Origin of the sequence: Aminobacter sp. MDW-2 (genome assembly GCF_014250155.1) — a bacterium.
Lineage (GTDB): Bacteria > Pseudomonadota > Alphaproteobacteria > Rhizobiales > Rhizobiaceae > Aminobacter > Aminobacter ciceronei.
The window spans coordinates 1,884,399-1,994,092 of record NZ_CP060197.1 but is presented as its reverse complement, the minus strand read 5'-3'; the positions used below and the strand labels follow the sequence as shown (position 1 = coordinate 1,994,092).

118 protein-coding genes, 2 tRNA genes and 1 riboswitch (2 of these 121 cut by a window edge) are annotated in these 109,694 nt (G+C 63.9%); of the genes, 56 read left to right on the top strand and 64 right to left on the bottom strand.

All coding sequences use genetic code 11. The annotated features are described in order from the left end of the window. Both ptsP and H5P29_RS09825 read right to left on the bottom strand, forming a co-directional pair. Positions 1–825 carry the 5' end (the start) of a phosphoenolpyruvate--protein phosphotransferase gene (ptsP, locus tag H5P29_RS09830; protein WP_154386162.1) on the bottom strand. 1,452 nt of this gene lie to the left of the window's left edge, so 825 of the gene's 2,277 nt are visible here — the first part of the coding sequence; its start codon is at positions 823–825; the stop codon falls past the left edge of the window. A gap of 76 nt (positions 826–901) precedes the next feature. Continuing rightward, positions 902–2,176 carry an aspartate kinase gene (locus H5P29_RS09825; RefSeq protein WP_067957796.1) on the bottom strand — a complete coding sequence of 425 codons (1,275 nt, stop codon included), beginning with the start codon at positions 2,174–2,176 and terminating at the stop codon, positions 902–904. 293 nt (positions 2,177–2,469) lie between these two features. Between H5P29_RS09825 and ubiG the strand changes: the two genes are divergently transcribed. Further along, positions 2,470–3,216 (top strand): bifunctional 2-polyprenyl-6-hydroxyphenol methylase/3-demethylubiquinol 3-O-methyltransferase UbiG, encoded by a 747-nt coding sequence (gene ubiG, locus H5P29_RS09820; protein WP_067957794.1) that lies wholly within the window; start codon positions 2,470–2,472, stop codon positions 3,214–3,216. A 25-nt stretch (positions 3,217–3,241) separates the two neighbouring features. Here the strand turns inward: ubiG and H5P29_RS09815 are convergent, their stop codons facing one another. Both H5P29_RS09815 and H5P29_RS09810 read right to left on the bottom strand, forming a co-directional pair. After that, a complete protein-coding gene (locus H5P29_RS09815) occupies positions 3,242–3,757 on the bottom strand; it encodes a flavin reductase family protein (protein ID WP_154386161.1) in 516 nt (171 codons plus the stop codon). Positions 3,758–3,771: 14 nt separating this feature from the next. Next, on the bottom strand, positions 3,772–4,896 hold the full coding sequence (locus H5P29_RS09810; protein WP_154386160.1) for an LLM class flavin-dependent oxidoreductase: 1,125 nt from the start codon (positions 4,894–4,896) through the stop codon (positions 3,772–3,774). Between the two features lie 112 nt (positions 4,897–5,008). Between H5P29_RS09810 and H5P29_RS09805 the strand changes: the two genes are divergently transcribed. The 3 genes from H5P29_RS09805 (at position 5,009) to H5P29_RS09795 (ending at position 6,539) form a co-directional block, all read left to right on the top strand. Further along, a complete protein-coding gene (locus H5P29_RS09805; RefSeq protein WP_154386159.1) occupies positions 5,009–5,587 on the top strand; it encodes a winged helix DNA-binding protein in 579 nt (192 codons plus the stop codon). 103 nt (positions 5,588–5,690) lie between these two features. Beyond that, positions 5,691–6,032, top strand: a complete 342-nt coding sequence (locus tag H5P29_RS09800) for an MmcQ/YjbR family DNA-binding protein (RefSeq protein ID WP_154386158.1) — start codon at positions 5,691–5,693, stop codon at positions 6,030–6,032. A 129-nt stretch (positions 6,033–6,161) separates the two neighbouring features. Then, complete coding sequence (locus H5P29_RS09795) at positions 6,162–6,539, top strand: VOC family protein (protein WP_115730729.1); 378 nt, start codon at positions 6,162–6,164, stop codon at positions 6,537–6,539. 53 nt (positions 6,540–6,592) lie between these two features. On the opposite strand, the gene H5P29_RS09790 is transcribed toward H5P29_RS09795, so the two are convergent. The 4 genes from H5P29_RS09790 to H5P29_RS09775 are packed head-to-tail and all read right to left on the bottom strand — an operon-like array spanning position 6,593 to position 8,969. Continuing rightward, positions 6,593–7,018 (bottom strand): DUF1178 family protein, encoded by a 426-nt coding sequence (locus tag H5P29_RS09790; RefSeq protein ID WP_067957782.1) that lies wholly within the window; start codon positions 7,016–7,018, stop codon positions 6,593–6,595. After that, positions 7,015–7,878 (bottom strand): carbon-nitrogen hydrolase family protein, encoded by an 864-nt coding sequence (locus H5P29_RS09785; RefSeq protein ID WP_154386157.1) that lies wholly within the window; start codon positions 7,876–7,878, stop codon positions 7,015–7,017. The genes H5P29_RS09790 and H5P29_RS09785 overlap by 4 nt, the downstream gene beginning before the upstream one ends. Positions 7,879–7,893: 15 nt before the next feature. Next, on the bottom strand, positions 7,894–8,157 hold the full coding sequence (gene grxC / locus H5P29_RS09780) for a glutaredoxin 3 (protein WP_067957776.1): 264 nt from the start codon (positions 8,155–8,157) through the stop codon (positions 7,894–7,896). Between the two features lie 26 nt (positions 8,158–8,183). Beyond that, complete coding sequence (locus H5P29_RS09775) at positions 8,184–8,969, bottom strand: ComF family protein (RefSeq protein WP_182575196.1); 786 nt, start codon at positions 8,967–8,969, stop codon at positions 8,184–8,186. Between the two features lie 56 nt (positions 8,970–9,025). Here H5P29_RS09775 and H5P29_RS09770 point away from each other — a divergent pair, with 56 nt between their 5' ends. Next, complete coding sequence (locus H5P29_RS09770) at positions 9,026–9,898, top strand: methyltransferase domain-containing protein (protein ID WP_182575195.1); 873 nt, start codon at positions 9,026–9,028, stop codon at positions 9,896–9,898. Positions 9,899–10,000: 102 nt separating this feature from the next. On the opposite strand, the gene H5P29_RS09765 is transcribed toward H5P29_RS09770, so the two are convergent. The 6 genes from H5P29_RS09765 to H5P29_RS09740 all read right to left on the bottom strand — a co-directional run bounded on the left by H5P29_RS09765 (position 10,001) and on the right by H5P29_RS09740 (position 13,459). Further along, entirely contained in the window at positions 10,001–10,162 is a 162-nt protein-coding gene (locus H5P29_RS09765; RefSeq protein ID WP_083948485.1) for a Flp family type IVb pilin, read from the bottom strand. Positions 10,163–10,264: 102 nt separating this feature from the next. After that, a complete protein-coding gene (locus H5P29_RS09760) occupies positions 10,265–10,579 on the bottom strand; it encodes a hypothetical protein (protein WP_154386155.1) in 315 nt (104 codons plus the stop codon). 110 nt (positions 10,580–10,689) lie between these two features. Next, positions 10,690–11,103 carry a (deoxy)nucleoside triphosphate pyrophosphohydrolase gene (locus tag H5P29_RS09755; RefSeq protein WP_154386154.1) on the bottom strand — a complete coding sequence of 138 codons (414 nt, stop codon included), beginning with the start codon at positions 11,101–11,103 and terminating at the stop codon, positions 10,690–10,692. A gap of 1 nt (position 11,104) precedes the next feature. Continuing rightward, positions 11,105–11,911: an N-acetyltransferase gene (locus H5P29_RS09750; protein WP_067957768.1), complete on the bottom strand. Its 807-nt coding sequence runs from the start codon at positions 11,909–11,911 to the stop codon at positions 11,105–11,107. Next, the gene (gene argJ, locus H5P29_RS09745) at positions 11,880–13,121 is read right to left on the bottom strand and encodes a bifunctional glutamate N-acetyltransferase/amino-acid acetyltransferase ArgJ (RefSeq protein ID WP_154386153.1); all 1,242 of its coding nucleotides are present in this window, start codon (positions 13,119–13,121) and stop codon (positions 11,880–11,882) included. Before argJ ends, H5P29_RS09750 begins: the two co-directional genes overlap by 32 nt. Positions 13,122–13,225: 104 nt before the next feature. Beyond that, positions 13,226–13,459, bottom strand: coding sequence for a hypothetical protein (locus H5P29_RS09740; RefSeq protein ID WP_246670815.1), 234 nt, complete (start codon positions 13,457–13,459; stop codon positions 13,226–13,228). 97 nt (positions 13,460–13,556) lie between these two features. Here H5P29_RS09740 and H5P29_RS09735 point away from each other — a divergent pair, with 97 nt between their 5' ends. Then, complete coding sequence (locus H5P29_RS09735) at positions 13,557–14,156, top strand: TetR/AcrR family transcriptional regulator (protein WP_067957759.1); 600 nt, start codon at positions 13,557–13,559, stop codon at positions 14,154–14,156. Positions 14,157–14,162: 6 nt separating this feature from the next. Further along, positions 14,163–15,089 (top strand): hypothetical protein, encoded by a 927-nt coding sequence (locus H5P29_RS09730; RefSeq protein ID WP_182575193.1) that lies wholly within the window; start codon positions 14,163–14,165, stop codon positions 15,087–15,089. 86 nt (positions 15,090–15,175) lie between these two features. Here H5P29_RS09730 and H5P29_RS09725 read toward each other — a convergent pair whose 3' ends face one another. After that, positions 15,176–16,090, bottom strand: coding sequence for a peptidylprolyl isomerase (locus tag H5P29_RS09725; RefSeq protein ID WP_154386151.1), 915 nt, complete (start codon positions 16,088–16,090; stop codon positions 15,176–15,178). 240 nt (positions 16,091–16,330) lie between these two features. Here H5P29_RS09725 and secA point away from each other — a divergent pair, with 240 nt between their 5' ends. Beyond that, positions 16,331–19,054 carry a preprotein translocase subunit SecA gene (gene secA / locus H5P29_RS09720; protein ID WP_067957754.1) on the top strand — a complete coding sequence of 908 codons (2,724 nt, stop codon included), beginning with the start codon at positions 16,331–16,333 and terminating at the stop codon, positions 19,052–19,054. Positions 19,055–19,113: 59 nt separating this feature from the next. On the opposite strand, the gene mgtE is transcribed toward secA, so the two are convergent. Further along, positions 19,114–20,502: a magnesium transporter gene (gene mgtE / locus H5P29_RS09715; RefSeq protein WP_154386150.1), complete on the bottom strand. Its 1,389-nt coding sequence runs from the start codon at positions 20,500–20,502 to the stop codon at positions 19,114–19,116. A 228-nt stretch (positions 20,503–20,730) separates the two neighbouring features. Continuing rightward, complete coding sequence (locus tag H5P29_RS09710) at positions 20,731–20,958, bottom strand: hypothetical protein (protein WP_154386149.1); 228 nt, start codon at positions 20,956–20,958, stop codon at positions 20,731–20,733. Between the two features lie 250 nt (positions 20,959–21,208). Between H5P29_RS09710 and H5P29_RS09705 the strand changes: the two genes are divergently transcribed. Both H5P29_RS09705 and H5P29_RS09700 read left to right on the top strand, forming a co-directional pair. Then, entirely contained in the window at positions 21,209–22,468 is a 1,260-nt protein-coding gene (locus H5P29_RS09705) for a lipopolysaccharide biosynthesis protein (RefSeq protein ID WP_371818653.1), read from the top strand. Continuing rightward, positions 22,468–23,751, top strand: coding sequence for a GNAT family N-acetyltransferase (locus H5P29_RS09700; RefSeq protein ID WP_154386148.1), 1,284 nt, complete (start codon positions 22,468–22,470; stop codon positions 23,749–23,751). The genes H5P29_RS09705 and H5P29_RS09700 overlap by 1 nt, the downstream gene beginning before the upstream one ends. 17 nt (positions 23,752–23,768) lie before the next feature. Here the strand turns inward: H5P29_RS09700 and H5P29_RS09695 are convergent, their stop codons facing one another. Next, the gene (locus H5P29_RS09695; RefSeq protein ID WP_154386147.1) at positions 23,769–25,400 is read right to left on the bottom strand and encodes an AMP-binding protein; all 1,632 of its coding nucleotides are present in this window, start codon (positions 25,398–25,400) and stop codon (positions 23,769–23,771) included. 195 nt (positions 25,401–25,595) lie between these two features. On the opposite strand from H5P29_RS09695, the gene H5P29_RS09690 reads away from it, so the two are divergent. After that, complete coding sequence (locus H5P29_RS09690; protein ID WP_154386146.1) at positions 25,596–26,681, top strand: rhamnan synthesis F family protein; 1,086 nt, start codon at positions 25,596–25,598, stop codon at positions 26,679–26,681. Between the two features lie 28 nt (positions 26,682–26,709). On the opposite strand, the gene H5P29_RS09685 is transcribed toward H5P29_RS09690, so the two are convergent. The 3 genes from H5P29_RS09685 to H5P29_RS09675 all read right to left on the bottom strand — a co-directional run bounded on the left by H5P29_RS09685 (position 26,710) and on the right by H5P29_RS09675 (position 28,909). Continuing rightward, on the bottom strand, positions 26,710–27,564 hold the full coding sequence (locus H5P29_RS09685; protein ID WP_067957740.1) for a rhamnan synthesis F family protein: 855 nt from the start codon (positions 27,562–27,564) through the stop codon (positions 26,710–26,712). A gap of 218 nt (positions 27,565–27,782) precedes the next feature. Next, positions 27,783–27,867: transfer RNA gene (locus H5P29_RS09680), tRNA-Leu, on the bottom strand. A 130-nt stretch (positions 27,868–27,997) separates the two neighbouring features. Beyond that, positions 27,998–28,909 (bottom strand): LysR family transcriptional regulator, encoded by a 912-nt coding sequence (locus H5P29_RS09675; RefSeq protein ID WP_185910319.1) that lies wholly within the window; start codon positions 28,907–28,909, stop codon positions 27,998–28,000. Positions 28,910–29,008: 99 nt separating this feature from the next. On the opposite strand from H5P29_RS09675, the gene H5P29_RS09670 reads away from it, so the two are divergent. The 3 genes from H5P29_RS09670 (at position 29,009) to H5P29_RS09660 (ending at position 30,970) form a co-directional block, all read left to right on the top strand. Continuing rightward, positions 29,009–29,626 carry a DUF6506 family protein gene (locus H5P29_RS09670; protein WP_154386145.1) on the top strand — a complete coding sequence of 206 codons (618 nt, stop codon included), beginning with the start codon at positions 29,009–29,011 and terminating at the stop codon, positions 29,624–29,626. A gap of 203 nt (positions 29,627–29,829) precedes the next feature. Then, positions 29,830–30,417, top strand: coding sequence for a YqaA family protein (locus H5P29_RS09665; RefSeq protein ID WP_067957734.1), 588 nt, complete (start codon positions 29,830–29,832; stop codon positions 30,415–30,417). 37 nt (positions 30,418–30,454) lie between these two features. After that, positions 30,455–30,970, top strand: a complete 516-nt coding sequence (locus H5P29_RS09660; RefSeq protein WP_067957731.1) for a disulfide bond formation protein B — start codon at positions 30,455–30,457, stop codon at positions 30,968–30,970. Positions 30,971–31,045: 75 nt separating this feature from the next. On the opposite strand, the gene H5P29_RS09655 is transcribed toward H5P29_RS09660, so the two are convergent. Further along, positions 31,046–31,603: an HNH endonuclease gene (locus H5P29_RS09655; RefSeq protein ID WP_067966138.1), complete on the bottom strand. Its 558-nt coding sequence runs from the start codon at positions 31,601–31,603 to the stop codon at positions 31,046–31,048. Positions 31,604–31,721: 118 nt separating this feature from the next. Further along, entirely contained in the window at positions 31,722–32,375 is a 654-nt protein-coding gene (locus H5P29_RS09650) for a DNA-3-methyladenine glycosylase (protein ID WP_067957728.1), read from the bottom strand. Between the two features lie 75 nt (positions 32,376–32,450). Between H5P29_RS09650 and gluQRS the strand changes: the two genes are divergently transcribed. Beyond that, complete coding sequence (gluQRS, locus tag H5P29_RS09645) at positions 32,451–33,365, top strand: tRNA glutamyl-Q(34) synthetase GluQRS (RefSeq protein WP_154386144.1); 915 nt, start codon at positions 32,451–32,453, stop codon at positions 33,363–33,365. Positions 33,366–33,431: 66 nt separating this feature from the next. On the opposite strand, the gene H5P29_RS09640 is transcribed toward gluQRS, so the two are convergent. Continuing rightward, the gene (locus tag H5P29_RS09640; RefSeq protein ID WP_067957722.1) at positions 33,432–33,728 is read right to left on the bottom strand and encodes a hypothetical protein; all 297 of its coding nucleotides are present in this window, start codon (positions 33,726–33,728) and stop codon (positions 33,432–33,434) included. A gap of 198 nt (positions 33,729–33,926) precedes the next feature. On the opposite strand from H5P29_RS09640, the gene H5P29_RS09635 reads away from it, so the two are divergent. Further along, entirely contained in the window at positions 33,927–34,820 is an 894-nt protein-coding gene (locus H5P29_RS09635) for a DMT family transporter (RefSeq protein WP_067957718.1), read from the top strand. Here the strand turns inward: H5P29_RS09635 and H5P29_RS09630 are convergent. Further along, complete coding sequence (locus tag H5P29_RS09630) at positions 34,787–35,638, bottom strand: YihY/virulence factor BrkB family protein (RefSeq protein WP_182575183.1); 852 nt, start codon at positions 35,636–35,638, stop codon at positions 34,787–34,789. The genes H5P29_RS09635 and H5P29_RS09630 overlap by 34 nt on opposite strands. Positions 35,639–35,786: 148 nt before the next feature. Between H5P29_RS09630 and H5P29_RS09625 the strand changes: the two genes are divergently transcribed. From H5P29_RS09625 to H5P29_RS09595, 7 genes are all read left to right on the top strand, one after another. Beyond that, the gene (locus tag H5P29_RS09625; protein ID WP_067957716.1) at positions 35,787–36,629 is read left to right on the top strand and encodes an SDR family oxidoreductase; all 843 of its coding nucleotides are present in this window, start codon (positions 35,787–35,789) and stop codon (positions 36,627–36,629) included. A 27-nt stretch (positions 36,630–36,656) separates the two neighbouring features. Next, on the top strand, positions 36,657–36,851 hold the full coding sequence (locus H5P29_RS09620) for a twin transmembrane helix small protein (RefSeq protein WP_067957711.1): 195 nt from the start codon (positions 36,657–36,659) through the stop codon (positions 36,849–36,851). 12 nt (positions 36,852–36,863) lie between these two features. Next, entirely contained in the window at positions 36,864–37,445 is a 582-nt protein-coding gene (locus tag H5P29_RS09615; RefSeq protein WP_154386142.1) for a cob(I)yrinic acid a,c-diamide adenosyltransferase, read from the top strand. A gap of 39 nt (positions 37,446–37,484) precedes the next feature. Beyond that, positions 37,485–38,273, top strand: coding sequence for a rhomboid family intramembrane serine protease (locus H5P29_RS09610; protein ID WP_067957706.1), 789 nt, complete (start codon positions 37,485–37,487; stop codon positions 38,271–38,273). 221 nt (positions 38,274–38,494) lie between these two features. Further along, positions 38,495–39,244, top strand: a complete 750-nt coding sequence (locus H5P29_RS09605) for an electron transfer flavoprotein subunit beta/FixA family protein (RefSeq protein WP_067957703.1) — start codon at positions 38,495–38,497, stop codon at positions 39,242–39,244. Between the two features lie 24 nt (positions 39,245–39,268). Beyond that, entirely contained in the window at positions 39,269–40,198 is a 930-nt protein-coding gene (locus tag H5P29_RS09600; protein WP_067957700.1) for an electron transfer flavoprotein subunit alpha/FixB family protein, read from the top strand. A 111-nt stretch (positions 40,199–40,309) separates the two neighbouring features. Then, positions 40,310–41,191, top strand: coding sequence for a 3-hydroxybutyryl-CoA dehydrogenase (locus H5P29_RS09595; protein ID WP_067966133.1), 882 nt, complete (start codon positions 40,310–40,312; stop codon positions 41,189–41,191). A 43-nt stretch (positions 41,192–41,234) separates the two neighbouring features. Here H5P29_RS09595 and H5P29_RS09590 read toward each other — a convergent pair whose 3' ends face one another. From H5P29_RS09590 to H5P29_RS09565, 6 genes are all read right to left on the bottom strand, one after another. After that, positions 41,235–41,975 carry a GGDEF domain-containing protein gene (locus H5P29_RS09590; protein ID WP_154386141.1) on the bottom strand — a complete coding sequence of 247 codons (741 nt, stop codon included), beginning with the start codon at positions 41,973–41,975 and terminating at the stop codon, positions 41,235–41,237. A gap of 226 nt (positions 41,976–42,201) precedes the next feature. Continuing rightward, positions 42,202–43,248 carry a sn-glycerol-3-phosphate ABC transporter ATP-binding protein UgpC gene (gene ugpC, locus H5P29_RS09585; protein ID WP_154386140.1) on the bottom strand — a complete coding sequence of 349 codons (1,047 nt, stop codon included), beginning with the start codon at positions 43,246–43,248 and terminating at the stop codon, positions 42,202–42,204. Further along, a complete protein-coding gene (ugpE, locus tag H5P29_RS09580; RefSeq protein WP_154386175.1) occupies positions 43,248–44,096 on the bottom strand; it encodes a sn-glycerol-3-phosphate ABC transporter permease UgpE in 849 nt (282 codons plus the stop codon). The genes ugpC and ugpE overlap by 1 nt, the downstream gene beginning before the upstream one ends. A 40-nt stretch (positions 44,097–44,136) precedes the next feature. Beyond that, on the bottom strand, positions 44,137–45,021 hold the full coding sequence (gene ugpA, locus H5P29_RS09575; protein WP_067957693.1) for a sn-glycerol-3-phosphate ABC transporter permease UgpA: 885 nt from the start codon (positions 45,019–45,021) through the stop codon (positions 44,137–44,139). A gap of 210 nt (positions 45,022–45,231) precedes the next feature. After that, positions 45,232–46,542, bottom strand: coding sequence for a sn-glycerol-3-phosphate ABC transporter substrate-binding protein UgpB (gene ugpB / locus H5P29_RS09570; protein ID WP_067957691.1), 1,311 nt, complete (start codon positions 46,540–46,542; stop codon positions 45,232–45,234). A 357-nt stretch (positions 46,543–46,899) separates the two neighbouring features. Beyond that, complete coding sequence (locus H5P29_RS09565; RefSeq protein ID WP_067957688.1) at positions 46,900–47,592, bottom strand: TlpA disulfide reductase family protein; 693 nt, start codon at positions 47,590–47,592, stop codon at positions 46,900–46,902. Positions 47,593–47,625: 33 nt separating this feature from the next. Between H5P29_RS09565 and argH the strand changes: the two genes are divergently transcribed. The 4 genes from argH to H5P29_RS09545 all read left to right on the top strand — a co-directional run bounded on the left by argH (position 47,626) and on the right by H5P29_RS09545 (position 53,364). Further along, entirely contained in the window at positions 47,626–49,026 is a 1,401-nt protein-coding gene (gene argH, locus H5P29_RS09560) for an argininosuccinate lyase (RefSeq protein WP_067957685.1), read from the top strand. A 70-nt stretch (positions 49,027–49,096) separates the two neighbouring features. Further along, the gene (locus tag H5P29_RS09555; protein WP_154386139.1) at positions 49,097–49,303 is read left to right on the top strand and encodes a lipoprotein; all 207 of its coding nucleotides are present in this window, start codon (positions 49,097–49,099) and stop codon (positions 49,301–49,303) included. Between the two features lie 30 nt (positions 49,304–49,333). Beyond that, on the top strand, positions 49,334–50,602 hold the full coding sequence (gene lysA, locus H5P29_RS09550; RefSeq protein ID WP_185910318.1) for a diaminopimelate decarboxylase: 1,269 nt from the start codon (positions 49,334–49,336) through the stop codon (positions 50,600–50,602). Positions 50,603–50,778: 176 nt separating this feature from the next. After that, positions 50,779–53,364, top strand: a complete 2,586-nt coding sequence (locus H5P29_RS09545; RefSeq protein ID WP_154386138.1) for a TIGR02302 family protein — start codon at positions 50,779–50,781, stop codon at positions 53,362–53,364. A 291-nt stretch (positions 53,365–53,655) separates the two neighbouring features. On the opposite strand, the gene H5P29_RS09540 is transcribed toward H5P29_RS09545, so the two are convergent. Further along, the gene (locus tag H5P29_RS09540) at positions 53,656–54,282 is read right to left on the bottom strand and encodes a glutathione S-transferase family protein (RefSeq protein ID WP_154386137.1); all 627 of its coding nucleotides are present in this window, start codon (positions 54,280–54,282) and stop codon (positions 53,656–53,658) included. Positions 54,283–54,378: 96 nt separating this feature from the next. Beyond that, positions 54,379–55,239 (bottom strand): LysR substrate-binding domain-containing protein, encoded by an 861-nt coding sequence (locus H5P29_RS09535; RefSeq protein ID WP_067966130.1) that lies wholly within the window; start codon positions 55,237–55,239, stop codon positions 54,379–54,381. A 306-nt stretch (positions 55,240–55,545) separates the two neighbouring features. Between H5P29_RS09535 and H5P29_RS09530 the strand changes: the two genes are divergently transcribed. Then, positions 55,546–56,490, top strand: a complete 945-nt coding sequence (locus H5P29_RS09530; protein WP_154386136.1) for a DMT family transporter — start codon at positions 55,546–55,548, stop codon at positions 56,488–56,490. Here the strand turns inward: H5P29_RS09530 and H5P29_RS09525 are convergent. From H5P29_RS09525 to H5P29_RS09515, 3 genes are all read right to left on the bottom strand, one after another. After that, positions 56,457–56,852, bottom strand: a complete 396-nt coding sequence (locus H5P29_RS09525; RefSeq protein WP_154386135.1) for a response regulator — start codon at positions 56,850–56,852, stop codon at positions 56,457–56,459. The genes H5P29_RS09530 and H5P29_RS09525 overlap by 34 nt on opposite strands. 67 nt (positions 56,853–56,919) lie before the next feature. Next, positions 56,920–57,462 (bottom strand): hypoxanthine phosphoribosyltransferase, encoded by a 543-nt coding sequence (gene hpt, locus H5P29_RS09520; protein WP_067957665.1) that lies wholly within the window; start codon positions 57,460–57,462, stop codon positions 56,920–56,922. Positions 57,463–57,471: 9 nt separating this feature from the next. Beyond that, the gene (locus H5P29_RS09515; protein ID WP_154386134.1) at positions 57,472–58,221 is read right to left on the bottom strand and encodes a hypothetical protein; all 750 of its coding nucleotides are present in this window, start codon (positions 58,219–58,221) and stop codon (positions 57,472–57,474) included. Between the two features lie 120 nt (positions 58,222–58,341). On the opposite strand from H5P29_RS09515, the gene ftsE reads away from it, so the two are divergent. The 4 genes from ftsE to H5P29_RS09495 all read left to right on the top strand — a co-directional run bounded on the left by ftsE (position 58,342) and on the right by H5P29_RS09495 (position 61,692). Then, positions 58,342–59,001: a cell division ATP-binding protein FtsE gene (gene ftsE / locus H5P29_RS09510; protein ID WP_067957659.1), complete on the top strand. Its 660-nt coding sequence runs from the start codon at positions 58,342–58,344 to the stop codon at positions 58,999–59,001. Then, a complete protein-coding gene (locus H5P29_RS09505) occupies positions 58,994–60,007 on the top strand; it encodes an ABC transporter permease (protein ID WP_154386132.1) in 1,014 nt (337 codons plus the stop codon). The genes ftsE and H5P29_RS09505 overlap by 8 nt, the downstream gene beginning before the upstream one ends. A gap of 173 nt (positions 60,008–60,180) precedes the next feature. Further along, positions 60,181–60,798 (top strand): YdcF family protein, encoded by a 618-nt coding sequence (locus H5P29_RS09500; protein WP_246340916.1) that lies wholly within the window; start codon positions 60,181–60,183, stop codon positions 60,796–60,798. Positions 60,799–60,903: 105 nt separating this feature from the next. Continuing rightward, positions 60,904–61,692, top strand: coding sequence for a 1-acyl-sn-glycerol-3-phosphate acyltransferase (locus H5P29_RS09495; protein WP_154386130.1), 789 nt, complete (start codon positions 60,904–60,906; stop codon positions 61,690–61,692). Here H5P29_RS09495 and H5P29_RS09490 read toward each other — a convergent pair. The 3 genes from H5P29_RS09490 to H5P29_RS09480 all read right to left on the bottom strand — a co-directional run bounded on the left by H5P29_RS09490 (position 61,689) and on the right by H5P29_RS09480 (position 63,972). Continuing rightward, positions 61,689–62,264: a demethoxyubiquinone hydroxylase family protein gene (locus H5P29_RS09490; protein ID WP_154386129.1), complete on the bottom strand. Its 576-nt coding sequence runs from the start codon at positions 62,262–62,264 to the stop codon at positions 61,689–61,691. The genes H5P29_RS09495 and H5P29_RS09490 overlap by 4 nt on opposite strands. Before the next feature lie 60 nt (positions 62,265–62,324). Then, positions 62,325–63,380: a bifunctional transcriptional activator/DNA repair enzyme AdaA gene (locus H5P29_RS09485; RefSeq protein WP_154386128.1), complete on the bottom strand. Its 1,056-nt coding sequence runs from the start codon at positions 63,378–63,380 to the stop codon at positions 62,325–62,327. Positions 63,381–63,453: 73 nt separating this feature from the next. Continuing rightward, entirely contained in the window at positions 63,454–63,972 is a 519-nt protein-coding gene (locus H5P29_RS09480) for a gamma-glutamylcyclotransferase (protein WP_154386127.1), read from the bottom strand. A 56-nt stretch (positions 63,973–64,028) separates the two neighbouring features. Here H5P29_RS09480 and H5P29_RS09475 point away from each other — a divergent pair, with 56 nt between their 5' ends. Further along, the gene (locus tag H5P29_RS09475) at positions 64,029–65,027 is read left to right on the top strand and encodes a DUF2125 domain-containing protein (protein WP_154386126.1); all 999 of its coding nucleotides are present in this window, start codon (positions 64,029–64,031) and stop codon (positions 65,025–65,027) included. 60 nt (positions 65,028–65,087) lie between these two features. Here the strand turns inward: H5P29_RS09475 and H5P29_RS09470 are convergent, their stop codons facing one another. Both H5P29_RS09470 and hisC read right to left on the bottom strand, forming a co-directional pair. Beyond that, positions 65,088–66,023 carry a prephenate/arogenate dehydrogenase family protein gene (locus H5P29_RS09470; protein WP_154386125.1) on the bottom strand — a complete coding sequence of 312 codons (936 nt, stop codon included), beginning with the start codon at positions 66,021–66,023 and terminating at the stop codon, positions 65,088–65,090. 3 nt (positions 66,024–66,026) lie between these two features. Next, positions 66,027–67,139 carry a histidinol-phosphate transaminase gene (gene hisC, locus H5P29_RS09465; RefSeq protein ID WP_154386124.1) on the bottom strand — a complete coding sequence of 371 codons (1,113 nt, stop codon included), beginning with the start codon at positions 67,137–67,139 and terminating at the stop codon, positions 66,027–66,029. A gap of 153 nt (positions 67,140–67,292) precedes the next feature. Beyond that, positions 67,293–67,370: riboswitch (SAM riboswitch) on the top strand. Positions 67,371–67,419: 49 nt separating this feature from the next. On the opposite strand from hisC, the gene metA reads away from it, so the two are divergent. After that, complete coding sequence (gene metA / locus H5P29_RS09460) at positions 67,420–68,343, top strand: homoserine O-succinyltransferase (RefSeq protein WP_182575175.1); 924 nt, start codon at positions 67,420–67,422, stop codon at positions 68,341–68,343. Between the two features lie 46 nt (positions 68,344–68,389). Here the strand turns inward: metA and H5P29_RS09455 are convergent, their stop codons facing one another. Beyond that, positions 68,390–69,247, bottom strand: coding sequence for a LysR family transcriptional regulator (locus H5P29_RS09455; RefSeq protein ID WP_154386122.1), 858 nt, complete (start codon positions 69,245–69,247; stop codon positions 68,390–68,392). A 140-nt stretch (positions 69,248–69,387) separates the two neighbouring features. On the opposite strand from H5P29_RS09455, the gene H5P29_RS09450 reads away from it, so the two are divergent. After that, positions 69,388–70,941: an MFS transporter gene (locus tag H5P29_RS09450; protein WP_154386121.1), complete on the top strand. Its 1,554-nt coding sequence runs from the start codon at positions 69,388–69,390 to the stop codon at positions 70,939–70,941. Positions 70,942–71,059: 118 nt separating this feature from the next. Here the strand turns inward: H5P29_RS09450 and H5P29_RS09445 are convergent, their stop codons facing one another. The 4 genes from H5P29_RS09445 to H5P29_RS09430 form a co-directional block, all read right to left on the bottom strand. Further along, complete coding sequence (locus tag H5P29_RS09445) at positions 71,060–71,920, bottom strand: lipid kinase (RefSeq protein ID WP_067966126.1); 861 nt, start codon at positions 71,918–71,920, stop codon at positions 71,060–71,062. A 179-nt stretch (positions 71,921–72,099) separates the two neighbouring features. Next, positions 72,100–73,521: an aspartate aminotransferase family protein gene (locus H5P29_RS09440; protein WP_154386120.1), complete on the bottom strand. Its 1,422-nt coding sequence runs from the start codon at positions 73,519–73,521 to the stop codon at positions 72,100–72,102. 98 nt (positions 73,522–73,619) lie between these two features. Beyond that, on the bottom strand, positions 73,620–74,411 hold the full coding sequence (locus H5P29_RS09435; protein WP_154386172.1) for a DUF1194 domain-containing protein: 792 nt from the start codon (positions 74,409–74,411) through the stop codon (positions 73,620–73,622). Positions 74,412–74,501: 90 nt separating this feature from the next. Further along, positions 74,502–75,272: a class I SAM-dependent methyltransferase gene (locus H5P29_RS09430; RefSeq protein ID WP_154386119.1), complete on the bottom strand. Its 771-nt coding sequence runs from the start codon at positions 75,270–75,272 to the stop codon at positions 74,502–74,504. Positions 75,273–75,378: 106 nt separating this feature from the next. On the opposite strand from H5P29_RS09430, the gene gloB reads away from it, so the two are divergent. Beyond that, complete coding sequence (gene gloB / locus H5P29_RS09425; RefSeq protein WP_154386118.1) at positions 75,379–76,146, top strand: hydroxyacylglutathione hydrolase; 768 nt, start codon at positions 75,379–75,381, stop codon at positions 76,144–76,146. A 2-nt stretch (positions 76,147–76,148) separates the two neighbouring features. Continuing rightward, positions 76,149–76,586 carry a cupin domain-containing protein gene (locus H5P29_RS09420; protein ID WP_154386117.1) on the top strand — a complete coding sequence of 146 codons (438 nt, stop codon included), beginning with the start codon at positions 76,149–76,151 and terminating at the stop codon, positions 76,584–76,586. On the opposite strand, the gene H5P29_RS09415 is transcribed toward H5P29_RS09420, so the two are convergent. Next, positions 76,583–77,479 carry a DMT family transporter gene (locus H5P29_RS09415; RefSeq protein ID WP_182575168.1) on the bottom strand — a complete coding sequence of 299 codons (897 nt, stop codon included), beginning with the start codon at positions 77,477–77,479 and terminating at the stop codon, positions 76,583–76,585. The two genes, H5P29_RS09420 and H5P29_RS09415, sit on opposite strands and share 4 nt — an antisense overlap. 137 nt (positions 77,480–77,616) lie before the next feature. Further along, positions 77,617–78,399 (bottom strand): DUF3108 domain-containing protein, encoded by a 783-nt coding sequence (locus tag H5P29_RS09410; protein WP_154386116.1) that lies wholly within the window; start codon positions 78,397–78,399, stop codon positions 77,617–77,619. Positions 78,400–78,654: 255 nt separating this feature from the next. Between H5P29_RS09410 and rpmB the strand changes: the two genes are divergently transcribed. The 6 genes from rpmB to H5P29_RS09380 all read left to right on the top strand — a co-directional run bounded on the left by rpmB (position 78,655) and on the right by H5P29_RS09380 (position 82,411). After that, on the top strand, positions 78,655–78,951 hold the full coding sequence (gene rpmB, locus H5P29_RS09405; RefSeq protein WP_067957607.1) for a 50S ribosomal protein L28: 297 nt from the start codon (positions 78,655–78,657) through the stop codon (positions 78,949–78,951). A 122-nt stretch (positions 78,952–79,073) separates the two neighbouring features. Beyond that, the gene (locus tag H5P29_RS09400) at positions 79,074–79,751 is read left to right on the top strand and encodes a queuosine precursor transporter (protein WP_154386115.1); all 678 of its coding nucleotides are present in this window, start codon (positions 79,074–79,076) and stop codon (positions 79,749–79,751) included. Positions 79,752–79,810: 59 nt separating this feature from the next. Next, positions 79,811–80,758, top strand: coding sequence for a LysR family transcriptional regulator (locus H5P29_RS09395; protein ID WP_154386114.1), 948 nt, complete (start codon positions 79,811–79,813; stop codon positions 80,756–80,758). Between the two features lie 100 nt (positions 80,759–80,858). Then, the gene (locus tag H5P29_RS09390) at positions 80,859–81,221 is read left to right on the top strand and encodes an antibiotic biosynthesis monooxygenase (protein ID WP_154386113.1); all 363 of its coding nucleotides are present in this window, start codon (positions 80,859–80,861) and stop codon (positions 81,219–81,221) included. Between the two features lie 14 nt (positions 81,222–81,235). Beyond that, on the top strand, positions 81,236–81,865 hold the full coding sequence (locus tag H5P29_RS09385) for a DsbA family protein (RefSeq protein WP_154386112.1): 630 nt from the start codon (positions 81,236–81,238) through the stop codon (positions 81,863–81,865). A 96-nt stretch (positions 81,866–81,961) separates the two neighbouring features. Further along, entirely contained in the window at positions 81,962–82,411 is a 450-nt protein-coding gene (locus tag H5P29_RS09380) for an N-acetyltransferase (protein WP_154386111.1), read from the top strand. A gap of 6 nt (positions 82,412–82,417) precedes the next feature. Here H5P29_RS09380 and H5P29_RS09375 read toward each other — a convergent pair whose 3' ends face one another. Then, entirely contained in the window at positions 82,418–82,846 is a 429-nt protein-coding gene (locus H5P29_RS09375; RefSeq protein ID WP_154386110.1) for an Lrp/AsnC family transcriptional regulator, read from the bottom strand. A gap of 122 nt (positions 82,847–82,968) precedes the next feature. Here H5P29_RS09375 and H5P29_RS09370 point away from each other — a divergent pair, with 122 nt between their 5' ends. After that, entirely contained in the window at positions 82,969–84,069 is a 1,101-nt protein-coding gene (locus H5P29_RS09370; protein ID WP_154386109.1) for a saccharopine dehydrogenase family protein, read from the top strand. A gap of 140 nt (positions 84,070–84,209) precedes the next feature. Here H5P29_RS09370 and H5P29_RS09365 read toward each other — a convergent pair whose 3' ends face one another. The 5 genes from H5P29_RS09365 to H5P29_RS09345 form a co-directional block, all read right to left on the bottom strand. Continuing rightward, positions 84,210–84,581 (bottom strand): nuclear transport factor 2 family protein, encoded by a 372-nt coding sequence (locus H5P29_RS09365; RefSeq protein ID WP_154386108.1) that lies wholly within the window; start codon positions 84,579–84,581, stop codon positions 84,210–84,212. Positions 84,582–84,628: 47 nt separating this feature from the next. After that, complete coding sequence (locus H5P29_RS09360; RefSeq protein ID WP_154386107.1) at positions 84,629–85,636, bottom strand: esterase-like activity of phytase family protein; 1,008 nt, start codon at positions 85,634–85,636, stop codon at positions 84,629–84,631. An 8-nt stretch (positions 85,637–85,644) separates the two neighbouring features. Next, positions 85,645–87,543, bottom strand: coding sequence for a cobaltochelatase subunit CobT (cobT, locus tag H5P29_RS09355; RefSeq protein ID WP_154386106.1), 1,899 nt, complete (start codon positions 87,541–87,543; stop codon positions 85,645–85,647). Positions 87,544–87,555: 12 nt separating this feature from the next. Continuing rightward, positions 87,556–88,542: a cobaltochelatase subunit CobS gene (gene cobS / locus H5P29_RS09350; RefSeq protein ID WP_067957584.1), complete on the bottom strand. Its 987-nt coding sequence runs from the start codon at positions 88,540–88,542 to the stop codon at positions 87,556–87,558. Positions 88,543–88,658: 116 nt separating this feature from the next. After that, positions 88,659–89,267 (bottom strand): J domain-containing protein, encoded by a 609-nt coding sequence (locus H5P29_RS09345; protein ID WP_154386105.1) that lies wholly within the window; start codon positions 89,265–89,267, stop codon positions 88,659–88,661. Positions 89,268–89,408: 141 nt separating this feature from the next. Between H5P29_RS09345 and H5P29_RS09340 the strand changes: the two genes are divergently transcribed. The 4 genes from H5P29_RS09340 (at position 89,409) to H5P29_RS09325 (ending at position 91,379) form a co-directional block, all read left to right on the top strand. Continuing rightward, a complete protein-coding gene (locus H5P29_RS09340) occupies positions 89,409–89,711 on the top strand; it encodes a BolA family transcriptional regulator (protein ID WP_154386104.1) in 303 nt (100 codons plus the stop codon). Positions 89,712–89,792: 81 nt separating this feature from the next. Next, positions 89,793–90,137: a helix-turn-helix transcriptional regulator gene (locus H5P29_RS09335; RefSeq protein WP_154386103.1), complete on the top strand. Its 345-nt coding sequence runs from the start codon at positions 89,793–89,795 to the stop codon at positions 90,135–90,137. A gap of 4 nt (positions 90,138–90,141) precedes the next feature. Then, positions 90,142–90,672: an arsenate reductase ArsC gene (locus tag H5P29_RS09330; protein ID WP_154386102.1), complete on the top strand. Its 531-nt coding sequence runs from the start codon at positions 90,142–90,144 to the stop codon at positions 90,670–90,672. Further along, positions 90,669–91,379, top strand: coding sequence for an MIP/aquaporin family protein (locus H5P29_RS09325; RefSeq protein ID WP_154386101.1), 711 nt, complete (start codon positions 90,669–90,671; stop codon positions 91,377–91,379). The genes H5P29_RS09330 and H5P29_RS09325 overlap by 4 nt, the downstream gene beginning before the upstream one ends. Here H5P29_RS09325 and H5P29_RS09320 read toward each other — a convergent pair. From H5P29_RS09320 to H5P29_RS09310, 3 genes are read right to left on the bottom strand one after another with little or no spacing between them, the layout of a single operon-like run. Then, positions 91,327–92,250: an HlyC/CorC family transporter gene (locus H5P29_RS09320; protein WP_154386100.1), complete on the bottom strand. Its 924-nt coding sequence runs from the start codon at positions 92,248–92,250 to the stop codon at positions 91,327–91,329. The two genes, H5P29_RS09325 and H5P29_RS09320, sit on opposite strands and share 53 nt — an antisense overlap. After that, positions 92,247–93,359 carry a 3-dehydroquinate synthase gene (aroB, locus tag H5P29_RS09315; protein WP_154386099.1) on the bottom strand — a complete coding sequence of 371 codons (1,113 nt, stop codon included), beginning with the start codon at positions 93,357–93,359 and terminating at the stop codon, positions 92,247–92,249. Before aroB ends, H5P29_RS09320 begins: the two co-directional genes overlap by 4 nt. Beyond that, the gene (locus H5P29_RS09310) at positions 93,356–93,979 is read right to left on the bottom strand and encodes a shikimate kinase (RefSeq protein ID WP_067957558.1); all 624 of its coding nucleotides are present in this window, start codon (positions 93,977–93,979) and stop codon (positions 93,356–93,358) included. Before H5P29_RS09310 ends, aroB begins: the two co-directional genes overlap by 4 nt. Before the next feature lie 132 nt (positions 93,980–94,111). On the opposite strand from H5P29_RS09310, the gene H5P29_RS09305 reads away from it, so the two are divergent. The 5 genes from H5P29_RS09305 to H5P29_RS09285 all read left to right on the top strand — a co-directional run bounded on the left by H5P29_RS09305 (position 94,112) and on the right by H5P29_RS09285 (position 98,006). After that, a complete protein-coding gene (locus tag H5P29_RS09305; RefSeq protein WP_067957555.1) occupies positions 94,112–94,261 on the top strand; it encodes a histidine kinase in 150 nt (49 codons plus the stop codon). Then, positions 94,258–95,169 (top strand): site-specific tyrosine recombinase XerD, encoded by a 912-nt coding sequence (locus H5P29_RS09300; protein WP_154386098.1) that lies wholly within the window; start codon positions 94,258–94,260, stop codon positions 95,167–95,169. The genes H5P29_RS09305 and H5P29_RS09300 overlap by 4 nt, the downstream gene beginning before the upstream one ends. 98 nt (positions 95,170–95,267) lie before the next feature. Next, on the top strand, positions 95,268–96,218 hold the full coding sequence (locus tag H5P29_RS09295; protein WP_067957550.1) for an acetyl-CoA carboxylase carboxyltransferase subunit alpha: 951 nt from the start codon (positions 95,268–95,270) through the stop codon (positions 96,216–96,218). Positions 96,219–96,495: 277 nt separating this feature from the next. Beyond that, positions 96,496–97,767, top strand: coding sequence for a murein L,D-transpeptidase family protein (locus tag H5P29_RS09290; protein ID WP_154386097.1), 1,272 nt, complete (start codon positions 96,496–96,498; stop codon positions 97,765–97,767). Positions 97,768–97,772: 5 nt separating this feature from the next. Next, complete coding sequence (locus tag H5P29_RS09285; RefSeq protein ID WP_067957542.1) at positions 97,773–98,006, top strand: sulfurtransferase TusA family protein; 234 nt, start codon at positions 97,773–97,775, stop codon at positions 98,004–98,006. A gap of 39 nt (positions 98,007–98,045) precedes the next feature. On the opposite strand, the gene H5P29_RS09280 is transcribed toward H5P29_RS09285, so the two are convergent. Further along, entirely contained in the window at positions 98,046–99,179 is a 1,134-nt protein-coding gene (locus H5P29_RS09280) for a GTP-binding protein (protein WP_246787033.1), read from the bottom strand. Continuing rightward, positions 99,176–100,324 (bottom strand): D-alanyl-D-alanine carboxypeptidase family protein, encoded by a 1,149-nt coding sequence (locus H5P29_RS09275; RefSeq protein ID WP_154386094.1) that lies wholly within the window; start codon positions 100,322–100,324, stop codon positions 99,176–99,178. Before H5P29_RS09275 ends, H5P29_RS09280 begins: the two co-directional genes overlap by 4 nt. A 228-nt stretch (positions 100,325–100,552) precedes the next feature. Here H5P29_RS09275 and H5P29_RS09270 point away from each other — a divergent pair, with 228 nt between their 5' ends. Next, positions 100,553–101,716 carry a M20 aminoacylase family protein gene (locus tag H5P29_RS09270; RefSeq protein WP_154386093.1) on the top strand — a complete coding sequence of 388 codons (1,164 nt, stop codon included), beginning with the start codon at positions 100,553–100,555 and terminating at the stop codon, positions 101,714–101,716. A gap of 151 nt (positions 101,717–101,867) precedes the next feature. After that, positions 101,868–101,944 (top strand) — tRNA-Arg (locus H5P29_RS09265). 44 nt (positions 101,945–101,988) lie between these two features. Here the strand turns inward: H5P29_RS09265 and H5P29_RS09260 are convergent. Continuing rightward, entirely contained in the window at positions 101,989–103,176 is a 1,188-nt protein-coding gene (locus tag H5P29_RS09260) for an IS481 family transposase (RefSeq protein ID WP_067956582.1), read from the bottom strand. A gap of 297 nt (positions 103,177–103,473) precedes the next feature. Here H5P29_RS09260 and H5P29_RS09255 point away from each other — a divergent pair, with 297 nt between their 5' ends. Beyond that, complete coding sequence (locus tag H5P29_RS09255; protein WP_154385619.1) at positions 103,474–105,210, top strand: hypothetical protein; 1,737 nt, start codon at positions 103,474–103,476, stop codon at positions 105,208–105,210. Positions 105,211–105,284: 74 nt separating this feature from the next. Here H5P29_RS09255 and H5P29_RS09250 read toward each other — a convergent pair whose 3' ends face one another. The 4 genes from H5P29_RS09250 to H5P29_RS09235 form a co-directional block, all read right to left on the bottom strand. Next, positions 105,285–106,034 carry a F0F1 ATP synthase subunit A gene (locus H5P29_RS09250; RefSeq protein WP_154385620.1) on the bottom strand — a complete coding sequence of 250 codons (750 nt, stop codon included), beginning with the start codon at positions 106,032–106,034 and terminating at the stop codon, positions 105,285–105,287. A 290-nt stretch (positions 106,035–106,324) separates the two neighbouring features. Beyond that, positions 106,325–107,722, bottom strand: a complete 1,398-nt coding sequence (lpdA, locus tag H5P29_RS09245) for a dihydrolipoyl dehydrogenase (protein ID WP_185910317.1) — start codon at positions 107,720–107,722, stop codon at positions 106,325–106,327. Between the two features lie 4 nt (positions 107,723–107,726). After that, positions 107,727–109,031, bottom strand: coding sequence for a dihydrolipoamide acetyltransferase family protein (locus H5P29_RS09240; RefSeq protein WP_154385621.1), 1,305 nt, complete (start codon positions 109,029–109,031; stop codon positions 107,727–107,729). A 2-nt stretch (positions 109,032–109,033) separates the two neighbouring features. After that, positions 109,034–109,694 carry the 3' portion of an alpha-ketoacid dehydrogenase subunit beta gene (locus H5P29_RS09235; protein WP_067957526.1) on the bottom strand. Its footprint extends 353 nt past the window's final position, so only the last 661 of its 1,014 coding nucleotides appear in the window; its start codon lies beyond the right edge, outside the window — the gene reads right to left on this strand; its stop codon occupies positions 109,034–109,036.

The window sequence follows — 109,694 nt, the reverse complement described above, 5'->3', positions numbered from 1 at the left end:
GCCGTTGCGGATCGCCTCTTCGAGACGGCGCACCCAGCCACGGTCGTTGGCAAACATCCGGTAGGCTTCGAGAACCTCGCGGTGCTCGCCCTCGAAGGCGACGTCGCGGCGTTCGAGCATGTCGTCGATCGACAAGCGCAGGGAACCGAGCGAATCCTCGAGTCGGCGCAGCTCCTCGTCGCTGTCTTCGTTGAACAGGTTGGTGACGACGATGCGCGGCTCGTGCAGCACGACATGGCCGAGGCCGACACCTTCGTTGAAGGCAATGCCGGTGAAGCTCGCCGGGCGCGACAGATCGAGTTCGAGGCCGGGACGGCTGAGGCGACCAATGTCGCCCGAGGCGATCATCTCGGCAATCACCATGGCGGTGGTTTCGAGCGCCTCGATCTCATCGTCGCGGTAGTGCCGCATGGTCTTGTTCTGGACGACCAGAACGCCGAGCGTGCGCCCTGCCCTGAGCACCGGCACGCCGAGGAACGAATGGTAGATCTCCTCGCCTGTCTCCGGCAGGTAGGCGAAGGCGGGATGTTCCTGGGCGTTGGACAGGTTGAGCGCGCGGGCGCTGGCAGCAATCGTGCCGACCAGACCCTGGCCGAGACGCAACTGCGCCAGGTGGACGGCGTTGGGATTGAGACCGACGGTCGCATAGAGCTCGAGCACCGAGTCGGCGCGGAGCACATAGAGCGAGCAGACTTCGGCCACCATGTTGGCGGCGATATCGCGCACGATCCTGTCGAGCCGTTCCTGTGGCTCGAGGGGCTCCGCCATCAATTCGCGGAGCCGTTTCAGAAGTACGCGCGGCCCGGCGGCCATGTCACGTATCATTCACCGTCTCCATGGTTGGACCCGGCGCGGCACGTGCTTGCCACGCCGGCAACGCGGTGACGCTCGACTCCTAATACTACTGCTTATCCAGACCGTAGACGGAATGCAAAGTCCGAACCGCAAGTTCAGTATAAGGCCCGTCGATAAGGATCGAAATCTTGATCTCGGAGGTGGTGATGGCGCGGATGTTGATGCCCTTCGATGCCAGTGCCTGGAAGGCCGTGGCGGCGACGCCGGCATGGCTGCGCATGCCGATGCCGATGACCGACACCTTGGACATGCCCTCGTCGTGCTGGACGGCATCATAGCCGATGTCGGGGCGGATCTTCTCGAGCACGGCAAGCGCCTTGTTGACGTCGCCCGACGGCACGGTGAAGGTCATGTCGGTGAACTTGCCGTCCTCGGAAATGTTCTGGACGATCATGTCGACATTGATGTTGGCCTCGGCCAATGGGCCGAAGATGCCGCCGGCAACGCCCGGCCGGTCCGCGACACGGCGCAGCGAGACCTGGGCTTCGTCCTTGGCATAGGCAATTCCGGTGACGACCTGCTGTTCCACGATTTCATCCTCGTCACAAATGAGAGTACCAGGCGGGTTGAGGAAATCGCCCATGCCGGGCGCATCGGGATCCTCGAAGGAAGAACGCACAAAGGTACGGACCTTGTGCACCATGGCCAGTTCGACCGAGCGGACCTGCAGCACCTTCGCGCCGAGCGAAGCCATTTCGAGCATTTCTTCAAACGAAATGCGCGACAGGCGACGCGCCTTGGGCTCGATGCGCGGGTCGGTCGTATAGACTCCGTCGACATCGGTGTAGATATCGCAGCGATCGGCCTTGACCGCTGCCGCGATTGCGACAGCCGACGTATCGGACCCGCCACGGCCCAGCGTGGCGATGCGGTTGTCCGGGCCGATGCCCTGGAAACCGGCGACGACAGCAACCTGGCCTTCCTGGAAACGCTTGATCAGGAACGAGCCGTCGATGTCGAGGATGCGGGCGGCACCATGGGCGTTGTCGGTCTTGATCGGAATCTGCCAGCCCTGCCAGGAGCGTGCATTTATCCCCATCGCCTGCAGCGCAAGTGCCAGCAATCCCGACGTCACCTGCTCGCCCGAGGCGACCACAGCGTCATATTCGCGGGCGTCGTAAATGTTGAAATTGGCGCCTTCGGCCTTCGAAGCCTCCTGCACCCAGCCGACCAGCTCGTTGGTCTTGCCCGACATCGCCGAGACGACGACAGCGACTTCGTGGCCGGCGTCGACCTCGCGTTTGACATGACGCGCCACGTTGCGGATTCGGGCGATGTCGGCGACGGATGTCCCGCCGAATTTCATCACGATGCGCGCCATAGAAGCGAAATGCCCTTGCCATATACGCCGGCCCCGACGGGGCCGGAAAATGAATGAAAACACCGATGAATTGCACGGTGTCGAATGCGCGGCCTGCATAGCCAAAACCCACGCATTCCGCAAGGACGCCCGGCCAGACAAATCATCGCGACTTTTTGCCGGCACAGCGCCATGGGTACGGCTCGCGGGGCAGTGCATGGGTGCTCGCGGAAATGTCACCTTGACAATCGGGACGCCAGACACGACTTCCTTGCGCTCGCCCAACTTCCTTGCGCCCGACGGAGACCACAGCAATGCCAGATCCCCGCCCATCGACGATCGATGCCGGAGAAGTCGAGCGGTTCTCGGCGCTCGCAGCCGAATGGTGGAACCCCAACGGCAAGTTCCGTCCGCTGCACAAATTCAACCCCGTCCGCCTCGGCTACATCCGCGACCAGGTCGCCCAGCGTTTTGGCCGCGACACTCACGCCGCAAGGCCCTTCGAGGGCCTGCGCATCCTCGACATCGGCTGTGGCGGCGGCCTGCTGTGCGAGCCGATGGCACGCCTGGGCGCCGAAGTGGTCGGCGCCGACGCCTCCGCCACCAATATCGAGGTAGCCAAGATCCATGCCGCCGAAAGCGGCGTAAAGGTGGATTACCGCGCCACCACGGCCGAGGATCTCGCTGACGCCGGCGAGAAGTTCGACATCATCCTCAACATGGAAGTTGTCGAGCACGTCGCCGACGTGGAGCTGTTCGTCAGCAAGTGCGGCGAGATGGTCAAGCCCGGCGGCATCATGTTCGTCGCCACCATCAACCGCACCTTAAAGGCGCTCGGTCTCGCCATCGTCGGCGCCGAATACGTGCTGCGCTGGCTGCCGCGCGGCACTCACCAGTACGGCAAGCTGGTGCGCCCCGAAGAGCTGGACAAGGCGCTGACGGGCGCCGGCCTTGCCACCATCGATCGCACCGGCGTGATCTACAATCCGCTGGCCGACCGCTGGCAGAAATCCCGCGACATGGACGTCAACTACATGGTGCTGGCGGAAAAGGCGGCCTGAGGCCGCCTCTCCCGTCGGTCCGACATCAGGCGTCGAGCGGCCGGTAGCCGCCGCGCCAGTAGAGCAGCGCCTGACCGGCATCCTGCGTCCTGACCGCCTCGACCGAGCCGATGATGATCGAATGCGTGCCGCGATCAATCATCTCGTCGAGGCTGCAATCGAAAGCGGCGACCGCATCCGACAGCACCGACGCCCCGGTCTTCAGCGTGAGCCAGTCAGCACCTTCGTAGCGTTCATTGCCCTTGATGCCGCCGAAGCCGGAAAAACGCTCGGCGACCTGCTGATGCTGCGGCCCAAGCGAACTGACGGCGAAATGGCCATGCCGCTCGATGACCGACCAGGTCGACGACGACCGGTTGACGCAGGCGATGACCTTGGGTGGCTCGGCCGACAGTGAAACGACCGAAATCACCACCAGTCCTGAGCGGTCATCGCCGACGCCGGCGGTGATGACGCTGACATTGCCGACGATGAGCCGCATGGCGGCGCGGAAATCAGCGCCCCCCACGGGAACGAGAGGAACAGAAATGGGGATCGTCATGACCTCGTCGCCCTTCACGCCGCCGAGCGCTTCGCCAGAGGCGGGATGCGTATGCCTCGCGCCTCCAGGATCGGCAGGACGTTGTCACGGAAATAGGGGAATTCCTCGGCGTAATCGACGAACGACAAGGTGGTTCCGCGGAAGCCTGTTTCATGAAGCGCGGTGATGCCATCCGCCACCTGCTCAGGCGTGCCGACAAGCGGGAAGCCGCCATGACCCGCCGCCATGCGGTCGCGGATGAGTGCGAGCAGATCGTGCGGGAAGGACTGTGCATGGGCGAACTGTAGCCGGACGAGATTGTCGACGGCCTCCCAATCGGCGTTCTCCCGGGCCGAATAGTTGAGGAAGTCGAGCGCCTCCCTTTCAGTCGGACGGCAGACGACATGCGAGAAGGTCAGCACATCGACTGCGCGGCTGGCCTGCTTCGACTGCGCCTTCAGCGCGGCGATCTCGTCCTTCGAGCGGGCCAGGTCGATCGCCGGGGTGAACAGGAAGTCGGCGTTCTGGATCGCGAACTTGCGGCCATGATCGGAGCCGGCAGCGTTGAGGATCGGCAGGCGCGCCGAAGGCCTTGGATCGCCAAGAACCTGCTTGAGCTTGAAATAGGTGCCGTCCCAGTCGAAGGCCTCGGCGCGGCTCCACAATGCCCTGACCACGTCGAACCATTCCTGGGCATAGCCATAGCGGGTGACGTGATCGTCGGGCAGCGTCAGGCCAAGCGCTTCATATTCGGGCTTGTTCCAGCCCGCAACGATGTTGAGGCCGACGCGTCCACCGCTGATCTGGTCGATCGTTGCCAGTTGCTTGGCAACGACAACAGGATGGTTGGCGACAGTGTGGATGGTGGCGAAGACCGTGATGTTGCGGGTGTGGGCTAGAAGCGCCGTCGCCCAGGTCATCGTCTCCAGCACGTTGCCGTGGAAATTGGTCTCGCCGCCATAACCGATCCAGCGGGCGATCGGCAGCATGAAGTCGATGCCGGCGTCGTCGAGAAGCTTGCCGAGGCGCAGATTGTTGCCCCAGGAATTGTCCCAGCGATCCGGTATCTTGGTGACGGTCATGCCGCTGGAACAGTTGGACGCAAAGGTGCCGAGAAAGAAGGGTTGCACTGCGGATGCAGTGGCGCCGAGCATGCTCATGTTTGGGTCTCCTCCCCATAAAATGAACTTTATAATAGAAAGTCTATCATAAATTCATGTAGACGCAATGTGCCACGGCAAGGCATGGTCCGAAGGTTCAGGAGGGCGAAGAATGAGCAAGGAAAACAAACCTGTACCGGGCTCCGAACTGCTTGATCGCGGCTGGCATCTCGCCCGGACGCCGCTCGAAATCGACGTCACCGAAGTCGAATATGCGTTGATGCGCTCCTACGAAGCGTTCGGACGCTGGCAGGCGGAATGCCTCGCCACGGTGATCGAATTTTCGGCGACGGGTGCAGAGAACGCCTTGCTGCACGTCATCCGAATGAACGATCGGCCCAAGACCATCCATGACCTCGCCCACATGACCAATCGCGAGGATATTCCCAACATCCAGTACAGCCTGCGCAAGCTGATCAAGGGCGGTTTCGTCAAGCGCACCGGCAGCGGCAGGACCGGCGTGACCTATGAGGTGACGCCGCTCGGCCATCGCGTCACAGAGCGCTACGCTGATATCCGCTCGGTGCTGCTCATCGATGCGGTGACCCGCGTGCCCGACCTGGCCGCCAAGCTGGCCGACGCAGCACACACGCTGGAATTGGTGACAGGTATCTACGAACAGGCCGCCCGCGTCGCCGCCACCCACCGCCGCCGCCATCCGCAGCTCGATCCCGAGGCCGAAGGTGACTGAGGACGTCCTCGGCAGCGATTTGGTCGTGAAGCGCCCCTGCGCAACTTGCGCTGTCCGCGGCAACTCTCGATATTAAGGGCAGACAATTACGGGTTCGAATACCATGACACCTGAAGATGTCAGACGCATCGCCCTGGAACTGCCAGGGGCGACCGAGAAATCGCATTTCGGCAAGCCCGACTTCCGTGTCCGCGACCGTGTCTTCGCCACCCTGCCCGAGGACGGCAATGCCGTGATCAAGCTGACGCGCGACCAGCAGGAAGTGATGTGCGGAGCGGAGACCACGGTGTTCCGGCCGGTCGAAGGCGGCTGGGGCAAGCAGGGCTGGACGCGGGTGATGCTGGCGGCAGCGGACGAGCCGACGCTGCGCAGCGCGCTGGTCGCCGCCTGGCGCAACACCGCACCAGTCACCTTGCGCAAGGCCTTCGACCTGGCGGGTGGCTGAGGACGATCGCACCTGAGGTGCGATGGGTCTTCCCTCATGTCCGTTTCCATGCGAGCTTGCCCGCAGGACACCGCTCCTCACCTGGTATGCGCATCGCCGCCCCTGCCTTTTCGCCATCAGGAGCACATTATGAGTCCATCCCCCATTCATTCGATCACCTTCGGCCGGGCGGCCCCAGGCCTTGCCGTCCGTGACATCCAGGCGGCATTCCGCTTCTATTCCGAAATCCTCGGCATGCAGAAAGTGTTCGAGAACGGTAGTCCCGTGGGTTTCATGGTGCTGAAGAAGGACGCCGCCGAGATCCATCTGAGCCAGAGCCGCGACCACGCGCCTTCAACCGTCAACGCGTTCCACATGTTCGTCGACGACATCGACGCGCTCTACGCCATCTGCGAGGCCGCCGGCGTTCGGATCATCAAATCGCTGAAAGACAAGGACTACGGCCAGCGGGCCTTCGTGTTTGCCGACCCCGACGGCAACAGGATCGACGTGGGACAGCGTATCTAGCTTGGCGCCGAGGACGCGGCAGACCTTTTCGGGGAGAAGAGGAACGTCCCGGCTCAGTTCCGGTCTTCGGGGAACACCGGAAGCGGCATGAATTCGATGCCGTCTTCGGCAAGGCCCTTGGCCTCGTCGAGCGTGGCGGCGCCGTAGATGCCGCGGGCTTCGGTCTCGCCAAAATGGATCTTGCGCGCCTCCTCGGCGAACTTGTCGCCGACATTCTCGGCATTCTCGCGAACCTTCTCGGACAGGTCCTTGAGGGCGGCCATCATCTTGCGCTGCTGCTCTCCCATGGCGAGCGCCACCTTTTCCTGCTTGCGCGAGGTCGAGACGGCCGGCGCCATCAGCGCCTTTTCGACCTTTTGCGAGCCGCATTCCGGGCAGGAGACGAAACCGCGCTTGCGCTGGGTCTCGAAGTCGTCGTTGCTGCGGAACCAGCCCTCGAAGTCATGCGCGTGGTCGCAATGCAGCGAAAAGCGGATCAAGATGCGGCTCCCCGGAGCGCTCCCTGGCCCGCGCGAAGCGCGACGCCGAATTCGCGAGCGTTCTTGAGATTGGGGATCTTCTTGCGTGCGTCGGCCGAATGCTGGGTGTCGATCTCGGCGATGATGACGCCCGGCTCGTCATGGTCGGCTTCGGCCAGGATGCGGCCCCACGGATCGATGATCAGCGAATGGCCGAAGGTCTCCCGGCCGTCCTCATGCTTGCCGCCCTGGGCGGAGGCGATGACGAAGGCGCCGTTTTCGATGGCGCGCGCCCGCAGCAGCGGATGCCAATGGGCAAGGCCGGTCTGGCGCGTGAAGGCGGCGGGAACGGTGAGCAGCTCGGCACCAGCCAGCGCCTCGGCGCGGAAAAGTTGCGGGAACCGCAGGTCGTAGCAGATGGCAAAGCCGATCTTTGCCAGCGACGTGTCGGCAACGATGGCTTCGGTGCCCGGCTCATAGGCCGAAGATTCGCGCCAGCTTTCGCCATTGTCGAGGTCGACGTCAAACATGTGGATCTTGTCGTAGGTGGCAAGCGCGCCGCCGTCGGGGCCGAACAGGAAGGCGCGGTTGGCGAGCTTGCCATCGGCGCGCACGATCGCGGTCGAGCCGACATGCAGATGGATGCCAAGCTCGGCTGCAAGTTTGCGGCCCAAGGCGACGATCAGGTCGCGATCCTCGGAGGTGAAGGCCGCGGCGCGCGCATCCTTGTCGCCGACGATGGCGCCGGTCATTTCGGGCGTCTGCACATAAGTGGCGCCGAGACCGGCAGCCTCGCGCACCAGTGCCTCGAAATCGAGTGCATTGCGCTCCGGCTCCTTGCCCGAACGCATCTGCACCGCTGCCGCCTTGAAAATCGCCATTGTCCGTCCTCGGGTCTATGCGCCGGCGGCAAGAAGCTGGTCGAGCCTGCCTTGCGCGTCTAGGTCATGCAGGTCGTCGCAACCGCCGACATGGGTGTTGCCAATGAAAATCTGCGGGAAGGTCGCACGGCCATTGGCGCGGGTGATCATTTCCTGCCGAAGCTCGGGCGAGAAGCTAGCGTCATGCTCGGTGAATGCAACGCCCTTGCGCTCGAGAAGGCGCTTGGCCGCAGTACAGTAGCCACACATCATGCGCGTATAGATAGTCACATCGACCATGACGAAAATCCGTTGTCCTTGGTCGACTATATAGTGTCCGTATCGTCGGGCCGGAAGTCCCCCGGCAAAACCCTGGCGAAAGTCAGCACGTCGACGGCGCCGGCGCCGCCTTTCCTGAGCGCACGTGTCACCGCCGCGACAGTGGCGCCTGTCGTGTAGACGTCGTCGACCACCAGCACCCGTCTGCCTCTGACGTCGATCTCGGCTTCGGGCGGGACCAGGAAGGCCGCACGCACATTGTCCTCTCGCTCGCGCTGGCCAAGGCCGATCTGCTGGCGCGTGCGCTTGGTGCGGCGCACCGCCATCGGCGCAAACGGCAGGCCGGAGAGCGACGCTATGGCACGGGCGAGTTCCGCCGACTGGTTGTACTGGCGCCAGAAGAAACGCCGCCAGTGCAAGGGCACGGGCACGACGACCTCAGCATCGGCAATGAGCTCGGCGCCCGCTCGCAGCATCCAGCGCGCCATCCACGGCGCGAGGTCGGTGCGGTCGTGGAACTTGAGGCCCTGGACCATGCGCCGGGCGATGCCGGTATAGGCGACGGCGGCGCGGGCCCTGCTAAAGGGCGGCGGGTTGGCGATCGCCTCGGCGGACAGGAAGCCGGTGCCGAAATCATGGCTGAACGGCGTGCCCATCACCTCGCACCAGGGCTTTTCGAGGAAGCGCAATTGCGGCCAGCAGGCACCGCACAAGGCACCGGGTTGCGTGACCTGGCGGCGGCAACCGGCGCAGACAGGCGGGAACAGCATCCGCGCCGGCCAAGCGGCAACTGACAATGCGAGGCTCTTGATCTCAGCCATAGGATCGGCCACGACAGGTTCGGGTCGGGCGACCATAGCAGAAACCCGGCAAAAAAGGACATCTCGACGTGCAAGCCATTTTCGACGCCAGCCTCGTGATCGCGCACCGGCGCCGAGCCCTGGCGCAAGCTACACCAGGCGCCGACTTCCTGATGGCTCGCGCGGCTGAAGACCTCGGCGAACGTCTCTCGACGGTCGAGCGCAAGTTCACGCGCGGCGCAGCGATCTTCTCGGTCAGCCCGGCGGCAACCGCGGTTCTGGCTGCCAGCGGCAAGGTCGACGAATTGCTTCGCGTCGAAGCCGACAGGGCCTTTCTCGGCGGCGGACCGGGCGTCGTGTCGGATCCCGAGACGATCGCGCTGGATCCGGCGAGCATCGACATCGCCGTATCGCTTCTGGCGCTGCAGGAAGCCAACGACATCCCCGGCCAGCTGATCCAGATCCGCCGCGCACTGAAGCCGGACGGGCTGTTCCTCGGCGTGCTTGCTGGTGCCGGCACGCTCGTCGAACTGCGCGAAAGCCTGCTCGCCGCCGAGACGGAGCTTTCGGGCGGCGCCAGCCCGCGCGTTATCCCCTTCACCGACGTACGCGATGCCGGCGGGCTGCTGCAGCGGGCAGGCTTTGCCTTGCCGGTCGCCGATGTCGAGACGGTGACGGTGCGCTACGACACGATGTTCGGGCTGATGCAGGACCTGCGCGCGATGGGGGCGACCAGCGCGCTTGCCGACCGGTCACGGAGACCTGCGACACGCCGGCTGTTCCAGCGCGCGGCCGAGATCTACGCCGAGCGCTTCTCCGATCCTGATGGAAGGGTGCGGGCGAGCTTTTCGTTCGTCTGGTTGTCAGGCTGGGCGCCTGATGCCTCGCAGCAGAAGCCGCTCAAGCCGGGTTCGGCGCAGGTGTCGCTGACAAAGGTGCTTGGCGAGGACGGCAAGCAATAGCGGTTACAATTCCATGAAAAATGTACGGCGGCTTTCCGTCCGAAATTGAGTAAAAACAAAGAGATAGAGGGATCTCGCAAATCGAAGAAAAGCGGGAAACCTCTAGTGCACGGCGACCTTGGTGCCGATGTTTTCCCAGTAGAGCTGAAGGGCTGTGCCGAACTGGCCCAGGCCGCCGATGATCCCCAGGGCGATGAGCGTCGCGATCAGGCTGTATTCGATCGCCGTAGCGCCTCTTTCGTTCCTGAGAAATCGCCTGATCATCGGTCGCGTCCACCCGTCATTGTTGACCGACCATAACGCCGACGTCTTAAGAAAGGTTAACGGCGCACGCTTAACAGGCGGTGAAGCGATAAGCGGGTATCGTCAGCAGTCGCCGGTATGCTCGCCGTGCGGATGAATGACACACACCGACTGCGGCGTTTCCTGCAGCACCGAACGGCGTAGCGTGTAGGTGTTGGTGCGGCTGACCGATCCTGTGGCGGTGTAGTCGAGCCCGTCAAGGCGCAACTGGCCGAGGATTGGACGCGCCCTGTCTTCCAGGAACGGCGTGACGAACAGGGTCAGGGCTATCGCGATAAGGCCGAACAGCAGCGAGACGCGCAGGATGCCGGCCCGCGCCCTCGCAGTCGGGGACGATCGCTCTGGGCGGATGAGGTCCCACTCGTTGTCAGCTTGCATTGGCAACGTCCCTCGCGAAAAGCCGTGTCGATGCGCAGCCGAGGCGGGCGGCGGCCATTCAATTTTTCACGATTGGATAAACTTTGGCTTAACGCTGGCAGACATGCCCATCAAAGCAGGTCGATGAGGAACGGAATTAGCGGCTCGTCGGCAGGCGGCATGGGGTAGTCGCGCATCTGCTTGGGCCGCACCCATTTAAGGGTCTGGCCTTCCTTCGGCTCCGGAATGCCCCAGAAGCGGCGGCAGACATAGAGCGGCATCAGCAGATGAAAGTCGTCATAGGTGTGGCTGGCGAAGGTCAGCGGTGCCAAGCACGCCGTCTTGGTCTCGATGCCGATCTCCTCGCGCAGCTCGCGAATGAGGGTTTCTTCCGGCGTTTCGCCCTGCTCGACCTTGCCGCCGGGGAATTCCCACAGGCCGGCAAGCGACTTGCCTTCGGGACGCTGGGCCAGAAGCACGCGACCATCGGCGTCGACGAGCGCGCAGGCGGCCACCAGAAGCAGGCGTTTTCCCTGATGGGTCAAGTCAGGCCTCCGGCGGGCGGCGGTAGTGGTAGCGATAGACTTCCTTGAAGCCCATTTTCTCGTACAGGCGGATGGCGCCCGCATTGTCAGCCTCGACCTGCAGCCACGCCTGGCGCGCGCCACGCAGGCGTGCCCATTTCAGCGCCGACAGGATCAGCCTGCGGCCAAAACCCTTGCCGCGTTCGGCCTCGGTGGTGGCGATCTCGAACAGGCCGGCAAGGTCGGTGTCGTGGACGCAGATCGCCGCCGTCACCGGCTGCTCGTCCTGCTCGAGCACGAACATGCCGGCTTCCGGCTGAATGGCGCCGATGATCTCGGACAGGCCGGGCCTGAGCGATGCGTCTAGCCCGTGCACCACCATGGAAGCGCTGACGAAGCGGCCGATGTCCTTGAGCGGGATCTGGTCCATCGCATGCTCGACGACGCCGTCGTCGAGCGACAGCCGCATCACCATCGATTCCGAAAACGTGCTCCAGCCCTCGCGGTCGAGATGGGCGGCGATCGCCGGCCCCGACAAGGGCGACATGCGAAAGGTGAGCGGCCGGCCATAGGCCTCGAAGCGGCGGCTGGCGCGGGCGATGCGGTCAGGAATGTTGCGGATGTCGGCCGGATCAAGCGGATTGACCGAATTGAGCCGCTTGGCCGGATGGCCCGCCGTCAACCGGACAAGCCAAGTGCCGTCGTAATGAACGGCCGCCGCCGGCCATGCGCGAAAACCCGCCGCCTCGTAGCGGCGGACGATCGCAAGTTCGTGCGACGGGCGGTTCTGGTTCACGTCAGCTCCGGTAGTCGCCGTTGATGGCGACATATTCCTTGGTCAGGTCGCAGGTCCACACCGTTGCCTTGCCACGGCCAAGGCCGATGTCGGCGCGGATGACGATGTTGTCGCCCTTCATATATGCCGAGGTCGCCGCTTCCGAATAGCCCGGATCGCGCTCGCCATTGTGGGCGAGGCGATTGTCGCCAAACCAGATCGACAGGAGATCGCGGTCGGCGGGCTCGCCGGCCTTGCCGACGGCCATGACGACGCGGCCCCAGTTGGCGTCCTCACCGGCAACCGCGGTCTTGACCAGCGGCGAGTTGGCGATCGACAGCGCGATGCGCTTGGCCGAGCGCGCCGACTTGGCACCGGTGACAGTAACTTCGACCTGCTTGCGCGCGCCTTCACCGTCACGCACGACCTGCAGCGCCAGCGTCTTCAGCATCTTGTTGAGCGCGCGGCGGAAGGCGCCGAGGCGCGCATCCTTGGGGTCGGTGATCTTGGGCGCGCCGCGCTTGGCAGCGGCCCCGGTGGCAAACAGCATCAGCGTGTCGGAGGTCGAGGTGTCGCTGTCGACGGTGACGGCATTGAAGGTCTTGGCGGTGCCGCGCGAAAGCATGTCCTGCAGCACGTCGGCCGCAATGGGTGCATCGGTGGCAACGAAGGACAGCATTGTCGCCATGTCGGGTGCAATCATGCCGGCGCCCTTGGCGATACCATTGATGGTGACGTCGGTGTCGCCGAGCTTGACGGTCGCGGTAACCACCTTGGGATAGGTGTCGGTGGTCATGATCGCCTTGGCGGCTTCGGTCCACTGGTCGGGCCGGGCATCCTTGACCATACCTGACAGCAAGTGGCTAAATTTGCCGGCGTCGAGCGGCTCGCCGATGACGCCGGTGGATGCCAGGAACACTTCGCTCGACTTGCAGTCGGCGGCCTTGGACGCCGCCTCGCCGGTCAACGTCGTGGTCTCGCGGCCCTTCTTGCCGGTGAAGGCATTGGCGTTACCGGAGTTGACGATCAGGACGCGTGCCTTGCCACCGGTGAGGTTCTGGCGACAGAAATCGACCGGGGCCGAGGGGCACTTGGACCGTGTGAACACGCCGGCGGCCGCCGTGCCCTCATCGAACACCATGGCCAGCACGTCGGTGCGACCCTTGTACTTGATCCCGGCTTCGGCTGTGGCGATGCGCACGCCCTCGATGGCAGGCATCTTGGGGTACTTCTTGGGGGCGAGCGGGGAAACGGCAGTCGACATGAAGGAACCTCTGCGGGCTCGGGAAACGGTTGAAGCTGGCACCGTTTGCCCGATAGCGCGAGGCTTCGCAAGGCGTTTTCACCTCACGAAGATGTGGGCCAGCCTCAGCCGACGACCGGATTGAGGAAACCGCGGAAGACGCGCTGAACCATGGGGATCAAGCCCCAGATCATCACCGATACCATCAGCGGCGCAATCAGCAGCGTGCGCTGCCAGATCGTCCAGCCGTCGGTCAGAGGCATGATGATGTAGAGCAGTGCGGTGATCAGCGGATAGACCCCGAGCAGGACCATCAGGGCGAAACGCGGGCGGGAAAAGCGGGTTTGGGAGGCAGTCATCTTCAACTCCATCGGAACGAAACGTTTCGTTATATAAAACGGGCCGTTTCGTTTCGTCAAGAGGTGGTGTAGAGATAATCCAGCATTGGAGACCGGAATGAGCATTGAAGCCGAAGCCGCGCGCAAATCGATCGGCGCCAAACGCAGCCTGGAAAGTGCGGAAGCCATCCTCGAGGCGGCCGAGGCGGTGCTGATCGAGAACGGCTATTCCGGCTTCTCCATCGAGGCGGTGGCGCGTCGGGCCCGCGCCGGCAAGCCGACGATCTACCGCTGGTGGCCGAGCAAGACCGCGCTTTTGCTCGAGGTCTATCAGCGCCAGAAGCGCGACATCACTTACCCGGACACCGGCGGCATCGAGGAAGACCTGTTCATCTTCGCCAGAAGCCTGTTTGCGCAGTGGCGCGACACGCCGGCCGGCGACATCTTCCGCTCGCTGGTCGCCGAGGCGCAGCAGGACCCAGCCGCCGCCGAGGCGCTGGCCGAATACTCTGCCGGGCGCCGCGCCCATACCGGCAAGCTGATCGAGCGGGCCAAGGCCCGTGGCGAGGTGGCCGCCGATGTCGACCCCAGCCAGGTCGCCGACATGGTTTCGTCCTACGCCTGGGTGCATCTCCTGACCGGACGGCTCGACGAGGACGAGGCTATGCTAAGGCGGGCTATCAGGCATATCGTGCATGGCATCGCCGTCAGGAGGTAAGCGACCATGGACGACATGAAGCCGGCGGTATTGCCGATAAGCCTGATCGTGGTTTCCGACTATCTGTCGGCCGACGGCGATGGCGAGCTGCGCCAGTCGCTCCAGGCCTATCTGTACGACCGAGCGGGGGTGCCGGCTGAAATCATCGTCATGCTGCCTGCGGAAAGCACTTTTTCGTACAGCTCTGGTCCGGGCGAACCATCGGTCGTCCTCGTCACCCACGACAGTGACGAATCCTCCCAGCTCAAGGATGCGGCCCTGCCCTACTGCCACCAGCCGCTGATCGCGGTCGTCGAGGCCGATTGCCTGCCGCAGCCAGGATGGATGGCCACGCTGCACAAGACCCTCGACGACAACCCCACCGTCGCAGCGGTGTCGGGGCGAACCTCCTATGGCGACGGCAGCATGATGAAGCGGGTGATGTCACTGCTCGACCGCGGCTTCATCGAGTGCCGCGACCGCCGTGGCAAGGTGATCCACGTCTCCAGCAACGGTGCGATCTACCGGCACGCACTGCTCGAGCGTTATCGTTTTCGGCCTGGACAAGGACCGTTCGTCAGCGCCCACATCAGGCAAGACGCGATGAACGAGGACAACGTGGAATTTGCGGTGGACCCGCGCGCCGTCTCCATCCACGCCTATGACGGCCTCGGCTTCATCTGGGACGTCCGGCGTAACAAAGGATACCAGTTTGCGTTGATGAAACTGCGCAAACGCCGCGATCGCTCGCGGCTGGGGCTGGCGGTCAGCGCAGTGATGGCATCGTTTCGGGAAAATCACCGGACCATCGATGCGGTGGGCGACCAGTTCTGCCGGCCATCCGACCGGCCGCTGCTGTGGCTGATGATGCTGGCGGTCCGCGTGCCTGAGTTCGTCGGCGCGCTGGCGGCCGCCGACCCGGTCGCATTCAAGGCTTCGACCCGCTATCGCTGACCGCTTCACGGCGGCGAAATGGCGCACGCAAACAAAGAGGGCGGCACCGTAGGTACCGCCCCCCTTTGTTGTCTCTGGTGAGAAAATTACTTCGACGCGTCGATGGCGTCGATGGCCTTCTTAAGCGCCGGATCGGTGATCTCGACCTTGCCGGCGCCGCGAACCTGCTTGACCAACTCGATGTATTTCTCGCGGATCAGCAGCGAGCGGACCTGGTCCTTGACGGTCTCGAATGCCGGCGGCTGCTGGGTGCGCTTGTCCTCGACCTTGATGATGTGCCAGCCGAACTGCGTATGCACCGGCTCCTTGGAATAGGCGCCAACTTCAAGGGCGAGTGCCGCCTTCTCGAATTCCGGCACCATCTGGCCAGGGCCGAAGAAGCCGAGGTCGCCGCCCGAGGTCTTGCCGGACGGGTCGGTGGTGTTTTCGTTGGCGAGCTTCTGGAAGTCTTCGCCGCCTTCGAGCTTCTTGATGATCGCGTCGGCCTCTTCCTTGGTCTTGACCAGGATATGGCGGGCATGGACCTCGTTGACCGGCTTCTGGGCCGCGATTTCCTTGTCGTAGCGGGCGCGGATCTCGTCGTCGGTGATCTTGCCGGCGACTTCCTTCTCCACCAGTTCGCCATGCAGGGCGCGCTGGTCGAGGAAGGCGACGCGGCGCTGGAAGTCGGCGTCCTTGTCGAGACCCTTTTCGACGGCCTGGGCGGCCATCAGGCGGATTTCGATGATCGACGACAAGGCAGCAGCACGGCGCTGCTCCGGCGGCAGGTTGCCGAACTGCTGGCCAAGGTCCTGCTCGGCCAAGGTGATGTCGGCTTCAGTGACGTTCTCGCCATTGATCGTCGCCACGATCGCGTTCGGATCGACGGCAGCGGCTGCAGGGGCAGCGACCTGGGGTGCAGGCGCTGTTTCCTGTGCAACCAGCGGCAGCGACGACAGCGCCACAAGCCCGGCGGCAAGCCCGACGCGGGCAAGCGAGGCGCTACGGAACGAAAAAGACATCTAAACTCTCCGGTGGGGTGATGACCGCACTTCCAAATCAACCTGAATGTGGCGGAATTTGGCGTCTCCGGCAGGCTCTCTGCAACGTTGACATAAGTTGTGCCCCCTCTTATCTGTCCATCGTCTTCGCGTCCAGAAGGGTTTTTCCGGGCGCTTTTCGTGTTGAGTCTGCCAGCCTATGTTCCTCGGCAGGCTTGGCCGGCGGACAGTCGGCTTCATTCGAATTGAAAGGACCACTTGATGGTCAGTCTCGGCGGTCTCGCCCGTAAGATTTTCGGTTCCTCCAACGACCGCCGAGTCAAGTCGACCCGGCCCCGGGTGGAAGCGATCGCTGCAATGGAAAATGAACTGCAGGCGCTGACCGACGACCAGCTTCGGGCGCGGACCGAGCAGTTCCGCAAGGACATCGCCAACGGCGCCTCGCTTGACGACCTCCTCGTCCCGGCCTTCGCCACGGTGCGCGAAGGCGCCAAGCGCGCGCTCGGCATGCGTCCCTTCGACGTCCAGATGATCGGCGGCATGGTTCTGCACGGCCGCGGCATAGCCGAGATGCGCACCGGCGAAGGCAAGACGCTGGTCGCCACCCTGCCCGTCTACCTCAATGCCCTGACCGGCAAGGGCGTGCATGTCGTTACCGTCAACGACTACCTGGCCCGCCGCGACGCCGAATGGATGGGCCGTCTCTACAAGTTCCTCGGCCTGTCGGTCGGCATCATCGTGCACGGCCTGTCCGACGAAGAGCGCCGCGCGGCCTATGCCTGCGACATCACCTACGCCACCAACAACGAACTCGGCTTCGACTATCTGCGCGACAACATGAAGTATGAGCGCGCCCAGATGGTGCAGCGCGGTCACTTCTTCGCGATTGTCGACGAAGTCGACTCGATCCTGGTCGACGAGGCCCGCACGCCGCTGATCATTTCCGGTCCGCTCGAGGACCGTTCGGAAATGTACAACACCGTCGATGCCTTCATGCAGCAGATGGTTCCGTCCGACTATGAAGTCGACGAGAAGCAGAAGACCGCCATCTTCACTGAAGAAGGCACCGAGAAGATGGAGAACCTGCTGCGCGAGGCAGGCCTGCTCAAGGGTGAGTCGCTCTACGACGTCGAAAACGTGGCCATGGTCCACCACGTCAACAATGCGCTCAAGGCGCATCGCCTTTTCCAGAAGGACAAGGACTACATCGTCAAGGACAATGAAATCGTCATCATCGACGAGTTCACCGGCCGCATGATGCCCGGCCGCCGCTTCTCGGAAGGCCTGCACCAGGCGCTGGAAGCCAAGGAACACGTGGCGATCCAGCCGGAAAACCAGACGCTGGCCTCGGTTACCTTCCAGAACTACTTCCGCATGTACGAAAAGCTCGCCGGCATGACCGGTACGGCGCTGACGGAAGCCGAAGAGTTCGGCAACATCTACAATCTCGACGTCACCGAGGTTCCAACCAACCTGCCCGTCAGCCGTATCGATGAGGACGACGAGGTCTACCGGACGGTCGAGGAGAAGTACAAGGCGATTGTCCGCGAGATCAAGGAAGCCAACGCCAAGGGCCAGCCGACGCTGGTCGGCACGACCTCGATCGAGAAATCCGAGCAGCTGGCCGAGCGCCTGCGCAAGGACGGCTTCAAGGACTTCGAGGTCCTGAACGCCCGTCACCACGAGCGCGAGGCCTCGATCGTCGCCCAGGCCGGCAAGCCGGGTTCGATCACCATTGCCACCAACATGGCCGGCCGCGGCACCGACATCCAGCTCGGCGGCAACGCCGACATGCGCATTGCCGAGGAACTGGCCGACATGCCGGCCGGCCCTGAGCGCGACGCCAGGGAAAAGGCGATCCGCGAGGACGTCGCCCGTCTCAAGGAAAAGGCGCTGGCTGCCGGTGGCCTCTACGTGCTGGCTACCGAACGCCATGAAAGCCGCCGTATCGACAACCAGCTGCGTGGCCGCTCCGGCCGCCAGGGCGATCCGGGCCGCTCGAAGTTCTTCCTGTCGCTGCAGGACGACCTGATGCGCATCTTCGGTTCCGAGCGCATGGACGGCATGCTGACCAAGCTCGGCCTCAAGGAAGACGAGGCCATCGTCCACCCCTGGATCAACAAGGCGCTGGAAAAGGCGCAGAAGAAAGTCGAGGCGCGCAACTTCGACATCCGCAAGAACCTGCTCAAATATGACGACGTGTCGAACGACCAGCGCAAGGTGGTGTTCGAGCAGCGCATCGAGCTGATGGATGCGACCAGCCTGACCGATACTGTCGCCGAGATGCGCCATGACGTAATCGAGGATCTCGTCGCCAAGCACATTCCCGAAAACGCCTATGCCGAACAGTGGGATGTCGCAGGCCTCAAGGAAGGCGTGATCCAGTACCTCAACCTCGACCTGCCGATCGAAGAGTGGGCCAAGGAAGAAGGCATTGCCGAAGAGGAAGTGCGCGACCGCATCACCGCCGAAGCCGACAAGGCAGCGGCCGACCGCGCCGAACGCTTCGGTCCCGAAGTGATGACCTATGTCGAGCGCTCCGTGGTGCTGCAGACCATCGACCATCTCTGGCGCGAGCATCTGGTCAATCTCGACCACCTGCGTTCGGTCGTCGGCTTCCGCGGCTACGCCCAGCGCGACCCGCTGAACGAGTACAAGGGCGAGGCCTTCGAACTGTTCCAGGCGATGCTCGGTAATTTGCGCCAGGCCGTGACCGCGCAGCTGATGCGCGTCGAGTTGGTGCGCCAGGCAGCGGATGCGCCGCCACCGGAAGCGCCCGAAATGCACGGCCACCACATCGACGGCACCACCGGCGAGGACGATTTCGGCGAGGGCTCGGTTGCCGTGCTCGAGGACAGCCGCGTTGTCGCCGCCGAAGACCGCAACCCCAACGACCAGTCGACCTGGGGTCGCGTCGGCCGCAACGAAGCCTGCCCTTGCGGCTCGGGCAAGAAGTACAAGCACTGCCACGGCAGCTTCGCCTGAGTTGATCGGAAAACGAAAACGGCGGCCCAGCGGGCCGCCGTTTTCGTTTGTGCTTTGGCTTACAGCAGCGTGCCGTGGAGGATCACCAGCGCGATGCTGAAATAGATCACCAATCCGGTGACATCGACCAGCGTCGCGACGAACGGCGCCGAGGCAGTCGCCGGGTCGAAACCAAGTCGCTTCAGCACAAACGGCAGCATCGAGCCGGTCATCGAGCCGAAGGTCACGATGCCGACAAGCGTGGCGCCGATGGTCAGGGAGACCAACTGCCAGTGCGGACCGTAGTCGTAGAAGCCGAGCATCTGCCAGGTGACGATGCGCACCATGCCGATGACGCCAAGGATCGAGCCCAGCGTGAGGCCGGCCGGCAACTCGCGCAACGCCACCTTCCACCAATCGCCCAGGCGCACTTCGTGCAGCGCCAGTGCCCGGATCAGCAGCGAGCTTGCCTGGCTGCCGGAATTGCCGCCCGAGCTCATGATCAGCGGAATGAACAGCGTCAGCACGATGGCCTTTTCGAGCTCGCCCTCGAAACTCTGCATGGCAGAAGCCGTCAGCATTTCGGACAGGAACAGCACGCTCAGCCAGCCGGCCCGCTTTCGGATCATCCTGAGGAAGCCGATGTCCATATAGTGCTCGTCCAGCGCCTCCATGCCGCCCATGCGATGAACCTGCTCAGTGTCGCGCTTGACCATGGTGTCGATGACGTCGTCGACGGTGACGATGCCGATGAGGTGGTTCCTGCTGTCGACAACCGGTACCGCCAGCAGGTCGTATTTGGCAATCAGGCGCACGGCCTCCTCACGCGGCGCCAGCGCGGACGTCTTGATCAGCCGGCGCTTCGGAACGGCTGACAGGATAGAAGCTCTCGGATCAGCCGAAATGACGCGCCGCAGCGGCACCGCATGGACAAGGGTTTGCCGCAACGGATCGACAACGAACACGGCATAGACGGTTTCGCGCGTGTTCTCGACCGCCCGCACGTGGCGAAGTACCTCGGCCACCGTCCAATTGGACGGCACCGAGACGAACTCCGTGGTCATCATGGCGCCGACGCAGCCTTCCGGATAGGCCAGAAGCCGTTCCAGCGCCGCGCGCGTTTCGCCGTCGAGGCCGGTCAGCAATTCGGCCCGTACGCCGGGATCGATCTCGCGCAGCGCATCGGCGGCACGGTCGGCCGACATGCCCGCAAGCAGGCGCGCGGCCGTATGCCCCGGCAGAATCGAAAGCAGTTCGTCCGCGTGGTCGAATGCCGGCTGGTCGAGCACTTCGACAGCCCGCTCCACCGGCATCAACTCAAGCAGTTGGGCGGTTTGCCCAATATCGCAGGTGTTGAGCACCTCGACGACGTCGGGTGCGGTTTCCTCCGCAAGACGCGAAGCGATGGCCGCGTTGTCGCGGATGACTGCGTCGTCGCGCAGCTCTTCGATGATGGTGGTATAGCTCATTTCTCACCCCTTCAGTCGCGCCGAAAGCCATCGGCGGCGACCCGGGGGAGCGATCAACCGCGATCAGTCCCTTCGGTCGGCGTCGACGGCTTGGTCGATCGACTATGACTGTCGCTGTTCATGGTTGTTTCCTTGGGTTCATGCGGCGCAGTCCGTTGGGTAAACTGCCCACGCGCCTAGATGGCTCCGACAAGCGAGCCAGTCAACCCCACGCGCCCGGCTTCCCGATCAAGCCTTGGTGTTCGCCAGTTCGATGAGGTTGCGCAGCGCCGCCACGCCCAGGCTGTTCATGTGCTTGCGCCCGACCGATATGTCGATGCGCATCACGATCTCAAGCGGATCGGCACCCTTGAGATCATCGAGACGCGTGATGCCGATGTCCTGGAGATAGCTGATCATCTTCGGGCCGATCGAATGCGCCCGCAGCATCGATTTGCGTTCGTCGTCTGAGATCATGCCGCCCCTCTCCTCCCGGTTGTCTGGTCCACCCAACCGTTTCTTAATCGCTATCGGCTACATGCTGTGAGCGAAATCGCGGAAGATGGAGTGTATCAAGTTGCGTTTTTCCGCAGCGATGACGGCCGAACGGTGGCTGCCGGGGCAGATCGCCTCGCGCATCATGCCGCTGTTGCGCCGCGTCGACGCAGTCCTGTTCAGCAGCGACGAGCGCGGCGAGGCCGGCCGCATGTCGCTGTTTGCGTTCGCCGTGCGCATCGTCAGTGCTGCCATAGCCTTCGTCAGCCAGGTGCTGCTGGCGCGCTGGATGGGCAGCTTCGAATACGGCATCTTCGTCCTGGTGTGGGTGACGATGATCATCGTCGGCTCGCTGTCCTGCTTCGGCTTCCACACCTCGATCATCCGCTTCATGTCCGAATACCGTGAAAAGGGCCTTCTGGACGATCTGCGCGGCGTGTTGGTGGCGAGCCGCCTGTTGGTGATCATCGCCTCGACAATCATCGCAGCACTTGGCATGGCCGGCGTCTGGGCATTTTCCGGCCGGATCGAGAGCTACTATATCGTGCCGTTCTTCCTCGGGATGATCTGCCTGCCAATGCTGGCCTTGTCAGACGTGCTGCAAGGCGTCGCCCGGGCCAATTCCTGGGCCTTCGCCGCGCTTGTGCCGACCTACATCACACGGCCGGTGCTGATCCTGGTGTTCATGGCCGGAGCCGTCGCCACAGGCTTTGCGCCGACGGCCGAGACCGCGGTCATGGCCTCCATCCTCGCCACCTATGTGACGACGCTCAGCCAGCTCGTCCGCATCACCTCACGCGCCGACAGGCGCATCCCCGCTGGCCCGCGCAACTACCGGCTCGGCTACTGGCTGAAGATCTCGCTGCCGATCTTCCTGGTCGAGAGCTTCTTCTTCCTGCTCACCAACGCCGACGTGCTGATGGTCGGCGCCTACATGGAGCCGGACAAGGTGGCGGTCTATTTCGCCACCGTGAAGACGTTGGCGCTGGTGCATTTCGTCTATTTCGCGGTCAAGGCGGGCGTCGCCCAGCGCTATGCGCGGATCGCCCATGGCGACACCGAAAAGCTCGACGGCTTTGCCCGCGAGACGGTATCGTGGACGTTCTGGCCGTCACTGGCGATGGGCATCGTGGTGCTGCTGCTCGGCGAGCCGCTGCTCGCCATGTTCGGCCCGGGCTTCAGCGATGGTTACCCGCTGCTGTTCCTGCTGGTTTCAGCCGTCGTCGCGCGTTCGGCGGTAGGCCCATGCGAGAGCCTTTTGACGATGAGTGGTCACCAGAATGTCTGTGCCATGGTTTATGCCGCGACGCTCGCACTCAACATCGGCCTCAACGTGCTGCTGATCCCGACGCTCGGACTGTGGGGCGCGGCGATCGCCACCTCGGCGGCGATGATCTTCGAGGCCACCGCCCTGTCTTTCACCGTCTGGCGCAAACTCGGTATCGTCATGGTCCTGTTCATTCCCACGAAACGCACGGTAGAGAACGCCTGATGGCAGCCATACCGCTTCTCGAGGAAACAAGTGGCGGCCCGGCGGGCTCACTGATCGCCGGCATTGCCGGCGTGCCGACCGACGCCGCCGAAGCAGCCCATCTCGAACTGACATCGGCCGAAAGACCGCTGCGCAGGCTGGCGATCTATCCGGCCTCGGCCGGCTTCGACCTCGTCGAGGAACTCGACCATCTCTGCGCCCGCACAATCGAGCCCAACGTCTTTTTCAACCCGCGTTTCCTGGCGCCCGCCATGCCGCGGCTCGAGGACCGCGAGGTGCGCCTCGCTGTGATCCGCGACGGTACCGAGTATCGCAGCCGGCTGCGGCTGCTGGTGCCCTATTCGGTGGAGAAGCCGGCGGTGCCGCTGGGCATACCTGTCATGCGGACATGGTCGAGCCCGTTTGGCCCGCTTGGCACGCCGCTGCTCGACCGCGACGATCCTGAAGGGGTGATCGCCGACTTCTTCGCCATGCTGGCACGGCCACATCTCAAGCTGCCGAAAGTGTTCGTCATGCCCGACATGCGCCTCGACGGCGCCGTGGCGCGGATGCTGAGCGCAACGGCCGAATCGCGTAACCTGCCGCTGGTGGTGACCGGTCAGTTCGAACGGCCCTTCCTCGAAAGCGACGCCGAGGGCGAAGACTATCTCAAGGAGGCGCTCGGCAGCCGCCACTACAAGGAATTCCGCCGGCTGGGCCGCCGACTCGCTGATCAGGGCGTCGTCGAGCACAAGGTTGCCCGCACCCAGGACGACGTTCGCCACGCCATCGAACAGTTCCTGACGCTGGAAGCTTCCGGCTGGAAGGGACGCCAGCGCACCGCCATGGCGATCGACCGCTACCGCGCCGCCTTCGCCCGCGAGGCGGTGCACCGCATGTCGGAACAGGACATGTGCCGCATCCATTCACTGACGCTCGACGGCCGCACCATCGCCAGCCTTGTCGTCTTCGTCGAGGCCGGCGTCGCCTACACCTGGAAGACCGCCTATGACGAGACGCTGTCGGCTTGTTCACCGGGCGCGTTGCTGATGATGGCGGTGACCGGACATCACCTCGACGACCCCAACATCATGATGACCGACAGCTGCGCTGTGCCCGACCATCCGCTGGTCGGCAAGATGTGGAGCGAGCGCAAACCGATGGGCACCTTCGTCGTCGGGCTGACGCCGGACGCCGACCGCGTTACACGGCAGGCGGCCTCGCAGTTGCACCTGTACCGCGAGACACGCAAGCTCGCCGTCAGGCTGCGCGACCGCGTGCGCAGCCTGCTCAAGAAGCGCTAGAAGGCTCCGGATCAAGCTCAGCTTGTCTTCGTTTCGCGCTTTGCCCGGTCGCGGAAGATGCGGCGAATGACCTTGCCGGTGGTGGTCAGCGGCATGGAATCGACGAACTCGACCTCGCGCGGATATTCATGTGCCGACAGGCGCTCGCGCACCCAGAGCTTGATCTCGTCGGCGAGTGCCGCGTCGCCCACAAGCCCATCCTTGAGCACGACATAGGCTTTGACGATCTCGGTGCGCAGCGCGTCGGGCTTGCCGACGGCGGCTGCAAGCGCCACCGCCGGGTGGCCTGTCAGGCAGTCCTCTATCTCGCCGGGGCCGATGCGGAAGCCGGCCGAGGTGATGACGTCGTCGTCGCGACCGAAGAAGGAGACGTAGCCGTCCTCGTCCTCGATGCCCTGATCGCCCGTCGTCATCCACTCGCCGATGAACTTCTTCTGGGTCGCCTCGGGGCTCTGCCAATATTCGAGGAACATGACAGGGTTCGGCCGGGCAATGGCAATCTGGCCCGACACGCCCGGCGGCACGCGGCGGCCGTCGCCGTCGATGATGGCGACGCGATGGCCTGGTACCGCCTTGCCGATGGCCCCACCCTTGCTGATGCCGAGGCCGGCGCAGGAGGCGAGCACCGCATTGCATTCGGTCTGGCCGTAGAACTCGTTGACGACAAGCCCGAGCTCGGCTGTGGCCCAATCGTAGGTTTCGCGCCCAAGCGACTCGCCGGCGGAGCCGACACTGCGCAGGCTGAGCCGGAAGCGCTTGCCGATGTCGGGCACGACCTTGAGCATGCGCAGCGCCGTCGGCGGGATGAAGGCGTTGCGCACCGCCATCTTTTCCATCAGCAACAGTGCGGCCTCGGGTGCGAACTTGTCGAAGCGGGCAGCGACCACCGGCAGGCCGAAATAGAGCCCGGGCAGCAGCAGGTTGAGCAGGCCGCCGGCCCAGGCCCAGTCGGCCGGGGTCCACAACAGGTCGCCCGACTGCGGCATGAACTCCTGCGCAATCTGGATACCGGGGAGATGGCCGAGCAGGACTCGGTGGCCGTGCAGCGCGCCCTTCGGCGGGCCCGTCGTGCCGGAAGTGAAGATCATCATCGCCGGATCGTCTGGGCCAGTGTCCTCGGCTGTAAAGTCAGGCGAATGCGCGGCGAGCAGGCGATGGAAATCGTCGACATCGCCGCCGCTGACAACGACGATCGCTTCGAGCTCGGGCAGCCGGCCGCTGACCTGGCTGACCTTTGCGAAACCTGCCTCGTTGGTGACGATCGCCCTGACGCCAGCTGTCTGCAGCCGGTATTCGAGCGCCTCGACGCCGAACAGCAAGGCCAGCGGCACGACGATCGCGCCGAGCTTGTAGATCGCGACATGGGCGATCGCCGTCTCGAAGCTTTGCGGCAACAGCAGCGCCACCCGGTCGCCGCGGCGTACGCCCCTGGCCCGCAAGGAATTGGCGAATGCGTTGGAGCGGCGCGAAAGCTCGCCGAAAGAAAGCTCTTCGGCTGCACCGTCGATGCGGTAGTCGAGCAGCGCCGTTCGGTCAGGGTCGACGGCTGCCCAGCGGTCTGAAACAGCGGTGCCGATGTTGAACCTTTGCGGAATCTGCCAGCGGAAATCGCGATAGAGGGCGTCGTAAGTGTCGCGCCGTTCGAGCATGGACGGTCGTCTCCGCTCCTCCGCGAGGGATTTCATTGTGGCTGGATCGGAGTTGACCTACCAACCAACAGAAAGCCTGCCTAATATCGGAAGCGCTCGGCGTCAAGAAAACGGTCCAGAGCGCCGCGCCTCGGCAGGCATTCCATTGCGTCTGCCGGTGTCCGGCCGCCAAAGCAACACCAGATCGGGATCGGAATGCCGAAATTGCGAATTCTGCGGTCCCTCAAGAAGCGTGTTGCCAAGATCCGCTACCACGAATTCGAGGTCATCAAGTCCAGGTTCAATCGAAGCCTCGGCAGGGACGAGCCATATCAGGTTCATCAGGGCAGGCGGCATCACCCGGGCAGCGTGTACGCCATCTTCCTGGTCTGGCAGCCCAACAAGACGCCATGGTATGTCGACAATGCACTGGCATCGTTGGACGAGGCCCAGGCGAACGTCGTCCTGGTGGTCAATCGCGGCCTGGACGCCGAGCGACTGGCCGATCTCAAGCAACGCTGTTCGAAGCTCATCGTTCGCGACAATGCTGGCCTCGACTTTGGCGGTTTTCGGGATGCGACACTTCACCTGCTCGAAAATACCGAGGCAACGCGCCTGCTCTACCTGAATGACAGCGTGTACTTCTTCAGCAACGGACTCACTCCGCTGTTCAGGGAGTTGGCAGGCGCGGAAGCCGACATCGTCGGTTCGTTCGAAAACCGGGAACATGGCTACCACATGCAGTCCTTTTGCTTCTCCGTGGGGCATAGGATCGTTGCAAGTTCCGAATTCGCGCGCTTTTGGAAGCAATACCTGCCGGTGAATTCGCGGCTATGGGCGATCCGAAAAGGGGAAATCGGTTTCTCCGCGGCAATCCTGCCGATCGCAAGATCCGTTACCACCGTCTACACGCCGGACAAGCTCAGGCTGCGGCTGACCGAAATTGACGGCGGGGATGTTGGGGCGATGAATGGCCAGATCTGTCGGGATCTCAGGCTTCCGGCGGCGAGCTTGGGCAGCGAAAGCTGGGCCGCAATCATCGCGAAGATATGCGAACGCATCGCCATGCGTTCTCAGATTCACACGGCCGGGTTCCTTTACAAGAAACATCTCAACTGCCCGCTGATGAAGCGCGACCTTGTCTACCGCCTGCAGTTCGACATCGGCGAGATCGAACAAAACCTTATCGCGGTCGGACACGAGGGACACCTGGCCGACATCCTTTCGGACATGACGAGGAAAGGTTCGGGGGACCAGTTGCGTTCAACGAGAAGGCAGCTCTTCGACCAGGGCATCATATAGGGCAACGTGCGCTGCGGCGGATGCTCGTTCAACCGGGCCGAACGAGCATCCGCCGCAGCGCATTTCCGAATTTGCCTTGGGCGGCCTTGAAGCCCGATTTCAGGCGTGCCGACGCGGATGGGCGGCGTGGCTGTCTTGTAAAGGCGTAGCTGTCGTTGAAGCCGGCATGTCCAAACGGATCGGCGCTCGAGGCGATGCGGCGGCCAAGGGCGACGCCCCCCAGACCCAGACAGCGTTCGAACGCATGCGCCATCGTCCCGTCAACCTGGTTGGCCTCCGCCTCGAAGGCCTTGGCCGTGAAGCCGAGATCGGCCAGTGGCGCGATGACGTCTGTACGCGCCATGAACATCGTTCCAGCGCAATAGCCGGCATCAAGCAGCTGCGCCCGACCCAGGCCAAGGCGCTGGGCGATGGCAAGGACACGCGCTTCGTTTCCGCCCATGTAGCGGTCGAGCGAGAGGAAATGACCTTCGGGACAGACAATGCCCAGCGAAGCGTCGGCCTGAAATGCCGAAGTCAATTGCTGCAGCGCCTGGGGCTGCAGCAATGCAGCGACCAACATACGGCGCCAGCCGTCACCATCCTTCAGATGCGGCGATTTCTTGGTGTGAACCTTGATGACGACGTCAAAGCCCTCGGCGCGAACAGCTGGAAACATGCGAAGGAAAGGCAGGATGTCGCGGCCCCGATTTTCGAAGACGCCAAGGCTGTAGTCTCGCTCCGCGGCATCGAGCCGCGAGCGCACCAGCGCCTCGTGAACCGGAACGGTCGTTACGAAGAGCTTGTGTTGTGCCGGGAGAGCTTGGGCGAGGTCGAGGATTTCATCGAATGCATCCATGTAGAATGCATGGATGACAATTGCGACCCGAAGCTCTCCGCGCATGTGCAAAGCCTGTTAATAGACGATAAACGCTTCAATGGCCGATTTTGTACACAGTGACAAACGCGCAAACGATCTATTTTTGGTAGTATTTGAAAGGCGCCTACGACCTTGCCTGCCGGATTTTTGCCCGAAGGCTCACCTCACCGCGACGGCACAATGCAAGGCATGATCGAGCAATCAAAGCCGCCTTCCGCGCCGCAGTGCTGCGTAAAGGTCAATGGTGCCCCTAGCCGGGATCGAACCAGCACTCCTTGCGGAACTCGATTTTGAGTCGAGCGCGTCTACCAATTCCGCCATAGGGGCCTGCCCTAAACGGACAGAATGGTCGCGGACTATACGGTCGGGCGGCCCTTCGTCAACTGGGGAGCGGCGCCTTTGCGCAACTTCATGCCGGTACGGCGTTCGCCGGCGCAGCGAAAGCGGTCGCGCGCAACTACCTGCCTCCGTCAAAATGTGCCAGCAGCCGTTCGCGCAGGTGGCGCGCGGCGGGGCCTGGGGGCTGGTCGATGCGCCAGAGCAAATAGGCGGACAGCGCTGTCTCGGACTGTGAGCCCAGGGCGGTGGCAGTGACGCGCACAAGGGCGCCATGGGCGAGGTCGACGTCGACCATCCAGCTGGGAAGATTGCCCCAGCCGATGCCGGCCCGGATCAGTGCCAGCTTGGTCGCGAGATCGCTGACACGCCAGGTGCCGGGTGACAGCACGCCGAAATCCAGCCCTTCGCTCACCGGCGAGGGATCGCTGACGACGATCTGTAGGTGGTCGGACAGGTCGACCGCCGACCAACCGGCTGCGGGCGGCGCCGCGAGCGGGTGATGGGCAGAACACACGGCGACGAAGGGCTGCGCCGGGCCAAGGCACTCGGCTTCGACGAGGCTGTCGCGCTGGGTATCGGTGGTGATGGCGAGCGTGCAGTGCCGGTTGATGAGCGCATGCAATGCCGCGCGCATCGGCAACGTCTTCAGTGCGACGCTGACCGAAGGGTGCTCGGTCCTGAGGTCGAGAAGCGCGCCGGCCAGGATGCCGGCAGGGATGACCGGATCGACGGCTATTGCGAGCGAAAGCTCCAGCCCCTGCCCCAGCCCGCGCGCCCGGGCGCGCATGGCGTCGACCTTGATCAGGATCGCCCTGGCATCAGTGAGCAGCGCCTGCCCTTCGGCGGTCAATTCGGGCTTCCGGCCGGTGCGGATGAACAGCGCCACGTTGAGCTCGGCTTCAAGGTTGCCGATGGCATGGCTGATCGCCGATTGCACCCGCGACAGCCGCGCAGCACCGGCGCGAAAGCTGCCACCCTCGACGACGGCAACGAAGGTTCGCATCTGGTCCAGCGTCAGATTGTCAAGCACAGTTCGATTTCTTCGATCAGTGGCTGCAGAACTATGGCAATTACCAAGATCAGTATTCTGTCGCAACTTGTCGCTATCGAAGACAAACGAGGACACAACATGCATATCGACAAGGCCCTGATCTATGAAGCTCCCGGCGCCGACCCGACCATCGACCGAAGCGTGCTGGAGACGCCGGACGGCAGGATCACCATCATTGCCCTGGGCGATCCGATACAGGCACCGGCGGTGGCGCATGAGCTCGCCGCGCAGGGAGCCAAGCTGATCGAGCTGTGCGGCGGCATCTCGCCGGCGTGGCGCCCCAAGGTCTCGGCCGTCGTCGGACACGACGTCAAGGTGAGCTCGGTGACCTTTGGCATCGAATCCTTGCAGCCGGCGGCTGCCTACAATCAGGCCTTCATCGACGGCAAGCCGCCGCTGGCGGTCTTCATCATCCTGAAGCGGGATGCCGAACCGGAGCGTGACAGGTTCGTGACCAGTTTTCCGCCGCTCGACACGCATTTCATTGCCGTTCCGGATAGGGCAACGGCCGCCGAGGTTGCAGCACGGCTCGCCCGGGAAGGATTTGGCCTGATCGAGCTCTATGGCGGGTTTTCGACCGAGGACGTGGCCGAGATCATCCAGGCGGTGGACGGGTTGGCCCCGGTAGGCGTGGGCAGCTTCGCGCTCGATGCGCTGCAGCCCGGGCAGCATGTGGCGGCCGGGCGCGCCGCATAGCACCACACCATGATCGGCGGCCATGGCCGCCGATTGCGTGCCATCACGCTTCATCTGCAGCGATGGCCCGGGCAAGTATGTCTCAAGCGTGATCACGCGACAGAATGTAACGTTGCCCCGGCTTTCACATTCGTGAAGACCCCAAGCATTGTGCGCCACAGCAATTCTTCCTAAACAGGCAGCGCATATCTCAAGGGGGCCAGATGCTTCGCCGACTCTACGACTGGACCTTGTCGCTCGCGGCAAGGAAATCCGCCGAATGGTGGCTGGCCTTCATCGCCTTCGTCGAAAGCTCGGTCTTCCTGGTACCGGCCGACGTGCTCTACTTGCCGATGGCGCTGTCGCGACCGGACAAGGCCTATCGCTACGCAATCATCGCCACCGTGGCCTCAGTGCTCGGCGGCATCGCCGGTTGGTATATCGGCCACTACGCCTTCGAGGCGGTGGCAAAGCCGGTGCTCGAATTCTACGGCAAGTATGACGAGTTCGAAGCGCTCAAGGTCTCGTCGGGCGCCGGCATCATCCTGTTGATGCTGGTCACCTCAGGGCTGTCGCACCTGCCGCCGATCAAGGTGGTGACCATTCTCGCCGGCGTCGTCAGCTTCCCGCTTGGCTGGTTCATCGTCTCGGCGATCGTCGCCCGCGGCGCCCGCTTCCTATTCCTGGCCTGGCTGCTGCGCACCTATGGCGAGCCGATCCGCGAATTCATCGAAAAGCGCCTCGGGCTGCTCGCCGGCCTCGCCGCCGCTGCCCTTATTTTGCTCTATCTTCTCGTCAGATACCTCCACTGAACGGCGAATGCCGGTAACAACAGCTGGGCACCCAAGAATGACCTCCCTCGCCTCTCCGACCGGCCGCAGCCAGACGCTGACCGCAATCTTCCTCACCGTCGCCATGGCAGCCGTCGTCGGCACAGCGCTCGGCTTCCAGCACATCGGCGGCTACCTGCCCTGCAAGCTCTGCCTCGAGCAGCGCACGCCCTATTATGTCGGAGTGCCGCTGATGGCGCTGGCGGCGCTGTCGTCGGCGCTGCACTGGCCGGCCTGGATGACCCGCGCGCTCCTGGCCGTCGGTGGATTGCTGATGCTCTACGGGCTCTATCTCGGCGCCTACCATGCCGGCGTCGAATGGCGCTGGTGGGCCGGCCCGACCGATTGCGCCGCCGTCAGCGGCACGATCGACACCGACGGCAAGGGCCTGCTCGACGTGCTCAACAACGTCGTGCCGCCACGTTGCGAGGATGCCGCCTTGCGCGTGCTCGGCCTGTCCTTCGCCGGCTGGAACGTTCTCGCCAGCGCTTTCCTGGCGGCGGTGGCGTTGCGTGGGGCTTTCAGGAAGGGGTAGCGCCTCGGGGGGCGCGATGCTTCGCCCCCTCTGTCCTGCCGGACATCTCCCCCAAAAAGGGGAGATCGGCCTTCATCAAGGCTCGAGCTCAACATCCCAGTAGAGATAGTCCATCCAGCTTTCGTGCAGATGGTTGGGCGGAAACAGCCGGCCATTGTTGTGCAGGTCGTGCACCGTTGGCTGGAACGGCTTCTGCAGCGGCCACATCTTGGCCTGCGACGGCATCATACCGCCCTTCCTGAGATTGCAGGGCGAGCAGGCCGCGACGACATTTTCCCACGTGGTCGCCCCGCCGCTGTGGCGCGGGATGACGTGGTCAAAGGTCAGATCCTCCGGGGTGCCGCAATATTGGCACTGGAAGCGGTCGCGCAGGAAGACGTTGAAACGGGTGAAGGCGGGATAGCGCGACGGCTTCACATAATGCTTCAGGCTGACGACGCTGGGCAGCTTCATCGAGAAGGTCGGCGATGAGACGGCGTGCTCGTATTCGGCGACGATGTTGACGCGGTCGAGGAACACCGCCTTGATCGCGTCCTGCCAGGACCACAACGACAAGGGGTAGTAGCTGAGCGGACGATAATCCGCATTCAGCACTAGTGCTGGGAGCCCATCCGGAGACACGGCAACCGTCACTTCCTGCACCTCCTTGGTCCTCGAACCTAACGGCACGAATACTGTAAGCCCGAGGTGACAGGAATGTGAAGCGTCTGGCCGGTCACATAACCCGTCAAAAAACCGCGATTTTGCGGATTTACGCAGGATTTCCAGCCGGCGGCGCGCCATCGCGACCACGGGTCTCGCGATAATACGCCCAGAACAGCCTCGATGCGACCCCTCGCCACGGCGCCCATGATTCGGCAAGCCGAATCAGTGCCTTCTCACCGGGGCGCGGATCGATGCCCAGCGCATGGCCTACGGCCGATTGCAAGGCGACATCGCGGGCCGGAAAAATATCGGGATGGCCGGCGGCGAACAGCAGATACACCTCCGCCGTCCACGGGCCGATACCGGGAATTGCGATCATCGCCGCCATCGCTTCTTGGGCGTCGAGCCGGCAGAGGCCGTCGAGGTCGAGGCCGTCGGTCGCTGCCTGCGCCACCGCCAGAAGCGTGCGCTGCTTTGGCCGTGACAGGCCGGCCTCGCGGAACATGCCCTCACCTGCGGCAAGCAGGCCTTGCGGCGTCAGTGGATCGACCAGAGCTGTCAGGCGGCCGAAGATCGCCTTGGCACTTGCCGTCGACACCTGCTGCGAAACGATGATCGAGGCGAGGCTGGCAAAGCCCGGTTCGGTCAGCCTGAGCGGCACCTCGCCGGCCATGCCGCGAACCGCCAGCAGGCGCGGATCGATCGCGCATAACGCGTCGAGGCCGAAATTCACGTCGTCGAGATTGGAGATGCGGCGCATGCGTCACTTGTTAGGTTGCGGCAGGCAACGTAGCAATCGGCAAGGCACACCTTCAATCCGGCACCAGCAACGCTCATGACGGCTCCTGTCTTTCGCTTCGCGCCCAGTCCCAACGGCGAATTGCACCTCGGCCACGCGCTATCGGCGTTGACCAATGAAAGGATGGCGGCCAGTGCCGGCGGCCGGCTGCTGCTGCGCATCGAGGACATCGACATAACTCGCTGCAATCCGGAGTTCGAGGCCGGCATCTTCCGCGACCTCGCCTGGCTGGGTGTCGCCTACGAGCGGCCGGTACGGCGCCAGTCGGACCATTTCGCCGAATACGAGGCAGCGCTCGAACGGCTGAAGAAGGACGAACTCGTCTATCCCGCCTTCATGAGCCGGGGCGAGATACGCGGCGCGATCATGGACCATGAGGCGTCGGGAGAAAGCTGGCCGCGCGATCCAGACGGCGCGCCGGTCTATCCCGGCGCAGACAAGCAGATGTCGCAGCGGGAGCGCCGGCGCCGCATCAATGCGGGCGCGCCTTTTGCCTGGCGGCTCGATACCGCCGCAGCACTGGCGCGGCTGGACGGCCATTTGAGCTGGCGCGAATGGGCCGACGAGGCGATGGATGGCGTGGCGGAAATTGCCGCCGACCCGCTGCAATGGGGCGACGTGATCATCGCCCGACGGGAGATCCCGACGAGCTATCACCTGTCGGTGGTGCTCGACGACGCACTGCAGGGCGTGAGCCATGTCGTGCGCGGCAAGGACCTCTATTTCGCGACCTCGGTACAGCGCCTGCTGCAGCAGGTGCTCGGCCTGCCGCAGCCGGGCTATTTCCACCACCGGCTGATAACAGGTCCTGATGGACGAAAGCTGTCGAAAAGCCAACGCGACACCGGCCTCGCCGCATTGCGGGAGGCCGGTGAGACGCCAGAATCGGTCAAGGCGATGCTGGAGCGCCGTGCGTCCGATTGGCCGCACAAAGGACGCTCGAGTCCCTAAGAATCTGCGCCTCGTGCGTTCCGAAGATCGATGCCGATTTTCGAGCCGATGCACCAGGCCAATGCACTAAGGTTGTAGCATCCGGGCGATCGCCGCCTTGATCAGCGCAAGCACGCTGATGAAGATGAAGGCGCCGCCAAGCCCCCAGGCGGTCGCCAGTTGCAGGTCGCGCAGCGTGATGCCGTAGCTGTTGGCGACGAGCACCGCGCCGAAGAAGCCAGTGGTGAACAGCAGCATGTTGCCGGTCGGGCCGAAGCCGTCGTCCTTCATGATGGCGTCGAGTGCAGCACCAAAGAAGAAGGCCATGACGGCGACGAAGGCGACCGCCATCATCAACCAGCCCGGATCGAGATTCCACAGCATGCGCGGTCCTTTCAGAGGCCGACTGTGCAGTTCTCCCAGGCCCCCTCCCGGGCAAGCTTCTCCCAGATCAGGTCGTCAGATCAGGTCCGGTGAATCTATGGATCAATCGTTTCATTTTGATTGTCCTAATGTTCGGCATTAGAGCGATCCCGGTAAGATTCCTTCCGGAAGCGGCGTCCGGCGGCGCCAGGGGTATCCATGACATCTTCTCCAAAGCGGCTGATTCCGGCCACCTTCGTGCTGCTCTGGGCGACGGGCTTCATCGGCGCGCGCTACGCCATGCCTTGGGCGGAGCCGTTCACCTTCCTGGCCGTGCGCTTCGTCCTCGCCTTCCTGCTGCTCGGCGCAGTGATGCTGGCGCTCGGCTCCACCAGGCTCACGCGGCGGGCCGCCCTGCACTCCGTACTCATCGGCATGCTGCTGCATGGGGTCTATCTCGGCGGCGTGTTCTGGGCGATCCACCAGGGCTTGCCGGCGGGCCTGTCGGCGCTGATCGCCGGGCTGCAGCCGCTGGTCACCGCCGTACTTGCAGGAAAGCTGCTCGGCGAGGAGATCAAGCCCAAGCACTGGGTCGGGCTTGCCATTGGCTTCGTCGGCGTGGTGATCGTGCTTTCCCCCAAGCTCGGCGCGATCGGCGGCGGCGTGACCTGGCAGACGCTGACTGCGTCAGTGATCGCCATGGCCGGCATCAGTGCCGGCACCATCTGGCAGAAGCGCGTCGGCGCGGCCAGCGACCTGGTATCAGGTACATTCTGGCAATATGTCGGCGCTGCGATCCTGATGACCATCGCCTCCTTCGCCTTCGAACACCAGCAGGTGACGATCAATGGCGAGCTGATCTTCGCCATGGCCTGGCTGGTGTTCGTGCTGTCGATCGGCGCGATCTTCCTGTTGATGGTGATGATCCGCGACGGCGCCATGTCGAAGGTGGCATCGCTTTTCTACCTCGTGCCGGCGGTGACCGCTGTCCTTGCCTGGCTGCTGTTCGGCGAAGAACTGTCGGCGATCCAACTGATTGGCATGGCGATCGCCACGCTCGGCGTCGGCCTGGCGACGGCTCAACCCGGCACGCGGGCGCGGGCTTCGAGATAGCGGCTGATCGCGGCATTGAGCTCGCCGCCGAGGATGAAGATCGCCGAGACGATGTAGAGGAAGACCACCGCGATCATGATCGAGGCGAGGCCGGCATAGGTGGTGACGTAGGACGAGAAGGTATCGAGATAGGCGGCGAAGATCGTCGAGCCGACAACCCAGGCGATGAGCGTGAAGACGATGCCGGGGATGATGCTGAGGAAGCGACGGCGGCCGGCCGGCAGCCACATGTGCACGGCAAACAGGCCGAAGACGATGACCGCCGAAGCGATGGTGAAGCGCCAGACGGTAATGGTGCCCATATAGGGCTGGATCCATTCGAACTTGGCTTCGAGGATGCGCGCGATGATCGGCGCGAACACCAGAAGCACCGAGATGGCGACAAAGCTGATCGTGGCGATGAGCACGAAGAAGATGCTCTGGATACGCCGGAACCAGAAGGTGCGGGTCTCGGTGATGCGGTAGGCACGGTTGAGCGAGGTACGCAGCGCCTCGACGCCGTTTGAGGCAAAGTAGGCGGCAAGCACGACGCCGTAGGTCAGAAGATCGGTGCGCGGCACGGTGAGAACATTGACCACCTCGCGGGCGATGGGGGCCGCGATCTGGTCGGGCCAGGTGTCGAAGACGAGATGCACGGCCGTTTCGGCGAACGCATCTGCGCCCAGAAAGCTGGCGAGCGTGGTGGCGAAGATCAGGAACGGGAACAGCGCCATCAGCGCCGAAATGGCGAGATGACTGGCCATCGCCCAACCGTCGTCGTCATGGAAATGGCCGGCTGCGTCGAAGAGCACGCGCCTCGTGGCGACGATCTTGCGCATCAGCTCCAGTTTTCCGCTCCGTCCGTTGGGTCCTGGCCAACTACCTAGCGGCCGACAGTGACACGGCCAATCATGAATTGGCCAATTGTTTCGTGGCGGCGAATATGGGAAGGCTTTGCCCTCATTTGCAAGGCCGGGCAAAAACGAAGTGAACCCGATCAACGAGTTACGCACGATAATCGTGACCGGCGCGTCGTCGGGCATCGGCGCTCATTGCGCCCGCGCACTGAAGGCCGAGGGCTGGCGCGTGTTCGCCACGGCGCGCAAGACCGAGGATCTGGCGGCACTCGAGACCGACGGTCTCGAGGCGCTGTTCCTCGACTACGCCAAGCCGGAATCGATCGAGGCGTTGGTCGAAACCGTGCTTGAACGTACCGGCGGCAGGCTCGACGCGCTGTTCAACAATGGTGCGCACGCCCAGCCGGGCGCAGTCGAGGATCTGCCGATGGCGGCACTGCGGGACCAATTCGAGGCCAACTTCTTCGGCTGGCACGACCTGACACGGCGCGTCGTTCCGGTGATGCGTGCGCAGAACCACGGCCGCATCGTCAACTGCTCGTCGATCCTCGGCCTGACGCCGGTGCCGTTCCGCGGCGCCTACTCCGCCTCCAAGCATGCGCTGGAGGGGCTTATGCTTTGCATGCGTCAGGAACTCGCCGGCAGCGGCGTCCATGTCGCGATGATCGAGCCCGGCCCGATACGCTCGAAGATCGCCACCAACGGGCTCGACTGGTTCCTGCGCTACATCGACCACGAAAACTCGCCCCACCACGTGGCCTATCGCGCCCAACTCGACAGGCTGTCCAGCGGCGGCTCGAAATCGCGGCTCAAGCTGGGACCGGAAGCGGTTCATGCGGTATTGCGACACGCCCTGCTGTCGCCCCGGCCGCGCCCGCATTATGTTGTCACGACGCCCGCGAGAATCGGCGTCGTGCTGAAGCGGCTGCTGCCTGCTTCGCTGCTTTACAGAATTCTGGCCCGCCAAGCCTGACCGGCCTACGACTGAACTGGAACCAATATGGCTACCGTCTTCAACATCCTCGCCGTCGTCTTCATGTTCGCCGTGGTGGTGGTCCTGATCCGCGGCCTGATCCACATGCTGCGCGGCGGCTCCGGCAACACCTCGAACAAGCTGATGCAGGCACGCGTGCTGCTGCAGGCAGTGGCGCTGGTGTTCATCCTGCTCACCCTTTATTTCACCCGTGGCGGCTGAGCGGAGCGCGGAATGGTCAAGCTCAACAAGATCTACACCCGCACCGGCGACGATGGCACCACCGGCCTGGGCTCGGGCGAAAGGCGGCTGAAATCAGACCTGCGCGTCGAAGCCTATGGCGCCGTCGACGAGACCAATGCCTGCATCGGCATGGCGCGGGTGCATACCGCGACGGAGAACCCCGACATCGACGCCATGCTTTACCGCATCCAGAACGACATGTTCGATCTCGGCGCGGACCTGTCGACCCCCGACACCGGCAAGGACCTTGGCTACGAGCCGCTGCGCATCATCGCCAGCCAGACCGCGCGCATCGAGGCCGACATCGACGTGCTGAACGCCGGTCTCGAGCCGCTGCGCTCGTTTGTGCTGAATGGCGGATCGGCGGCGGCAGCAGCGCTGCATCTGGCCCGCACGGTTGCCCGCCGCGCCGAGCGTGTGATGGTGGCCTTGGCGCAGGACCCCGGCGAACACGTCAACCGTGAGGGCATCCGCTACATCAACCGGGTTTCCGACCTGCTGTTCGTTGCCGCGCGCGTGGTCAATGACAACGGAAAAGCCGATGTGCTATGGGTTCCCGGCAAGAACCGCTGATTTGCTGATAAGGTTGCCGGGAGGGCGGAAGCGAGCCGCATGTTCATTCCGCTCTATGATTCCAATCACCTGCGCCACATCAGGCTGCAATATGTCACGCTCAGCCTGATCGCGATCAACGTCATCGTGTATCTCCTGACCACGGTCGGCGGCGAGGACTTTGCCACCGCTGCCGTGCTCGGGCTCGGCTACATCCCCTCCGTCGTGCACGATCTGGCGGAGCTGTCGCCGGATCTGATCATCATTCCGGAAAACTTGAGCTACGTCACCTATTCCTTCCTGCATGGCGACATCTTCCATCTCGGCGGCAACATGCTGTTCCTCTGGGTGTTCGGCGACAATGTCGAAGATGCGCTCGGGCATTTCCGCTTCCTGGTGTTCTACTTGCTCTGCGCGGTCGCCGGCGCTTTCCTGCACGGGCTGATCCTGCCGGATTCGCAGACGCCACTGATCGGCGCCTCGGGCGCCATCGCCGGCATCGTCGCCGCCTACCTGATCCTCTACCCCCGGGTGAAGGTGTGGGTGCTGGCCTTCGCCCGTATCCCGCTGCGCATTCCGGCCTGGATCCCACTGATCCTGTGGGTCGCCTTCCAGTTCCTGATGATCGCCATCGGCGGCGACGACGAGGTCAGTTGGGCGGCGCATGTCGGCGGCATCGTCGCCGGTGCCGTGATGGTGCTCGTCCTGCGCCGCCGCGAGGTGCCGCTGTTTGCCGATGCCGAAGAGGCGGTGCCGAGCCCTGACAAGGCCGAGGCGCCGGCCATGCCGGAGCCCGCTACGCCCGAGCCGCCGACAGCCCAGCCGACCACGCGCTGGGGCCGGCAATAGCGGTCACTGGCACAGCTTTTTTCAAACGATTTGAGCTTCAAGCAGATATTGACGCTAAGGTTAGCCGCAACTACGGTCCCGCCGCTTGCGGCAGCCCTCCCGCCACCAAAAGCGCGAGATCAAGTCTGTTTTTCCGCCCAATATGTCGGCAATCGACAATTGCGTGGGGCCAAGCGCTGCTATAGCGCGCACAATATCGCTGTTCAGAGAGGTACCAGCCCATGAAAGTTCTCGTCCCGGTCAAGCGGGTTGTCGATGCGAACGTGAAGGTGCGCGTGAAATCGGACGGCTCGGGCGTTGAGCTCGCCAACGTCAAGATGGCGATGAACCCGTTCGATGAGATCGCGGTCGAAGAGGCCATCCGCCTCAAGGAAGCCGGCAAGGTCGAAGAGATCGTCGTGGTTTCGATCGGACCTGCGCAGGCCCAGGAAACGCTGCGCACCGCTCTCGCCATGGGCGCCGATCGCGCCATCCTGGTGAAGACCGACGAAGCCGTCGAGCCGCTCGGCGTCGCCAAGGTGCTGAAGGGCGTGGTCGAGGCTGAGACGCCGGGCCTGGTGCTGCTCGGCAAGCAGGCGATCGACGACGATTCGAACCAGACCGGCCAGATGCTGGCGGCCCTGCTGGGCTGGGCCCAGGGCACCTTCGCCTCGAAGATCGAGCTCGCCGGTGATCATGCCAACGTGACGCGCGAAGTCGACGGCGGCCTGCAGACGGTGTCGCTCAAGATGCCGGCGATCGTCACAGTCGACCTGCGCCTCAACCAGCCGCGCTATGCCTCGCTGCCCAACATCATGAAGGCCAAGAAGAAGCCGCTCGACGAGAAGTCGGCCGCCGACTTCGGTGCCGACATCACGCCGCGCCTCAAGGTGCTGAAGACCGAGGAGCCGGGTGGCCGCAAGGCAGGCATCAAGGTCAAGACCGCGGCTGAGCTCGTCGACAAGCTGCGCAACGAAGCCGGCGTGCTCTAAGCGAAGCGGAAAGGGATCAAAAACATGGCAATTCTCCTCATCGCCGAACACGACAACGCTTCGCTCTCCGACCAGACCGCCAAGGCGCTGTCGGCGGCCCTGAAGATCGGTTCCGACATCGACGTGCTGGTCGCCGGCAAGGGCGCCAAGGCAGCGGCCGATGCAGCCGCCAAGCTGAAGGGCGTGCGCAAGGTTCTGCTCGCTGAAAGCGAAGAACTGGCCGAACGCCTGGCCGAACCGACTGCGGCACTCGTCGTCGGCCTCGCCGGCAACTACGACACCATCGTCGCCGCTGCCACCTCGACCGGCAAGAACGTTGCTCCGCGCGTCGCTGCCCTGCTCGACGTCGCCCAGGTCTCGGAAATCATCGAGGTCGTCTCGGCCGACACCTTCAAGCGTCCGATCTATGCCGGCAACGCCATCCAGACGGTGCAGGCACCCGGGGCCAAGAAGGTGATCACCGTGCGCACTGCCTCGTTCCAGGCAGCCCCCGAGGGCGGTTCAGCCGCCGTCGAGGCGGTTGCTGCAGCCGCAAATCCCGGCCTGTCAAGCTTCGTCGAGAACAAGCTGTCGGAGAGCGATCGTCCGGAGCTGACCTCGGCCAAGATCATCATCTCGGGTGGCCGCGCGCTCGGTTCGTCGGAGAAGTTCCAGGAAGTCATCCTGCCCGTCGCCGACAAGCTCGGCGCCGCCGTCGGCGCCAGCCGTGCTGCGGTCGACGCCGGCTACGCTCCCAACGACTGGCAGGTCGGCCAGACCGGCAAGGTGGTCGCCCCCGATCTCTACATCGCCTGCGGCATCTCGGGTGCGATCCAGCACCTCGCCGGCATGAAGGACTCGAAGGTCATCGTCGCCATCAACAAGGACGAAGAAGCCCCGATCTTCCAGGTGGCCGACTATGGCATCGTCGGCGACCTGTTCACTGTCCTGCCCGAGCTCGAAAAGGCGCTTTGACGCCCGATCAGCTCAGGGATTAAAATGTGATGGCCGGGGTAGACGAGTGCTACCCCGGCCATTTAGTTTGCATTGCACAAAACTAAAAGAGCCTGCGACGGGATAGGTGTGATGACGGGTAAGATCGAGACGATCGGCATTGTCGGCGCTGGCCAGATGGGCGGCGGTATCGCACATGTTTCGGCACTCGCCGGCTACAGTGTACTGCTCTACGACTTGTCGCCGGAGCGCATCGAAAAAGGCATCGCCACCATCAATGGCAATCTGGCGCGCCAGGTCGCTTCGGGCAAGCTCGAGGACCAGGCCCGCAAGGATGCGATGAACCGCATCTCGTCCGCACCCGCCATGGCCGACCTCGCCAGCGCCGATCTCGTCATCGAGGCGGCGACCGAAGACGAGACGATCAAGCGCAAGATCTATGCGCAGCTGTGTCCGCAGCTGAACCCGGAGGCGATCCTCGCCACCAACACCTCGTCGATCTCGATCACGCGGCTGGCCGCCCAGACCGATCGACCCGAGCGCTTCATCGGTATCCACTTCATGAATCCGGTGCCGGTGATGAAGCTGGTCGAGCTGGTGCGTGGTATCGCCACCGAAGACAAGACTTTCGAATCCGCCAAGGCCTATGTCGCCAACCTCGACAAGACGGTGACGGTCTCGGAGGATTTCCCGGCTTTCATCGTCAACCGCATCCTTTTGCCGATGATCAACGAGGCAATCTACACGCTATATGAAGGCGTCGGCACCGTCGAAGCCATCGACACGGCAATGAAGCTCGGCGCCAATCACCCGATGGGACCGCTGCAGCTCGCCGACTTCATCGGCCTCGACACCTGCCTGTCGATCATGCAGGTGCTCCACGACGGCTTGTCGGACTCGAAGTATCGCCCCTGCCCGCTGCTGGTGAAATATGTCGAAGCCGGCTGGCTTGGCCGCAAGACCGGCCGCGGTTTCTACGACTATCGCGGCGAGCATCCGGTGCCGACACGCTGAACCGCGTTGCGGCGGACGCTTCGCCCGCGGGCAGCCTGATGTCTCAGTTCGGGAGTCCGGTGTGAAACCAGCTCGGTGTCATATCTGACGGCATGGCCGCCAGCTCGACCCGGTTGCGCCCCGCGCCCTTGGCTTCGTAGAGATGCAGGTCGGCGACGCGGAACAGCTCTTCGAACATCACCGGCCGGTCGAACAGGGCGCCGCCTACGCTGACCGTCAGCGTGTGGTTGTTGCCGCCTGGCCTGAACGGCGCGTCGGCCACTGAGCGGCGGATGCGCTCGGCGATATCGGCAGCGTTGACCGGTGTCACGCCAGGCAAGAAGACCGCAAATTCCTCGCCGCCGAGGCGGCCGAGCATGTCGTCGCGCCTCAGGCAAGGCTGGATCGCCGCGACGATGACGCGCAGTGCCTCATCGCCTTCGGCATGGCCGAAACGGTCGTTGACCATCTTGAAGTGATCGGCGTCGATGACGAGCAACGCGCCCATGGCGCGCTGGCGGCGCGCGATCTCGCGGGTAAGCACATTCTCGACGCGGGATGAGAACGCCCCCCTGTTGAGGCAGGCGGTCAGTGCGTCGGTCGAGGCGGCGACAACGAGCTTGTGGTTGACGACGGCCAGTTCGCGCAGCTTGAGCGTCAGGTAGAAAAACAGCGGTGCTGCCAAAAGTATCGGCACGAGCGTCGCTTCGATCAAGGCGAGACCGAGCATTTCCGAGCCGGCATTGCGAAACAGGGCAATCGTGACCACGAGCGAGACGGCGACACAACCGAGCGTTCCGAACACTGTCCAGCCCGCGAGTTGCAACCATGCCCTTGAAGACAGTTTCGTCAACGATGCCGGCAAATCTGACACCTCCTGGATCGTGAGCCGATTTTCGATCAGGCTGCATGAACAAGAGGTTAGCACAGGTCGTCAAATTCAAGCGATCGCTCACGATTGCTGTCGGACAGCCATGCGCACGTCGAAAGCTCAGCAAGACACAACAGCAGCGAGGTTCGTCGCCCTCCCTCTAGACGCGCTTGCCGTCGCTGCCGAAGAAATGCAGCTTTTCCCGCCGCGTAAAGATCGGCAATTGGTCGCCCGCCTGCACCTCGGTGCGGCCAGCGACGCGCACCACGATCTTGCCGCCGCCAGCCGCGCAATAGAGGAAACTCTCGGCGCCCACCGGCTCGACGCCCTCGACCCTGGCCATCAGCCGGAGGCCGTCACTGGATGCAGCACCATCGGCGCCGACTTCGCAATCCTCGGGGCGGAAGCCGATCGTCGCGGCGTTGCCTGCTATTTCGGGCAAAGTCACCGCATCTTCGAGCTGGCCGCCGCGCAGCGGCAGAAGGTTCATCGGCGGCGCGCCGATGAAGGAAGCGACGAAGGTCGATGCCGGCTTTTCATAGATGTCGAGCGGCGCGCCGAGCTGTTCGACCAGCCCGCCATTCATCACCACCAGAACGTCGGCCAGCGTCATCGCCTCGAGCTGGTCATGGGTGACATAGACCGAGGTGACGCCGAGCTGGCGCTGCAGGCTCTTGATCTCGACGCGCATCTGGCCGCGCAGCTTGGCGTCGAGGTTGCTGAGAGGCTCGTCGAACAGGAACACCTTGGGGTTGCGCACGATGGCGCGGCCCATGGCGACGCGCTGGCGCTGGCCGCCCGAGAGCTCACGCGGGCGACGTTCAAGCAGGTGCTCGAGTTCCAGCGTCTTGGCAGTGGTCCGCACGCGCTTGTCGACCTCGTCCTTCGGCATGCCGCGGTTGCGCAGGCCGTAGGCCATGTTGTCGTAGACCTTCATATGCGGGTAGAGCGCATAGTTCTGAAACACCATGGCGATGTCGCGCTCGGTCGGGCCGACGGCGTTGACCACCTTGCCGTCGATCGAGCAGGTGCCGGCCGAAATAGTTTCCAGCCCTGCAATCATGCGCAAAAGCGTGGACTTGCCGCAGCCCGAGGGGCCGACGAGCACGCACAAAGCCTTGTCGGGAATGGCGATGGAGACGCCCTTCACCGCTTCGACCCCGCCGGCATAGACCTTGCGTACGTCCTTGAGATCGACGGTTGCCATTATTTCTCCGTATCGACGAGGCCGCGGACGAACCAGCGCTGCATCAGCACAACGACCAGGATGGGCGGCACGATGGCCAGCATGGATGTGACCATCACCAGATGCCATTCGGTATCGGCATCGGCAAAGGAGATCATCTTTTTCAGTGCAATGACGATGGTGTTCATGTCGTTACGGTTGGTGACGAGCAGCGGCCAGAGATATTGCGTCCAGCCATAGATGAACAGGATGACGAACAACGCCGCGATATTGGTGCGCGACAGGGGCAGCAAGATATCCTTGAAGAAGCGCCAGGGGCCGGCGCCGTCGACGCGCGCGGCCTCGACCAGCTCACCCGGGATGGTGAGGAAGAACTGGCGGAACAGAAGCGTCGCGGTGGCGGACGCGATCAGTGGCAAAATCAGCCCAGTGTAGGTGTCGATCAGGCCGAGATCGACCATCACCTTGTAGGTCGGCAGGATCCGCACCTCGACCGGCAGCATAAGCGTGATGAAGATCAGCCAGAAAAACACCATGCGGAACGGAAAGCGGAAGAAGACGATGGCATAGGCCGACAGGATCGAGATGACGATCTTGCCGATGGCGATGCCGAGCGCAACGATGGTGGTGTTGACCAAAAGGGTTGCGACGCTGACCCCGCCGATGCGCCCGACGCCGCCGAACAGCGCCTCGTAATAATTCTCGACAAAACGGTCGCCGGGCAAAAGCGGTAGCGGCGGACGCAGGATCGTCTGCAGCGAATGGGTCGAGGCAACGAAGGTGTAGTAGATCGGGAACGCGACGATTACGATGCCGAGGATCAGGATGGCATGCGCGACGTAAATGCCGGCGATCGACTGGCCGATCATCAGCTTGTCGTGACCGCTCGCAGGCACAAGGGCTTTCGGCTCAGCCATAATGCACCTTCCTCTCGACATAGCGGAACTGGATGGCGGTGAGCGCGATCACGATGACCATCAGGATCACCGACTGTGCCGCCGAATCGCCGAGGATCAGATTGACGAAGCCGTCATTGTAGACCTTGTAGACCATCGTCTCGGTCGCCTTGCCCGGCCCGCCGCCCGTCACGGCATGGATGATGCCGAAAGTGTCGAAGAAGGCGTAGACGGTGTTCACCACCAGCAGGAAGAAGGTCGTCGGCGCCAGCAGCGGAAAGACGATGGTCCAGAAGCGCTTGTTTTCGCCGGCGCCGTCGATGGCCGCCGCCTCGATCAAAGTCTTGGGGATCGCCTGTAGGCCGGCGACGAAAAACAGGAAATTATAGCTGATCTGCTTCCACGACGCGGCAGCCACCACGAGCACCATCGCCTGCTCGCCATCGAGCAGCGGGTCCCAGTTGATGCCGAGCCAGCGCAGGCCATAGGCAAGCGAGCCGATCGAGGGGTTGAACAGGAACAGCCACAGCATGCCGGCAATGGCGGGTGCGACCGCATATGGCCAGATCATCAGCGTGCGGTAGAGCCCGCGGCTGCGCACCACCTTCTCGGCCATGACGGCGAGCAGCAATGCCGTCGCCATCGCCACCGCCGCGACCGAGATCGAGAAGATCGCAGTCACCTGGATCGAGTTGAGGTAGTTGGGGTCCGACAGGACCTTCTTGAAATTGTCGAACCAGACGAATTTCGACGACAGCCCGAACGGGTCCTCGCGCAGCATCGACTGGCGCAACGCCTGGCTGGCCGGCCAATAGAAGAAGATCAAGGTGATCGCCAGCTGCGGCGCCACCAGCAGGTAAGGCAGGATCTTGTTGGGAAAGACGACGCGTGGGGACAATGAGGGCCTCTGGTTACGCGTTTGTCAGAAATGGCCTGGCGCCGCATTCTTCGGCCCAGCGTTTGCGCTGCCCCTCACCCTTACCCTCTCCCCGTGAAGAACGGAAAGAGGGAGCGGGCCACCTTGCCGCTTGTCCCTTCTCCCCGTCATAAGGGGAGAAGGTGCCGGCGGGCGGATGAGCGGCAGCGCTACGATGGCATCAAGCGGGCGTCAGTTGCCGATCGCTTCCTGGATCGCCTTGTTGCCGCGCGTGACAGCGTTGTCGAGCGCCTGCTGGGCGGTCTGCTGGCCGGCGAGCATCTTTTCGAACTCTTCGTTCTCGATGTCGCGGACCTGCGGCAAGTTGATGAGGCGCACGCCCTTCGAGTTTTCGGTCGGGGCCTTGCCCATCATCTGGGTGATCGGAATCTCTCGGCCCGGGTTCTTGTCATAGAAGCCGGACTTCTTGGTTTCTTCATAGGCAGCAATGGTGACCGGCAGGTAGCCGGACACCTGGTGCAGGCGGGCCTGAATCGGCGTCTGCGACAGGAAGGTGAAGAAGGCTGCGACGCCCTTGTACTCTTCGTCCGATTTGTCGCCAAAGACCCAGAGGCTGGCGCCTCCCGGGATGGTGTTCTGCGGTGTGCCTTCGAGATCAGGATAGTAGGGCAACTGGCCGAGGCCATAGTTCATGCCCGACTTGATGACGTCGCCCAAGCCGCCCGAGGACTCGGTGAAAAGGCCGCATTCGCCGGCGAGGAAAAGCTGTTTGGCCTCGGAAGTGCGACCGCCATACTTGAAGGTGCCGTCCTTGGCGAGGTCGGCGATTGCCTGGAAGTGCTTGACGAAGGGCTCCGAATTGAACTTCAGCTCGACGTCTGTCCCGGCAAGGCCGTTTTCGTTGGTGCCGTACTGGAGGTTGTTCCAGGCGGCGAAATTCTCCAGGCCGATCCAGGTCAGCCAGGTCGAGGTGTAGCCGCAATTCGCAGCGCCGCTGGTCTTGATCTTCTTGGCGGCTTCGAAGACTTCCGGCCAAGTCTTGGGCGGATTGTCGGCATCGAGACCGGCCTTCTGGAAGATGTCCTTGTTGTAGTAGAGGATCGGCGAGGACGAATTGTAGGGGAACGACAGCATCGTGCCATCCGGCTTCGAATAATAGGCGACAATACCGGGCAGGTACTGGCTCTTGTCGAAGGCCGCGCCACCCATGGAAAGGATATCGGCGACCGGCTTGACCGCGCCTTCGGCTCCCATCATGACGCCGGTGCCGACGTCGAAAACCTGGATGATGTGCGGCGACTGCTTGGCGCGGAAGGCGGCGATGCCGGCATTCAACGTTTCGGGATAGGTGCCTTTGAAAACCGGAACGATCTTGTAGTCGCTCTGGCTCTCGTTGAATTCCTTGGAAAGCTGCTCGACGACCTCGTTGTTCGCGCCGGTCATGGCATGCCACCATGAGATCTCGGTGACGGCGAAGGCGGAGGTGCTGGACAACAGCGTCATGGTGGCGGCAACTCCGGCCGCGAAGCCTAGGGTCTTCATTGTCTCGCTCCCGTTCTGGTTGGCGAAATGTTTAGTTCCGCTAGGACCAGTATTGTCGGATTATGACAGCGCCACAACAGTTTTGTAGCGATCGTATGAAGGTCGCATTTGGCGCGCTTCGATTTCGCTTTTTCCACAACCACATGACATGCTTTCGTTTTTCTAGAAAACGAAAACAAATTGCCGAGAATTGGACTCACCCCACCTGCCGACAACGCCGGCTAATGAACGGCTGGAAATGGAATGGACATGCCGCGCGGCTTCCTTCGCGGATGAAAACCGCGAAGATGACGGCCTCGACAGTGCAATCTCAAATTGCAGCGGCGCAAAAGCAAACGTGTGTGGACACGCAAGGCCCTAATTGGCGAGCGCCGCCTCGACCAGCTTTTTGGCGTCGGGGCTGGCCCATTCGGCGGGGCCGTTCATGTTGGCAAGCAGGCAGCCTTCGCCGTCGATCAAAAGCGTGACCGGCAGGCCGAGCGCCAGCCCTCGCTTCTTCAGATCGTTGAACACGGCGAGCGTGTTGTCGCGGTAATGGCCAAGCGAGGAGATGCCGATCTCTTCGAGGAACTTCTGCGGCTTGGTGTCGTCGCCGGTGTCGACATTGATCGCCACGACCTCGAACTCCTCGCCGCCCATCTCGCGCTCCAGAGCATCGAGCGCCGGCATCTCGGCGCGGCACGGCGCGCACCAGGTGGCCCAGAGATTGACCAGCAACGTGCGACCGGCATGGTCGGCGATGGTCATCGGCTTGCCCTCGGGATCGTTGAAGGCAAGCGTCTTCAGCGACTGCGGCGGGTCGGCCGGCATCATCGCGGCGACATGGCCGACGGCGACGGCACCCACGGCTTTGGCCTTTTCTGCCTTCGCCGCGCACAGCTTGTCGTCGGGGCTTGCAGAACTGGTGTCGGCGGCGACCGTCGGCTGCGGCGTCTTGTTGCCAGGAAGGGTCGTGCTGACATATACCGCGACCGCGCCGGCGATCACGCCCGCAACGGCGGCAATCAGTATATGGCGTGGGGCTGGAAACATTTTTCTGCGGTCCGACATCTAATCAATTTTCTCCGGAGCCCGGGTATCACGATGAGCGACAAGAAGGCCAGCAACCAGATGTGGGGCGGACGTTTTGCCTCGGGCCCGGCTGCGATCATGGAAGCGATCAACGCCTCGATCGGCTTCGACAAGAAGCTGTATGCCCAGGACATCCGAGGGTCCGTCGCCCACTCCGAGATGCTGGCGGAAACGGGCATTATTTCGGCTGGCGATCAACAGAAAATCGCTCACGGCCTGAACACGATCCTGCGAGAAATCGAGGACGGCAAGTTCGCCTTCTCGACCCGGCTCGAAGACATCCACATGAATGTCGAGTCGCGCCTTGCCGAACTGATCGGCGCCTCCGCCGGACGCCTGCACACTGCACGCTCGCGCAACGACCAGGTGGCCGTCGACTTCCGGCTCTGGGTCAAGGACGAGTTCCATCGCGTCGCCGAGGCACTGAAGGGGCTGATCGCCGCCTTCCTCGAACGCGCCGAGCAGCATGCCTCTACCGTGATGCCCGGCTTCACCCATCTTCAGACGGCGCAGCCGGTGACCTTCGGCCATCACTGCATGGCCTATGTCGAGATGTTCGCCCGTGACCTCAGCCGCGTGCGCGACGCCATCGAACGCATGAACGAGAGCCCGCTGGGTGCGGCAGCGCTTGCCGGCACCGGCTTCCCCATCGACCGCTTCAAGACTGCCAAGGCCCTCGGCTTCCGCGAACCGACGCGCAACTCGCTCGACAGCGTGTCGGACCGCGACTACGCGCTGGAGTTCCTGTCGATCGCTGCGATCTGCGCCACCCACATGTCGCGCCTCGCCGAAGAGATCGTCATCTGGTCGACGCCGCAATTCGGCTTCGTGCGCCTGTCGGATTCGTTCTCGACCGGCTCGTCGATCATGCCGCAGAAGAAGAACCCCGACGCCGCCGAGCTGGTGCGCGCCAAGACCGGCCGCGTCAACGGCCACCTGATCGGCCTCTTGACCGTCATGAAGGGCCTGCCGCTGACCTATTCCAAGGACATGCAGGAAGACAAGGAAGCGGTGTTCGACGCCGCCGAGACGCTCGACCTGATGCTGGCCGCGATGACCGGCATGGTCGGCGACATGACGATCAACGAGCAGGCGATGAAGAAGGCCGCCGGCTCGGGCTACTCGACCGCCACCGACCTAGCCGACTGGCTGGTGCGGACGCTGGGCATGCCGTTCCGCGAGGCACACCACGTCACCGGCCGTGCCGTGGCGCTGGCCGAAAGCAAGAAGGTCGGGCTCGAAAAGCTGGCACTGGAAGACCTCAAGTCGATCCATGACGGCATCACCGACGACATCTTCTCCGTGCTGTCGGTGCAGAACTCGGTGAAGAGCCGCACGTCCTTCGGTGGAACAGCACCTGCAGAGGTCAAGAAGCAGGTTCGCTATTGGAAGAAACGGCTGGCAAAAGCGTGATCTAGCCGGGGTGCAAAGCCCAAGAATCTCCGCTACAAGCAGCGGGGAAATTTTCGCGGACGGATGGAACATGACCGCTGGCAGGATTCTGGTGACGCTCGGGCTGATTGCGGCGGTTGGCATGGCTTCCGCCTGCGGCCGCAAGGGCGACCTCGACACCCCCTATGAGGCTGCCGTGCAGGCGCAGAAGGATGCCCAGAAGGCCGGCCAGCCGGCTGGCCCGGCACCGGTAAAACCGGTCGAGGACAAGCCCTTCATCCTCGACCCGCTGCTCTGAGCCGCTGTTCATTTTCGAAAGCATGCTGCCGTGAACCATTTCGACTATCGTGACGGCGTCCTCCACGCCGAAGACGTGGCGCTGACCGATATCGCCGCTGCCGTCGGCACGCCGTTCTACTGCTACTCGACCGCGACGCTGACGCGTCATTTTCAGGTCTTCTCCAAGGCCTTCGCAGATCTCGATGCGCTGGTCTGCTATGCGCTCAAGGCCAACTCGAACCAGGCCGTGCTGAGGACGCTGGCAAAGCTCGGTGCTGGCGCCGACACGGTGTCGGAAGGCGAGATGCGGCGCGCGCTGGCCGCCGGCATCCCGGCCGGGAAGATCGTCTTTTCGGGCGTTGGCAAGACGGCGCGCGAAATGGACTTCGCGCTGCAGGCCGGCATCCTGTGCTTCAACGTCGAATCCGAGCCGGAGCTCGAGCTTCTGTCGGCACGCGCTGTTGCCAACGGCAAGACCGCACCAGTGTCGCTGCGCATCAACCCTGATGTCGACGCCAAGACGCACAAGAAGATCTCGACCGGGCTTGCCGAGAACAAGTTCGGCATCCCGCGTCAGCGGGCGCGCGAAGCCTATGCCCGCGCAGCAGCCCTGCCCGGCATCAAGGTCACCGGCATCGATATGCATATCGGCAGCCAGATCACCGAGCTGCAGCCTTTCGACGACGCCTTTGCGCTGATGGCCGAGCTGGTGGAAACGCTGAAGGCGGACGGCCATGAGATCGACCATGTCGACCTCGGCGGCGGCCTGGGCATTCCTTACAAGACCGACAACAACCCGCCGCCTTTGCCCGACGCCTATGCCCAGATCGTGCACAAGCGCGTCGGCAAGCTCGGCCTCAAGGTGATGTTCGAGCCGGGCCGGCTGATCGTCGGCAATGCCGGCATCCTGGTTTCGGAAGTCATCTTCGTGAAGGAAGGCGACGCCAAGAATTTCCTCATCGTCGATGCGGCGATGAACGACCTGATCAGGCCGACGCTTTACGATGCCTATCACGACATCCGCCCGGTGGTGCAGCCGGCAGCAAACGTGCCGCGCATGACCGTCGACATCGTCGGTCCCGTCTGCGAGACCGGCGACTACCTCGGCCTCGACCGCGACCTGCCCAGGCTGAAGGCCGGCGACCTGATTGCCGTCGGCACGGCCGGCGCTTATGGCGCGGTTCAGGCAGGCACCTACAACACGCGGCTGCTGGTGCCCGAAGTTCTGGTCGACGGCGACCGTTTCCATGTCGTCCGCCAGCGCCGGACCTATGAAGAGCTGATCGGCCTCGATTCCGTGCCCGACTGGCTCGCCTGACGGCGCACCAGATTGTCAGGGTGAGCAGGGAATTCTACGGCGTTCCTTACGCCTGCCCCGGAAGTGCTGTGCGTTGAGCTTCACGATTACGTTGGTCGCCTCGCCTTCGCCGCGATTGATGGTATTCTCCCAGAGGCAGGGTGGCTGCATCCCGCGCCGCCCAAGCGGAAGGGCCGATGACGGAACCGACACGACCAGCGCTGCATCGTAGCATTGCCGCCGGCCTGGGCAGGACGCGCCTGGCCATCGCCACGGCGATGATCGTCGAGCGCGGCTGGCCGCTGGTGTTGCCGCTGATCGTTATTGCCAGCCTGTTCGTCAGTCTGTCCTGGCTCGGCCTGTTCCGGCTCCTGCCCGACATGGCGCGACTGGGGCTGGCCGTGACCTTCGTCGCAGCCGCGTTGGCCTCGCTCTATCCGCTGCGCTTTTTCCGCCTGCCGAGCTGGGCTGAGATCGACAGCCGTCTCGAACGCGCCAACCAGCTGCTGCACACGCCGGTGCAGGTCCAGACCGACAAGCCGTCGGGCAAGCCGGACAGCTTTGCCGACGCCTTGTGGCGCGAGCACCAGAAGCGCATGGCCGAACGGCTTGGCACGCTGGGCGGCGACCTGCCCCGGACGCAAGTACCCGAACGCGACCCATGGGCACTTCGCGCCGCCGCTGCCCTGTTGTTCGTTTGCGCCTTCGCATTTTCCTTCGGCCCGACCGGCGGCCGGCTGGGCGACGCCTTCCGGGCGCATGCGGCGCACGACACTGTGCCGCCGCGCATCGACGCCTGGGTGACGCCGCCGACATATACGGGCAAGGCACCGATCTTCCTGACCGCCGATGCAAGCAGGGACGTTCCTGTCATCAACGTGCCCGAGGGCAGCGAACTGTCGCTACGCGTCACCGGCGGCTCGGGCGACGAAACGCTCGCCTTCACCGATGCCGCAGGCACAGTGCGCGACATCGTACCCAATGGCGTCAACACCGACGCAGCAACGCCTGTCGCGACAGGCCCGGTTGCCACGGTCAGGCAGTTTGCCGAAAAGCTCACCGCCCAGGGTAAGCTCACGCTGAAATCCGGCGACGACGAGCTCGACAGCTGGGCCTTCACCGTCATTCCCGACAGCGCGCCGAAAATCAGCTTCGTCGGTGAGCCCAAACGCGCCGTCAACGGCACGCTGGAACTGACCTACAATATCGAGGACGACTATGGCGCGGCCTCGGCCAAGGCCGAATTCGCCCTTGCCGACGCGCAGCCGCTGGATGCACGCCCGCTCTATGGCCCGCCCGAAATGCCGCTTTCCCTGCCCCGCCGTGGTGCGACCAAAAAGCCGGTGAAGGCGACGCGCGACCTGACAGAGCATGTCTGGGCTGGTGCTTCGGTGAAGCTCACCTTGCATGCTAGCGACGATGCCGGCCAAGAAGCCAAGAGCGAAACCAAGACGATCATCCTGCCGGAAAAACCGTTCACCAACCCGCTCGCCCGGGCGGTGATCGAACAGCGGCGCCTGCTGGCGCTCGACGCCAACGCCAAGCGGCGCGTGCTTGATCTGATGGACGCGATCACACTGCGTCCCGAGGACACGATCGACAATCTCTCGCACTACCTGGCGCTGATGAGCGCCCGCTCACGGCTCAAGATGGCCAGCTCTGACGACCAACTGCGCGAGGTGGTCACCTATCTCTGGCAGGTGGCGCTCGGCATCGAGGACGGCGACCTGTCGGCGGCGGAAAAGCGCCTGCGCCAGGCCCAGCAGGCCTTGCAGGACGCGCTCGAACGCGGCGCCAGCGACGAAGAAATCGACAAGCTGATGGCCGAGCTGCGCGAGGCGATGAACGACTTCCTGCGCGAGTTCGCCGAACGCAACCAGCAGAACAAGACCGCGCAGGACCAGACGCCGGCCCAGGAGCTGCGCCAGAGCGACCTGCAGCGCATGCTCGACCAGATCGAGAACCTCGCCAAGTCGGGCAACCGCGACCAGGCGCGCGAGTTGCTGTCGCAGTTGCAGGACATGATGAACAACCTGCAGGCCGGCAAACGGCAGCAGGGTCAGCAGGGCCAGCAGAATTCCGAGATGCGCCAGCAGATGGACAAGCTCGGCGAGATCATGCGGCGCCAGCAGGAGATGATGAACGAGACCTTCCGCATGGACCAGATGCAGCGTGGCCAAGGCGAGCAGAGCGATCCCTTCGGCGAGAACGGCGAGCCCGGCCAGCAGCAGCAACAGGGCGAACAAGGCCAGCAAAACAAGGGCCAGCAGGGCCGGCCGATGACGCCGCAGGAATTTGCCGACGCGATGAAGCAGCTGCAGCAGGGCCAAGGGCAGCTGGAAAAGGACCTCGAAGCGCTGATGAAGGGGCTCGAGGGCCTCGGCATCAAGCCGGGCGAAGGTTTTGGCGACGCCGGGGAATCGATGAACCAGGCCGAGGGTTCACTCGGCAAGGGCGAAAGCGAACGCGCCGTCGGCCACCAGGGCCGCGCGCTGGAAGCGCTGCGCAAGGGCGCCCAGGACATGATGCAGCAGATGCAGGCCATGCAGGGCGACCAGGGCGGCAGCGGCGAAGGCGGCCGCCAGCAGAATGCCGACCGCGACCCGCTCGGCCGGCCCCGCGCCACCACCGGTCCCGACTTCGGCGACTCGACCAAGGTGCCCGACGAGATCGACGTGCAGCGCGCCCGCCAGATCCTCGACGCCATCCGCAAGCGCCTGGGCAATGCGCTCAGCCCCGAACTGGAGCGGAGTTATCTCGAACGCTTGCTGGAGCTGCGGTAGCCGCGAGCTCACTACGTTTGTTCCTCCTGTACCGACGCACTCCGCCCCACCCCTCTCTGTCCTGCCGGACATCTCCCCCGCAAGGGGGGAGGTTAGTCTCGTCACCGGCACTGCTCATCCTGTCACGTGGTAGCAACGGGCCGTGTGGCTGGTGGTTGGCGGTGGGGGTCGATGACGGCATGATCTCCCCCCTTGCGGGGGAGATCCGGCGGGACAGAGAGGGGTGCGAGAGGCGCGAGTTCGAAGGCGTAATGCTCAAATCGCTCACGCCTTGGCGCCGCACACCCAGCCTCAGCCGGGAACCATGCCCGCCTCCTGCGCCATCGCAAAATCCTTCTGGCTGGCGCGCTGGAAGGCGGGGCGTGCTGCCAAGCGCTCGACATAGTCCAGGAACACCGGCTTCTCGGGCAGCGTCTTCAGCACACGGATGCCGAAATTGATGCCGCCGCCGATCTGGGTGTCAGCTGCGGTGAAGCGGTCGCCTGCGATGTAGGGGCGCGAGGACAGCGTCCTTTCGAGATTGTCGACCATCTCGCTGAACGAGCCGTAGGAATAGCCGCTGCCCATGAATTCGTGACCATACGCCTTGGCCGCCAGCACTGGGTCGAACACCGAATCGGCATAGACGAGCCAGGTCAGGTAAGGCGCGCGCAGCTTGTCGCCTATGGCAGGTGCAAGGCCGGCTTCGGGGAAGACATCACAGAGATAGGTGCAGATTGCCGCCCGCTCGGTGACCAGGATGCCATCGTGGATGATCGCCGGTACCTTCTTGTTGGGCTGGATCGAACGATACTCTTCCGGCACCCCGCCAGGTGCGCGGATATCGACCTTCTCGACCGTGTAGGGGGTGCCGAGTTCCTCAAGCAGCCAAAGCACGTTGGACGCGCGCGACCAGGGCGCGTGGTAAAAGGTGATCATAACTTCCTCCTCATTTCAGAATGCCGCCTGCATAACATTGGTCTCCTGACAGCCTTTTGTCAGGAAGCATGGCAGGATACGGCTTGTTCCCAGCGATCAGCGCCGCTGATGGAAAGCCTCGCGGATGGCGTCGGCCATGGCGTCGACGGCTTCGCTGTTGGCGCGCGGATTGCGATGCATGACGACCCTGGTCGTGTCGATCGCCCCGAATCCTTCGGCCTCCGTCAGCTCGCGGCAATCCGGTGGAATGTTGCTGCGGGCCATCGGCGCCAGCGCCAGTCCGGCGGTGACGGCAAGGGAGAGGCCGTTGGTGGTATCGCTGGTGTAGGCGAAACGGTAATCGATGCCGCGCTGCTCGAGTGAGCGAAGCGCATACTCCCGCGACCAGCCGTGGCGGGTGTACATGGCAACCGGCAGCGGCCGCTCCAGATGCAGCTGGTGGTGAATGGAGGTCACCCAGACCGTCGGGTCATTCATCAGGACTTCGGCGCCCGATGGAAATTGCCACTCGAAGACCACGGCAAGATCAAGTTCGCCGGCCGCGAGCGAAGCCAGTTGGGAGACCGAATAGCCGAACCGCACCGTCACCTCCACCTTCGAATGGCGCTTGGCAAAGGCACCCAGGGCACGCGACAGAACAGGCTGGCCATATTCCTCTGGGATGCCAATGCGGACCGGTCCGCCAAGCGGCGCCGCGCGCATCGACGACGCCGTTTCATCGAGCAGGGCAACGATGCGGCGCGCATTTCCGACGAGCTCGGTGCCGCGTTCGGTCAGGGCGACGCCGCGCGCGCCGCGCGTGAACAGCACCTCGCCGACGACCTCCTCGAGGCGCTTGATCTGCATGCTGACCGCGGACTGGGTGCGCCCGACACCTTCGGCCGCGCGGGTGAAATTGCCGCTCTCGGCAACCGCGAGGAAGGTGCGCAGCAGGTCGCTGTCGAGGCGTGCGGTCATGAAAACGTTTTCAGCCATAAGAAATTCTAATGGCTGCCATCATTCCAATTCGTTTGCATCGTGTCAAACGGCGGGGAATAGTCCCGCTACCCATTGGAAGGTGGTCGCAAGAGATGCGGCTGCGGACTGGTAATACCGTCCTCACTTTCACCCGCCGCAATCTTGCCGGCGGGTATTTTTTTGGGGCAGCTGTGCGCCAGTCGCTGTCGCCGCTGGCCCAACAGGAGGCGCCGACAAGCGCTCTCGTTCCGCCCGATCTCAAGGTACAAATATCGGGACGACCTCTTAGCCAGGCACTCCTGCACCATGCACAACAGAACGCTTCTCGGCATCCTCTGCCTTTGCCTGGGCGTGCTGGTGTTTTCGATCCAGGACGCGCTGATCAAGGCCGTGGCCGGCACCTATCCGGTCAGCGAAGCGCTGCTGATCCGCGCCGTGGTGGCGTTGCCGATCCTGCTCCTGCTGGTGCATCGCGATGTCGGGCTTCCGGCACTCGCCTCGCCCAACTGGCGCTTCCTCGCAACGCGCTCGACGATCCTGTTCGTGTCTTACTGCGCCTACTACCTGGCGATACCGGCGCTGCCGATCGCCGATGCGGCGGCGCTCTTCTTCCTGACGCCATTGCTGATCATGACCATGGCCGGTCCCTATCTCGGCGAACCGGTGCCGTGGCAGAGCCTTGCCGCCGGCACGGTCGGGCTTTTCGGTGTGGTCATCATGGTCAATCCCGGCGCCGGCATCTTCGAATGGGCGGCCTTGCTGTCGCTCGCCTCGGCGTTTCTCTACAGCTTCTCGCAGCTGATGGCGCGCAAGGTCGGCGTGACGGAAAGTGCGACGACAATGGCCTTCTACCAGAACGCCGCCTATCTCTTCGGCGCCGTGCTGATCACCACGATCTTCTCGGCCGCCGGCTTCCAGCAGACAGGCCATCCCAGCCTCGATTTTTTGATGCGGCCATGGATCTGGCCGAGCCTGCGCGACTTCCTGATGATGGGCGCCTGCGGCATCATTGCCGCTGTCGGCATGGTGCTGCTTGGCCAAGCCTATCGGCTGACGCCCGCCAACAAGGCGGCGACTTTCGAATACACCGGGCTGTTGTGGGCACCGCTGTGGGGCTTCCTGTTATTCGCCGAGGTGCCCGGAACCGGCACGGTGATCGGCGCGCTGCTGATCGTCGGCGCCGGTATATTCGCGCTGAATGTCGGGACGCGGACGCCTCAGGCGGCGCCGGCGAGCGCCACTGCCGACTGAGCAGCCAGCGCCCGCGAAACGCGGTCACGAATGTCGTTGAGCGTGAACGGCTTCTGCACCACATCGATGATGATGGCGTCGAGTTCCTCTGCGCGCTCGCGCTGGTCGGCATAGCCGGTCATCAGCAGGATCGGCAGCCCGGGATAGGCGCGTGCTGCATTCTGCGCCATCTCGATGCCGTCCATCTCCGGCATGCGGATGTCGGTGACGATCAGGTCGTACCCGCCGCGCTCTGCGTGAATGGAGTCGAGCCCTTCGGCGCCATCGCAAGCGACGTCGACCTTGTGGCCGGCGCGTTCGAGCGCGCGGGCTGCGAGAGTGCGGACGGACTCATCGTCCTCAACGATCAGAAGTTTTGCCATGGCGGCGATATTTGCCGCGACTGGTTGACGATTCCTGAATGCCGCAAAATTTGTGATTAGCGGCTGATCAGTCTTCGCCCTTGACCACTCCGACGAAGGGCAGTTCGCGGAAGGCGTGCGCCACATCCATGCCATAGCCGACGACGAAATAGTCGGGACAGTCGAAGCCGACATAATCGGCATTGAGGTCGGTCTTGCGGCGCATGCGCTTGTCGAGCAGCACAGCGATCGAGCAGCTCTTGGCGCCGCGCGACATCATCAGCTCGCGGGTGAACTTCAGCGTCTTGCCCGATTCGAGAATGTCGTCGATCAGCAGGACGTCGCGGCCGGCAACCTCGTTGTCGATGTCACGCAGCACGCGGACCTCGCCGCTCGTGGTGCCGGCACCATAGCTTGAAATGAAGATGAACTCGACCTCCGGCGACAGGCCGACGTCGTGCATGGCGCGGATCAGGTCGGCGGCGAAGATGAACGAACCCTTCAGCACCGAGATGACCAAAAGGTCAGTGTAGTCGTGCGCCGCGATATCCTTGGCGAGTTCGAGATTGCGCCGTGCGATCGCCGAGGCGGAGAACAGCACTTCGATTTCCTTGTCGCGCACAACAGGCATGACAGCATCCTATTCCGAGAAAGCGACCCTGACGGTCTTTACCCCGTTCATAGGCACGTCGAGCCGGCTCGAAAAGTCCCATCTTGCGCCGGCTGCCACCGGAACCGTGCCTGTCCCCAGCCTGTAACGCAGGACTTTACCGTCTTCGCCGGTGACGGCGATGACGATCGGCGGCAGCGATACCGCCCTGTTTCCGTCGTTGAAAGCGGTGCCGTCGACGAGCAGAAGCGGCTTTCGGCCGGAGCTGTCGATGCGCGAAACGACGTCGGCGAGGCGCAGCTTCGGCGCCTGCCATGACAGCGGAAACGCCGCAGCATGCAGCACCTGGTGTCCGCCGGCGACCCAAAACGCCATTGCCACCAAGGAGATACAGGAGAGCCAGAAGATCGGCCCGCCGCGCGTCGGCCGGGCGTCCAGCCGCGAATGCGCTGGCCTGAGCATCTCCATTCCGCCCCGATTGGCTGGCTGAGTGGCGAGGACAGGCTGGACGGCGGATGATTCGTTTCGGCGATCGGCGCGAGCCACGACTTCGAAATCGGCGTCGACAATGTCCAAGGCAGGCGCGCGCTGGGGTTGGGCGGATGTGTCGCGGCCGTCATCGGTCATGATTTCGCCGGAAACCGGGCGTGCTTTCCGCTGCTCAGCCATCAGACCCCTTAGACATTCTGCCGAGAGGGGGTAAACGGAAATGGTTAATGCTTCGCCACCGAGGTGCTTCGGCGCCCCATTCCGGACGGAAATTAACCGTCTCTTAACCATGCGGACCCATGGTCGTTTCGTAGAAACGGGCAGCCAGGGTCCCGATGAATCTCCGTGGATTCGCAAGTTCCCAGGGTTTCGTAAGTTCCCAATGTTTCGCAAGTTCAAGGTCTGCAGCACGTGATCCGCTTCGAGAATGTCGGCCTCAGATACGGGATGGGACCGGAGATCCTGCGTGACATCTCCTTCCACATCCCCGAGCGCTCGTTCCAGTTCCTGAGCGGGCCGTCGGGCGCGGGCAAGACCACCCTGCTGCGGCTGCTGTTTTTGTCGCTCAAGCCGACGCGTGGCCTGATCAGCGTCTTCGGCAAGGACCGTTCGCGCATCTCGCGCACCGAGCTGCCGCTGATGCGCCGGCGTATTGGCGTGGTGTTCCAGGATTTCCGCCTGCTCGACCACATGACCACCTACGAGAACGTGGCGTTGCCGCTGCGCGTGCGCGGGCGCGAAGAGGCAAGCTACCGCACCGACGTCACCGAACTGCTCAAATGGGTCGGCCTCGGCGAGCGCATGCATGTGCTGCCGCCGGTGCTTTCGGGCGGCGAAAAGCAACGCGCCGCGATCGCCCGCGCGCTGATCGAGCAGCCCGAGATCCTGCTGGCCGACGAGCCAACCGGCAATGTCGACCCGCCACTGGCGCGGCGCCTGCTCAGGCTGTTCATCGAGCTCAACCGGCTTGGCACCGCGGTGGTGATCGCAACCCACGATCTCGGCCTGATGGACCAGGTCGATGCTCGGCGCATGATTCTCGCCGGCGGAAGGCTCGACATCTATGACTGAGGCCCAAGCCGACAGCAGCACACACCACGAGGAATTCGAGGACGAATTCGAGGATGCGCCGCTCCAACAGCCGGCGCCAAGGCTGCAGCGCAAGACCGCCCCCATCGTGCCGTCACAGAACATCGCCGGCCGCGCGCTGGTGCTGGTCATCGCCATCATGACGTTCTTGTCGTGCCTGACGCTGGGTGCGGTCACGCTGGTGCGCGACACCGCCTCGGTGTGGGAAAACCAGATCGCCCGCGAGGCGACGATCCAGATCAAGCCCGCCGAAGGGCTGGACATGGAGGCGGCACTGGAGACGGCCGCACGCATCGCCGGCGAATTCGCCGGCGTCAGCGGCACCAAGATCGTCGATCGCGCCGCTACCGCGCGGCTGCTCGAACCGTGGCTCGGCTCGGGATTGAACATCGACGAGCTGCCGGTGCCGCGGCTGGTGATCGTCACCATCGACCAGAGCAGCCCGCCCGATTTCGGCGCGATGCGCCAGGCGATCAGCCCCAAGGTGCCAACCGCCACGCTCGACGATCACCGCACCTGGGTCGACCGGCTGGTGGCGATGGCGCGCACGACGGTCACCATCGGCACCGGCGTGCTGGTGCTGATGCTGGCAGCGACTGTGCTGTCTGTGGTGTTTGCGACGCGCGGCGCCATGGCCGGCAACGGCCACATCATCGAGGTGCTGCATTTCGTCGGCGCCGAGGCCAATTTCATCGCCAGCGAGTTCCGCCGTCACTTCCTGCTCACCGGCATGACGGGTGCGGCCGCCGGTGGCGTTGCCGCTGTGGTGGTCTTCATCATCTTTTCGTGGTGGTCGTCGCTCAATCTCGCGACGCCGGAAGCCGACCAGGCAACCGCCCTGTTCGGCAACTTCGCCATCGGCCTGAACGGTTATCTCGGCGTCGCCGTGATCGTCGCTGTCATTGGCGCATTGACTGCCGCGACATCACATTTCACCGTCGTCAGCTATCTCGGCGACATCGACGTGCAGCATCCGGAAAGGATGTGATCACCGATGATGTCACTTTGTTGCAGAATGTGCTTAGATAGGCGCTGCAAAAGCCGCAATCCCTGCTTAACCATGGCTTCGTGATGGGTCAGAACGCGCTCGCCGCATCGGGGACGGTTTCCGGATCGAAAATCTACCCGGCCGGGCTCAAGCCGCGCCGGAGAAGTGTTTTTTTGCGCCGCATTTTGTTCATCCTCGTCGCAGCGGCCTTCATCTTCACCGGTGGCTTCGCGCTGTTTGCAACGCATGTCAGTCGACTGACCACGCCGGCCAACCCTGCCAAGGCCGACGCCATCATCGTTTTGACCGGCGGCCAGTCGCGGCTGGATGCGGCACTAGACCTGCTCAAGGCCGGCAAGGGCGAACGCCTGCTGATCAGCGGCGTCCATCCCTCGGCAACGCGCCGCCAGCTGCAGCTGGCGACGCGCAGCGACAAGTCGCTGTTCAACCGTGTCGACATCGACCGCGCCGCGCTCGACACCATCGGTAATGCCGAGGAAAGCGCCAAGTGGGTCGAAAGCCACGACTATGCCCGTGTCATCCTCGTCACCAACAACTACCACATGCCGCGCAGCATGCTGGAAATGGGCCGGCTTTTGCGCAAGGCCAGCCTGGACCCCTACCCGGTCGTCAACTCCAAGCTTGGCGAAGGCCGCTGGCTGACCAAGCCCGAAGCGTTCCGCGTGCTGTTCACCGAATACAACAAGTACCTGCTGGCGCTCGCGCGCGGCATCGTGCCGGTCAAGCCGACCTCGGACGGCATGGTCGTGGTGCAGGCCGCCGCCGAATAGGCACTCTGCCACGCAAAAGCTCATTCCAAGACGAAGCGGCGTTTTCCTTTTTGGACGGCTTGGTGTAACCAACGGCGAAATCCCGTCCTCAGGCGCCCCTCACCAATGCTCCATATCCGCTCGCTGGCATTCAACTTCGTCTTCTATGTCAGCCTGATCGCCCAGATGATCTTCTGGACGCCCTACTATTTCCTGTCGCCACGCCACCGCGCCTGGCTGGTGCCCAAATTCTGGGCGCGTTCGAGCCTGTGGCTGCAGGAAAAGATCGCTGGCACGAAGAGCGAGGTCACGGGGCTCGAAAACCTGCCTGCGGGTTCGTTCATCCTGGCGCCCAAGCACCAGTCGTTCTGGGACGCCATCGCCTTTTTCCCCTACTTGCGCGACCCGCTCTACATCCTCAAGCGCGAGCTGATGTGGATCCCGTTCTTCGGCTGGTACATCGCCAAGATGAAGATGATCCCGGTCAACCGTGGCAAGCGCTCGGCAGCCCTGAAGGCCGTTGTCGTGGCAACCCGCCGGGAAATGCAGAACGACCGCCAACTGATCATCTATCCCGAGGGCACCCGCCGCGCGCCCGGCGACGAGCCGGCCTACAAGTGGGGCATCGCCGAACTTTATGCGGCGCTCAACATGCCCGTCGTGCCCGTCGCCCATGTCGCCGGCCTGTACTGGCCGCGTCGCAAGTTCCTGCGCTACCCCGGCACCATCAAGGCCCGTTTCCTGAAGCCGATTCCGGCGGGCCTTTCGCGCGAGGAATTCATGCAGCGCCTGATCTCGGAAACCGAGGCCGCCTGCGACGCGTTCCTGATCGAAGCGGCAACCTCGAAGAACCCGCCGCCGATGCCGCCGACGGCGGTAAAGCGGCTCAGGGAATTGGGCGTCGAGGTCGGCTAGCTGCCGGCCGCCAGCTCGCGCTTCATCCAGCTCGTATCGCCCCAGGTCGACAGCCAGATCATCATGGCTGTCGCCGCCGAGATCGCCCCATAGGCCAGCCTGTAAGGCACGCCCTTGGCGGACCTGCGCTGGCGCGCGACCTCAAGATGCTCGAGTTCCTCCTGCTGGATGTCGAGGATGGCGGCATGCAGCCGCTCGTCCCGACGTTCCAGGAAACGAAGCTGTTCTTCGAGATGGCGATGCACGGTGGCCTCCACCGCTTCCGTGCACAGCCAGACCATCTGCGGTCCAAGCACCGATGTAACCAATCCCAGCACATAGCCGCCAAGCGACCAGAACTTCATGACACGGCACGGCCGCGTGTCGCGTGTCGGCATGGCGTCGCGAAAGATCCTGGCGTGAAGGATCTCGTCGGCGCGCATTTTCTCCAGCTCCGGCTGGATCACCGGGAAGAACCGCCGGGCAACAGCGATTTGCGCGCCATAGATGTTGATCGCGGCGCGTTCGCCAGCGTGATTGACCTTGAGGATACGCTGGATCGTGATCTTGTCCGCGCTTGCAGGCAGCAGCATCGATGTCCCCCGACTACGATGCTCCCTTGATATCACTGATCCTTGATATGTGACACGAGGCTAGCCAGCGGCCATCCGCCGCTCGTGTTCAAGCAGCCAGCGCTTGCGCCAGAGGCCACCGCCATAGCCCGTCAGGTCGCCGCTGGCGCCGACCACCCTGTGGCACGGGATGACGATGGCGATCGGGTTGGCGCCGTTGGCGCGGCCGACCGCACGTATGGCTGCGGGGTTGCCGATCTCGGCGGCGAGGCCGGAATAAGTCACCGAGACGCCCGCAGCAATGCGGCGCAAGCCGTCCCAGACCTGACGTTCAAAGGACGTGCCCTGCGGTGCCAGCCGAGTTGCGAACTCCGCAGACGTGCCAGCGAAATAGGCGGAGAGTTCCGCCTCGATCTGATCGATCGGTGCGGCCCTGCCGAAGGCGATGGCCGAGCCGGTGACCGCCTGCAGCTTGCGCACCTCTGTCGCCAGCGCCTTTCGCTCGAGGAATTCGAGGATGTGCAGGGCATGCTGGTCCGCAATCGCGATCATCGGGCCGATGGGCGTCTCGATCCAGTCGGCCTTGAGCATGGTCTTGCCGCGCAGCTTGGCCGGCGCCTCGCCGAGCAGCCGGGTGACAGCCGCGCGAAATCCGCTGCCGGAATCGAAACCCGCCTCGACCTGGGCGTCGACGACGCTGTCACCTGACGTCAGCCTCTCTGCCGCTTGCCCCAACCGGCGCAGCCGCGCCATTTCGAGAAAGCTCATGCCGAAACGACGCTTGAAGGCGCGGCGCACTGTCGAGGCATCGAGGCCCATGGCGACGATATCGGCCTCCAGCCAGCGCCGTTCCGGCTCGCGTTCGAGTGCTTCGGCCAGCGCTGCGACCAGCGGCTCCGCTTCGCCCGAGCCCATCATCGGCCGGCAGCGCAAGCAGGGCCTGAAGCCGGCATGCAGGCATTCGGCGGTGGTGTCGAAGAACTGCACGTTCTCGCGCCTGGGCTTGCGCGCGGAGCAGGTCAGCCGGCAGAAGATGCCGGTCGTCCTGACGCCGACATAGGCAAAACCGTCATAGCCTGCATCGCGGGCGATCAGGGCATCATAAAGCGTGTCGTCATCGGGGCGTTGGAACAGCATGGCTGATCCTTAGCGCGTCTCCGCTCGGCGCGCCGCCGAAAAACGGGCGTTGATTTTGCCTCCTGACACAGAGCTATTTGCCGACCAGACGTGCCACCTCTTCGAGCCAATGGTCGCGAATGCCGAGCGCCCTGAGATGCTCGACGGTGCTGAGCACATAATCCTCGTTGCGGCCCGACTGGCCGACGGCTCCGGCGACGATTTCGGCCGCGTGCGCCGCGTCGAGATTGCCGGCATACTGATGATGCTTGCGGTCGGCGATGTAGCACACCGCCTCCGCCTTTCCGCCGCCATCGAGCTGGATGGTTAGCTGGCGTTCTAGATAGACGCTGGTGACGAGCTCGCGGTCCCTGAGATAGGCAAGCACCTCGTCGCGCAGGTCGCCCGGCACGCGGAAGGCGAGGCCGACACAGGAGCCGCCACGGTCGAGGCCGAGCACCAGGCCCGGCCGCTGCTCGGTGCCACGATGGACCCAGGAGCGGATGCAGAGCGAACGACGAAACCCCATCAACCGGGCACGGCGCGTCTCGACATGCGCGAAACCTGGCCGCCATATCAGCGAACCGTAGCCAAAAACCCAAAAATCGCCCATATCGCCAGCCTGTTGGTGATCGCGGTGAACAGAACCGCGTTAGCGAGAGCCCGAGCATGCCGTCAAGTCAGGAACCAAGAGCAAACTACAGCCGCCGCTTCATGTGGCTCGGGCTTTTCATCGTGCTTCTGTTCGGCGGCTACAGCGCCGGATGGTTCTGGTTCGCCGGCAAGGCCGAAAGCGAGGTGCGCAAGGCGATCGCCGGAGTCAACCGCGATGGCGTGTCGCTCGAATGCGCCAACCCCGAGATCAAGGGCTTCCCGTTCCGCATCGGCCTGTTCTGCGACCGGCTGGACTACGAGGATGCGGGGCGCAGGATTTCGGCCAGCGCCGGCAGTTTCCGCACCGCCGCCCAGGTCTATCAGCCGATGCACTCGGTGCTGGAGATCGACGGCCCGCTCAGGATCACCGCGCCCGACCTGCCTCAGTTGCAATTCAACTGGGATTTGCTGCATGCCAGCGCACGTATCGCCAAGCCGTTGCCCGAACGTATCTCGGTCGAAACGCTCAAGCTTTCCGGCCAGGCAGCGTTTATCGACGGCGTCGCCAAGCCGCTGTTCACCGCCGAGCAGACGCAGACGCATCTGCGCCCGAACGGCGCCAACATCGATCTCGCCGGTACCTTCACCGGCTTGCAGATCGACCCGCAGGCGATCGGCGGACGCACGCTGCCCAAGCTCGACGGCAGCGCCGACACCTCGCTCAACAATGGCGTTGCCCTTGTGGAAAACAGGCAGCCGGCGCTGCGCGGCCAGTCGGGCAGCATTCGCTCGCTGACGCTGACGTCGGGCGGTACGACCGGCGTCGCACTCAGTGGCCCATGGTCGGTCGGCGACGATGGACTGATCGATGCAGATCTCAAGGTGACGATCCAGAACCCGCGCGAGCTGTCGCGCATCCTGTCTCAGGTCATTCCGGAGCAGGCCAAGCAGTTCGAGACCGCCTTCACCGGCCTCGCTTTGCTCGGCGACGCGCCGACCCTGCCGCTCAAGATCGTCAAGGGCAAGGCGACTTTGGGCTTCATTCCGCTCGGCATGGTACCGGCGGTAGATTAGGGGAGTAAGGCAGTAGGGGAGTAGGGGGACGATCCCCTGCTCCCCTATTCGCGTATTCCCCTAACCCTTCGCCGGATGCTCGATGGCCTCGCGGCCGAAGTTCGGCACGTCGACTTCCTGGCCGGCGTCGATGATCGAGCGGCGGATGGCACGGGTGCGGGTGAACATCTCGAACAGCTTGTCGCCGTCGCCCCAGCGGATCGCCCGCTGCAGCGACGCCAGGTCTTCCGAGAAGCGCGCCAGCATTTCCAGGATCGCGTCCTTGTTGTGCAGGCAGACGTCGCGCCACATCGTCGGGTCCGACGCCGCCAGACGGGTGAAGTCGCGGAAACCGGAAGCCGAATACTTGATGACTTCCGACTTGGTCACCGACTCTAGGTCGTCGGCCGTGCCGACGATGTTGTAGGCGATGATGTGCGGCAGGTGCGAGACGATGGCGAGCGTCATATCGTGATGTTCGGGATCCATCGTATCGATGTTGGAGCCGCAGCGGCGCCAGAACTCCGACAGCTTCTCCAGCGCCACCGGATCGGTATCAGGCAGCGGCGTGAAGATGCACCAGCGGTTCTCGAACAGTTCGGCAAAGCCGGCGTCGGGACCCGACTTCTCGGTACCGGCCAGCGGGTGGCCAGGGATGAAATGCACGCCCGCGGGTACATGCGGGGCCATCTGCGCGATGACGGAGGCCTTGGTGGAGCCGACGTCGGTGAGGATGGCACCCGGCTTCAGCGCCGATGCGATGTCGACAGCCACGGCGCCGGACGAGCCGACCGGCACCGAGACGATGACGAGGTCGGCATCCTTGACGGCTGCCTTGGCGTCGGTCGAGTAGCTGTCGCCGAGGCCGAGTTCCTCGGCGCGGGCGAGCGTGGGTGCGCTGCGGGTGGTGATCGCAATGTGACGGGCGAGCCCTTCACGGCGGATGACGCGGGCCAGCGACGAGCCGATCAGGCCGATGCCGACGAGGGCGATCTTTTCAAAGAGAGGATCTGACATGGTTCAACTTTTCAGGAATTCGGTGAGTGCGGCGACGACGCCGCGATTGGCTTCTTCGGTGCCGATGGTCATGCGCAGCGCATTGGGGAAACCGTAGCCGGTGACCCTGCGCAGGATATAGCCGCGCGCCGTGAGATAATCGTCGGCGGCAGCGGCCGAGTGCTTGCCGTCATCGGGGAAGTGCACCAGCAGAAAGTTGCCGACCGAAGGCGTGACGCGCAGGCCGAGCTTTTCGAACTCGGCGACCAGCCATTCCGCCCATTTGGCGTTGTGCGCCACCGTGCGCTCGACATGGCCGCGGTCTTCCATCGCCGCCACGCCGGCCTCGATGGCCGCCGCATTGACGTTGAAGGGACCGCGCATGCGCTCCAGCACGTCGATGATGTGCGACGGCGCATAGATCCAGCCGATGCGCATGCCGCCAAGGCCGTGGATCTTGGAGAAGGTCCGCGTCATGACGACGTTCTCGTTGGCCGCGACCAGCTCGACGCCCGATTCATAGTCGTTGCGGCGGACATATTCGGCATAGGCGGCATCGAGCACGAGCAGCACGTTCTTGGGCAGTGCCGCGTGCAGGCGGCGCACCTCCTCGAACGGCAGGTAGGTGCCGGTCGGGTTGTTGGGGTTGGCGAGGAAGACGATCCTGGTCTTCGGCGTCACCGCCGCGATGATGTTGTCAACGCTGGCCTTCTCGGCATCCTCCTTGGCAACGACCGGCGTGGCACCGGCTGCCTGGGTGTAGATCTTGTAAACCATGAAGCCGTGCTCGGTGTAGACGGCCTCGTCGCCCGGCGAGAGATAGCTCTGGGACAACAGGCCCAGCACTTCGTCGGAGCCATTGGTGCACAGGATGTTGGCAGGATTCAGCCCATGGGTCGCCGCGATCGCCTGCCTCAGGCGTGACGCCGACCCATCGGGATAATACTCCATCTTATGCGATAGCCTTTGGACGGCCTCGATCGCATGGGGCGAGGCGCCGAGCGGATTTTCGTTCGACGACAGCTTATGGACCTTGGCGACGCCTGCCGGAGCGGAGCTCTTGCCGGGGACATAGGCTGCGATGTCCATGATGCCGGCGCGGGGTTCGGGGCGAATCTGCTCGGGTGCCTTGGTCATTTCGAAATATCCTGGATTGGCGCCTCCGGCCGGAGGCCGCAGCGGAAATACCGCCCGGTGCACGCAATGTCGAGGAAAACCGGCGGAACCGGGCGGTCTGGCCGGACGAATGGGTCGCGGTTGACGCAATCCCCGACCGGGCGTAATAGCAGGGCATAGACCCGTGGTGATTTGGCCGGTCGGCTTGCAGCCACGTTAAACAAGTCGCTAAAGGGCCGTTTGCGATCCGTAAACCGGCTTTGCGACAGCAATGCCGGTTTTGTTTTTTGGAGTTCGCACAGTGCCGATCAAGATCCCGGATCAACTCCCCGCCCGCCAAGTGCTGGAAAAAGAGGGCGTGTCCATCATGGATGAGCAGACAGCTCTCCGCCAGGACATCCGTCCGCTGCAGATCGGCCTGCTCAACCTGATGCCCAACAAGGTCAGGACCGAAACGCAGATCGCGCGCCTGATCGGCGCCAGCCCGCTGCAGGTCGAACTGACGCTGGTGCGCATCGGCACCCACAAGGCCAAGAACACCTCAGAAGATCACCTCATCGCCTTCTATCAGACCTGGGAAGAGGTCAAGGATCGCAAGTTCGACGGCTTCATCATCACCGGTGCGCCGGTGGAACTGCTGCCTTTCGAGGACGTGACCTACTGGGACGAACTCAAGCAGATCATGGACTGGACGACGACCAACGTGCACTCGCCGTTCTTCATCTGCTGGGGCGCGATGGCGGCCGCCTGGCATTTTCACCGCGTTCCCAAGCACACGCTGGAGCACAAGGCGTTCGGCGTCTACCGCCACAACAACAACGCGCCTGCCTCGCCCTATCTCGCCGGCTTCTCCGACGATTTCGCCATACCGGTGTCGCGCTGGACCGAGGTCCGTGCCTCTGACATCCCCGAAGGCTCCGGCCTGGAGCTTTTGATGGAATCGGAAGAGACCGGCCCGAGCCTGCTGGCCGAAGAAGCCGGCAACCGGCTCTACATGTTCAACCACATCGAATACGACTCGACCTCACTCAAGGAAGAGTATGACCGCGACGTGGCCGCCGGCGTGACGATTGCCGTGCCGCACGAATATTACCCCGACGACGACCCGCAGCGCCGGCCGCTGAATCGCTGGCGCTCGCACGCCCATCTTTTGTTCGGCAACTGGATCAACCGCGTCTACCAGACCACCGAGTACGATCTGGAAAACATCGGCAAGGGCCGCTAGCCTCCCCGAACAGGACCGCGCTCGACGCCGGGCGCGGTCCTTTGCCCTACCCCGCTTTGGCTCGATGCTCGTGGAAGGCGCAGGCGAGGATGCGCAGGGCTTCGCGCGAGCGGCGGTCGGTGAGCGACGAGTGCAGCACGATTTCGGTTGCCGGCACATCGGGCAGACCGAACTTGCGGCTGACTTCGACGGTTCCGGGAGGCGCGAGACGGCTGGGAAAGACCGCCGTCGCCAGCCCGGCCGACACTGCCGCCGTCACCAACGACGAGCCGCCGCCGACGAACACCTCGACCCAGGGAATGCCGGCATCGTCGAGCGTGCGTATCGCCAGATCGCGCACGCCGCACAGCCGCGACAGCGTCGCCAGCCGGATCGGCTCGCCAAGACGATGATCGAACTCGGGCGTCGCAAACCAGCCGAAATGCTCCGGTCCCAGCACCTCGCCGTCGCGGCGGTCGTCCTCGCGCCGGACAATCGCCGCATCGAGCTCGCCACGGTCGAAGGCGTCGAGCAGCAAGGTCGAATTGTCGACCTGGACCTCGATGGTCAGGGCCGGGTCGTGCTGGCTGAGGCGGGCCAGCAGCGTCGTCACCTCCGGTCCGGCGACATGGCCGGCAATGCCGAGCGTGAAGCGCCGCGCCGAACATGACAGGCCGGCAACCGCTTTGTCATGCGCGGCTAGGAAGCTGCGTGCCGATTCGATGAACAGCGCGCCGTCGGCCGACAGCCTGACGCGGCGCGGAGTACGTTCGATCAGCTTGCGGCCGACACGCTCCTCCAGCCGCTTGAGCTTGACGCTTACCGCCGCCTGGGTCGAGCCCATGGCGTCGGCTGCACGGGTGAAACTCTGCAGGTCCGCCACCATGACGAAGTTACGAACGGCCTCGGCGTCGAGCCACAGCATCTCATCTATACCGATTTGTTATCACTGATATAGTTTTGCATAGCATTTATGCATAATCAAGCTTGGCATATCTCGGATGTTTCCAGATAACCAGCGGCGACCGGACTTCCTCCCCCGACGCCGCCAGCCGGAGACATGGGATGAAGCTGACGATGAGAGACAGTCTGGCGCTGGGGGCGATCTGCCTGTCGGCGCTGATGTTTGGTCTTGAGATATCGAGCGTGCCGGTGATCCTGCCGACGCTCGAACATGTGCTGCATGCCGACTTCAAGGGCATGCAGTGGATCATGAACGCCTACACCATCGCCTGTACGACGGTGCTGATGGCAACAGGAACGCTGGCCGACCGCTACGGCCGCCGGCTCGTTTTTGCGCTTACGGTTGCCGCTTTCGGCGTGACCTCCTTGATGTGCGGCCTCGCCCCCAACACCACAGTGCTGATCGTCAGCCGCTTCCTGCAGGGCATGGCCGGCGGCGCCATGTTCATCTGCTCGATCGCCATTTTGTCGCACCAGTTCCAGGACGCCAGGGCGCGCAGCAGCGCCTTTGCCATCTGGGGCGTCATCTCGGGCATTGGCCTGGGTTTCGGGCCGCTCATCGGTGGCTTGATCGTCTCGCTGTCGACCTGGCAATGGGTCTTCCTGGTCCACGCGCCGCTCGCCGTGCTGTGCCTTGTCCTGACTTATGGCAGCGTCAGCGAATCGCGCGATCCGCAGGCGCGGAAGCTTGATGTCGCCGGCATCGTCATCCTGAGCGCATCGGTGTTCGGCCTGACCTACTACATCACCGGCGGCGCCGACCTCGGCTTCCTCAGCCCGGCCGCACTGGCCATCGCAGCAGCTACCATCGCCGGCCTGATCGCCTTCGTTGCTGCCGAGCGGCGGCATCCGCATCCGATGTTCGACTTCTCGGTATTTGCGATCCGCGATTTCTCCGGCGCCATCATCGGCTGCATCGGCATGAACTTCAGCTACTGGCCGCTGATGATCTACCTGCCGATCTATTTCACCGTCGGCCTTGGTTATGACAGCGCAACGACCGGGCTGGCGCTTTTAGCCTACACCGTGCCTTTCCTGGTGATGTCGCCTGTCGCCCAGTATCTCTTGTTGCGCACCAGCGCCCGCACCATCATCCCGCTCGGCCTGTTCACCATCGGCCTTGGCTTCATCGTGATGTGGTTCGGCAGCACGCTCGGGCAGGCAGCCGGGGCGACCGTGCTGGCCGGTGCCCTGGTCTCGGGCATAGGACTTGGCCTGACGACGACGCCCGCCACCAACATGACCACAGGCTCGGTGCCGGCCAGCCGTGCCGGCATGGCCTCGGGCATCGACGCCAGCGCCAGGCTGATCGCCCTTGCCGTCAACATCGCGGTGATGGGCCTGGTGCTTGTCGAAGGCATTCTCCACACGCTGCGCCAGGCGCTGCCTGAAGCAACTGACGCGGCGCAGCTGCGCGGGCTGGCCGAGCGCATCGCCGCCGGCGGTGCTGCGACACCGCATGCGCTTTCAGGCCAACCGACGCTGGAGGTGCCTGTGGCGGTGGCGCACGCCGCACTCGTCGACGGCTTCGGCTGGACGCTGCTTTATGGCGGTATCGGCGTCTGGGTCCTGGCCGTGCTCAGCTTCGTCATCTTCGGGCCGGCCAGGACAGTGAGCGGCGAGCCGCGACCGAAAACCGAGTCGCAGGTGATCTGACCTGTCAGAGCCGGGGCGAACGCAACACAGCCAATTCCGCTGCTGCCCAGCGAGAGCACGCCCCGGCCACAGCCATTCGGTGATGAGGTAGCCCCTCGCCCAGCTTGAGCCTGCAGTGTCAGCCCTTCGGCACGAACACGTTGACCGATTTGGGCCTGATGCGGAAATGCGCCGGCGTCCAGGTCACCAGCTCGCCGTCGGTGTTGACCGGGCGCGGCTGCTTGGTGCGGATCGTCACTTCAGTGGTCTTGAAGGCGCGGACGTCGTCCCACTGGCCTTGCGTGCCCTTGCGCAGGCTGGGCAGAAGCCTGAGCAGCCGCCACCAATGGTCGACCTCGAGGCTGTAGAGATCGAGCCAGCCGTCGTCGGCGGTCGCGGTCTCCTCGACGGTCATGCCGCCGCCATAATGGCGACCGTTGCCGACCGAGACCTGCATGGTGCGGATCTTTTCGGTGGTGCCGTCATGGTCGACATAACAGGTGAACAGCCGCGAACGCATCAGGATGCGGGCGGCGACGATGCCGTAGCCCAGCGTGCCCCAGCGCTTCTTGGCGTGCTCGGTGAGCTCGCCCGCCAGTTCGGCGCTGAAACCGATGCTGGCGACGTTGAAGAACAGATGGCCGTTGACCTCGCCGAGATCGACGGTTGCCTGGTGGCCGGCGGCGATGATTTCCGCCGCCTTCACCGGGTCGGCGGGAATGCCCATCGTGCGGGCAAAGTCATTGGCTGTGCCGAGCGGCAACACGCCGAGCGTCAGGCCGGAATAGGACAGACCGGCGGCCGCGTTGTTGAGCGTGCCGTCGCCGCCACCAACGATTGCCATGTCGAAATGATCGGCATTGCGCGAGATCAGCTCGGAGGCGTTCTCGTCCTTGCTTGTTGCCATCTCCTCGATCTGGAGACCGGCATCGACGAGCACCTGACGGGCGGCATCGATCGACCCGCCACCACGGCGTGCGCGCGGATTGACGATCAGCATCGCGCGCTTGCCCCTGGAATGCTGCACGGCGCGCTTTTGGTTGATGACGTCGGTCAGGAGGAAACCCCTATTCTTCACGGTGGGCCAAGCCCGCTGTCATCTAGGGATCGATCTGGCAAATTTGAAGGCAGGCGGATGAATATGCCGGCGGCGAAGCCAAGTAACCGGAAATATTCGCGTCAGTCCTGGGACGTTTCACGCACGCCGCGCCAGGCCGAGATGATGGCTGCGGCGGTAGCCTTGCCGGCCGCGTCGTCGATGAGCCAGGAAATCACCGAAATGCGCATCACCTCGCGTCCGCGCCATTTGGCGCCGCCGGCGAAGGCAACGCCGTCCCGCTGGAGCCGGATGATCGTTGCCCGGGTCAGTTCATCGCCGCGCTCGGCAGGCTCGTCGGCGCCGAAACGCACCAGCACCTGGTTGAGCACGACATCGTTGAGTACTGCGATGGCGTTTTCACCACGCAGCTCATCGGCGATCAGCCGGGCAACACGACAGTGCCGCTCGACCATCGTGGCTATGCCCTCGCGGCCGAGATGGCGGATGATCGCCCAGGTGGCAAAACCACGCGCCCGCCGCGACAGTTCGGGAACGAAATGGCTGGGGTCGCGCTCGCCCTCCATAGCCGTCGGCAGATAGCTCGCCGCAATCGTCATGGCGCGGCGATGCGCCTCGCTGTCGCGGACGATGGCATAGCCGCAGTCATAAGGCGTCTGCAGCCATTTGTGACCATCGGTTGCCCAGGAATCACAAGCGTCGAGCCCCTCGGTGAAATGCCTGAAAGCAGGGCAGGCACGCGCCCAAGCCCCGAAAGCGCTGTCGACATGGATCCAGGCACCGACCCCGCGGGCGATCGGCACCAGTTCGGTGAACCTGTCGAAGCCGCCGGTGTTGATCTGGCCGGCCTGCAGGATGACGATTGCCGGCCCCCGCACGTCAGCCGCACGGCGAGCGAAATCCTCCGGCTCCATCTGGCCTTGGCTGTCGGTGGCGACCCGGATCAGCCGATCATGGCCAAGGCCGAGGAATTGCAGCGCCGAAAACACTGTGGTGTGGGCGTCGTCTCCGATCAGCACGGAAATCGGCGGCGCGCCGAACAGGCCGTTGGCGTCGACATCCCAGCCGACACGTCGCAGCACCGCGCCGCGCGCTGCGGCCAGGCAAACGAAATTTGCCACCGTAGCACCTGTGACAAAGCCGACCGAGCTTTCGCGCGGCAGATCGAGCAGGTCGAGCAGCCAGCGCGCGGCAACCGTCTCGGCCGCGGCGGCCGACGGCATGGCGTGGTGGTTGCCGGCGTTCTGGCCCCATGCGCTGGTCATCCAGTCCGCAGCGACGCCGACCGGGTGCGAACCGCCAATGACCCAGCCGAAGAAGCGTGCGCCGGTGGTAACGTTGAGGCCCGGTTCGGCCCGTGCCGCCAGTTCGTCGACCACGACGCCGGGTGCTTCTCCGGTCTCGGGCAAAGGGCCGTCAAAGGCGGCCAAGGCGTCGGCGTAGCCATGCAGCGGACGCTGCGGCCTGGATGGCAGTTCCGACCTGTAACGGATGGCATGGTCCGCGGCCTGGCGCAGCAGGCGCCCGATCTGTTCCCCCTCCATGGCAGTACCCTCTGCTCCAAGAGTGCCGTAATCCGCAGAAACATTAGAAACCAAGCATATTCCGCGCAGGGCTTCCCGGCAACGAACGCACCCGCAGTCTAACGGTCTAGCTCCGGGAAATAGGGATCGGAATAGATCCGCCTGTCGTGTTCGCCGGCCATGCAGTCGACCCGGGGCTCGGTGTCGATCCTGACGACCGGCACGGCATGGGTGTCGCCGCTGACCTCGAGCACCAGCTTGCGCCGGATCGCAGTGGCGAATTCCGACGCCGCCTTGATCGGCAGGACGAACGAGCCGGCGCCGCCGGTGACACATTTGGCGTAATAACGGTCGAGCCGGGACGCCGTTCGCGACGGCCGGATCAGGATCGGCAAGCCGTTGATGACGATTCCCTGGGCCAGAGCAGCGTCACGCGCGGGAAGCACCGGGTTGCCGAAATTGTTCGGCCCGTCGCCCGAAATGTCGATAACGCGGCGAAAGCCGTCGGCGTCGTTGCTGTCGAACAGCTTGGCGCCATAAGTGACCGCGCCCGAGATCGAGGTGCCGCGAAAGCCGCTGAACGGCCTCGCCTCGAGCCTGGCGGCGAAGGCGGCAGCACTCTGCGGCCCGTCGATGATCTGCCACGGCACCACCGATTCCTCGCGCACGGTGCCCGCCCATTCGAAATAGGTGATGGCGACGCGGCCATGCTGGCCGGACAGAACGGCATCAATGAAATCAGGGTGGCGCAGCGCCTCGACATAACCCGCGCGCTGGAGGGTGAACTCTTCCAGATCCATCGAGCGCGAGACGTCGACCGCAAGCACGAGCTCGACATCGACCGCAACACCAGCCACCGGGCGCGGCACCTCGCAGCCCAGACACAAGACTATGGCCAGCACGCCCAGCATCGTTTGCAGGCTCTCCGACGGATGGATCAGTGTCGCGGCAATGGCGTCGGAATGGAAGTGGTGCGGCTTCACCCCTTCGTGAGGTACAGCCTAGCCACCATGCTCCGCGTCGCCACGGCGCAGGGCTGGAAAGCCGCGTGAGGCGCCGGTGGGCGACAGCACCGGCACGAAGACGCGCCGCGAGGCGCGCTGCGCCACCGGAATGCCCTGGTAGACGCGCTTCTGCGCCTCAACAACGATGGCGCCGGCAAAGATCGGCCAGAGGCGGCGGCCTGCGCGCTCGAACAGATGGTCGAACTTCATCATCCATTTGCGCCGTGACGGCGGGAAATGCAGCGCATCCGACCATGCCGAGACGGTGAAATTGGCCTCGCGCAACAGTTCGTTGAGCTGGCCGGACGAGAATGGCCGCCCGGTGCCGAAGGGCGTGTGCTCGAAACGCGCCCACATGCCGCGCCGGTTGGGCACGACAATGACGATGCGCCCCGCCGGCGACAGCACGCGCCAGATCTCCTTCAGCGTCTCGCGCGGGTTTTCGGCATGTTCGAGCGAATGGACCAGCAGCACCCGGTCGACGGAGGAATCGACGAGCGGCAACTCCTCGTCAAAGACGAGTGCCGTCGAGGACGGCCCATTCGCCGGCCAGACCACGGCACCTTGTGTAGCCGGCATGAAGGCAAAGACACGCTCGGCATCGCTGCCGAATCGGTCGAGCCAGGGCAGCGTGTAACCGAGCCCGACAAGCCGCTCATTGGGCAGACCGGCCCACACCGACGACAGCGCCATGGATATCGACTGCTCGGCGAGGCGGCCAAGCGGCGTCGAGTAGAAGGAGCGAAGATCGACGATGTCGGAATTCATGGGCCGAAGGTAGACGCGCCGCCCACCGACTTCAACGACCCCGCCCCATTTGGCGTGACAGACTTGCCGACGCGCCCTATCGTCGTTCCCGAACTGGAGTATTGCCATGGCCGCCGAGATCAAGCTTTTCATGTGCCGCACCGACAATTTCGGCGCGCTTTTGCACGACCGCGAAACCGGTGAGACGGCAATCATCGATGCCCCGGAGGAAGGCCCGATCCAGTCGGCGATCGAACACAGCGGCTGGACGCCGTCGACGATCCTGACGACGCATCACCATACCGACCATGTCGAGGCGAACCTGGCCTTGAAGAGCCGCTACAAGCTGCGCATCATCGGCCCCGAAGCCGAGCGCGACAAGATCCCCGGCATCGACGACACGGTCGAGCAAGGCTCGGTCATTCCTTTCGGCAACGAGACCATCGAGGTCATCGAGACACCGGGCCATACGGCCGGCCATGTCTGCTACTACCTGCCGAAATCGAAGCTGGCCTTCACCGCCGACACGCTGTTTGCGCTCGGCTGCGGCCGGCTGTTCGAGCGTCCCGCACCCGTCATGTTCGAATCGCTGAAGAAGCTCGCCGCCCTGCCGCCGGAGACGGTGATCTATTGCGGGCACGAATACACGCTGTCCAATGCGCGTTTCGCGCTGACGATCGATCCGGACAACGCAGCCCTGCGCGCCCGCACCGATAAGATCGAGGCGTTGCGCAGCGACGGCAGGCCGACACTGCCGACGACAATCGGCGAGGAGCTGGCGACCAACCCGTTCCTGCGCTGGGCCGATCCAGCCATCCGCAAGCATCTCGGCATGGAAAAGGCGGCCGACGTCGACGTCTTCGCTGAGGTCCGGAAGCGCAAGGACAATTTCTGACCATGACGGCTCAGGAGATCATTGCCAGCCTCGGCATGCAACGCCACCCCGAGGGCGGCTGGTATGTCGAGACATTTCGCGACAATCCGGAAGCCGGACCGCATGGCCCGCGCGGCAACCAGACGGCGATCTATTTTCTGCTCGAGCACGGTGACGTGTCGGCATGGCACCGGGTCAAGGACGCTGCCGAAATCTGGCACTACCATGCCGGCGCGCCGATCGAACTGAAACTGTTCCAGGAAGGCGGCATCCTTGTCGCCCACACGCTTGGCGTCGACATCGCAGCCGGCCAGCGGCCGCAATGCGTGGTGCCGTCCGGCTGGTGGCAGACGGCGCGTTGCCTGGGTGACTGGACGCTTGTCGGCTGCACGGTGTCACCGGGTTTCGAATTCGCCCAGTTCGAGTTGGCGGAACCGGGCTGGGAGCCGAGTGTCGGCTAGGCCCCTGCCCCGTCGGCGGCCGGCCCCTTGCCCTCGCCAAAGATCAGCGATTTCGCCGCCAGCACCGCACCGCCGGTGATGAGCACGCAAGCGGCGAGGATGCGCAGCGATGGTTCGGCGAAGCCGGCCGCGATCAGCACCAGGGTCGACAGCAGCGGGGCTGCGTAGCTCGCAGCACCGAGCACCTGGATGTTGCCGCGCTTGACGCCGATGTCCCAGGCATAGAAGGCAGCACCGACCGGCATCAGGCCGAGGCCAAGCACGGCGAGCCACTGACCGGCATTGGCCGGCAGCACGGTCTCTTCCAGCGCCAGGTGGCAGGCAAGGGACAGCACCGACGTCGCCAGGCAGAACCACGTGACGACGGTCGTCGGCACCGAGGGAAAGCGGCGTGACAGAAGCGAATAGCCCGACCACAGGAAGGCGCAGGCGAAGGCCATGATGTAGCCGAAGGCGTAGCGCGGCTCGAAGGCCAGCCCGCCGCCCTTGGTGACGATCAGGAAGGTGCCGGCCAGGCCGAGCAGCGCACCGGCGATGTGGTTCCAGCGCAGGCGCTCGCCCGGCATCAGCGCCGAGCCGAGCACAATGAAGAGCGGCCAGAGATAGGCGATCAGGCTGGCCTCGACCGCCGGCGCGTTGCGCAGCGCGGTGAAGTAGAAGAAGTGGTAGCCGAACAGGCCGACGATGCCGATGATCCAGACCTGCGCCGGGATCTTCTCGGCCTTGTCGGGCTTGGGCATGAACAGGCGGGTAACGAGGCCGACGCAGGTGCCGACGGCGAAGGTGATCGCCGACATCAGGAACGGCGGCACCGAACCGGAGGCGTCGGTAAGCAAGGCCAGCAGCGCCCACATGGCGACCGCCGAAAATCCGATCAAGGTTGCGCGCCCCACTTACCCCTCCCGGCGCAACGCGCCTTTCCCCGTGGAGGCTGACCGCGTCCGGAAACCGGCGCCCCCTCTTCGTTGCGCATGATCTTATCCGAAAATCGATGTCCACTTTTCGGGAACATGCTTCGTTCGGGTCATGCTCAATTGGTCGCTTCGAAGCGCCGTGCCTTGACGGTGATCGTTCCGATCTCCGTGCTTACGGTCGCATATATAGGCGCATATACTCCGGTTTCGCCGAGCGGCGCAAACGTCACCATGATGCGGCTGCGGTCGCGCAGGAAGGTCAGCGCCTTCTTGTCGGTGCGGTAGCCCGAGACAGGCTGGAAGCCCATGCGGCAGGTGACTGTGTCGCCTTCGAACCCCTTGACCACCATCTTCTTGCGCGACACCTCGGTCAGCTTGAGGTCGGCACGCAGTTCGCCGTCATAGATCCTGACAGTGCGGCCGCAGACCTTGTCGAGGCTGGGCGCGCGGATGACGGTCGCAGCGATCGGATCGGCGACGCCGCGCAGGTCGTTGGCGCCGAGCGGAATCCAGGTCTTGCCGCGCTTCTTGGGCGGCGGCACCACCTCGGTGCTGGTGACGCGGTCGCCGGAAAAGCCGACTGCGACGAGCGAGCTGACCTTGCCCGAGACATAGTCGGCGCGGAAGGCTCGTGGCCTGGTGCGGCCCTCGCCAAAACTGCCGCGCGACGAGATCGTGCCGCGCGTGTCGTCGAAGAAGGCCGCCAGCCCGGCGCTGGAGACCCTGCCGTTGACGACATAGGAGTTGCCCTCATAGGTGCTGTCGAAGGTCGCCTTGGCGACCGGAATGCCAAGAAACGAGAGCGAGTAATCGCCGCTGAAGGATTTGCCGGCGGCGAGCAGCGGCGACGGCAGGACGGCGAGGCAAAGGCAAAGCAGGATCGGTGCGGGGCGGCGCATTCTCGGTAACACCTCATCGACAGCGCAAGCTGCGCCTGCCGCTGTTCACGTCCCTGCGCGATGGTTATAGAACCAATTCCGGCCATTCTGTGGAGTTGGGGACAATGCCTGGAAACAACCGGGGTGCTTGACGCGTCGGTGAAATACACTTATGGAACGCCAACTTTTTCCATGAGGCCGCCTGACTGAGACCGCGCGCCATCGTTATTCGGTGCGTCATCGTCGCTTGGTCCGCCAGAACTGAAGGTAAGTAACATGTCCCGCGCTTGCGAACTCACCGGCAAAGCCGTCATGACCGGCAACAATGTGAGCCACGCCAACAACAAGACCCGTCGTCGCTTCCTGCCGAACCTGGTCAACGTCACGCTCATCTCCGAGACGCTGAACCAGAACGTGCGCCTGCGCATTTCGGCCAACGCCCTGCGCACGGTCGAGCATCGCGGTGGCCTCGACGCCTTCCTGATCAAGGCTGACGCGGAAGAGCTGTCGCAGCGTGCGCGCCTGCTCAAGAAGCAGATCGCCAAGAAGAACGCCGAGCAGGCCGCAGCCTAATCGTCTGACGAGGCGGGGGACGACCGCCTGGAGCCTCTGACGGCCGCAAGGACGATGGAGGCTCCGCCCAAATCCGCCCGGGCTATGCCCGTACCGCTGGTTCCATTACCCAGGATAAAAAAATGAACTCCGGTTCAAGATACCTGCCTTTCGTGGCGGCCATGGCGCTTGTCGTCGTCGCTTCCAACATTCTCGTCCAGTTCCCGATGCAGGGACAGGTCGGACCTTTGGCGCTTGCCGACGTCCTGACCTGGGGCGCCTTCACCTATCCCTTCTCATTCCTGGTCACCGACCTTGCCAACCGGCGCTACGGCCCGAAGCTGGCACGGCGTATCGTCTTCGTCGGCTTCACGGTTGCGGTGGTCTGCTCGATCGTCATTCCGCCGGTGCTGTTCCGCTATGGCCTGATCCCGTTCGACACGGCTGCCGATCGACTGGCGCGAATCGCCGTTGCCTCCGGTGCTGCCTTCCTGACCGCCCAGTTGCTCGACATCACCGTGTTCAACTGGCTGCGCCGGCAGAGCTGGTGGCGCGCGCCGATCTTCGGCACGCTCGTCGGTTCGGTGTTCGACACGGCGATCTTCTTCGGCATCGCCTTTTCGGCAGCCTTCGCTTTCCTCGGCTCCGAGGATGCATTCGCCCTGGAAGCGGCCCCGCTGTTCGGCGTGCTGCCGTTCGAGGCGGCGCGCTGGATCTCGTGGGCGCTCGGCGACCTCACGGTGAAGCTTCTGATCGCCGTCTTCGCGCTGATCCCCTACCGCCTGATCGCCGCGCGCTGGACACAGCCGGCGCTGGCATAGCCGCCAACAAATACGACAGCATTGCCAAGAGCATCCGATGATCGATCGGCTGCTCTTGCATGTCGGGCGCCGCCGCATACCTTACCGGCTCGCGCCACGGCATGATCGGCAAGGGTATGGCTCTCGATTCGGTTGATCTTTTCCTCGAGGTCGTTCGGACCGGAAGCTTTTCCGGCGCAGCCAGAGCCACCGGCATCCCCGTCTCAACGATAAGCCAGCGTATCGCCGCACTCGAAACCCGCCTCGGCAGCACCTTGCTCAAGCGCACCACGCGACGTCTGGCCTTGACCGAAACCGGCGCAAGCTATCACGAGGTCGCGTCGCGGGCGCTGGCCGAACTGCGCGGCTACGAGGCCGAGCTGACCGACACGGCGGCAGGGCTGAGCGGCAAGCTCAGAGTGGCGAGCACGATCGCCATGGACGATGTGCTGGCGCCGCTGCTGAGCAGCTACCTCGAGGCTCATCCCAACATGTCGCTGGAGCTCAATCTGAGCAGCCGCAACGCCGACCTGTTCACTGATGGCATCGACGTCGCCATTCGGGTCGGCACGCTGCGCGACGATTCGGGGCTGGTGGCGCGTTCGCTTGGCAGTGCCGCGCTGAGGCTCGTGGCGTCACCTGCCTATCTCGCGGCACATGCACCAATCAGCCATCCTGGTGACATCGACACCGGCCAGCTGATGTCCTTTTCCGGATATGCCTCGGCACAGCTACGCCACGCCGGCGGCGACCCCTACAAACTGAGCATCTCCGGTCGTTTCACCGGCAACCAGCTTTCGTCATTGCGGCATCAAGCCGTCGCGGGTCGTGGTATTGCGCTGGTGCCGGCTGCGTTCCTGGCCCGGGAACTGGCCAGTGGCGAGCTGGTGATTCTGTTGCCCGAGTGGAGCGGCGAGGCGCAGCCGATCCACATCGTCTATCTGCGCCAGCGCATCGTCTCGAGGCGCCTGCGCTCCTTCATCGACCATGTCGTCGCGCATTTTCCGCGCCAGCTGTTCGTCGCCTGATCTTCCGTCGATCCGGAAGCTGCATCCTGAAATCTCCGGCTAATCCACCCGGGTACCTGTCCTTACCTTCGGCTCATCAAAGCGACGAAAGGACATGCAGATGCAGGACACACAGGGATTCTACTCGATCATCGACTACACCGTGGACGGCGCCCAGACACAGCAAGAGCTGATCGACGCCTTCGCCGGCCTGCAGGAAAAATGGGTACGGTTCTATCCCGGCTACAAGTCGGCGCATCTGTTTGCCAGCACCGACGGCACGCGCGTCTACAACATCATCCACTGGGAAAGCGAAGCCGCGCATCGCGAATTCGAGCGCGTATCGGACAATGCCGCGCGCATTGCGGCGATCGAGGGCGTCATCGACGGCCTCAAGGGCAAGGCCGAGCCCAGAATGAGCGGCCCACCGCGCTACAACCTCGTCCGCGAAATCGCGCCCGGCCCGCGCCCGATCGACGCCTGAGCCGGGAGGAGACCATGCAGATCGAGATGCATGCCGACGTGCTGTGTCCGTGGAGCTACATCGCCAAGCGCCGCCTCGAAGCCGCCTCGGCGCTTGCCGGCACGCCGATCAGGATCGTTTGGCGCAGCTTCGAGTTGTCGCCCGAAGGCGCTCTGATATCAGGCGACAGCGCCGCCGACATGATCAGGCAATGGCGCGGCGATGCGGCCGAAGCGCGGCTCGCCCAGATCACAGGGTTCGGAGTGGTCGAGGGCATCAAGCTAGACCTGGAGAACGCCCGCCCGGTCAACAGCTTCAACGCGCACCGGCTGGTTCACCTTGGTGCAGCGAGCGGCAAGGCCGACGCGGTGATGGAACGCCTGCTGCAGGCCTATCACAGCGAGGCCGAAAACATAGCCGACCGCGGCGTTCTGGACCGGCTTGGCCGCGAGGCCGGGCTTGCGCCAGGTGCGGTGGCGGAATTGCTCGCCGGCGACGATTTCGCCGCCGCCGTGCGCGCCGACAAGCGCCTCGCCGTCGAACGCGGCATATCGGGCGTGCCGGTGATGGTCCTCGCCGGGACAGCGCCGACTTCGGCGGTCAAGCCGGTCGAGGAGCTTGCCAAGCTGCTGCGACAGGCGGCGGCAAGCGAGCCGAGCGCATGAGCATCGGTATTCGCTACTTTCCGCGACCACCGGGGACATGCTGACGTAATGCAATCTCGACAATGTCGCGGGAGTTACGTCAGACACGGTGGATACATGACCATTACACTACGCCCGCTCAACGATGCCGAGCGGGCAACAATGCTTGAACTGCAAGTCGCGCCGGCGCAGCAGAATTTTGTCGCCAGCAACGAGGATTCGATCGAAGAGGCTGATGCGGGCCACCATTGCGCGCCGTTCGCCATCTATGCCGATGACCTGCCGGTCGGCTACACCATGTATGCGCTCGATCCCGACGACGGCAATTACTGGATCTATCGGCTGATGATCGACCAGCGTTACCAGCGGCTCGGCTATGGCCGCAAGGCGTTGCTGGAGATGCTGAAGCTGATGTCGAAGCTGCCCAGCTGCGGCCATGTCACCTTGAGCGTCGTGCCGGAAAACGAAATGGCGATGGCGCTCTATCGCGAGGTTGGCTTCCGCGCGACGGGCGAGGTTATCGGTGGCGAGGTCGTCTTTCGTCACGACCTTTCGGCGATCGGCTGAGGCCGATCAGCGGTCGATTCGCGTCGACAGGACGATCGACGACAAGGTGCGTTCGACACCTTCGAGCGCACCTATTCGGTCGATCAAGGCATCGAGGTCGCGCACCGACGGCGCCTCGACGACGACGATCATGTCGAAATTGCCGCTGACCGAATGCAGCGTGCGCACCTCGGGAATCCGCTTCAGCACCGCCTCCACCGCCGCCGAGACCTTGGGCAGCGCGGTGACCAGGATATGCGCGCGAACCAGGTTCTTCTCGTAGTCTGGCGACAGCCTGACGCTGTAGCCAGCAATCACCCCACGCTGTTCCAGCCGCTCGATCCGGCTTTGCACCGTCGTTCGCGACACACCTAGCTTGCGCGCCAGCTCGGCCGTCGAGGCGCGCGCGTTCTCGCGCAACAAGGCAAGCAGGGCGCGGTCAGGGTCTGTCGTCATTTCGTCGATACCATACGTCGTTTCGTCCAAAACATATCGGCCTTTCGGCAATATCGATACTGCCTTTTGACGTGGTGCGACCGTAGACTCCGCGCGAAATTCCATTTGAAGGGGACATGACCATGAAACAGATCGTTGTCGTAGGCGCAGGCAAGATCGGCTCGACCATCGCCGACATGCTGGCCGAGAGTGGCGATTACCAGGTGACCGTGGTCGACCGCTCGCAGGCCGCACTTGATTCGCTCGAGACCGGCAACGCCGTCGAGACGCTTAAGGTCGAGATCGCCGAAGCTGGCGCCCTCGACGCCGTTTTGGCAGGCAAGTTCGCCGTACTTTCCGCTGCCCCCTTCCACCTCACCACGCGCATTGCCGAGGCAGCCGCCAAGGCCGGCGTGCACTATCTCGACCTGACCGAGGACGTCGCTTCGACCCGCATCGTCAAGGAACTGGCGACCACCGCCAAGAGCGCCTTCATCCCGCAGTGCGGCCTCGCACCAGGCTTCATCTCGATCGTCGCCAACGATCTCGCCAAGCGCTTCGATTCGCTGGAGAGCGTGCGCATGCGCGTCGGCGCACTGCCGCAGTACCCGTCCAATGCGTTGAACTACAATCTGACCTGGAGCACCGACGGCGTCATCAACGAGTATTGCGAGCCCTGCGAGGCGATCGTCGAAGGCTCGCTGGTCGAGGTGCCGCCGCTGGAAGAACGCGAAGAGTTCTCGCTCGACGGCATCACCTATGAGGCGTTCAACACCTCGGGCGGTCTCGGCACGCTGTGCGAGACCTACAAGGGCAAGGTGCGCACGCTGAACTACCGCACCATTCGCTATCCCGGCCACGCCGCGATCATGAAGGCGCTGCTCAACGATCTCGGCCTGCGTCACCGCCGCGAAGTGCTCAAGGACATCCTGGAGAACTCGCTGCCGGCGACCATGCAGGACGTGGTGGTGATCTTCGTCACCGTCAGCGGTCGCAAGGGCGGGCGCCTGCTCCAGGAAAGCTACGCCAACAAGATCTACAGCCGCCAGATGGGCAAGATGGTGCGCAGCGCCATCCAGATCACCACGGCTTCCGGCATCTGCGCCGTGCTCGACATGCTGGCCAACGGCGCATTGCCGCAGCAGGGCTTCATCCGCCAGGAAGACATCGCACTCGACGCCTTCCTCGCCAACCGCTTCGGCCACAACTACGCCCAGGCCGCGACAAGCCATCTGGCAGCCTGATTGGGGGACGCCTTACGGGGAAGATACCCCGGAGGTCATGATTTTTGCAGCGAGGGGTTAGGGGACCCCTCGCTTTCTTTTTGTCCGGATAGCTGCGACCGGCTCCCTGCTTGGCTCGGCCAAGGGCAAGTTCAGGCAGATCAGATCGCTACCATCGGCCCGAAGAAGCCGATGATGCGCGCGATGCGCTTCCCGTCGGGCGAAAGCTCGGCAATATCAAGGCCTTCGGGCAGCGGTGTGCCGTCGGCCTCGACGACGCGCCAGCCGAAGCGGGCAACGCCGTGATGAAGATCGACAGAGGTGGTGCGGACGATCTTCGCACCGGGGCGGCTCATCCGGATACTTGCGATATGCACCAGAAGCTCATCGGCACCGACAGTGTCGGCCCGCGGGTCGGTGTATGTCGCCCGCTCGGCCCAGACGGCTTCGAGCAGCTCCTTGCGACTGTCGGCGTCGGGTTCGTTCCAGACCGCGCAGTAGCGGTCAATGAGGCTGGTTACATCGGACGACATGGCTGGCTCCCGCATCGCAGGCGCCGACAATAGCGGACAATCGCTGCTCAATCGCCGTGCAGGATGAATTCCAGGTAGAGGTTGCGCTGCAGGATCGAATGGTTGTCGTCGGAGACCAGCGATACCATCAGCGCGCCGTCGCTACGCTGCCAGACGTCGAGCCCTTCCATGTTGTCGATCTGGTAGCCCATGTTGGCTTCCAGCAGCACCGGGCCGTCGGCGATCTGGCCCCTGGCGATTGTCTCGGAGGCAATGCGCCGGAGCCGCATCTTCACGCCCGAAGCCATCGAGAAGCTACGTTCAAGCAGCAGCAGGTCGCCATCGGGCAGGAAGGCGCCGTCGGTGATGTCGAACTCGCCGTTGCGCTTGACCGTGAAGACGCCCTTCTTGGGCCCCTCGATGATCGCGGCGAAGATGTTGCCTGATGTGTCGAGGCTCTTTTCCGACACCACCACAAGCCCGCCCTTCTCAGTGGAATAGGCGACGGTCTCGAAGCCGCGATTCGTCCTGAGCTCGTTGCGCGGCACGAGGAAATCGAGCTCGCGGAACGGCGGCTGCATGTTGTCGGGATCGATGCGGTACTGGGCGACGCGGTGGGTGCGCTCGAAGCCCACGGTAGCGATACCGTCCTTCACCGCAAGGCCCTCTGCATCGGCCTGCCATTTCTTTTCGATGGCGACACCGGAGCTGTCCACCATCTGCACCATGCGGAAGTTCTCGATGCCCGTCGGGCGCATCGCGGAATCGCGGGCGACACGTCCAAAATACCAGAAGCCGGTGTCGGCGACGCCGATGAAGTCACTCCCCGATTTGAGGAAGCGGAAGGCCGACAGCGCGCCGAGATTGCGCGACGACGAGGTCATTTCGAGGCCGCCGACGAATTCGAGCGGACCAAAGATCTTCTGGTCGAGACCGATCTGGAAGCGGGCGATGGGACGGGCTGATATCTCGATGCGCTCGATGGCAGGCTGCTCGGCGCGCGAGGACGCGGTGAGCGATGCCGACAGCGCGAGCGCCGCCAAGGCAGCGCAAGCAAGGTGCCGCAGCCGGGCCATGGACAAGCTCACCCGGCGCGCCGGAAGCCGCCGCGGCGGGTCTCGCGCGCACTCTCTTCGCCGAACAGCGAGGCGAGCTGCTCGGTCATCGCACCTGCCAGTTCCTCGGCGTCGACGATGGTGACGGCACGGCGATAGTAGCGCGTGACGTCGTGGCCGATGCCGATCGCCAGAAGCTCGACCGGCGAGCGCGTCTCGATCAGGTCGATGACGGCGCGCAGATGGCGCTCCAGATAGTTGCCCGGATTCACCGACAGCGTCGAATCGTCCACCGGCGCGCCGTCCGAGATCATCATCAGGATCTTGCGCTGCTCGGGCCGTGCGATCAGGCGCTGGTGCGCCCAGAGCAACGCTTCGCCGTCGATGTTTTCCTTAAGCAGGCCTTCGCGCATCATCAGGCCGAGATTGCGGCGGGCGCGGCGCCACGGCGCGTCGGCTGACTTGTAGATGATGTGGCGGAGGTCGTTGAGGCGGCCGGGGTTCGGCGGCTTGCCGTCCTTCAACCACTTCTCGCGTGCTTGTCCGCCTTTCCAGGCGCGCGTCGTGAAGCCGAGGATCTCGACAGAGACGCCGCAGCGCTCCAGCGTGCGCGCCAATATGTCGGCGCAGGTTGCGGCAACGGTGATCGGACGGCCACGCATCGAGCCGGAATTGTCGAGCACCAGCGTGACGACGGTGTCGCGGAACTTGGTGTCGCGCTCCTGCTTGAACGACAGCGGCTGCATCGGGTCGATGACGACGCGCACGAGGCGTGCGGGGTCGAGATAGCCCTCTTCCAGGTCGAAGTCCCAGGAACGGTTCTGCTGCGCCATCAGGCGGCGCTGCAGGCGGTTGGCGAGACGGCCGACGACACCAGACAGATTGGCGAGCTGCTTGTCGAGGAAGGCGCGGAGACGGTCGAGTTCGTCCTCGTCACACAGCTCCTCGGCGCCCACTGTCTCGTCGAAAGCGGTGGTGAAGACCTTGTAGTCGATTTCGCGCGGCAGGTTGGCGAAGGGATTGTCCTGGCGGCGCGCCTCGCCCGGCGTCTCGGAATCGACGTCATCGTCGTCGGACATCTCGTCGGACGTGGCATCGGACGCCTCCATCTCGCCGGACTGCTCTTCGTCGGCGGAGGATTCGGCATCTTCGGACTGTGCCTGCTCGGAGCCGGAATCGTCCTCGCCGCCCTCCTCGCTCTGCTCCTCGCCTTGCGGCTGGTCGTCGTCCTGGTCCTCGTTGTCCTCGGTCTCCTGGTCGTCGCCATATTCCTCGGCCATCTCGAGCGAGGCCAGCATATGACGGACGACACGGGCGAAAGCCTGTTGGTCCTCGAGGCTGCCGAGCAGGCCGTCGAGATCGCCACCGGCCTTCTGGTCGACCCAGTCGCGCCAGAGCGCGACCATGCGCTCGCCGCTCTTGGGGACGGGCTGGCCGGTCAGCTTCTCGCGCACCATCAGCGCCAGCGCTTCCTCGAGCGGCGCTTCCGACTGTTCGGTGACGTCGGCGAGATTGGCCTTGGCGTATTTGTCCTCGAGCATCGAGGTGATGTTCTGGGCAACGCCTGTCATGGCGCGGCTACCGATGGCCTCGACACGCGCCTGCTCGACCGCGTCGAACACGGCACGGGCTTGCTTGCCCTCGGGCGCCAGGCGGGCATGGATGCGGCCGTCGTGGCAGGCACGCTTCAGCGCCATGGAATCGCCGAGGCCCCGGGTGACGGCGATGTCACTGGGCGAGGCCTTCTTGGGCAGCTCGGGCAGGCGGGCGCGATTGCCGGCAAGCGCCGGCCGCTCCTTGGCGAAGGCCACTTCGAGGCCGTTGTCGCCCGAAATGGCACGCATGCAGACGGTCATCGCGCGCTTGAAGCTGTCGGCTTCAGAGCCCGTCTTCGACTTGTTGCGTGTGTTGTCGCCCGGCCCTGCCATTTGAGCCTGTTCTTATCCAAGCACGACGTTGGCAGCGGATTCCGGCAGGTCCTCACCGAAGGCGCGCTGGTAGAATTCGGCAACGACTGAGCGTTCGAGTTCGTCGCACTTGTTCAGGAAGGTGAGCCTGAAGGCCATGCCGACATCGCCGAAAATCTCGGCGTTTTCAGCCCAGGTGATGACGGTACGCGGGCTCATGACCGTCGACAGGTCGCCATTGATGAAGGCCGAGCGCGTCATGTCGGCGACGCGGACCATCTTGTTGACGATCTCCTTGCCTTTGGCGTCGCGGTAGTGCTTGGCCTTGGCAATGACGATGTTCACTTCGTTGTCGTGCGGCAGGTAGTTCAGCGTGGTCACGATCGACCAGCGGTCCATCTGCGCCTGGTTGATCTGCTGGGTGCCGTGATAAAGGCCGGTCGTGTCGCCGAGGCCGACGGTGTTGGCGGTGGCAAACAGACGGAAGGCCGGGTGCGGGCGGATAACGCGGCTCTGGTCGAGCAGGGTCAGGCGGCCCGACGATTCGAGCACGCGCTGGATGACGAACATCACGTCGGGGCGGCCGGCGTCATACTCGTCGAAGCAGAGCGCGACATTGTGCTGGTAGGCCCAGGGCAGGATGCCGTCCTTGAACTCGGTGACCTGCATGCCTTCCTTGACGACGATCGCGTCCTTGCCGACCAGATCGATACGGCTGACATGGCTGTCGAGGTTGACGCGGACCATCGGCCAGTTGAGACGGGCGGCGACCTGTTCGATGTGGGTCGACTTGCCGGTGCCGTGGTAACCCGACACCATGACGCGGCGGTTGTAGGCGAAGCCGGCGAGGATCGCCATGGTCGTTGCCTTGTCGAACAGATAGTCCGGATCGATGTCGGGCACATGCTCCGACGAGGCCGAATAGGCCGGCACGACCATCTTCGAATCGAAGCCGAAGGTGTCTTTCACCGACACCGTGGTATCAGGCAGGTTGGTGATGTCGCGATCGACCTTGTTCATAGCGTCTCCACGCGCGAGGCTTCAGGCCACGCCGGCAATCGAATTTTCTTCGGGGGCGGTCATAAAGCCTTTTCCGACCAGATGAAAGTTGGAAAAAGGCCGCGACCGCGGCTGGCTCAACACAATCCCGCTTGCTTGAGCACGCGATATGCCTGGAGCACATCCCTGAAGCGGTCTTCAGAACCTCGGTCGCCGCCATTGGCGTCGGGGTGGTGGCGTTTGACCAGTTCCTTGTAGCGCGCCTTGATATCGGAGCCGGTGGCGCGCGAATCGAGTCCCAGCGTCTCCAGTGCCTTGGCCTCCAAGGGCTTCGCCTTGCGCTGGCGCGGCGCGCCCTGGGCACCGAAGGGGTTATGCGGATCGCGCATGCGGCTGTAGTAGCCGGCGCGGCCCGAGCGCTGCTGGGCAAAGTCAGGCGCCGAACGCGCCGAGCCGTTGGATCCCATGGTCCAGGTCGGCCTGTGGCCGGTCAGCGCTTCCTTCTGGAAACGCGCGATATCGCCGTCGGCGAGGCCGGAGAAGTAGTTGAAGCCCTTGTTGTACTCGCGCACGTGATCGAAGCAGAAGCGGAAGTACTCGCCTTCCCTCATGCGGCCGACCGGCGCCTTGTGCGTTCCCGGCTGCTTGCAGCCGTCCCACTGGCAGAGCGGGGCATGCGACTTCACCTCCGCTTCCGGATCGGGCCGGACGCGGATCTTGTCGAAATATTTTGGGTACGGCTTCATCTGATCGTATTTACCGCCTCTTGGCGCGGCGAAACAAGAATTGACATTTCGAGGATGTTGGCCCTAACGCCTGATTTGCGGCCCAATTTTGCCCGAGGGCATGATTGGTCGCGGCGACACATGTGGTGAAAGGCGAGACCGATGTCCATACAGGCGACTATCGAAACGAAGCTGAACGAGGTATTTTCGCCGGAGCGGCTCGTCGTGCTCAATGAAAGCCACCTGCATGCCGGCCACCACCATGTCGACGGCGGCGATCACGCCACCTTCGACGGGTCAGGCGAGACACATTTCCGCATCCGCATCGTCGCCCCCGCCTTTGCCGGCATGAGTCGCATCGACCGCCATCGCGCCGTCAACGACGCGCTGGCAGCCGAACTCAAGGCCGGCCTGCACGCACTGGCGATCGAGCCGGCAGCCCCCGGCGAAGCGACACGCTGGTAATTTTCTTTCTGCACGATTGTTGAGCGCAGCCCCACGCTGCCTCGTCATTTGCCTGTCACATACATCCATTAGTCTGGATATATGGATGCAAACGACACGATCGACGCTCTCGCCGCGCTGGCCCAACCGACACGGCTGGAGGCCTTTCGCCAGATGGCCGCCGCCGAGCCGGACGGCATTGCCGCCGGCGACCTGGCACGCCGACTCGACGTGCCGCAAAACACCATGTCCGCGCATCTGGCCGTGCTGACCCGCGCCGGCCTCGCCACCGGCGACCGCCAGGGGCGCTCGATCATCTACCGCGCCAACCTCCCTGCCCTGCGCAATGTGCTGTTGTTCCTGCTGCAGGATTGCTGCGACGGCAAGCCGGAGATCTGCGCGCCGCTGCTCGCCGAATTGTCTCCCTGCTGCACGCCATCGGAGTGATGCCATGACCCATCGGCCTTTCAACGTGCTTTTCCTCTGTACCGGCAACAGCGCCCGCTCGATCCTCGCCGAGGGCATCCTGCGCAAGGATGGGGCACCGCATTTCAACGCCTTTTCCGCCGGCAGCCAGCCCAGGGGCAGCGTCAATCCCTTCGCGCTCAAGGTGCTTGAAAGCTATGGCTATCCGGCCGACGGCTTCCGCTCGAAGACCTGGGATGAGTTCGCCGCGGCCGGCGCCCCGGAGATGGATTTCATCTTCACCGTCTGCGACGACGCTGCCGGCGAAGCCTGCCCGGTCTGGCTCGGCCATCCGGCCAACGCGCATTGGGGCATCGAGGATCCGAGCCACGTCGAAGGCACCGACCTCGAAAAGGAAGCAGCTTTCGTCACCGCCTTCAAATACATGCGCAACCGCATCAGGGCATTCACCGCGCTGCCCATCACCAGCCTCGACCGCATGGCGCTGACCGCACATCTGCATGATATCGGCAAGATGGAAGGTGCCAGCACGAAAGCAGGCGATTCAAGCACATGAGCGCTTTGCTCGCGCGGCGATTGCTTGCCGAATGCCTGGGAAGTGCCTTCCTTCTCGCAACCGTGGTCGGCTCCGGCATCATGGCGGCGCAGCTTGCGCAGGGTAACGTAGCGCTGGCACTGCTCTGCAATGCCCTGGCCACCGGGGCCATGCTAGTGGTGCTCATCACCATTCTCGCGCCAATCTCCGGCGCGCATTTCAACCCAGCAGTCAGCCTCGTGACGGCGCTCGACCGGCGCCTGGCATGGTCGCTGGTCGCGCCCTATGTCGCAGCACAAGCGAGCGGCGCGATACTGGGCGTATTGCTGGCGCACGCGATGTTCGACCTGCCGCTGCTGCAGGTCTCGACCACGGTCCGAACCGGCCCGGGCCAATGGCTCGGCGAGGCAGTCGCAACCTTTGGACTGGTGTTGACCATCTTCGGCTGCATTGCCCAGGCACCCAAAACGACGCCCGCCGCCGTCGGTCTCTACATCTTTGCGGCCTACTGGTTCATCTCGTCGACGTCCTTCGCCAATCCAGCTGTGACCATCGCGCGGGCGCTGACCGATACATTCGCAGGCATCGCGCCCGCCGACACGCCGGCATTCATCGCGGCCCAACTGGCGGGCGCGGTGCTTGGCCTGGCGGCAGGTCGGGTCTTGTGGCCGGGTGTTACTTCGGCGGACGCGCTGCGGCCGGTTGAGGCTCGACCACCGCGGGCCTGATCCTGATCCGCGCGAGGCGGTTCTTGTCGCGTTTCATGACGATGAAGCGCTTGCCGTGGAAGGTGAAGGCCTGCTTTTCCTCGGGGATCGACTGGGTCTCGTGGATGACGAGACCGGCGATCGTCGTCGCCTCGTCGTCCGGCAGGTGCCAGTCGAGCGCGCGGTTGAGGTCGCGGATCGGCACGGTGCCATCGACGACCACGGAGCCGTCGGCCTCCTGCTTGACGCCCTGAATATCGATGTCGTGCTCGTCGGCGATCTCGCCGACGATCTCCTCGATGATGTCTTCCAGCGTCACCAGCCCTTCGACCTCGCCATATTCATCGACGACGATGGCGAAATGCGCCTTGCGCCGCAAAAAGGCGTTGAGCTGTTCCTGAAGCGAGGTCGTGTCGGGCACGAACCAGGGTTTGGAGGCGACCTTCGGCACGTCGACGCGTGAATAGTCGCCTTCGACGTCGTTGAGCGCGCGGAGCAGGTCCTTGGCGTGGACGACGCCGACGATGTTGTCGAGCGAGCCGCGCCACAACGGCATGCGGGTGTAGGGGCTCTGCAGGATCTCGCGCACCAGTGTCTCGGGCGCCATGTCGGCATTGATCGAGCGGATGTTGGTTCGGTGGACCATCACGTCCGACACCTCGAGCTCATGCAGGTCGAGCAGGCCGCCGACCTGGTCGCGGTCCTGCTTGACCACCTGGCCGTCGCGATGGAGTTCATCGACCGCGCCGCGCAGTTCGGCGTGGCCGGAACGCTGCGGCGTCAGCGCAATCAATTCGTAGCCGAGCGAGGCAAGCAACCGCTCGCGGAAGGCCAGCCCGGCAAGGACCAGCCCTGACAGCGCGCCCGCAGCGATCCAGCCGGCCTCGATCATCCCTGACGCTGCTCCTTGAGGAAGGAAATCACTTCGGAGGCCGGCACGTCCTTGGCGATGAAGGACTGGCCGAGGCCGCGCGTCAGGATGAAGGTCAGTGCGCCGCGCGACACCTTCTTGTCCTGGGTAATGTAGTTGAACAGCGCCTCGGCGTCCGGCAGGTCCCCAGCGATGTCGGACATGCGCCACGGCAGGCCGACGGCGCGCAGATGCGCCTCGACGCGTGCCGCATCGTCGGGGCTTGCCAGATTGAGCCTGGCCGAGAAGCGGTGCGCCAGCGCCATGCCGATTGCAACACCCTCGCCATGCACCAGCCGTGCACCGTCATAGGCAGTGGCAGCTTCAAGCGCGTGACCGAACGTATGGCCGAGATTGAGAAGCGCCCGGTCGCCGGTTTCGAACTCGTCGCGGGCAACCACGTCGGCCTTGGCGCGGCAGGACTGCGCAATAGCCTCGATGCGAGCCGCACCGCCCGAAAAGACCTCCTGCCAGTTCTGCTCCAGCCAGGCGAAGAAATCCGGGCGGTCGATCAGGCCGTATTTTGCGACCTCGGCATAACCGGCGCGGAATTCGCGCAGCGGCAGCGTGTCGAGGGCCGCGGTATCGGCCAGCACCAGCTTCGGCTGATGGAAGACGCCGATGAGGTTCTTGCCGCGCGGGCTGTTGATGCCGGTCTTGCCGCCGACAGACGAATCAACCTGCGCCAGCAGCGAGGTCGGCATCTGCACGAAATTCATGCCGCGCCGCACGATGCCGGCGGCAAAACCGGTGAGATCGCCGATGACGCCGCCGCCAAGCGCGATCACCGCATCACCGCGCTCGAGCCGGGCGGCAATGATCTGGTCGACAACGGTTTCCAGCGAGGAAAAGCTCTTGGTCTTTTCACCGGCTGGCAGTGTGATGACAGCAGGCGCATTGCCGACAGCCGTGAGACTTTCGACCAGCGGTTCGAGATGGGCAGCAGCGACATTCTCGTCGGTGACGATGGCACAACGCGCCTTGGGCAGCCGCTGCTGGATCAGCTCGCCGCCGCGCGCGATCAGGCCCGGGCCGATCAGGATCTCATAGGCGCGGTCGCCAAGTCCGACTTCGACGGTGACGACGCTCATTCGTGATCCTCCGAACCTTCCGAAACGTGAATTCTGCCGGGCACGCCGAGATGGCTGCACAGCGCCTCGATGACCTCGCTGGCGATCGCCTCCTTGCGGTCGTCGCGTGTCGCAACGGTGAGGTCGGCAAGCCCATAGACCGGGTAGCGTTCGTCCATCAGCTTGGCCAGCACGGCACGCGGATCGGCATTCTGCAACAGCGGCCGGTTCTGCTTCTTGGAAACGCGTTCCATCAGAAGGTCGAGCTCGGCCTTGAGCCAGACCGAAACGCCGTGGCCTGCGATTGCCGCGCGGGTCTGTGCATTCATGAAGGCGCCGCCGCCGGTCGACAGAACCTGCGGGCCACCTTCCAGGAGGCGGCCTATGACGCGCTGTTCAAGCGCGCGGAACTCGACCTCGCCATAGCGTTCGAAGAGCTCGGGAATTGTCATCCGCGACACGCTTTCGATCTCGTGGTCACTGTCGATGAAGCCGAGGCCGAGCGACTGCGCGACCTTGCGGCCGATGGCGGTCTTGCCGGCGCCCATGAGGCCGACGAAAACGATCGAACGGGTGCCGAGCCGTTCTAGCAGGGCGGCTACGGAGCCTTCGGGAAATGGAGTCTGCGCGTCGGGTGTCATGGCGTCCCTTTCGCCGGCGTATCGACATGAAAAGCCCCGTTGCGTCAAGCGCATGACCGCAAACGCGCCCTTGAATTGCCTGTGACGGCGTCCCATAAGGGCACAGGATAGGACAGACGGGCAAACACATCGATGCCGACACTTTTCCGGTTCCTTGTCACGCTCGCTGTTCTGGCGGGCATCGCATACGGCGCCATGTTTGCGCTGGTGATGTTCGTCGAGCCGAAGAAGGCTGAGATAACCATCCGCATTCCACCGGAAAAGCTCGCGCCCAAAAAATGAAGAGCGGCGCGCGCATCGAGGCCTTCCTCGAAATGATGAGCGCCGAGCGTGGCGCTGCCGACAACACGCTGGCCAGCTATCGCCGCGACCTCGAAGACGCCTCGGAATTTCTCGGCGGCCGCCTCGCCGACGCCGACGCCCCAGCCATCCGCGGCTATCTCGACGACATTGCCGGCCGCGGCTTCGCAGCGACCTCACAGGCACGCAAGCTGTCGGCGCTCCGGCAGTTCTTCCGCTTCCTTTATGCCGAAGGCCTGCGAACCGACGACCCCACCGGCGTCCTCGACAGCCCGAAGAAGGATCGGCCGCTGCCCAAGACGATGAGCGAGGCCGAAACAGGCCGGCTGCTTGACCGCGCGGCGATGGAAGCGAGCGAATCCGCCGAGGGCGACAGCCTGGCGGCGACCCGGCTGCACGCGCTTGTCGAGGTGCTCTATGCCACCGGCTTGCGCGTTTCGGAGCTGGTCAGCCTGCCGCTGACGGTGGCGCTGCGCGACGAGCGCTTCTTCGTCGTGCGCGGAAAGGGCGAGAAGGACCGTATGGTGCCGCTGTCAGCCAAGGCGCGCGAGGCGATGCGGCGCTGGCTGGGTGACCGCAATGCCAACCCACGGCTGGTCGAAAGTCCGTTCCTGTTCCCGGCTTCGTCGGAAAGCGGGCACATGCCGCGCCAGGTCTTCGCCCGAGAACTCAAGGGTCTGGCCGCCCGCGCTGGCATCGCTTCGGCGAAAATCTCGCCACACGTGCTGCGCCATGCCTTTGCCAGCCACCTGCTGCAGAATGGCGCCGACTTGCGCGCGGTGCAGCAATTGCTTGGCCATTCCGACATTTCGACCACGCAAATCTACACCCATGTGCTGGAAGAAAGGCTGTTGAAACTGGTCAACGAGCATCATCCGCTTGCCGATTAGGGCCCATATCGCTATGTGAGTGCCACGTTCCACTGGCGCGGTGCCACAGTCCCCGGCCCCCGGTGCCTCAAATTTTCAGCGTGGTAGTCCGCTCGCCAATGTACAATTACCTCGATTTCGAAAAACCGGTCCAAGATCTCGAAGGCAAGATCCTCGAGCTCAAGAAGCTTGCCGAAAATGGCGAGGCCGTCGATGTCGGCGACGAGATCAAGCGGCTGGAGAAGCGCTCGCGTGATGCTCTGCGTGACGCCTATAAGGCGCTGACGCCCTGGCAGAAGGTCCAGGTGGCGCGCCACCCCGACCGCCCGCACTGCCTCGACTACATCAACGGCCTGTTCACCGATTTCGCGCTTCTGGCCGGCGACCGCAATTTCGGCGAAGACAATGCCATGGTCGGCGGCTTCGCCCGCTTCCGTGGCGAGCCGGTGCTTGTGCTCGGCCAGGAAAAGGGCAACGACACCAAGAGCCGCCTCAAGCACAATTTCGGCTCGGTCCGCCCCGAGGGCTACCGCAAGGCCGTGCGCCTGATGGAAATGGCCGACCGCTTCAACATCCCCGTCGTCATGCTCGTCGACACCGCAGGCGCCTATCCGGGCGTCGGCGCCGAAGAGCGCGGCCAGGCCGAAGCCATCGCGCGCTCGACCTCAGCCTGCCTCGGCCTCAAGGTGCCGTCGATCGCGGTTGTGATCGGCGAAGGCGGCTCGGGCGGCGCGATCGCCATTGCCACCGCCAATCGCGTGTTCATGCTCGAGCATGCGATCTATTCGGTGATCTCACCGGAAGGTGCCGCCTCCATCCTGTGGCGTGACACGACGCGTTCCAAGGACGCGGCGACCAACATGAAGATCACTGCGCAGGACCTGCTCTCGCTCAAGATCATCGACAAGATCATCGACGAGCCGCTGGGCGGCGCTCACCGCAACGCCGAGGCGGTCATTTCGGCCACCGGCGACCTGATCGCCAAGACTTTCGCCGAATTCAACGGCTCGAACATCGATTTCCGCGAGCAGCGCCGCGAGAAGTACCTCTCCATCGGCCGCAGCCTCTAGCATCCGCCCGAAGATCGGAATCGATTTTCGCAAGGCGCAATGCGCAGCCTGTGATTGCACAAACTGTGGGCCCCATGGGCCACGGCACGTTTTCGCCACAAAAATGCCGCCTCGCCCGGCTCAATGAACTTGCCGTGATTTTTCGCGCGTGGGACGGGCCAAGAACTTGCGGTAAGGATTTTTCAAGGTTAACGACCCTAAGGTCGAGGCAGTACCAGGACGGGCCGGTTGTTGGCGCATGCGCCATGACTGCAATGTAGAAACGACATTTAGACCGATGATCGCCAATATCGCACGCGCCGGATTGCTTCTCGCTGCCCTTGCGGTGGCAGGCTGTTCGGAATCCTCCGTGACCGACTTCGTGCCGCAGCACGCCAACCGCCAGCTGCCGGCCAAGATCATGGCCGAGATGAAGGCCAAGGGCATGAACAAGAGCTCGCCCGTGCTGGCGCGCGTGTTCAAGGAAGAAGGCAAGCTGGAAGTCTGGAAACAGAAGACCAACGGCCGCTACGACATCGTTGCCAGCTACGACATCTGCAAGATGTCGGGCAAGCTCGGCCCCAAGTTCACCGAGGGCGACCGCCAGTCGCCGGAGGGGTTCTACACCGTGCGTCCGGGACAGATGAACCCGAACTCCAGCTATCACCTCGCCTTCAATATCGGCTATCCCAACGCCTTCGACCGCGCCAACGGCCGCACCGGCTCGAACCTGATGGTTCACGGCGCCTGCTCGTCGTCAGGCTGCTTCTCGATGACCGATGCTCAGATCGAGGAAATCTACGCCTTCGCGCGCGATGCCTTCAAGGGCGGCCAGACCGAATTCCAGGTCCAGTCCTATCCGTTCCGCATGACCGCGGCCAACATGGCCCGCTACCGCAACGACCCGAACTACCAGTTCTGGGCGATGCTGAAGGAAGGCTACGACCACTTCGAGATCACCAAGGTGCCGCCGAAAGTCGACGTCTGCGAAAAGCGCTACGTCTTCAATCAGGTCCCGGAAGCAGGTGGCACGTTCAACCCGACGGGCGCCTGCCCTGCAGTGACCCAGCCGCAGGCGCTGCAGACCGCCTATCAGGCCTACAAGAGCAAGTATGACGCTGCTTTCGCCAGCGCCACCGGTGGCGACATTCCCGCGCCCAAGCCGACGATTGCCGGCATCAAGGAAGCGGCAATCGTTTCGGACTGGACCAAGCGCCGTGCCCGCGGCGAGCGCGTGACCCTGGAGCCGCCGGCGATGGCCCAGGACGGCAGCATCGTCCAGACCACCGCCCGCATGGGCCGTATCGATTCGGCCGAAGGCCGCCGCATGGCAGCGCTCGATGCGGCAGCGGAAGCCAAGAAGAAGGCTGCCGAGGAAAAGGCGCAAGCCATCGCTGCCGCCAAGGCTGCCAAGCTTGCCGCCCAGCAGCAGGTCGAGATCGCCGCCGTGCCGCAGCCACAGCCCGCAGTGACCGAAGCGCCGACGCAGGCCGCCCAGGCGGCCCCCGCCGAAGAGGCAGGCGCTGCCAGCAAGCTCAAGAAGAAGCTGCTCAACCTGTTCGGCAGCTGATCGGCGTGGGCGAAACCACCGAAATCTACGATCTCAGGGGGCTCAATTGCCCCCTGCCCGTGCTCAAGGCCAAGCGCCGGCTCGCCGACATGTCATCAGGCGAGCTGTTGTGGCTCGAAACCACCGACCCGCTGGCTGTCATCGACATCCCGGCCTTCTGCCAGGAGGCTGGCCACCGCCTGATCGAGACCACGGCCGTTTCAGGCGGCCACCGTTTTCTGGTCGAACGCGGAAGCTGAGTTCGGAGTCGGTGCGTCCTTGGAGGCAGCGACAGGACCCTACCGCCCGGCGATCGCCAGCGGGTTGTTCTCCATCGCTTCGCGGTCCGGCGTGTCGATGGCAGGTTTGTTGACGAAGGCGGCAAACAGGCGTTCGACATAGTCGCGCGGCAGGTCGATGCCGATCAGCACCAGCCTTGTGCCGCGAACCGCATCCGGCCATGACGGCAAGCGTGCCGGCGGATGCAGCAGTTTCTGCACGCCATGGATGACCAACGGCCGCTCCCGGTCTTCCAGCAGTTCGACGATGCCCTTGATCCGCAACAGCTTGTCGCCTTGCGTCGACAGCAACAGGTCGAGGAACATCTCGACCGTCGAGAAAGGCAGCGCGCCGGCGTGCGTCAGCGAGAACGAGCCGACCCGGCTGTCGTGATGATGGCCATGGTCGTGATCATGATGATGGTCACCGTGGTGATGATGGTGACCGTGGTCACCGTGATGGTGATGAAGATCGTGCGCTTGCGCCTCGCCCAGCCAGCGGCGCACGTCCGCGGTCTTGGTCGCCGGGTCGTAGAACCCGCACTGCAACAGCTTTGCCACCGCTGCACCTTCGACGTCGCGGATTTCGGCGCCCGGATTGATGCGGGCAAGCCGCGCCCTGAGCGCATCGAGCCATTCGGCATCGTCGACGAGATCGGCCTTGGTCAGCACGATGCGGTCGGCCACCGCCACCTGCTTGACCGCCTCGACATGGGCGTCGAGCGTCGATGCACCATTGACCGCATCGACAAGGGTGATGACGCCGTCGAGCCGGAAGGCGTGGATGAGTGCAGGATGCCCCATGATCGACTGCAGCACCGGCACCGGATCGGCAAGGCCGGTGGTCTCGATCACAACCCGCGCCAGCCGCTCGATTCGGCCGGTCTGCAGGCGGTCGACGAGATCGGCCAGCGTGTCGACGAGCTCGCCGCGCACGGTGCAGCAGAGGCAGCCGTCGGACAGCTCGATGACACCGTCGGAGGCCTTTTCGACCAGCAGGTGGTCGATGGCGACATCGCCGAACTCATTGATGATGACGGCCGTGTCGGTGAGCTCGGGATCCTTGAGCAGCCGGTTGAGCAGCGTCGTCTTGCCGGCGCCGAGAAAGCCGGTCAGCACCGATACCGGGATCGGGAAAATTGCCTGCGAATTCACGAGCGCGCCTGAACCTTGCCAGCAACTGGTGCAGCACCTGCGGGTGCCGGCCTGTCGGGACGCCAGGTCGGCAACGGCACGCCCGTCTCGATGACGATGTCGCGGCCGCCAAGCGCCTTGGGCATCGGCCCGGTGGCGCCGCCGAGGCTGACGGTGACCCAGTTACGCTGGCGTGTCATTTCAGGAATGATCGAGACCTTGTCGGGCGCAGCCCCTGCCTCGGTCGGCGCCGGCCCATCGGAAGCCGCATGCTTGGCCTTGGCCGAGCAGACTTCCTCGCGCATGCTCGTCGCGACGTCGCGGTTGTCGCCATAGGGCGCAAGCCCTGTAACGCTGACCGACGCGCCGTTGCGGACAAAACCGGTCTGCAGCATCTTCGCCGCCTCTTCGGCGCGATTGTCTGGTGAGTCCGCGCCGAGCACGATCGCCGCAAGTGTCCTGCCGTCGCGGGTGGCGGTGGCGATCAGGTTGAAGCCGGATTCGCAGACGAAGCCTGTTTTCATGCCGTCGGTGCCGGGGAAGCGGCCGACCAGCGGGTTGAAATTCTTGAGTTTGGCCTTGCCCGCAATGATGCCTTCGATGTCGAAATAGGCGGCATATTCAGGATATTCGAGGCGGATCGCCCTGACCAGGATCGCAAGGTCGCGCGCCGTCGTATACTGCTCGGGATCGTGGAGGCCGTTGGCATTGACCCAGTGGCTGCCCGCCATGCCGAGGCGCCGAGCCTCGGCGTTCATCCGTGCCGCGAACGCCTCTGCCGTGCCGCCGACATTTTCGCCGATCGCCGCCGCCACGTCGTTGGCCGACTTGACCATGATGATCTTCAGCGCGTTGTCGAGCGTCAGCACGGAACCCGGCTTGTAGCCCATCTTGGCTGGCGGGAAGGCCGCCGCCTTCTTGGAGATCTTGATCGGCGAATTGAGCGCCAGCTCGCCGGCCTGAACGGCGCGAAAGGCGGTATAGGCGGTCATCAGCTTGGTCAGCGAGGCCGGATGCCAGCGCTTGAACGCTTCCTGGTGCTCGATGACGGCGCCCGAATTGACGTCGAAAAGCATCGCCGGATTGGCCGACGCGGGGACAGCGCCCAGCACGGTTGCGACCGCTAGGCCGAGGAGCATGCTTCTGACGAACCTAATCTTCATCATCAAATCCGAAATCGCCTCTTGCCGATCATAGCCGGCCGTCCATAAGATTTCCGTAAACCGGGATGGCAACGCGCTGGCCGGTACGAAAGACCCATGGCCACGGCGTCGCCGCCGCTGCTAAATAACCTATGTGACGCCAAGATGGCAGAGCTTGGGCGATCACAATTGCGAATCCGGACCCCTGGCTCAACAAACAGACGGTCCAACACACAGGAAGTCGAGACCAACATGCCGATCCTGAACCGAGCCGCCGAAATGCAGGACGAGATCGCCGGCTGGCGCCGTCACCTGCACCAGAAGCCGGAACTCAATTTCGACGTCTTCGAGACCGCCGCCTTCGTCAAAGCCAAGCTTGAGGAATTCGGCTGCGACGAGATCGTCACCGGCCTCGGCAAGACCGGCGTCGTCGGCATCATCAAGGGCAGCTTGGGCGCCGGCGGCGTCGTCGGCCTGCGCGCCGACATGGACGCGCTGCCGATCGAGGAGATCACCGGCAAGCCTTATGCTTCGACAGTAGCTGGCAAGATGCATGCCTGCGGCCATGACGGCCACACGGCGATGCTTCTGGGTGCCGCCAAATATCTCGCCGAGACGCGCAATTTCGCCGGCCAGGTGGCCGTCATCTTCCAGCCGGCCGAAGAAGGCGGCGGCGGCGGCAACGAGATGGTCAAGGACGGCATGATGGAGCGCTTCGGCATCCAGAAGGTGTTCGGCATGCACAACATGCCGAGCCTGCCGGTTGGCCAGTTTGCCATCCGCCCGGGCGCGATCATGGCGGCGACCGCCGAGTTCACCATCACCGTCAAGGGCAAGGGCGGCCATGCCGCCATGCCGCACCGCGCCATCGACCCGATCGTCGCCGGCAGCCAGCTGGTGACCGCACTTCAGGCAATTGCCTCGCGCAACACCGATCCGGCCGAGGCGATCGTCGTTTCGGTGACCAAGTTCCTCGCCGGCACCGCCTATAACATCATTCCCGAGCAGGCTGTCATTGCCGGCACCGTGCGCACGCTGAAGAAGGAAATCGCCAAGCTCGCCGAGGAGCGCATGGGCGCCATCTGTCGCGGCGTGGCGGAAGCCACCGGCACGGCGATCGAGCTCGACTACGACGCCAACTACCCCGTCACCTTCAACCACGAGAACGAGACAGTGTTCGCAGGCGATGTCGCTGCCTCCGTCGCCGGCGAGCCGCAGGTGCACCGGGCGATCCAGCCGCTGATGGGCGGCGAGGACTTTTCCTACATGCTCGAAGCCCGCCCCGGCGCCTTCATTTTCATCGGCAATGGCGACACCGCCAACCTCCACCACCCCGCCTACGACTTCAACGACGAAGCCATCCCGCACGGCGTCAGCTACTGGGTCCGCCTCGCCGAAACCGCGCTCGCGGCCTGACCTTCGCCGCCCCAACGCGTCCATGGCCGCCAACCGGCCCTGGACGCGGAAGCAGCATTTGGCAGGGCCGGCAGCGGCCGAAACGTTTCAGGCAAAGCCCACCAAAAACCGTTGGCGAATCCGTTCTAAGCCGCTATGTGTGCAGCCGAGTGGTCCCGTAGCTCAGTAGGATAGAGCGGCAGATTCCTAATCTGTAGGTCACAGGTTCGATTCCTGTCGGGATCACCACTCCATTCTCTGTACAGCCCGAAGACATAGGTAACAGTTTGTACCTAAGACATGGGTGACAACCTCGTGCCGAACGGGTTGTCGATGGTCTGCAGGGTCCTCTGTTCGAGGTCGATATAGCCAAGATCATAGTGCATGAAGGAGACGAGCCAAATGGCGTCGTCGACTTCAGTGATTCCGAGCCTCTGGCCGGCGAGCACGGTCGAGATATTGATCTTCTTGCGGTGCATGCAGATGCGGCCACAGGCGGTGACGAGGATGTCGCGGTCATGGAAGGGGTAATGCAGGTCTGGCAGCCCCTCATAGGCTCTTGAAGAGGGCTTATAGAGTTCGTCCGGCACCTTCATGCCGATCGCTTGGTGCGGTCGTTCGGCATTGAATTCGCTGACGAATGCATCGAACCTGGCCTGCTGCTGTAGAATGTTCATGCCCGGCGGCCGGGTCGTCTCCTGCTTGAGGGTCCGGTGCATACGCTCATGCCTGCCGTTCTGCTGCGGGTTGCCGGGTTTGATGCGCTCGATGTCGATGCCCAGCCGCAGCCAGAAGACCGAGAGCCTGGACAGATTGTAGAGCCCGTTGGGAGAGGCGAAGGGCAGCCCGTTGTCGCTTCTGATCGCCGCCGGCAGACCGCGCTGCTTGAACAACCTCACGAAGGCTTCGACGACGGGCACCTCCCGCGTTGATTCGAGGGCTTCGCACAGAAGGATCATGCGCGAGGCCTGGTCAGTCACCGTCAAAGGGTAACAGTACTGGCGATTGCCGAGCCTGAACTCGCCCTTGAAATCGACACACCACAGATCGTTGGGGCAGCATGCCGCCGACAGCGGCGTGCCCTCGGCCTTGCAGCGCCGCCTCTGACGGGCGCGCGTGACAAGGCCGTGGCGGTCGAGCACGGCATGGACCGTGCTCGTCGACGGCAGCCGAACGTCGCCGGCCAGCTTGCGCACCAGAAGCTCACGGATCTTCCTGGCGCCCCAGTGCGGCTTGTCCTTCTTGGCCTTCACAATCGCCTGCTCGATCTGACAGGGCAGTTGGTTGGCATAGCGGACCGGCCGCCGTGACCGGTCGGTCAGCGCCTCCAGGCCGTCGTCCTTGTAGCGGTTGAGGATCTTGTAGCCGGTCTTGCGGGAAATCCCGAACTCTCGGCACACATCACTCATGCCCTCGCCATCCAGAAGCCGCGCAACAAAACGAAGACGTTCCTCCATCACCGAACTCTCCTTCCACGGCATCAACACCTCCGGCCAAAAGCCAAAAGTGTTACCCATGTGTCCGGTACGAAACGTCACCTATGTCTCGGGTCGCTCACTCTCGCAGATGTGTTTGAATGCGGCGCAATCGCATTTTGCATGCCCTCGGCGATCTGTGTATCCAAATTCATTCACCTCAATACTCATCTATGCCAACTGCTCATAGCTGTGTGCTGAAAATTCACTTTTCTGACTGACCGAACTTTCCTCAACTGACCACTCCGCCACAGGCCCCAAGCGAGGAACGCGGGCTGGCGGCCAACCGTCGGGAGGGACGTCATGACATCAAGGATTATCGCGATCGGCTGTTCGGTGCTGGCGTTGACCGCCAGCGTGGCTCGGGCCACCGACTGGGGCAGCAAGGTGCCGACGGAGATCAACATCACCGACCCCTACCTCAAGCAGTGGAACGCGTTGACCTACGACAAGGCGCCGCCGGCGCTGGAGCCGGGCAAGGATTATGGCATGGCGGAGGACGGCACCTTCCGCGCGCCGCGCGCCACGCCCTTGGGCGACAGCCCGGCCTTTCCCGGCCAGCTGGAGGCCTGGGACGACAAGAGCTACAGCCACAATGTCGAGGAGATCGCGTTTTATCCGCATATAAGCTCGCCCTGGCATGCCTGGCCCGACGTCGCCGACTTCGACGGCAAGCGCTACATGTATGTGCACGACCGCGACTACATGCGGGTGCTCGACATCACCGACCCGGCCAAGGCCAAGATCGTCTATTCCAGGGGCGGCGTGTGGGGGCCGGAAGGTTCGAGCGAGGACTGGGACGCCAAGACGGTCCAGGACTATTTCGGCGGCATCACCATCGCCTGGAGCGCGAAGCTCAAGAAGAACGTCGTCGTCGCTTCCTACGAGATCGGCCGCTTCGGCATCCTCGACAACAAGCGCACCCAGCCCGACATCGTCGCGAGCTTGCGCAACTACAATTCGCTCAAGGGCTTCAAGGTCTATGAGATGAACGGGCCGACGCCCGACGACTGGAAGCTGATCGCCACACGCACCACCGACAGGAAGAACCCTGATGCGCCCATCGGCCAGCAGGAGGGTTCGGGCTCACTGGATGCGCCGGCCTGGTTCGGCGGCAAATTCATGTATCTGTCGGCTGCACCTGACGACAGCTACGCGCTGACCGAATACCCCGATTACCTGCACTCGCCGGGCTATCAGGTCTGGGATATGTCGGACCCGGCCAATCCGGTCTTTGTCAGCCAGGTGACGGTGCCCGGCCAGGTGGTCGGCGACAAGGCAAGCGAGGACGCCTATTTGATGAACCCGCGCGCCGGCAACCGCACGTCATGGATGGGTTCGCGCATGCCGCCCTTCCTGCCGACCCCGGTTGAAAAGGGCGGCAAGATCGCCTTCGGCGCGATGGGTGGGCTCGGGCTCTACACCTTCGACCTGACCAATCCCGACAGGCCGGAAATGAAGGGCCATGTCGCGACAGCACCGAGCTTTGCCGGCACCGAGTTCGACAATGTCGACACCAGCCAATATGCCCGCACCGGCTATGTCCTTGCCAATGGCTATCCGATGAACTCGAACTGCTACGAGCCCTACAAGGACGTGCTGGTGATCGACGCCAAGGATGTGGCGGCACCCAAGGTGGTGGCGACCTTGCCGCGCCCGACGCCGCCGCAGGAAGCGAAATTCACCGACTATTGCCAGCGCAAGGGCAGCTTCGGGCCCAAGCGCTCCGGCACCACCCACCAGCCAGGCCATGGCCGCGACGGCGTCGTGCCTTATGCCTTCTACAATGCCGGGCTGCAGATCTTCGACGTCAAGGACCCGGCACAGCCGAAGATATCAGGCTATTTCGTGCCGCGTTTCCCCACGACATCGGAGATGCCCGACTACACCTTCGACAATGCCAGCTTTGCGGTGTTCACCGAATATGACCGCAACATCATCTGGCTGTTTTCGGTCAATGGCGTGCATGCGCTGAAGACGCCGCTGCTCGGCGAGCCCAAGCTGGGCATGAGCGACAAGGTCTGGCCGCCGCGCGAGTGAGCCGGCCCATCGCTTCGACGTTCAAACCCCGGCTTGGCGCCGGGGTTTTTGTTTTGTCGCAAAAGCTCGCCCGTTCAGTGCCCGGGGTGCAGCGCGTCGTTGAGATACATGCAGGTCAGCATGGTGAAGATGTAGGCCTGGATCACCGCCATCAGAAGTTCGAGCGCGGTCAGCGCGACCGTCATGGCAAGCGGCAGCACGGCGGCGAAGATGCCGAACGTGCCCATGCTGCCGAGGCTTGCGACAAAACCGGCAAAGACCTTGAGCGTGATGTGGCCGGCCAGCATGACGGCAAACAGGCGCACCGAATGGCTGATCGGCCGCGAGATGTAGGAGACGATCTCGATCGGCACGATGATCGGCGCCAAGGCCAGCGGCACGCCGGATGGCAAAAACAGCCGGAAGAAGCCGAGCCCGTTCTTCCAGATGCCGTAGAGCGTGACGGTGCCGAACACGATCATGGCGAAGGAGAAGGTGACGATGATGTGGCTGGTCACCGTGAAGGCATAAGGAAACATGCCGGCGAGGTTGGCGATCAGGATGAAGACGAACAGCGAAAACACCAGCGGGAAAAATGTCATGCCGCCCTCGCCGGCATTTTCGCGCAGTGTTTTCGACACGAACTCGTAGATCAGCTCGGTGATCGACTGCAGTCGGGTCGGCACAAGCGCACGCGCACTTGTCGACAAAAGTAGGAACAGCCCGCCGAATACGGCGACGCCGACCATGTAGGCGGCGGAGTTGGTGAAGGCGATCTCCTGGCCGGCAAACTCGAACAGGGTGACGATCGGCTTGATTTCAAATTGCTCTATCGGTCCGGCCATGGCGCCTCTCCGGTCTGGTCAATGCGAAAGCGCGCCCCGGAACCCGATCCGGAAGCCTGACAGGGTCGAGCGCACAGGGCAGTCCGCCGCGCGGAGGCTGCACATTTTCGCGGTTTCAAGGGGTGAATCAGTTCAGGTGACAAGTCTGCGGCGCCATCTCTTGGATGGGGCCGTCCCCGAACGTACTAGGCACTGGTCGTCCAGTGCGTGGGCTTGTTAGCCCAGCTCAGCTGATTGGGCAAGGCTGGAGGGGACGCGGCGCAAGGCCGCGTCCAAATCGGGATAGGGCATCAGATGTGCAGCGCGTGGCCGAGCGTGCGTAGTGCTGCCTCGAGGAAGGCTTCGCCCTGGGTCGGGTGGGCATGGATGGTGCCGGCGATATCTTCCAGCCTGGCCCCCATCTCGATCGCCAGGCTGAAGGCCGAGGACAGCTCCGAGACACCGGTGCCGACGGCCTGGATGCCGAGCACCAGATGGTTGTCGGCACGCGCAACGATGCGCACGAACCCGTCTTCGCCGAGCAAGGTCATCGCCCGGCCATTGGCCGAGAACGGGAATGACGACGACTTGATCTCGATGCCGAGCGCCTTGGCCTCGTCGGGTGAAAGGCCCGCGGTGACGACCTCCGGATCGGTGAAGCAGACGGCGGGGATCGAACGCTTGTCCCAGCTGCGCTTGTGGCCGGCGACGATCTCGGCGACCATTTCGCCCTGGGCCATGGCGCGGTGCGCCAGCATCGGCTCGCCGGTGACGTCGCCGATGGCATAGATGCCGCGCATCGAGGTGCGGCACTGCTCGTCGATGCGGATGAAACGGCCGTCGCGGTCGAGGTCGATCTCTTCGAGGCCCCAGCCTTCGACCAGCGGCTTGCGCCCGACAGTCACCAGCACCTTGTCGGCCGCAATCTTCTGCTCGCTGCCGTCGGCGGCTTCGACCAGAAGCGCATCGCCCTTGGCGGAAAGCCCCTTGGCCTTGGCACCGGTCAGCACCTTGACGCCGAGCGCTTCGAGCCTTTTGGCGACGGGCCGGGTCAGCTCGGCATCATATTGCGGCAGGATGCGCGGCAAGGCTTCGACGACCGTCACCTTGGCGCCGAGCTTGGCAAAGGCTGTGCCAAGCTCAAGGCCGATGTAACCGCCGCCGACGACGGCGAGCGCTTGCGGCACCTGCTTGAGTGCCAGCGCCCCGGTCGACGAGATCACCGCACCGCCGAAGGGCAGGAACGGCAATTCGACAGGCACCGAGCCGGTGGCGATGACGATGGTTTCGGCGCGGATCACCTGCAGGCCGGTTTCGGTGTCGACCTCGACGGTCTTGCCGTCGCGGAAGCGCGCCCAGCCCTGCACCGACTTGACCCGGGCCTTCTTGAGCAGGCCGGCAACGCCTGTGGTCAGGCGGCCGACGATGCGGTCTTTCCAGGCAACCGTCCTGGCGAGATCGAGTGCCGGCGCCGACAGGGAGATGCCGAGCGGGCTTGTGCCCGCCGCCATCTCCGAGACCTTCAGATATTCGTCGGCGGCATGGATCATCGCCTTGGAGGGGATGCAGCCGACATTGAGGCAGGTGCCACCGGGCTTGACCGCTTCGACGATGACGGTGTCGATGCCGAGCTGGCCAGCGCGGATGGCGCAGATATAGCCGCCGGGTCCGGCACCGATGATCAGAAGCTTGCAGGAGATTTCCTTCACAGCCTCAGCCCTCCACGAAGATCATTGCCGGCGCTTCGAGCAGCGCCTTGATGCGCTGGACGAAGACCGCTGCGTCCCAGCCGTCGATGACGCGATGGTCGAAGCTGGAGGACAGGTTCATCATCTTGCGCGGCACGAACTGGGTGCCGTCCCACATCGGCCGGATCATGATCTTGTTGACGCCGACGACCGCCACTTCCGGGTAGTTGATAACGGGCGTGGTGGCGACGCCGCCCATCGCACCGAGCGAGGTGATGGTGATGGTCGAGCCGGTCAGCTCCTCGCGCGTTGCCGTGCCAGCCTTGGCGGCCTCGGCAAGACGGTTGACCTCGGCGGCACAATCCCAGAGGTCGCGCGCCTCGGCGTGCTTGACCACAGGCACCATCAGCCCGCCCGGCGTCTGGGCGGCCATGCCGATATGCACGCCGGCATGGCGATGGATGATGCCGGCGTCGTCGTCATAAACGGCGTTGAGCTGCGGCTGCTCGCCGACGGCCTTGACCAGCGCCCGCATCAGGAACGGCAGGATGGTCAGCTTGGCGCGCTCGGGCTTCTTCGAAGCGTTGAGCTTGGCGCGCAGCTCCTCGAGTGCCGTGACGTCGACCTCCTCGACATAGGTGATGTGCGGGATGCGCGACTTGGCCAGCGCCATCTTCTCGGCGATGCGCCGGCGCAGGCCGATGACCTTGACCTCCTCGACGCCGGTCTTTTCCTGGAGGCCCGCGACGACGACGGCAGCACCACGGGCGGCGAACGCATCGAGATCCTCGTGGGTGACGCGACCGGCGGGACCGGTACCCGGCACCTGGCGCAGGTCGATGCCTGCCTCCCTGGCGCGTAGCCTGACGGCAGGAGAGGCGAGCGGACGCTCGCCTTCGGGACGCGGCAGGCCGACCGTTGTCGCACGTGGCACAGGCTTGAGCGCTGCCGTGGTAGCGGTAGGCTTCGGGGTGGCTGGCGTTTTTTCTTCTTCTTTCTTAGCCGGCTCAGCAGAGGCTTTGGCAGCTTCTGGCGCCTTGGCCTCCGGCTTGGATTCGGCGGCCGGCTCTGCGGTCGACGGCGCATCGCCGGCGACCTTTATCCTGACAATCGGCGAGCCGACCGGAACCGTGTCGCCGATCTCGGCGCCGAGCCAGACAATTTCGCCGTCGACCGGCGACGGGATCTCGACCGTCGCCTTATCGGTCATGACGGCGGCAAGCACCGCGTCCTCGCGCACGAGGTCGCCGATCTTGACGTGCCATTCGACAAGCTCAGCCTCGGCCACGCCTTCGCCAACATCGGGAAGCTTGATGACATGTTCGCCCATGCTCAGGCCTCCATCGTTTCGATCAAAGCTTCGCCGACACGCTTGGGGCCGGGGAAGTAGTCCCATTCCTGGGCATGCGGATAGGGCGTGTCCCAACCGGTAACGCGGGCGACGGGTGCTTCGAGATGGTAGAAGCAGTTTTCCTGTACCAGCGACACGAGCTCGGCGCCGAAGCCGGAGGTTAGCGTCGCCTCATGCACCACCACGCAGCGGCGGGTTTTCTTGACCGAGGCGACGATGGTCTCGAGATCGAGCGGCAAAAGCGTCCGGAGGTCGATGACCTCGGCATCGATACCTGTCTCCTCGGCCGCCGCCTGGGCGACATAGACCATGGTGCCATAAGCGAGAACGGTGACGGCGGAACCCGGCCGGCGGATCTCTGCCTTGCCGAGCGGGGTGGTGTAGTGTCCATCAGGCACCTCGCCCAACTCATGCTTCGACCATGCCGTGACGGGACGGTCGTGATGGCCATCGAAGGGGCCGTTGTACAATCGTTTCGGCTCCAGAAAGATCACCGGATCCGGGTCTTCGATCGAGGCGATCAGCAGGCCCTTGGCGTCGAGCGGATTGGACGGCACGACCACCTTGAGGCCGGAAACATGGGTGAACAGCGCTTCAGGGCTCTGGCTGTGGGTCTGGCCGCCGAAGATGCCGCCGCCAGTG

Excerpts from the sequence above, each read along its gene's own strand:
- H5P29_RS09825 (WP_067957796.1), bottom strand. The coding sequence starts at position 2,176 with ATGGCGCGCATCGTGATGAAATTCGGCGGGACATCCGTCGCCGACATC.
- ubiG (WP_067957794.1), top strand. The coding sequence starts at position 2,470 with ATGCCAGATCCCCGCCCATCGACGATCGATGCCGGAGAAGTCGAGCGG.
- H5P29_RS09815 (WP_154386161.1), bottom strand. The coding sequence starts at position 3,757 with ATGACGATCCCCATTTCTGTTCCTCTCGTTCCCGTGGGGGGCGCTGAT.
- H5P29_RS09810 (WP_154386160.1), bottom strand. The coding sequence starts at position 4,896 with ATGAGCATGCTCGGCGCCACTGCATCCGCAGTGCAACCCTTCTTTCTC.
- H5P29_RS09805 (WP_154386159.1), top strand. The coding sequence starts at position 5,009 with ATGAGCAAGGAAAACAAACCTGTACCGGGCTCCGAACTGCTTGATCGC.
- H5P29_RS09800 (WP_154386158.1), top strand. The coding sequence starts at position 5,691 with ATGACACCTGAAGATGTCAGACGCATCGCCCTGGAACTGCCAGGGGCG.
- H5P29_RS09795 (WP_115730729.1), top strand. The coding sequence starts at position 6,162 with ATGAGTCCATCCCCCATTCATTCGATCACCTTCGGCCGGGCGGCCCCA.
- H5P29_RS09785 (WP_154386157.1), bottom strand. The coding sequence starts at position 7,878 with ATGGCGATTTTCAAGGCGGCAGCGGTGCAGATGCGTTCGGGCAAGGAG.
- grxC (WP_067957776.1), bottom strand. The coding sequence starts at position 8,157 with ATGGTCGATGTGACTATCTATACGCGCATGATGTGTGGCTACTGTACT.
- H5P29_RS09765 (WP_083948485.1), bottom strand. The coding sequence starts at position 10,162 with ATGATCAGGCGATTTCTCAGGAACGAAAGAGGCGCTACGGCGATCGAA.
- H5P29_RS09760 (WP_154386155.1), bottom strand. The coding sequence starts at position 10,579 with ATGCAAGCTGACAACGAGTGGGACCTCATCCGCCCAGAGCGATCGTCC.
- H5P29_RS09750 (WP_067957768.1), bottom strand. The coding sequence starts at position 11,911 with ATGTCGCCATCAACGGCGACTACCGGAGCTGACGTGAACCAGAACCGC.
- argJ (WP_154386153.1), bottom strand. The coding sequence starts at position 13,121 with ATGTCGACTGCCGTTTCCCCGCTCGCCCCCAAGAAGTACCCCAAGATG.
- H5P29_RS09740 (WP_246670815.1), bottom strand. The coding sequence starts at position 13,459 with ATGACTGCCTCCCAAACCCGCTTTTCCCGCCCGCGTTTCGCCCTGATG.
- H5P29_RS09735 (WP_067957759.1), top strand. The coding sequence starts at position 13,557 with ATGAGCATTGAAGCCGAAGCCGCGCGCAAATCGATCGGCGCCAAACGC.
- H5P29_RS09730 (WP_182575193.1), top strand. The coding sequence starts at position 14,163 with ATGGACGACATGAAGCCGGCGGTATTGCCGATAAGCCTGATCGTGGTT.
- H5P29_RS09725 (WP_154386151.1), bottom strand. The coding sequence starts at position 16,090 with ATGTCTTTTTCGTTCCGTAGCGCCTCGCTTGCCCGCGTCGGGCTTGCC.
- secA (WP_067957754.1), top strand. The coding sequence starts at position 16,331 with ATGGTCAGTCTCGGCGGTCTCGCCCGTAAGATTTTCGGTTCCTCCAAC.
- mgtE (WP_154386150.1), bottom strand. The coding sequence starts at position 20,502 with ATGAGCTATACCACCATCATCGAAGAGCTGCGCGACGACGCAGTCATC.
- H5P29_RS09710 (WP_154386149.1), bottom strand. The coding sequence starts at position 20,958 with ATGATCTCAGACGACGAACGCAAATCGATGCTGCGGGCGCATTCGATC.
- H5P29_RS09700 (WP_154386148.1), top strand. The coding sequence starts at position 22,468 with ATGGCAGCCATACCGCTTCTCGAGGAAACAAGTGGCGGCCCGGCGGGC.
- H5P29_RS09695 (WP_154386147.1), bottom strand. The coding sequence starts at position 25,400 with ATGCTCGAACGGCGCGACACTTACGACGCCCTCTATCGCGATTTCCGC.
- H5P29_RS09690 (WP_154386146.1), top strand. The coding sequence starts at position 25,596 with ATGCCGAAATTGCGAATTCTGCGGTCCCTCAAGAAGCGTGTTGCCAAG.
- H5P29_RS09685 (WP_067957740.1), bottom strand. The coding sequence starts at position 27,564 with ATGCGCGGAGAGCTTCGGGTCGCAATTGTCATCCATGCATTCTACATG.
- H5P29_RS09670 (WP_154386145.1), top strand. The coding sequence starts at position 29,009 with ATGCATATCGACAAGGCCCTGATCTATGAAGCTCCCGGCGCCGACCCG.
- H5P29_RS09665 (WP_067957734.1), top strand. The coding sequence starts at position 29,830 with ATGCTTCGCCGACTCTACGACTGGACCTTGTCGCTCGCGGCAAGGAAA.
- H5P29_RS09660 (WP_067957731.1), top strand. The coding sequence starts at position 30,455 with ATGACCTCCCTCGCCTCTCCGACCGGCCGCAGCCAGACGCTGACCGCA.
- H5P29_RS09650 (WP_067957728.1), bottom strand. The coding sequence starts at position 32,375 with ATGCGCCGCATCTCCAATCTCGACGACGTGAATTTCGGCCTCGACGCG.
- gluQRS (WP_154386144.1), top strand. The coding sequence starts at position 32,451 with ATGACGGCTCCTGTCTTTCGCTTCGCGCCCAGTCCCAACGGCGAATTG.
- H5P29_RS09640 (WP_067957722.1), bottom strand. The coding sequence starts at position 33,728 with ATGCTGTGGAATCTCGATCCGGGCTGGTTGATGATGGCGGTCGCCTTC.
- H5P29_RS09635 (WP_067957718.1), top strand. The coding sequence starts at position 33,927 with ATGACATCTTCTCCAAAGCGGCTGATTCCGGCCACCTTCGTGCTGCTC.
- H5P29_RS09630 (WP_182575183.1), bottom strand. The coding sequence starts at position 35,638 with ATGCGCAAGATCGTCGCCACGAGGCGCGTGCTCTTCGACGCAGCCGGC.
- H5P29_RS09620 (WP_067957711.1), top strand. The coding sequence starts at position 36,657 with ATGGCTACCGTCTTCAACATCCTCGCCGTCGTCTTCATGTTCGCCGTG.
- H5P29_RS09615 (WP_154386142.1), top strand. The coding sequence starts at position 36,864 with ATGGTCAAGCTCAACAAGATCTACACCCGCACCGGCGACGATGGCACC.
- H5P29_RS09610 (WP_067957706.1), top strand. The coding sequence starts at position 37,485 with ATGTTCATTCCGCTCTATGATTCCAATCACCTGCGCCACATCAGGCTG.
- H5P29_RS09605 (WP_067957703.1), top strand. The coding sequence starts at position 38,495 with ATGAAAGTTCTCGTCCCGGTCAAGCGGGTTGTCGATGCGAACGTGAAG.
- H5P29_RS09600 (WP_067957700.1), top strand. The coding sequence starts at position 39,269 with ATGGCAATTCTCCTCATCGCCGAACACGACAACGCTTCGCTCTCCGAC.
- H5P29_RS09595 (WP_067966133.1), top strand. The coding sequence starts at position 40,310 with ATGACGGGTAAGATCGAGACGATCGGCATTGTCGGCGCTGGCCAGATG.
- ugpC (WP_154386140.1), bottom strand. The coding sequence starts at position 43,248 with ATGGCAACCGTCGATCTCAAGGACGTACGCAAGGTCTATGCCGGCGGG.
- ugpE (WP_154386175.1), bottom strand. The coding sequence starts at position 44,096 with ATGATCGGCCAGTCGATCGCCGGCATTTACGTCGCGCATGCCATCCTG.
- ugpB (WP_067957691.1), bottom strand. The coding sequence starts at position 46,542 with ATGAAGACCCTAGGCTTCGCGGCCGGAGTTGCCGCCACCATGACGCTG.
- H5P29_RS09565 (WP_067957688.1), bottom strand. The coding sequence starts at position 47,592 with ATGTCGGACCGCAGAAAAATGTTTCCAGCCCCACGCCATATACTGATT.
- argH (WP_067957685.1), top strand. The coding sequence starts at position 47,626 with ATGAGCGACAAGAAGGCCAGCAACCAGATGTGGGGCGGACGTTTTGCC.
- H5P29_RS09555 (WP_154386139.1), top strand. The coding sequence starts at position 49,097 with ATGACCGCTGGCAGGATTCTGGTGACGCTCGGGCTGATTGCGGCGGTT.
- H5P29_RS09545 (WP_154386138.1), top strand. The coding sequence starts at position 50,779 with ATGACGGAACCGACACGACCAGCGCTGCATCGTAGCATTGCCGCCGGC.
- H5P29_RS09540 (WP_154386137.1), bottom strand. The coding sequence starts at position 54,282 with ATGATCACCTTTTACCACGCGCCCTGGTCGCGCGCGTCCAACGTGCTT.
- H5P29_RS09535 (WP_067966130.1), bottom strand. The coding sequence starts at position 55,239 with ATGACCGCACGCCTCGACAGCGACCTGCTGCGCACCTTCCTCGCGGTT.
- H5P29_RS09530 (WP_154386136.1), top strand. The coding sequence starts at position 55,546 with ATGCACAACAGAACGCTTCTCGGCATCCTCTGCCTTTGCCTGGGCGTG.
- H5P29_RS09525 (WP_154386135.1), bottom strand. The coding sequence starts at position 56,852 with ATGGCAAAACTTCTGATCGTTGAGGACGATGAGTCCGTCCGCACTCTC.
- hpt (WP_067957665.1), bottom strand. The coding sequence starts at position 57,462 with ATGCCTGTTGTGCGCGACAAGGAAATCGAAGTGCTGTTCTCCGCCTCG.
- H5P29_RS09515 (WP_154386134.1), bottom strand. The coding sequence starts at position 58,221 with ATGGTTAAGAGACGGTTAATTTCCGTCCGGAATGGGGCGCCGAAGCAC.
- H5P29_RS09505 (WP_154386132.1), top strand. The coding sequence starts at position 58,994 with ATGACTGAGGCCCAAGCCGACAGCAGCACACACCACGAGGAATTCGAG.
- H5P29_RS09495 (WP_154386130.1), top strand. The coding sequence starts at position 60,904 with ATGCTCCATATCCGCTCGCTGGCATTCAACTTCGTCTTCTATGTCAGC.
- H5P29_RS09490 (WP_154386129.1), bottom strand. The coding sequence starts at position 62,264 with ATGCTGCTGCCTGCAAGCGCGGACAAGATCACGATCCAGCGTATCCTC.
- H5P29_RS09485 (WP_154386128.1), bottom strand. The coding sequence starts at position 63,380 with ATGCTGTTCCAACGCCCCGATGACGACACGCTTTATGATGCCCTGATC.
- H5P29_RS09480 (WP_154386127.1), bottom strand. The coding sequence starts at position 63,972 with ATGGGCGATTTTTGGGTTTTTGGCTACGGTTCGCTGATATGGCGGCCA.
- H5P29_RS09475 (WP_154386126.1), top strand. The coding sequence starts at position 64,029 with ATGCCGTCAAGTCAGGAACCAAGAGCAAACTACAGCCGCCGCTTCATG.
- H5P29_RS09470 (WP_154386125.1), bottom strand. The coding sequence starts at position 66,023 with ATGTCAGATCCTCTCTTTGAAAAGATCGCCCTCGTCGGCATCGGCCTG.
- hisC (WP_154386124.1), bottom strand. The coding sequence starts at position 67,139 with ATGACCAAGGCACCCGAGCAGATTCGCCCCGAACCCCGCGCCGGCATC.
- H5P29_RS09455 (WP_154386122.1), bottom strand. The coding sequence starts at position 69,247 with ATGCTGTGGCTCGACGCCGAGGCCGTTCGTAACTTCGTCATGGTGGCG.
- H5P29_RS09450 (WP_154386121.1), top strand. The coding sequence starts at position 69,388 with ATGAAGCTGACGATGAGAGACAGTCTGGCGCTGGGGGCGATCTGCCTG.
- H5P29_RS09445 (WP_067966126.1), bottom strand. The coding sequence starts at position 71,920 with ATGCTGATCGTCAATCCGCGCGCACGCCGTGGTGGCGGGTCGATCGAT.
- H5P29_RS09440 (WP_154386120.1), bottom strand. The coding sequence starts at position 73,521 with ATGGAGGGGGAACAGATCGGGCGCCTGCTGCGCCAGGCCGCGGACCAT.
- H5P29_RS09435 (WP_154386172.1), bottom strand. The coding sequence starts at position 74,411 with ATGCTGGGCGTGCTGGCCATAGTCTTGTGTCTGGGCTGCGAGGTGCCG.
- H5P29_RS09430 (WP_154386119.1), bottom strand. The coding sequence starts at position 75,272 with ATGAATTCCGACATCGTCGATCTTCGCTCCTTCTACTCGACGCCGCTT.
- gloB (WP_154386118.1), top strand. The coding sequence starts at position 75,379 with ATGGCCGCCGAGATCAAGCTTTTCATGTGCCGCACCGACAATTTCGGC.
- H5P29_RS09420 (WP_154386117.1), top strand. The coding sequence starts at position 76,149 with ATGACGGCTCAGGAGATCATTGCCAGCCTCGGCATGCAACGCCACCCC.
- H5P29_RS09410 (WP_154386116.1), bottom strand. The coding sequence starts at position 78,399 with ATGCGCCGCCCCGCACCGATCCTGCTTTGCCTTTGCCTCGCCGTCCTG.
- rpmB (WP_067957607.1), top strand. The coding sequence starts at position 78,655 with ATGTCCCGCGCTTGCGAACTCACCGGCAAAGCCGTCATGACCGGCAAC.
- H5P29_RS09400 (WP_154386115.1), top strand. The coding sequence starts at position 79,074 with ATGAACTCCGGTTCAAGATACCTGCCTTTCGTGGCGGCCATGGCGCTT.
- H5P29_RS09395 (WP_154386114.1), top strand. The coding sequence starts at position 79,811 with ATGTCGGGCGCCGCCGCATACCTTACCGGCTCGCGCCACGGCATGATC.
- H5P29_RS09390 (WP_154386113.1), top strand. The coding sequence starts at position 80,859 with ATGCAGGACACACAGGGATTCTACTCGATCATCGACTACACCGTGGAC.
- H5P29_RS09385 (WP_154386112.1), top strand. The coding sequence starts at position 81,236 with ATGCAGATCGAGATGCATGCCGACGTGCTGTGTCCGTGGAGCTACATC.
- H5P29_RS09380 (WP_154386111.1), top strand. The coding sequence starts at position 81,962 with ATGACCATTACACTACGCCCGCTCAACGATGCCGAGCGGGCAACAATG.
- H5P29_RS09375 (WP_154386110.1), bottom strand. The coding sequence starts at position 82,846 with ATGACGACAGACCCTGACCGCGCCCTGCTTGCCTTGTTGCGCGAGAAC.
- H5P29_RS09370 (WP_154386109.1), top strand. The coding sequence starts at position 82,969 with ATGAAACAGATCGTTGTCGTAGGCGCAGGCAAGATCGGCTCGACCATC.
- H5P29_RS09365 (WP_154386108.1), bottom strand. The coding sequence starts at position 84,581 with ATGTCGTCCGATGTAACCAGCCTCATTGACCGCTACTGCGCGGTCTGG.
- H5P29_RS09360 (WP_154386107.1), bottom strand. The coding sequence starts at position 85,636 with ATGGCCCGGCTGCGGCACCTTGCTTGCGCTGCCTTGGCGGCGCTCGCG.
- cobT (WP_154386106.1), bottom strand. The coding sequence starts at position 87,543 with ATGGCAGGGCCGGGCGACAACACACGCAACAAGTCGAAGACGGGCTCT.
- cobS (WP_067957584.1), bottom strand. The coding sequence starts at position 88,542 with ATGAACAAGGTCGATCGCGACATCACCAACCTGCCTGATACCACGGTG.
- H5P29_RS09345 (WP_154386105.1), bottom strand. The coding sequence starts at position 89,267 with ATGAAGCCGTACCCAAAATATTTCGACAAGATCCGCGTCCGGCCCGAT.
- H5P29_RS09340 (WP_154386104.1), top strand. The coding sequence starts at position 89,409 with ATGTCCATACAGGCGACTATCGAAACGAAGCTGAACGAGGTATTTTCG.
- H5P29_RS09335 (WP_154386103.1), top strand. The coding sequence starts at position 89,793 with ATGGATGCAAACGACACGATCGACGCTCTCGCCGCGCTGGCCCAACCG.
- H5P29_RS09330 (WP_154386102.1), top strand. The coding sequence starts at position 90,142 with ATGACCCATCGGCCTTTCAACGTGCTTTTCCTCTGTACCGGCAACAGC.
- H5P29_RS09325 (WP_154386101.1), top strand. The coding sequence starts at position 90,669 with ATGAGCGCTTTGCTCGCGCGGCGATTGCTTGCCGAATGCCTGGGAAGT.
- H5P29_RS09320 (WP_154386100.1), bottom strand. The coding sequence starts at position 92,250 with ATGATCGAGGCCGGCTGGATCGCTGCGGGCGCGCTGTCAGGGCTGGTC.
- aroB (WP_154386099.1), bottom strand. The coding sequence starts at position 93,359 with ATGAGCGTCGTCACCGTCGAAGTCGGACTTGGCGACCGCGCCTATGAG.
- H5P29_RS09310 (WP_067957558.1), bottom strand. The coding sequence starts at position 93,979 with ATGACACCCGACGCGCAGACTCCATTTCCCGAAGGCTCCGTAGCCGCC.
- H5P29_RS09305 (WP_067957555.1), top strand. The coding sequence starts at position 94,112 with ATGCCGACACTTTTCCGGTTCCTTGTCACGCTCGCTGTTCTGGCGGGC.
- H5P29_RS09300 (WP_154386098.1), top strand. The coding sequence starts at position 94,258 with ATGAAGAGCGGCGCGCGCATCGAGGCCTTCCTCGAAATGATGAGCGCC.
- H5P29_RS09295 (WP_067957550.1), top strand. The coding sequence starts at position 95,268 with ATGTACAATTACCTCGATTTCGAAAAACCGGTCCAAGATCTCGAAGGC.
- H5P29_RS09290 (WP_154386097.1), top strand. The coding sequence starts at position 96,496 with ATGATCGCCAATATCGCACGCGCCGGATTGCTTCTCGCTGCCCTTGCG.
- H5P29_RS09275 (WP_154386094.1), bottom strand. The coding sequence starts at position 100,324 with ATGATGAAGATTAGGTTCGTCAGAAGCATGCTCCTCGGCCTAGCGGTC.
- H5P29_RS09270 (WP_154386093.1), top strand. The coding sequence starts at position 100,553 with ATGCCGATCCTGAACCGAGCCGCCGAAATGCAGGACGAGATCGCCGGC.
- H5P29_RS09260 (WP_067956582.1), bottom strand. The coding sequence starts at position 103,176 with ATGCCGTGGAAGGAGAGTTCGGTGATGGAGGAACGTCTTCGTTTTGTT.
- H5P29_RS09255 (WP_154385619.1), top strand. The coding sequence starts at position 103,474 with ATGACATCAAGGATTATCGCGATCGGCTGTTCGGTGCTGGCGTTGACC.
- H5P29_RS09250 (WP_154385620.1), bottom strand. The coding sequence starts at position 106,034 with ATGGCCGGACCGATAGAGCAATTTGAAATCAAGCCGATCGTCACCCTG.
- H5P29_RS09240 (WP_154385621.1), bottom strand. The coding sequence starts at position 109,031 with ATGGGCGAACATGTCATCAAGCTTCCCGATGTTGGCGAAGGCGTGGCC.